At 59.0% G+C, this 115,343-nt stretch carries 77 protein-coding genes and 26 pseudogenes (2 of these 103 cut by a window edge); 55 read left to right on the top strand and 48 right to left on the bottom strand.

Going from position 1 to position 115,343, the window contains the following annotated elements:
• Window positions 1–3,940: the 5' portion of a non-ribosomal peptide synthetase/type I polyketide synthase gene (locus RFM52_RS21140; RefSeq protein WP_320297918.1), read on the bottom strand. Its footprint begins 3,098 nt before the window's first position; only the first 3,940 of its 7,038 coding nucleotides appear in the window; it begins with the start codon at window positions 3,938–3,940; the stop codon falls past the left edge of the window.
• Window positions 3,941–4,943: 1,003 nt separating this feature from the next.
• On the opposite strand from RFM52_RS21140, the gene RFM52_RS21135 reads away from it, so the two are divergent.
• A complete protein-coding gene (locus RFM52_RS21135) occupies window positions 4,944–5,741 on the top strand; it encodes a class I SAM-dependent methyltransferase (RefSeq protein ID WP_320297917.1) in 798 nt (265 codons plus the stop codon).
• Window positions 5,742–5,878: 137 nt separating this feature from the next.
• On the opposite strand, the pseudogene RFM52_RS21130 reads toward RFM52_RS21135, so the two are convergent.
• Window positions 5,879–6,301: pseudogene (locus RFM52_RS21130) on the bottom strand (IS110 family transposase); the annotation flags it as partial.
• Window positions 6,302–6,726: 425 nt separating this feature from the next.
• Here RFM52_RS21130 and istA (RFM52_RS21125) point away from each other — a divergent pair.
• Both istA (RFM52_RS21125) and istB (RFM52_RS21120) read left to right on the top strand, forming a co-directional pair.
• Window positions 6,727–8,082 carry an IS21 family transposase gene (gene istA, locus RFM52_RS21125; RefSeq protein ID WP_320297916.1) on the top strand — a complete coding sequence of 452 codons (1,356 nt, stop codon included), beginning with the start codon at window positions 6,727–6,729 and terminating at the stop codon, window positions 8,080–8,082.
• Window positions 8,083–8,097: 15 nt separating this feature from the next.
• Window positions 8,098–8,859, top strand: coding sequence for an IS21-like element helper ATPase IstB (gene istB, locus RFM52_RS21120; protein WP_320297915.1), 762 nt, complete (start codon window positions 8,098–8,100; stop codon window positions 8,857–8,859).
• Between the two features lie 115 nt (window positions 8,860–8,974).
• On the opposite strand, the pseudogene RFM52_RS21115 reads toward istB (RFM52_RS21120), so the two are convergent.
• The 6 genes and pseudogenes from RFM52_RS21115 to RFM52_RS32840 all read right to left on the bottom strand — a co-directional run.
• A pseudogene (locus RFM52_RS21115) lies at window positions 8,975–9,120 on the bottom strand (ATP-binding protein); the annotation flags it as partial.
• A 62-nt stretch (window positions 9,121–9,182) separates the two neighbouring features.
• Window positions 9,183–10,535, bottom strand: a complete 1,353-nt coding sequence (gene istA, locus RFM52_RS21110; RefSeq protein ID WP_320297914.1) for an IS21 family transposase — start codon at window positions 10,533–10,535, stop codon at window positions 9,183–9,185.
• A 49-nt stretch (window positions 10,536–10,584) separates the two neighbouring features.
• A pseudogene (locus RFM52_RS21105) lies at window positions 10,585–10,813 on the bottom strand (transposase); the annotation flags it as partial.
• Window positions 10,806–11,093 (bottom strand): annotated as a pseudogene (locus tag RFM52_RS21100) (sigma factor-like helix-turn-helix DNA-binding protein); the annotation flags it as partial. The pseudogenes RFM52_RS21105 and RFM52_RS21100, both read right to left, overlap by 8 nt.
• A gap of 38 nt (window positions 11,094–11,131) precedes the next feature.
• Window positions 11,132–11,615 (bottom strand): annotated as a pseudogene (locus RFM52_RS32845) (IS30 family transposase); the annotation flags it as partial.
• 164 nt (window positions 11,616–11,779) lie between these two features.
• Window positions 11,780–11,938: pseudogene (locus RFM52_RS32840) on the bottom strand (helix-turn-helix domain-containing protein); the annotation flags it as partial.
• 408 nt (window positions 11,939–12,346) lie between these two features.
• Here RFM52_RS32840 and istB (RFM52_RS21090) point away from each other — a divergent pair.
• Window positions 12,347–12,889, top strand: a pseudogene (gene istB, locus RFM52_RS21090) (IS21-like element helper ATPase IstB); the annotation flags it as partial.
• A gap of 772 nt (window positions 12,890–13,661) precedes the next feature.
• On the opposite strand, the pseudogene RFM52_RS21085 reads toward istB (RFM52_RS21090), so the two are convergent.
• From RFM52_RS21085 to RFM52_RS21075, 3 genes and pseudogenes are all read right to left on the bottom strand, one after another.
• A pseudogene (locus RFM52_RS21085) lies at window positions 13,662–14,923 on the bottom strand (ATP-grasp domain-containing protein).
• Window positions 14,924–15,526: 603 nt separating this feature from the next.
• A pseudogene (locus RFM52_RS21080) lies at window positions 15,527–16,644 on the bottom strand (ISNCY family transposase).
• A 162-nt stretch (window positions 16,645–16,806) separates the two neighbouring features.
• Window positions 16,807–18,066: an ATP-grasp domain-containing protein gene (locus RFM52_RS21075; protein WP_320297913.1), complete on the bottom strand. Its 1,260-nt coding sequence runs from the start codon at window positions 18,064–18,066 to the stop codon at window positions 16,807–16,809.
• Between the two features lie 1,015 nt (window positions 18,067–19,081).
• On the opposite strand from RFM52_RS21075, the gene RFM52_RS21070 reads away from it, so the two are divergent.
• Complete coding sequence (locus RFM52_RS21070) at window positions 19,082–20,242, top strand: M24 family metallopeptidase (protein WP_320297912.1); 1,161 nt, start codon at window positions 19,082–19,084, stop codon at window positions 20,240–20,242.
• A gap of 948 nt (window positions 20,243–21,190) precedes the next feature.
• On the opposite strand, the pseudogene RFM52_RS21065 reads toward RFM52_RS21070, so the two are convergent.
• Window positions 21,191–21,514 (bottom strand): annotated as a pseudogene (locus tag RFM52_RS21065) (IS5/IS1182 family transposase); the annotation flags it as partial.
• On the opposite strand from RFM52_RS21065, the pseudogene RFM52_RS21060 reads away from it, so the two are divergent.
• Window positions 21,509–22,064 (top strand): annotated as a pseudogene (locus tag RFM52_RS21060) (IS66 family transposase); the annotation flags it as partial. The pseudogenes RFM52_RS21065 and RFM52_RS21060 sit on opposite strands and share 6 nt — an antisense overlap.
• 603 nt (window positions 22,065–22,667) lie before the next feature.
• Window positions 22,668–23,085: pseudogene (locus RFM52_RS21055) on the top strand (transposase); the annotation flags it as partial.
• Between the two features lie 82 nt (window positions 23,086–23,167).
• Here the strand turns inward: RFM52_RS21055 and RFM52_RS21050 are convergent.
• Window positions 23,168–23,464: pseudogene (locus RFM52_RS21050) on the bottom strand (ATP-binding protein); the annotation flags it as partial.
• 398 nt (window positions 23,465–23,862) lie between these two features.
• Here RFM52_RS21050 and RFM52_RS21045 point away from each other — a divergent pair.
• Complete coding sequence (locus RFM52_RS21045; RefSeq protein WP_320297911.1) at window positions 23,863–24,858, top strand: succinylglutamate desuccinylase/aspartoacylase family protein; 996 nt, start codon at window positions 23,863–23,865, stop codon at window positions 24,856–24,858.
• A gap of 92 nt (window positions 24,859–24,950) precedes the next feature.
• Here RFM52_RS21045 and RFM52_RS21040 read toward each other — a convergent pair.
• Window positions 24,951–25,235 (bottom strand): annotated as a pseudogene (locus tag RFM52_RS21040) (integrase core domain-containing protein); the annotation flags it as partial.
• Window positions 25,236–25,351: 116 nt separating this feature from the next.
• Window positions 25,352–25,652, bottom strand: a pseudogene (locus tag RFM52_RS21035) (site-specific integrase); the annotation flags it as partial.
• A gap of 641 nt (window positions 25,653–26,293) precedes the next feature.
• Between RFM52_RS21035 and RFM52_RS21030 the strand changes: the two are divergent.
• The 3 genes from RFM52_RS21030 (at window position 26,294) to RFM52_RS21020 (ending at window position 30,420) form a co-directional block, all read left to right on the top strand.
• Window positions 26,294–27,385: an ABC transporter substrate-binding protein gene (locus RFM52_RS21030; RefSeq protein WP_320297910.1), complete on the top strand. Its 1,092-nt coding sequence runs from the start codon at window positions 26,294–26,296 to the stop codon at window positions 27,383–27,385.
• Window positions 27,386–27,632: 247 nt separating this feature from the next.
• A complete protein-coding gene (locus tag RFM52_RS21025) occupies window positions 27,633–28,631 on the top strand; it encodes an ABC transporter ATP-binding protein (RefSeq protein ID WP_320297929.1) in 999 nt (332 codons plus the stop codon).
• A 7-nt stretch (window positions 28,632–28,638) separates the two neighbouring features.
• Window positions 28,639–30,420, top strand: a complete 1,782-nt coding sequence (locus tag RFM52_RS21020; RefSeq protein WP_320297909.1) for an ABC transporter permease subunit — start codon at window positions 28,639–28,641, stop codon at window positions 30,418–30,420.
• A 374-nt stretch (window positions 30,421–30,794) separates the two neighbouring features.
• On the opposite strand, the pseudogene RFM52_RS21015 reads toward RFM52_RS21020, so the two are convergent.
• Window positions 30,795–30,947, bottom strand: a pseudogene (locus RFM52_RS21015) (transposase); the annotation flags it as partial.
• A 121-nt stretch (window positions 30,948–31,068) separates the two neighbouring features.
• Here RFM52_RS21015 and RFM52_RS32835 point away from each other — a divergent pair.
• Complete coding sequence (locus RFM52_RS32835; protein ID WP_430699291.1) at window positions 31,069–31,245, top strand: transposase; 177 nt, start codon at window positions 31,069–31,071, stop codon at window positions 31,243–31,245.
• Window positions 31,246–31,532: 287 nt separating this feature from the next.
• Here RFM52_RS32835 and RFM52_RS21010 read toward each other — a convergent pair whose 3' ends face one another.
• The 3 genes and pseudogenes from RFM52_RS21010 to tnpB all read right to left on the bottom strand — a co-directional run.
• Complete coding sequence (locus tag RFM52_RS21010) at window positions 31,533–32,168, bottom strand: hypothetical protein (RefSeq protein WP_320297908.1); 636 nt, start codon at window positions 32,166–32,168, stop codon at window positions 31,533–31,535.
• A gap of 243 nt (window positions 32,169–32,411) precedes the next feature.
• A complete protein-coding gene (locus RFM52_RS21005) occupies window positions 32,412–32,843 on the bottom strand; it encodes a hypothetical protein (protein WP_320297907.1) in 432 nt (143 codons plus the stop codon).
• A 128-nt stretch (window positions 32,844–32,971) separates the two neighbouring features.
• A pseudogene (tnpB, locus tag RFM52_RS21000) lies at window positions 32,972–33,196 on the bottom strand (IS66 family insertion sequence element accessory protein TnpB); the annotation flags it as partial.
• A 205-nt stretch (window positions 33,197–33,401) separates the two neighbouring features.
• Here tnpB and RFM52_RS20995 point away from each other — a divergent pair.
• From RFM52_RS20995 to tnpC, 3 genes and pseudogenes are all read left to right on the top strand, one after another.
• A complete protein-coding gene (locus tag RFM52_RS20995; RefSeq protein WP_320297928.1) occupies window positions 33,402–34,283 on the top strand; it encodes a tyrosine-type recombinase/integrase in 882 nt (293 codons plus the stop codon).
• 10 nt (window positions 34,284–34,293) lie between these two features.
• A pseudogene (locus RFM52_RS20990) lies at window positions 34,294–35,237 on the top strand (IS91 family transposase); the annotation flags it as partial.
• Window positions 35,194–36,773, top strand: a pseudogene (gene tnpC / locus RFM52_RS20985) (IS66 family transposase). The pseudogenes RFM52_RS20990 and tnpC, both read left to right, overlap by 44 nt.
• Before the next feature lie 20 nt (window positions 36,774–36,793).
• Here tnpC and RFM52_RS20980 read toward each other — a convergent pair.
• From RFM52_RS20980 to istA (RFM52_RS20965), 4 genes and pseudogenes are all read right to left on the bottom strand, one after another.
• A pseudogene (locus RFM52_RS20980) lies at window positions 36,794–36,943 on the bottom strand (transposase); the annotation flags it as partial.
• 64 nt (window positions 36,944–37,007) lie between these two features.
• A complete protein-coding gene (gene istB / locus RFM52_RS20975) occupies window positions 37,008–37,820 on the bottom strand; it encodes an IS21-like element helper ATPase IstB (RefSeq protein ID WP_320297906.1) in 813 nt (270 codons plus the stop codon).
• Entirely contained in the window at window positions 37,810–37,965 is a 156-nt protein-coding gene (locus RFM52_RS20970) for a hypothetical protein (protein WP_320297905.1), read from the bottom strand. The genes istB (RFM52_RS20975) and RFM52_RS20970 overlap by 11 nt, the downstream gene beginning before the upstream one ends.
• A 31-nt stretch (window positions 37,966–37,996) precedes the next feature.
• A pseudogene (istA, locus tag RFM52_RS20965) lies at window positions 37,997–38,610 on the bottom strand (IS21 family transposase); the annotation flags it as partial.
• A gap of 643 nt (window positions 38,611–39,253) precedes the next feature.
• On the opposite strand from istA (RFM52_RS20965), the gene RFM52_RS20960 reads away from it, so the two are divergent.
• The 12 genes from RFM52_RS20960 to RFM52_RS20905 all read left to right on the top strand — a co-directional run bounded on the left by RFM52_RS20960 (window position 39,254) and on the right by RFM52_RS20905 (window position 52,710).
• Complete coding sequence (locus RFM52_RS20960; RefSeq protein WP_320297904.1) at window positions 39,254–40,510, top strand: sarcosine oxidase subunit beta family protein; 1,257 nt, start codon at window positions 39,254–39,256, stop codon at window positions 40,508–40,510.
• A gap of 17 nt (window positions 40,511–40,527) precedes the next feature.
• Window positions 40,528–40,794, top strand: coding sequence for a sarcosine oxidase subunit delta (locus RFM52_RS20955; RefSeq protein ID WP_320297903.1), 267 nt, complete (start codon window positions 40,528–40,530; stop codon window positions 40,792–40,794).
• The gene (locus RFM52_RS20950; RefSeq protein WP_320297902.1) at window positions 40,791–43,838 is read left to right on the top strand and encodes a sarcosine oxidase subunit alpha family protein; all 3,048 of its coding nucleotides are present in this window, start codon (window positions 40,791–40,793) and stop codon (window positions 43,836–43,838) included. The genes RFM52_RS20955 and RFM52_RS20950 overlap by 4 nt, the downstream gene beginning before the upstream one ends.
• Entirely contained in the window at window positions 43,831–44,337 is a 507-nt protein-coding gene (locus RFM52_RS20945; protein ID WP_320297901.1) for a sarcosine oxidase subunit gamma, read from the top strand. The genes RFM52_RS20950 and RFM52_RS20945 overlap by 8 nt, the downstream gene beginning before the upstream one ends.
• A gap of 109 nt (window positions 44,338–44,446) precedes the next feature.
• The gene (locus tag RFM52_RS20940) at window positions 44,447–45,628 is read left to right on the top strand and encodes a M24 family metallopeptidase (protein ID WP_320297897.1); all 1,182 of its coding nucleotides are present in this window, start codon (window positions 44,447–44,449) and stop codon (window positions 45,626–45,628) included.
• A gap of 385 nt (window positions 45,629–46,013) precedes the next feature.
• A complete protein-coding gene (locus RFM52_RS20935; protein ID WP_430699293.1) occupies window positions 46,014–47,000 on the top strand; it encodes an ABC transporter ATP-binding protein in 987 nt (328 codons plus the stop codon).
• Window positions 46,990–48,009 carry an ABC transporter ATP-binding protein gene (locus tag RFM52_RS20930; RefSeq protein WP_320297896.1) on the top strand — a complete coding sequence of 340 codons (1,020 nt, stop codon included), beginning with the start codon at window positions 46,990–46,992 and terminating at the stop codon, window positions 48,007–48,009. Before RFM52_RS20935 ends, RFM52_RS20930 begins: the two co-directional genes overlap by 11 nt.
• Window positions 48,010–48,171: 162 nt before the next feature.
• The gene (locus RFM52_RS20925; protein WP_320297895.1) at window positions 48,172–49,836 is read left to right on the top strand and encodes a peptide ABC transporter substrate-binding protein; all 1,665 of its coding nucleotides are present in this window, start codon (window positions 48,172–48,174) and stop codon (window positions 49,834–49,836) included.
• 94 nt (window positions 49,837–49,930) lie between these two features.
• Window positions 49,931–50,938: an ABC transporter permease gene (locus RFM52_RS20920; protein ID WP_320297894.1), complete on the top strand. Its 1,008-nt coding sequence runs from the start codon at window positions 49,931–49,933 to the stop codon at window positions 50,936–50,938.
• Window positions 50,931–51,905, top strand: coding sequence for an ABC transporter permease (locus tag RFM52_RS20915; RefSeq protein ID WP_320297893.1), 975 nt, complete (start codon window positions 50,931–50,933; stop codon window positions 51,903–51,905). Before RFM52_RS20920 ends, RFM52_RS20915 begins: the two co-directional genes overlap by 8 nt.
• A 131-nt stretch (window positions 51,906–52,036) precedes the next feature.
• Window positions 52,037–52,342: a transposase gene (locus tag RFM52_RS20910; protein ID WP_320297892.1), complete on the top strand. Its 306-nt coding sequence runs from the start codon at window positions 52,037–52,039 to the stop codon at window positions 52,340–52,342.
• A complete protein-coding gene (locus RFM52_RS20905; protein WP_320297891.1) occupies window positions 52,339–52,710 on the top strand; it encodes a hypothetical protein in 372 nt (123 codons plus the stop codon). Before RFM52_RS20910 ends, RFM52_RS20905 begins: the two co-directional genes overlap by 4 nt.
• 697 nt (window positions 52,711–53,407) lie before the next feature.
• On the opposite strand, the gene RFM52_RS20900 is transcribed toward RFM52_RS20905, so the two are convergent.
• Window positions 53,408–53,584: a hypothetical protein gene (locus tag RFM52_RS20900; protein ID WP_320297890.1), complete on the bottom strand. Its 177-nt coding sequence runs from the start codon at window positions 53,582–53,584 to the stop codon at window positions 53,408–53,410.
• An 873-nt stretch (window positions 53,585–54,457) separates the two neighbouring features.
• On the opposite strand from RFM52_RS20900, the gene RFM52_RS20895 reads away from it, so the two are divergent.
• The 16 genes from RFM52_RS20895 to RFM52_RS20825 all read left to right on the top strand — a co-directional run bounded on the left by RFM52_RS20895 (window position 54,458) and on the right by RFM52_RS20825 (window position 73,381).
• Window positions 54,458–55,375 carry a DMT family transporter gene (locus tag RFM52_RS20895; protein WP_320297889.1) on the top strand — a complete coding sequence of 306 codons (918 nt, stop codon included), beginning with the start codon at window positions 54,458–54,460 and terminating at the stop codon, window positions 55,373–55,375.
• A gap of 516 nt (window positions 55,376–55,891) precedes the next feature.
• Complete coding sequence (locus RFM52_RS20890; protein WP_320297888.1) at window positions 55,892–57,148, top strand: methylaspartate ammonia-lyase; 1,257 nt, start codon at window positions 55,892–55,894, stop codon at window positions 57,146–57,148.
• Window positions 57,149–57,163: 15 nt separating this feature from the next.
• Entirely contained in the window at window positions 57,164–58,315 is a 1,152-nt protein-coding gene (locus RFM52_RS20885; RefSeq protein ID WP_320297887.1) for a CaiB/BaiF CoA transferase family protein, read from the top strand.
• 133 nt (window positions 58,316–58,448) lie between these two features.
• Window positions 58,449–59,381, top strand: coding sequence for an HpcH/HpaI aldolase/citrate lyase family protein (locus tag RFM52_RS20880; RefSeq protein WP_320297886.1), 933 nt, complete (start codon window positions 58,449–58,451; stop codon window positions 59,379–59,381).
• Between the two features lie 120 nt (window positions 59,382–59,501).
• Window positions 59,502–60,428, top strand: a complete 927-nt coding sequence (locus tag RFM52_RS20875; protein WP_320297926.1) for a LysR family transcriptional regulator — start codon at window positions 59,502–59,504, stop codon at window positions 60,426–60,428.
• A 190-nt stretch (window positions 60,429–60,618) separates the two neighbouring features.
• Window positions 60,619–62,052 (top strand): NAD-dependent succinate-semialdehyde dehydrogenase, encoded by a 1,434-nt coding sequence (locus RFM52_RS20870; protein WP_320297885.1) that lies wholly within the window; start codon window positions 60,619–60,621, stop codon window positions 62,050–62,052.
• Between the two features lie 6 nt (window positions 62,053–62,058).
• Entirely contained in the window at window positions 62,059–63,603 is a 1,545-nt protein-coding gene (locus RFM52_RS20865; RefSeq protein ID WP_320297884.1) for a fumarate hydratase, read from the top strand.
• 66 nt (window positions 63,604–63,669) lie between these two features.
• The gene (locus RFM52_RS20860; RefSeq protein WP_320297883.1) at window positions 63,670–64,167 is read left to right on the top strand and encodes an Lrp/AsnC family transcriptional regulator; all 498 of its coding nucleotides are present in this window, start codon (window positions 63,670–63,672) and stop codon (window positions 64,165–64,167) included.
• A gap of 203 nt (window positions 64,168–64,370) precedes the next feature.
• Window positions 64,371–64,616 carry a multiubiquitin domain-containing protein gene (locus RFM52_RS20855; protein WP_320297882.1) on the top strand — a complete coding sequence of 82 codons (246 nt, stop codon included), beginning with the start codon at window positions 64,371–64,373 and terminating at the stop codon, window positions 64,614–64,616.
• Complete coding sequence (locus RFM52_RS20850) at window positions 64,616–65,038, top strand: E2/UBC family protein (RefSeq protein WP_320297881.1); 423 nt, start codon at window positions 64,616–64,618, stop codon at window positions 65,036–65,038. The genes RFM52_RS20855 and RFM52_RS20850 overlap by 1 nt, the downstream gene beginning before the upstream one ends.
• The gene (locus RFM52_RS20845; protein ID WP_320297880.1) at window positions 65,035–66,489 is read left to right on the top strand and encodes a HesA/MoeB/ThiF family protein; all 1,455 of its coding nucleotides are present in this window, start codon (window positions 65,035–65,037) and stop codon (window positions 66,487–66,489) included. The genes RFM52_RS20850 and RFM52_RS20845 overlap by 4 nt, the downstream gene beginning before the upstream one ends.
• Window positions 66,490–66,494: 5 nt before the next feature.
• Window positions 66,495–66,950: a ubiquitination-like system serine protease family protein gene (locus RFM52_RS32830; protein WP_430699292.1), complete on the top strand. Its 456-nt coding sequence runs from the start codon at window positions 66,495–66,497 to the stop codon at window positions 66,948–66,950.
• A gap of 1,116 nt (window positions 66,951–68,066) precedes the next feature.
• On the top strand, window positions 68,067–69,473 hold the full coding sequence (locus RFM52_RS20840) for an aspartate aminotransferase family protein (protein ID WP_320297879.1): 1,407 nt from the start codon (window positions 68,067–68,069) through the stop codon (window positions 69,471–69,473).
• Between the two features lie 647 nt (window positions 69,474–70,120).
• The gene (locus RFM52_RS20835; protein WP_320297878.1) at window positions 70,121–70,846 is read left to right on the top strand and encodes an autoinducer binding domain-containing protein; all 726 of its coding nucleotides are present in this window, start codon (window positions 70,121–70,123) and stop codon (window positions 70,844–70,846) included.
• A 423-nt stretch (window positions 70,847–71,269) separates the two neighbouring features.
• Entirely contained in the window at window positions 71,270–73,093 is a 1,824-nt protein-coding gene (glmS, locus tag RFM52_RS20830; RefSeq protein ID WP_320297877.1) for a glutamine--fructose-6-phosphate transaminase (isomerizing), read from the top strand.
• A gap of 99 nt (window positions 73,094–73,192) precedes the next feature.
• Window positions 73,193–73,381, top strand: coding sequence for a hypothetical protein (locus RFM52_RS20825; protein ID WP_320297876.1), 189 nt, complete (start codon window positions 73,193–73,195; stop codon window positions 73,379–73,381).
• A 495-nt stretch (window positions 73,382–73,876) separates the two neighbouring features.
• Here the strand turns inward: RFM52_RS20825 and RFM52_RS20820 are convergent, their stop codons facing one another.
• The 5 genes from RFM52_RS20820 to RFM52_RS20800 all read right to left on the bottom strand — a co-directional run bounded on the left by RFM52_RS20820 (window position 73,877) and on the right by RFM52_RS20800 (window position 81,197).
• Window positions 73,877–74,887: an adenosine kinase gene (locus tag RFM52_RS20820; RefSeq protein WP_320297875.1), complete on the bottom strand. Its 1,011-nt coding sequence runs from the start codon at window positions 74,885–74,887 to the stop codon at window positions 73,877–73,879.
• A gap of 745 nt (window positions 74,888–75,632) precedes the next feature.
• Complete coding sequence (locus RFM52_RS20815; protein WP_320297874.1) at window positions 75,633–76,490, bottom strand: sterol desaturase family protein; 858 nt, start codon at window positions 76,488–76,490, stop codon at window positions 75,633–75,635.
• 746 nt (window positions 76,491–77,236) lie between these two features.
• On the bottom strand, window positions 77,237–78,433 hold the full coding sequence (gene metK, locus RFM52_RS20810) for a methionine adenosyltransferase (RefSeq protein ID WP_320297873.1): 1,197 nt from the start codon (window positions 78,431–78,433) through the stop codon (window positions 77,237–77,239).
• A 55-nt stretch (window positions 78,434–78,488) separates the two neighbouring features.
• Window positions 78,489–79,826, bottom strand: coding sequence for a serine hydroxymethyltransferase (locus RFM52_RS20805; RefSeq protein ID WP_320297925.1), 1,338 nt, complete (start codon window positions 79,824–79,826; stop codon window positions 78,489–78,491).
• A gap of 1,014 nt (window positions 79,827–80,840) precedes the next feature.
• Window positions 80,841–81,197, bottom strand: a complete 357-nt coding sequence (locus tag RFM52_RS20800; RefSeq protein WP_320297872.1) for a hypothetical protein — start codon at window positions 81,195–81,197, stop codon at window positions 80,841–80,843.
• A 977-nt stretch (window positions 81,198–82,174) separates the two neighbouring features.
• Here RFM52_RS20800 and RFM52_RS20790 point away from each other — a divergent pair.
• Window positions 82,175–83,334 (top strand): annotated as a pseudogene (locus RFM52_RS20790) (IS110 family RNA-guided transposase).
• 821 nt (window positions 83,335–84,155) lie between these two features.
• On the opposite strand, the gene RFM52_RS20785 reads toward RFM52_RS20790, so the two are convergent.
• Complete coding sequence (locus tag RFM52_RS20785) at window positions 84,156–85,310, bottom strand: porin (protein ID WP_320297869.1); 1,155 nt, start codon at window positions 85,308–85,310, stop codon at window positions 84,156–84,158.
• A 1,071-nt stretch (window positions 85,311–86,381) separates the two neighbouring features.
• The gene (locus RFM52_RS20780) at window positions 86,382–87,338 is read right to left on the bottom strand and encodes an omptin family outer membrane protease (protein ID WP_320217219.1); all 957 of its coding nucleotides are present in this window, start codon (window positions 87,336–87,338) and stop codon (window positions 86,382–86,384) included.
• Window positions 87,339–88,989: 1,651 nt separating this feature from the next.
• Between RFM52_RS20780 and groES the strand changes: the two genes are divergently transcribed.
• Both groES and groL read left to right on the top strand, forming a co-directional pair.
• Window positions 88,990–89,304 carry a co-chaperone GroES gene (gene groES, locus RFM52_RS20775; RefSeq protein ID WP_320297868.1) on the top strand — a complete coding sequence of 105 codons (315 nt, stop codon included), beginning with the start codon at window positions 88,990–88,992 and terminating at the stop codon, window positions 89,302–89,304.
• 57 nt (window positions 89,305–89,361) lie between these two features.
• Window positions 89,362–90,993, top strand: coding sequence for a chaperonin GroEL (gene groL / locus RFM52_RS20770; RefSeq protein WP_320297867.1), 1,632 nt, complete (start codon window positions 89,362–89,364; stop codon window positions 90,991–90,993).
• A gap of 39 nt (window positions 90,994–91,032) precedes the next feature.
• Here groL and RFM52_RS20765 read toward each other — a convergent pair whose 3' ends face one another.
• From RFM52_RS20765 to RFM52_RS20715, 11 genes and pseudogenes are all read right to left on the bottom strand, one after another.
• Window positions 91,033–92,070 (bottom strand): MBL fold metallo-hydrolase, encoded by a 1,038-nt coding sequence (locus RFM52_RS20765; RefSeq protein WP_320297866.1) that lies wholly within the window; start codon window positions 92,068–92,070, stop codon window positions 91,033–91,035.
• Between the two features lie 201 nt (window positions 92,071–92,271).
• The gene (gene panD / locus RFM52_RS20760; protein ID WP_320297865.1) at window positions 92,272–92,724 is read right to left on the bottom strand and encodes an aspartate 1-decarboxylase; all 453 of its coding nucleotides are present in this window, start codon (window positions 92,722–92,724) and stop codon (window positions 92,272–92,274) included.
• Window positions 92,725–92,787: 63 nt separating this feature from the next.
• A pseudogene (locus tag RFM52_RS20755) lies at window positions 92,788–93,772 on the bottom strand (beta-ketoacyl-ACP synthase III).
• Window positions 93,769–95,034, bottom strand: coding sequence for an adenosylmethionine--8-amino-7-oxononanoate transaminase (locus tag RFM52_RS20750; protein ID WP_320297924.1), 1,266 nt, complete (start codon window positions 95,032–95,034; stop codon window positions 93,769–93,771). Before RFM52_RS20750 ends, RFM52_RS20755 begins: the two are co-directional and overlap by 4 nt.
• A complete protein-coding gene (bioD, locus tag RFM52_RS20745) occupies window positions 95,034–95,669 on the bottom strand; it encodes a dethiobiotin synthase (protein ID WP_320297923.1) in 636 nt (211 codons plus the stop codon). The genes RFM52_RS20750 and bioD overlap by 1 nt, the downstream gene beginning before the upstream one ends.
• Window positions 95,670–95,685: 16 nt before the next feature.
• Window positions 95,686–96,834 carry an 8-amino-7-oxononanoate synthase gene (locus tag RFM52_RS20740; RefSeq protein WP_320297864.1) on the bottom strand — a complete coding sequence of 383 codons (1,149 nt, stop codon included), beginning with the start codon at window positions 96,832–96,834 and terminating at the stop codon, window positions 95,686–95,688.
• Window positions 96,834–97,769, bottom strand: coding sequence for a biotin synthase BioB (bioB, locus tag RFM52_RS20735; protein ID WP_320297863.1), 936 nt, complete (start codon window positions 97,767–97,769; stop codon window positions 96,834–96,836). The genes RFM52_RS20740 and bioB overlap by 1 nt, the downstream gene beginning before the upstream one ends.
• Before the next feature lie 135 nt (window positions 97,770–97,904).
• The gene (nadC, locus tag RFM52_RS20730; RefSeq protein ID WP_320297862.1) at window positions 97,905–98,759 is read right to left on the bottom strand and encodes a carboxylating nicotinate-nucleotide diphosphorylase; all 855 of its coding nucleotides are present in this window, start codon (window positions 98,757–98,759) and stop codon (window positions 97,905–97,907) included.
• Window positions 98,759–100,300, bottom strand: a complete 1,542-nt coding sequence (locus RFM52_RS20725; protein WP_320297861.1) for an L-aspartate oxidase — start codon at window positions 100,298–100,300, stop codon at window positions 98,759–98,761. The genes nadC and RFM52_RS20725 overlap by 1 nt, the downstream gene beginning before the upstream one ends.
• Window positions 100,297–101,271: a quinolinate synthase NadA gene (nadA, locus tag RFM52_RS20720; RefSeq protein ID WP_320297860.1), complete on the bottom strand. Its 975-nt coding sequence runs from the start codon at window positions 101,269–101,271 to the stop codon at window positions 100,297–100,299. The genes RFM52_RS20725 and nadA overlap by 4 nt, the downstream gene beginning before the upstream one ends.
• Before the next feature lie 64 nt (window positions 101,272–101,335).
• Window positions 101,336–102,304 (bottom strand): NUDIX hydrolase, encoded by a 969-nt coding sequence (locus tag RFM52_RS20715; protein ID WP_320297922.1) that lies wholly within the window; start codon window positions 102,302–102,304, stop codon window positions 101,336–101,338.
• Between the two features lie 164 nt (window positions 102,305–102,468).
• Here RFM52_RS20715 and RFM52_RS20710 point away from each other — a divergent pair.
• Window positions 102,469–102,650, top strand: a pseudogene (locus RFM52_RS20710) (3-methyl-2-oxobutanoate hydroxymethyltransferase); the annotation flags it as partial.
• Window positions 102,651–102,914: 264 nt separating this feature from the next.
• On the opposite strand, the pseudogene RFM52_RS32960 reads toward RFM52_RS20710, so the two are convergent.
• The 3 genes and pseudogenes from RFM52_RS32960 to RFM52_RS20695 form a co-directional block, all read right to left on the bottom strand.
• Window positions 102,915–103,108, bottom strand: a pseudogene (locus RFM52_RS32960) (hypothetical protein).
• Window positions 103,109–103,527: 419 nt separating this feature from the next.
• Window positions 103,528–103,977 (bottom strand): hypothetical protein, encoded by a 450-nt coding sequence (locus RFM52_RS20700; protein WP_320297858.1) that lies wholly within the window; start codon window positions 103,975–103,977, stop codon window positions 103,528–103,530.
• A gap of 708 nt (window positions 103,978–104,685) precedes the next feature.
• Entirely contained in the window at window positions 104,686–105,915 is a 1,230-nt protein-coding gene (locus RFM52_RS20695) for a Fic family protein (protein ID WP_320297857.1), read from the bottom strand.
• 260 nt (window positions 105,916–106,175) lie between these two features.
• On the opposite strand from RFM52_RS20695, the gene RFM52_RS20690 reads away from it, so the two are divergent.
• The 4 genes from RFM52_RS20690 (at window position 106,176) to RFM52_RS20675 (ending at window position 108,579) form a co-directional block, all read left to right on the top strand.
• Entirely contained in the window at window positions 106,176–106,325 is a 150-nt protein-coding gene (locus tag RFM52_RS20690; RefSeq protein WP_320297856.1) for a hypothetical protein, read from the top strand.
• 293 nt (window positions 106,326–106,618) lie between these two features.
• On the top strand, window positions 106,619–107,077 hold the full coding sequence (locus RFM52_RS20685) for an AAA family ATPase (RefSeq protein ID WP_320297855.1): 459 nt from the start codon (window positions 106,619–106,621) through the stop codon (window positions 107,075–107,077).
• Window positions 107,074–107,355: an ATP-binding protein gene (locus RFM52_RS20680; protein WP_320297854.1), complete on the top strand. Its 282-nt coding sequence runs from the start codon at window positions 107,074–107,076 to the stop codon at window positions 107,353–107,355. Before RFM52_RS20685 ends, RFM52_RS20680 begins: the two co-directional genes overlap by 4 nt.
• A gap of 249 nt (window positions 107,356–107,604) precedes the next feature.
• Entirely contained in the window at window positions 107,605–108,579 is a 975-nt protein-coding gene (locus RFM52_RS20675; RefSeq protein ID WP_320297853.1) for a hypothetical protein, read from the top strand.
• Window positions 108,580–108,922: 343 nt separating this feature from the next.
• Here RFM52_RS20675 and RFM52_RS20670 read toward each other — a convergent pair whose 3' ends face one another.
• On the bottom strand, window positions 108,923–109,183 hold the full coding sequence (locus RFM52_RS20670) for a helix-turn-helix domain-containing protein (protein ID WP_407046055.1): 261 nt from the start codon (window positions 109,181–109,183) through the stop codon (window positions 108,923–108,925).
• Window positions 109,184–109,618: 435 nt separating this feature from the next.
• Here RFM52_RS20670 and RFM52_RS20665 point away from each other — a divergent pair, with 435 nt between their 5' ends.
• Window positions 109,619–109,867, top strand: coding sequence for a DUF6074 family protein (locus RFM52_RS20665; RefSeq protein ID WP_320297852.1), 249 nt, complete (start codon window positions 109,619–109,621; stop codon window positions 109,865–109,867).
• 1,935 nt (window positions 109,868–111,802) lie between these two features.
• Here RFM52_RS20665 and RFM52_RS20660 read toward each other — a convergent pair.
• Both RFM52_RS20660 and RFM52_RS32825 read right to left on the bottom strand, forming a co-directional pair.
• Window positions 111,803–113,160 (bottom strand): annotated as a pseudogene (locus RFM52_RS20660) (IS1380 family transposase).
• Window positions 113,161–113,261: 101 nt separating this feature from the next.
• Window positions 113,262–113,651: a hypothetical protein gene (locus RFM52_RS32825; protein ID WP_407046143.1), complete on the bottom strand. Its 390-nt coding sequence runs from the start codon at window positions 113,649–113,651 to the stop codon at window positions 113,262–113,264.
• Between the two features lie 492 nt (window positions 113,652–114,143).
• Here RFM52_RS32825 and queC point away from each other — a divergent pair, with 492 nt between their 5' ends.
• The 3 genes in view from queC to queE are tightly spaced (each overlapping or abutting the next) and all read left to right on the top strand, a layout consistent with a single transcriptional unit that may run on beyond the window.
• Window positions 114,144–114,842, top strand: coding sequence for a 7-cyano-7-deazaguanine synthase QueC (gene queC, locus RFM52_RS20650; protein ID WP_320255957.1), 699 nt, complete (start codon window positions 114,144–114,146; stop codon window positions 114,840–114,842).
• A complete protein-coding gene (gene queD, locus RFM52_RS20645; RefSeq protein WP_041003134.1) occupies window positions 114,842–115,198 on the top strand; it encodes a 6-carboxytetrahydropterin synthase QueD in 357 nt (118 codons plus the stop codon). Before queC ends, queD begins: the two co-directional genes overlap by 1 nt.
• Window positions 115,195–115,343: the 5' portion of a 7-carboxy-7-deazaguanine synthase QueE gene (gene queE, locus RFM52_RS20640; protein ID WP_320255956.1), read on the top strand. 586 nt of this gene lie beyond the right edge of the window; 149 of the gene's 735 nt are visible here — the first part of the coding sequence; its start codon is at window positions 115,195–115,197; its stop codon lies beyond the right edge, outside the window. Before queD ends, queE begins: the two co-directional genes overlap by 4 nt.

The following is a 115,343-nucleotide window of genomic DNA, read 5'->3' as shown; positions in this document are numbered from 1 at the left end:
GAACGACAACCGCTGCTCCGCTGCCTCTCACCGTTCCTTGTGCCTTAGCATCGAAAGCACGGCAGTGGCCGTCAGGGGATAAGATATGGCCCTGTTGATGGAGATAGCCTTTTCCATGCGGCAAGGAAATCGATGCACCACCTGCCATTGCCATGTCGCACTCATTGCTGCGCAGGCTCTGGCAAGCGAGGTGGACAGCAACTAGCGAGGTGGAGCAAGCCGTCTGAACTGAGACGCAGGGGCCGGTCAAGTTGAGCTTATAGGCGATGCGCGTCGCCGTGAAATCGCAGCCACTGAGAATACGAAACTGCAACTTCTCTGAATCCAGCAGGTCGCGGCTCGCTTCGCGGTCAACGAGATAGTGGTTGGCCCCCACGCCGGCAAAGACACCGACACGGCCAACTCCTGCTTCGCGAGATCCGTATCCTGCATGGTCGAGCGCCTGATACGCTGTTTCAAGCAGAATTCGCTGTTGTGGGTCCGTCCACGCTGCTTCCTTAGGCGAGACGTTGAAAAACGCTGCATCAAACAGATCAACTCCGCTGATGACGGCTTCGCGTCTCACATAATTGGGCTTGCCAAAGGTATTGGGATCAACGCCAGCTTCTCGCAATGTCTTTTCATCCAGATCTGCGATGGACTCTGCGCCATCGACCAGATTGTTCCAGAATTGATCCACATTCTCCGCTCCCGGGAACCTCCCCGCCATGCCGATGATCGCGATAGCATTGCGATCCTGGCTAGGTATGTCTTTCGTCGCGGCTAGGCTACTTGGCTTCTTGGGCTGTTCCGGGTGGTGAGCTCCTGAAATTCCGGCCAAGTGTCTGGCCAGCCTACTAATGTTGGTGTGCTCGAACAGATCCAGAATCTTGCAATCAATCCCCAAGCGGTCACGGATTCGTGCCTGAACCTGGACGATGGCCATGGAGTGTCCGCCCACATCGAAGAAATTGTCTTCAACGCCGACAGAGTCGAGTTGCAGCACATCTTTCCATATCTCAGCCAACTTCGTCTGCAGCCCGGAGGTCGGCAAAATTAGCTGTTTTGAATTCGGCTTTCTCGGCTCGGGAAGGGCGCGCCGATCTACCTTGCCGCTGCGATTGGTCGGTAGCTGCGGGAGGAAGACAAACTGTGAGGGGATCATGTAGTTGGGAAGCACGGCACCTAGAAAAGCCTGAAGGTCATCGGTGTTCTCCGAAATCTCCCGTTGCGTCACCACATAGGCTGTCAGGTTCGCATTTTCTGTCAGCGCAACGCAGCATGCCTTGACATTTTCGTGCTCCATCAGGCACTGCTCGATTTCGGCAAGCTCGACCCGCATACCGCGGATCTTGATCTGTCCGTCTTTCCGACCTAGGAACTCAATCGTGCCATCTGACCGATACCGGGCTCGATCTCCAGTCTTATAGAGTCTGGACTGCGGCTGGTCACGAAACCGCTTTGGCTGGAAAAGCTGGCGGGTGAGTTCATCGCGATTGATGTAGCCGCGAGCAAGGCCGACACCCCCGATATAAAGCTCACCGATTGCGCCAATTGGTGCCGGCTTGCCATAGCGATCGAGAATGTAAGCTTTGGTATTGATAGCAGGGCGCCCGATCGGTGGCTTTCGCCCATCAAGTTTCACCTCGTTCCTGATGCAAAAAACGGTTGTTTCGGTGGGCCCATAGGAGTTGAAGATGCGCCGATTCTCACCCCATCGCTCAATGAGGCTCGATGGCAAAGACTCGCCACCTGACTTGATCACGGCGAGATCTGGAAGATCGGTTGATGGCAAGGCCATCCACGCCGTGGGGGTAAGACCGGCAGCGGTAATGCGCTCACGGCGCATGAAGTCGACAAGCTCGGCTCCAGGCAGTGACGCCGATGGGGGCGCCAGGCACAATCGACCACCCGAAGATAAGGCCAACATGAAATCAAACAGAGATGCATCAAATCCGCAGGAAGCGAACTGCAATACCCGGCCATCTGGCCCCAACTGATAAGTGCGTCTTAGATCCTCCGTCATGTTGCAGGCGCTGCGATGTTCAACCATCACGCCTTTAGGCTGACCCGTTGAACCGGACGTATAGATCACGTAGGCCAAATCAGAGGGGCGGGCAAGACAGTGCGGAGGCGTGACTTCATGCAGGGCAATTTGGGTGTCGTCCCCGTCGAGGAGAACCACCGCGTATCCATTCGCACCTTCAATGTTTAGCCCTGACAGGTCTTTCCCGAACGTCTGTTCCTTAAGTTCCGTTTTGCTTATCACTGCAGTGGTGCCAGCATCCCGCAGCATGAAGCGCAGACGCTTGGCTGGGAGTCGCGGATCGAGAGGAAGGTAAACGGCCCCCACCTTCAAGATTGCTAGAAAGCCGACAATGAGATCGCACGAACGCTCAACGAGAACGCCGACGACGTCGCCAAGGCGGATACCTTTTGAAATTAGATGACGAGCGAGCCTGTTTGCCCTTTGCTCTAGTAAGGCATAGCTGAGTGCCTCCGATGGGCAACTGACAGCGATATTGTCTGGGTAAGCGGCAGCCTGCGCTTCGATCAGGTTGTGCAAGCAAATGTCGGACGGGAAAACTGCACTTGTGTCGTTCAAACCGTGCAGAAGATGGTGCTCTTCCTCTTGCGTCAGAAGACTATAGTCGCCTATCCGTCGCTCTGGCGCATCTGCAATCGCCTCTAGCAACAAACGATAGTGGTTCGCCAGCCGCTCGATGGTGCTAGGATCCCACAAATCCGAATTGTATACGACATCTAGGCGGACACTTTTTTTGCTGGCCAGGATTCGAAAATCGAGATCGATCCAGATATCGGTCTCGCAAAGTTGGATTTGCGCAGGCAAGCCGGACAGGTCGACCTCGCATGGCGCGAAGCCAAGAGAACTCACCGCTTCCGGAGTGAAGTTGAAAACTGCTTGCGCGAGAGGATTGCGATTGGCTGCCGTGGGCAGCTTGAGTTTCTCCAGTAGCAGCGGAAGGGGAAAATACTCGTGGCTGCGCGCGCAACGCATGAGCTGGCGCACCCGCTGCAGATGGTCGAGGAAAATGGGATTTCCGGAAAGATCCTGCCGTAGGGCTGCCAGCGTCACAAAGTACCCGAAGGTCCCTGAAAAATTGCCTGCCGGACGACCGAGACGTGGCACGTAGAGGGTGATGTCGTCCTGGTCGCCATAACGATGCAGCAGGACGTAATAGGCAGCAAGCAGCACGGTGGCGAGCGTCACTTTTTCTTTGTGCGCCAGTCGCTCCAAGCGCGCGACCAGTGACATCTCAATATTCACTGAGAGAACTGACCCGGTGTGCGTGGCAAGTGCGGCTCGTGGTCTGTCGGTCGGAAGGGCCAAGTCAGGTTCGTGATCAACAAACTGGCTGCGCCAGTAGGCCCACATGCGTTCTCCATCGTCGCCGTCAAGGAGTTGCTCTTGCCAGGCTACGAAGTCTTTATAAGGAGCCGCTGTGGTGAGGCTCGGCATGCCTGTTTCGCCGCAGAACGCCTGGTAGAGCCTGCCGAACTCGTGCAGGAAGGTGCGAATGCTGCAGCCGTCGGATATAATATGATGGAAATTGAGGAGGAGAACCTCTTCCTTGGCACTGATGAACAGGTGAGCGCGAAACACGGGCCCATGTTCCAGATCGAAAGGCGAGCGAGCTTCCGCTGCGATACAGTGACGGAAGTCCGCCTCTTCGACGTTTAGCCGAACGACATGAAAACTCAGAGAGGCTGTCCCATGAATGCGCTGAACGACCTGCTCGCCGTCCTGGTGAAAGGTTGTGCGTAGCATTTCATGGCGGTCGATCAATGACCGGAGCGCGCGCCGCAAGGCATCAATGTCGAACGGTGCCTTTATGCGCAGTTGGACTGGCAGATTGTATTCGCTACCTGTCGGTCGCTTTTGATGATGTATCCAAAGGCCCATCTGGCCATGCGACAGCGGACGTGTAACATGATCCATTGCTTTCTCCAGCCGTATAGTTGTTCAGAGAACATGTCATTCTTCTCGTGAAGATGGTTTGAATTGTTCGAGAATTATTTGCGGCGGTCATGTGCACCTTTCGTAATACGGAATACACATTTATACAAAGGTAGAATTGTGGACGGACTGGGGGGTACAAATTTTAAAAAAAGTCAAAAGAAAGATCGAGGAATATCAAGCTGCTTCGCGATGGTTAAAGTCGCTTCATATTATCTTTACACATCGTAACCGTCGGCGAAGCGGCTCCTAGGTAGTAACCGAGCCACGTAAGCAGCGGGAAGTTCGAAACCTCGCCTTTGGAGCCGGATTTTGATTCACTCGGCGCGTTGATTTGGGCGGAGGCGCTGGATGCGGGGACAGGCTGGTTTCTGGGACTTTGATGAGCGCTATTTGCTGCTGAGCGGGTCGGCGCCGCTGAAGAAGCTGAACGCGGTAGTGGCGAGGGAGGTTTTCCGCAAGCCGCTCGGAAGGTCGCCGCGTGATGGGCTTCGCCGTTGAGCCTTCCAAACGTGTGAAGCGCATGCGACCGGCTCAGCGGCTCTAGCAGGTTGTTGAAAAACCGTTTTGTTCACGGAACGTATCGGAATTAGGCCGGGTACAGATCGAAGTCAAAACGGCTATCTGTGAGACTTTTTCAGCAGCCTGCTAGTCTAGGAGAAGCAACTCGGCGCAGGGGTCGCCCACTCCCGGCTGGCTCCCCACCGGTTGCAGAAGGTTGCGCTTGCGCCACACTGGCACTTTCGGCGAACCTCTGACAAAACTGGCCATAGCCGTCGGAATGGCGGCCAAGTATTGCAGCAAAAAGCGGGTGACCAGACACAACCGCAACGGAAACGTTACACAAGCTTATTTTGCAAACAGCTGGGTCGACCATTATCCAAGACAATCTTGATGAGATTGGAGCCCTTCGCTTCAGTACTAGCCGCGACGCTCCGGTGGTGCGCCAGATGTGACTTCGATTGCCCAATGGAAGGAGATTCTCTTGAAACGATTTTACGACGACGAAGCCAATTCACTTTTCGTGCAGTCCTACGATGCCTTCTATAGCCCCAGGATGCCGCAAACGCCCGTCGAGGACATCGATTTTTACGCAGGGATTGCGCAGAAAGCCAGCGGAAACGTACTCGAACTCGGATGCGGAACCGGGCGCGTAGCATTGCCCCTCGCAGAACTTGGCTTCAATGTTACTGGTGTCGATACATCGGGGGGGCTGCTTTCAATCGCTGAACGCAAGGCGGCCGGGATACCGATCGCGGCACAACAACGATTGCGATTTGTTCAGCAAGATATGTCAGACCTTCAGCTGGGTGAGCAGTTCGCCGTCGTTTTGGCACCCTTCCACTCCTTTCAGCACCTCCTCACAAGCGAGCTGCAGATTAGAGCTTTGAAGGCCATTCATCAGCATATCCGGACTGGTGGCCGACTCGTGCTTGATCTTGTCGATCTCCACGTTGACATCCTGTCAGAGAAGCTGGTGCTTCCCCGGTCGCGCTCTGCCGTACATGAGCCTAGCGGACGGCGTTACGTCCGGAATCTGCTGAATGCCCGCTATGATCACTTTGCGCAAACGCGGCACGATGTCTGGCGCTTTTTGGAAATCGGAAAAGATGGCGAAACATTGCAGGAAGAGACGCGTGATTTGGTTCTGCGTTGGACGCACCGGTGGGAACTGCACCACATGCTGGCGCACTGCGCCTTTTCGATTGAGGCAGAATACAGCGACTTTCGGCATTCTCCGCCTTGCTATGGCAAGGAGCTACTGGTGGTCGCCAAAGTTTGACTAAGAGACCTCTCTGATTGGGGTCGTTGAGGTCAAGCCACTCCTGCACTTTTTTCTGGACCGTCCCGCAGGTCACTCGCTTCTCTTCGCGGTCGGCGCTGTGGCCGCCGCATGATGGGGTCAGGAGAGCGAGGCGTCTCGATCGAACGCATCTCGTTCAGCACCGTGCGGCGGGCAACCAGCAGCGAGCGCCAAAGCCGGCACTGCCGGCTCTTGACATGCACCTGCCGATACCAGCCGGTGCACATGATCTGCGCCAGCGCGCGGGCGTGATTGCGATCGGTCTTGTTGGGCATGGTCTTCATCGCCGCATTGGCCTGCCGCGTCTCGATGCAGGTCGCAGGCCAGCCTTCGGCGTGCAATCCATCGTGAAGCCAGGCCGTCAGCGAGCACGCTTCCAGGCCGATCCGCTCAAGCGGAAAGCCGGTCCCCTTCAGCGCTTCACACAATGCCTGCGGATCGCTCAACGCTGTCGCCTCCTTCACGATCCGGCCAGTCTCGTCGACAATGCAAATAGAGGTCTCTTCCAAAGACACGACCAGTCCGGCAAAGTACTTCATGGTTGCTCCTTCCAAATGTTTGTGGCGAGTCACATCGACCACGTTTTCACATTTCGGCAGGAGCAGCCGCCATCATCTGGCTCGGCAGAGACCCCAATCACCCCATCTGTTTTGAAAATCGGCTTGCAGAGCGTTTCGTGCGAGGCTGAGTTATGATTCAAGCTTTGGATGTGGACGAAGCAGAGTCGTGGCCGGCTGGCCCATATAGCCGCCGGCCGATATCTCCATAGCGCCGGCGCGACTACGAGCAGCGCTGCGGGTTCCGACGCGAAGCCGGCCGCTATTCCGATCAAAGACCGGCCACCGTTCCGATTTAAAGCCGGCCAGCATTCCGATCAAAGACCGACCAGTTTTCGGCACTGAAGATTACCTCCTGGGTCAGCAACTTTGGCATCAAGTGCCCCGCGGCAAACGGGGAGATTTTGATGCCGGCGAAGAGAAGGCTGACCATGAGACAATTGGGACAAACGCTTCGGCTTGCCGGAAGCGGGACGAGCTCCCGCGAGATAGCAGTCATTTTGGGGATAGCGCGCAGCACGGTGCAGGATAACCTGCAGCGCAATGTAACGCGGGTGCTGCTATGGGAAGAGTATCGTGCCGCCAATCCCGACGGCTTTGGCTACACCTGGTTTTGCACGACCTTCGAGGCCTGGAAAGGGCGCGCACGCCCGACGATGCGTCAGACGCACTTGGGCGGCGAGAAGGTGTTTGTCGATTTCGCCGGCGACACCATCGACATCTTCGACCCAATCACCGGCGAAGCGCATCCCATGAAGCTGTTCGTCGCAGCAATGGGCGCCTCGAACTATACCTACGCCGAGGCGTGCCCGAGCGAGAGCCTGCCCGACTGGATCGGCGTGCACACGAACCTCTTCACCTTTCTGGGTGGCGTGCCGAAGTTCGTGGTCTGCGACAATCTCAGGGCCGCCGTCCGGACTTATGCGGAGATGGCGAGCCATTACGGCACCGCAGTTCTCGCAGCCAGGCCGAGACGCCCGAAGGATAAGGCAAAAGTCGAGGTCGCCGTGCAAATCGCCCAGCGCTGGGTCCTGGCGCGACTACGCAACCAGCGCTTCTTTTGCCTGGCGGAGCTAAACGCCGCCATCCGCCTGCTCGTCGCCGAACTCAACGCCCGCCAGATGCGCGGCTTCGGCTCCAGCCGCGCCGAACTCTTCGCCGAGATCGACAGGCCGAAGCTGGGAGAGCTGCCAGACCAGCCATACGTCTTTGCGCGCTGGAAGCGTTGCCGTGTCGCGCCCGATTATCATGTCGAGGTCGACGGACACTGGTACTCCACGCCCTACCGCCTGATCCGCGAGCTCGTCGATGTGCGTATCGCCGACAACACTGTCGAGATCTTCCACAAGGGGCAGCGGATCGCCAGCCACGCCCGTGCGCCCAACCGGCGCGGCCACACCACCGTTGCCGATCACATGCCGAGCGCGCATCGCCGCTACGGCAAGTGGACGCCGGGGGGACTGATCGCGGCCGGCGAGAAGATCGGTCCCGCCACCGCCGCCTTCTTCCAGGCCGTCATCGCCGATCGGCCGCATCCCGAACAGGGCTTTCGCACCTGTCTCGGCATCCTGGCGCTGACCAAGAGCTACGGCAACACGCGCATCGATGCAGCCTGCCAACGCGGCATCCTCATCAAGGCACGCTCCGTCGCCTCGATCCGTTCGATCCTCAAGAACGGCCTTGATCGCGCGTTCCTCGACGAGACGCCCGATCATCAACCCCTGCGCCACGGCAACATCCGCGGTCAGGGCTATTTCCACTGAACCATGGAGTTCTCAATGCTCACCCATCCCACCCACGAACGGCTGATCGCACTCGGCTTGACCGGAATGGCCAAGGCCTTCGAGGAGCAGCGACGATCACCGGATCTCGATGCCCTGTCGTTCGAGGAGCGCATCGGGCTTCTTGTCGATCGCGAAGCCGCCGAGCGCGACACCAAACGGCTCACCACACGGCTCAAATTCGCCGCGCTGCGCCAGAGCGCCTGTGTGGAAGATGTCGATTTGCGCACCCCGCGCGGCATCGACCGCGCCGTCTTTGCCAGGCTCGTCGCCGGCGACTGGATCGACCGCCACGAGAACGTGCTGGTCACCGGCGCAACCGGCCTGGGCAAGAGTTGGATCGCCTGCGCCCTCGGCCACAAGGCCTGCCGCGACAATCGATCGGTGCTCTATCATCGCGTCCCGCGCCTCTTTGAGGCGCTCGCGCTAGCGCGTGGCGATGGGCGCTATGGCCGCCTGCTCAAGACGCTCGGGCGCGTTCAACTCCTTATCCTCGACGACTGGGGCCTGTCGGTCCTCAATGCAGCCGAGCGTCGCGACCTCCTGGAGATCCTCGACGATCGCCATGGCCGCGCTTCCACAATCGTCACCAGCCAAATCCCCGTGGAACACTGGCACGATGTTGTCGGCGATCCCACGCTCGGCGATGCTATTTTGGATCGCCTCGTTCACAACGCTCACCGCCTTCAACTCACCGGAGAAAGCATGCGAAAACATAAAGCCCGCGCCCACGCTCTTGACGCAGCCGCAAACACCTGAATCAATCAACAGGTCGGTCGAAGCGGCCGCTCATGATCGCGTGAAATCCCTGCTCACGATCAAATGAAATGAGCGCTCACCATCGCGTGAAATGGCTGCTCACAATCAGCGAAATGCGCAGCTTGGCCGCCCTGGCGCGAGCTTCGAAACGCTTCTGGCGGCGCATGGTCGCCTCGCGTTCGAGCAGCATGGCAAGCCATTCGCCGTGCTCGAGGCCGCGCCTTCAGACTGAGCGTCGAGTTCCTGGAAAGCGGTTGCCATGCCGTAGAGGCCGAGCTATCGCAGCATGTCGATGGTGGGATTGATTAGCATTGGTGGTTCTCTCAATGAAAGTAATCAGGGCCACGCAGATTGGCGTGATCGACGATGGCGGTTGGTTCGGTGGAATGGCGTGCGGCTTTATGGTTGGCGATGAGCGAGGCAATGCTCTTGCAGTTCAGGCTACCAATCTCGGCAGCGCGGGCTGACACGACTTCGGCCCGATTGCGATCGATGTCACGAAACAAACGTAGGATGCCCAGACATGTTCGAAAGCCCTGTTCGGGATGCGGACGGCTGGCAAGGATTGCGACGACCAGGCCTTGCGTTTGCGGTCCGATGGATGCGACCCAGCGCCGAAAGCGCTCCGGTGTCCATTCGGCATAGCGCCGGTGGGAACTGGGCATGTGGTCCGGATCGGTTCCATGGCGAGGACCTCCATAGCGGCGCTGATGCGCCGCGATGCGCTTGCCGCGGTGGAAGATCTCGATGGTGCGCGCCGTCGCTCTCAGGTCGACCTGCTGACGAATGAGGCTGTGGGGCACGGAATAAAAGAAGGTCTTGAACTCGACGTGGTAATCCGTCGAGACGCGGGCCAAACGCCATTCGGCAAACTCGTGATCCTCCAGTGGAAGACCGGCCAGAGTCGGGCGCTCGACGCTCTCGAAGAGCTGCCGGCGACTGACGCCCAGCCGGCGCATGACGTGGTCGTTGATGCGATCGAGTGCCCGGGCAATGGCGGCATTAGCCTCAGCCAGCGAGAAGAAAGTCTGGTTGCGCAGACGGCCCAGAATGCAGGATTGGGCAAAACGCACTCCATTTTCCACTTTCGATTTATCCCGAGGGCGTTTGGGCCGTGCGGAAGAACACCGACGCCATAATGAGAGGCCATCATGCCGTAGCTGCCGTTTGATCTCGGGATCGTAGAAGCTGGCGCGACTGACGCCCGACTTCAGATTATCGAGAATTATGAGTCTGGGAACGCCCTGGAAAAACCGAAACATTCGGACATGCGAGCCAATCCAGTCGGGGAGCGTTTGCGTCCAGGTCGCTTCGGCAAAGGTGTAGCTGGACGCACCCAGCACCGCCACGAAGATCTCCGCCTCGCGGATCTCGCCGCTCTTGCGGTCGACAATCGGGATCTTCTTGCCGGAATAATCCACGAAGACCTTGTCGCCGGCGGCGTGCTCCTGGCGCATTGTCGGCGACAGTCGTTGTTGAAATCCCCGCAGGAGTTCGCAAAAGCGGCTGTAGCCGTAGCCTTCGGGATGCGCCTCTCGATACTCCTCGCAGAGGATGAGCAAAGTGACGCCGGGCTTCTTGAGCTCGACCGCAAGATCGGCCCAGTTCGGCTCCGTGCGTCGCCGTGTCCCCTGCTTGAACGCCGTTGCGGCTGAAAAGCTTGTTCTCGAGCGCATCGTCGGTCAGTTCGCCCGGCAAGGGCCAGGTCAATCCAACTGCTGCCGCACGCACGAGGCAGCGCCATCTGGTCATCCAGCCGAAGGTCCGCTCGACGACCCAGCGTCGTGGGAAAAGTTCGAAGACCTTCTGGTCATCAGATCGACGGATGATCTCGATCAGGAAGCCCAGATGGGCGGCCTTGTCCATTTAGACTATCATCGGCGCCATCGGCGAACAGATGTTTCACCCAGGGCCAGCGCTTGCGAATGGCATCCAAGATCGCCTGGGCGCCGGCGCAACTCCTTCTCGACATAGCTCCAATCGGGCACCGGCCGCCGGGGGCTTTGCGACGCTGCCTTCGGCGCCGGGAAGAGCAGCAGCTCAAGACCTTCGTCATCCATCCCCTCGGGTAGCGGCCAGCTCAGCCCGGCAAGACGGGCGCGCCGCAGATAACCATGCACGACGCCATTGCTGACCCCGAGCGTGTGCGCGATGGCACGTTCGGTCAGGCCCTGGACATGTCTTAGACGTAAAACTTCTCTGATCCGGCGCATCGACAATCTCTGGGTTGGCATCAGGCTTCCTCGTTTTGAACGAGGCATCCTGGGCGGATTCAACCGGTCGTCGCAACAGCCTCGATCATATCTTGTTTGAGTAACTGGTCGAGAGCCTCTGCAGGCGTGCGCCAGCTTAACGTCTTGCGGGGCCTGGTGTTCAGAGCACGCGCTACAGCGCTGAGTTCATCGGGCCCATGCTGGCTGAGATCCGTGCCTTTCGGAAAGTACTGGCGCAGTAAGCCGTTGGTGTTTTCGTTGCTTCCGCGCTGCCAAGGGCTTTGAGGGTCGCAGAAGTAGATCGCGAGGCCAGTGTCGATCCGGAGTTGTAACATGCTGGGCCATCTCCGCGCCCTGATCCCAAGTCAAGGATTGGCGGAGGTGTGCGGGTAGATCCATGATGGTCCCGGCGATGGCATCGCGGACCGCTTCGGCACCATGCCCGGCAAGAGCCGGGCCGTTTTTGACAGACTTGTCCTTGCCGTGGCGTTCCATGCGCGGCAGGTGCAAGAGCATTGTGAACCGTGTTGTACGTTCGACCAGCGGTTCATCGGCAAAGTCGACGCTGGTCCACAGCTTGGAGCCCGGAACAGATTGCGCGGCGGTCTGAAGCTGGACTTCCCCCGAAGACCTAACCATGCGTGCCACTGCGCGGTAATGGCCCGATAGTCGAAGTCTCCCCCACGCGTCGCCGAGTTGCGCCTGAACTCGCGGGAGATTGTGCTGGGCGACCGCCCCAGCTTGCGTGCGATCACACGCACTCCAGTGCCCCGAGTGCATTCCAAAGCTATTTCCTCGCGTTCTCGGAACGTCAAATTTCGGCTCGTGAGTGACGCCGCCGCGGGTGAAAGATGTGTGGGAGGCATTCCGCCTGAACTCCGAAACCACCGGATACCCACGGGGCCGGAGACGCCGGCTTCGGCGGCGGCCTCTTCACTGGACAGGCCTGCCGCCACTCCTCGCCAGAACCGGCACAGGTTCTCACGCTGCCACACTGGTGGCCGCCCTGGCGAGGACAATTTATGCCGAGTAGAGCGCTCCGATTTCCGTCTTCCTGTAGCCATGAACACCTCCTGCTATGGGGTGTTGCGACGACCGGTTGAATCCGCCCTGTAGACAGGCTGAGTTGTCGGCCGAAGCGTCCAGCACCTCCGAAAAGGTGCTCACGATCGTCTGAAATCGCTGCTCACGATCCCCCGAAATCGTTGCTCATGATCCCGTGAAATCCGTGCTCACGATGCGGTGAAATCCGTGCTCACGATCGTCTGAAATACGCAGCCAAGCTTCGCCAGGACGCGCAGATCGAGAATGCTGATTTCCGCGCCGCACGCGGTCTCGACCGCAATCTGTTCATGGCGCTTGCCGGCTGCGACTGGATCAGAAAGCATCACGGCCTTCTTGTCACCGGGCCAGCCGGCGTCGGCAAAACTTGGCTTGCCTGCGCTCTCGGCCACAAGGCCTGCCGCGAAGACTTCTCCGTCGCCTACCAGCGGGTTCCCCGGCTATTCGCCGCTCTCTCGCTTGCAAGAGGCGACGGGCGATACGGCAGGATCCTCAAATCTCTTGGTAGGACCGACCTGCTGATCCTCGATGACTGGGGACCGGAAAAGCTCAATGACGACCAACGTCGCGATCTCCTGGAGATCATTGTGGACCGCTACGAGCGACGCTCAACCATCGTCACAAGTCAGGTGCCCGTGGATCGCCGGTGGGAGATTATTGCAAACCCCACTCTTGCCGATGCCATCTTGGATCGCTTCGTTCACAACGCCTACCGCATCGATCTCACCGGTGAAAGCATGCGAAAACAGCGCCGCCGGTCGCATCCGAAAACCTCGAAGCTTGACCTGAAACAAAACCCAACCCAAACATCACGAGACCCAGGATCAGTCCGAAAAATGGCCGGCTTCAAATCGGAATGGTGGCCGGAATGAAATCGGAATGACTGGCCGGCTTCAAATTGGAATCGGTGGCCGGCTTCATCGGAATACGCAAGCAGCGCATCGTCTCTCACGCTATGATCCTCGTCGCAATGTGCGCAAACCTCATCCGCAGAAACGCTCATCCTTGAATTTCAAAAACGGACTCTAGCACTTAGAAGAATCTGATGAATCTGACGCGTGCTGAGGTAGATCGAGGCGTCCACCACCTCATGGCATTTTAGCCGCAGGAGCGTACAGTGACCGAGATGTTTTCCGCCCGGATAGCGGCTAGCAACGGCAGTCCGGGAGAAGCTCCGCAGTGAGTTACGTTAAGCGCCGAGGTATCCGAGGACGCTGACTTTGGTGTTGGTCTTGGCGGATATGAAAATGTCGTGGCATCGCGACGGCAAAGTCGGCAGGGCATTCTCATGCCGGCGTCCGCCTTGGCTTTGGGAGGTTGCTGATAGCTGGACTCGTCTCAAACAACGTTTGGTCCTCGTAGTCGCAGGCGGATACAGCATTCACAATGCGCTTGAGGTGGGCAAACACATCTCGACCTTCTTCCGCGCGACGCGAGATGACATAGGAGCCGCTGGCGACGATATCGCGCGTACCCTCGACGCAACACCCGCGATCATCTGCCTGTTCGCAAACCGCTTTCTGTTCCTCAGTCCGGGAAGTAAGGGGCCGCATATCGGTCCCGTTCGCCAAGGGTCGGAAATGGGGTGATCGACCAATTGATTAAGTCGACGGCACGCTGAATTATCGCCTCTGTCTGAGCAGGGGTGGGTGTAGCGGCCATGACATGTCCAATCTTATCTCGGTAATCGCCGTTCCTAAGGATCGGCGTCTTGGGTTCAACATAGAATTTGACCTCGGCGACACCTGGTATAGCAGCCGCCCGACTGTCACCGTGGACCCAATCGAGGGTGCCCTCGCGATCAGGAATTAGGTTCCGCGCCACCGCAGTGTGCGAATGGCTTCTGCGCAAATCCCATTTGTCGCCGATGACAAGCTTGATGTGCTCTGTGACGAGATCGACACCGTAAGCCAACTGAACCAGTTGAGGAGTGGGCGTGCCAGCAAGACGCGGATTGACTTCGATCACGACTGGACCAAGCTTCGTCCACATAAATTCAATGTTCGTTGGCCCCCAGCCAAGGCCAAGAGCTCGCAAACAGCCCAGCGAAACGTCGGCGATGCGCGCATGCTGGTAATCAGTGAGCGGGGCCGGATAGGTGCATTCACGACAGACGAAATGCGGTGGGTGCCCCCCCAGTCAAGGGTGGCAATCCCGATGACCTCATTTCCCATTACCTCAGCGCTATAATGGGGGCCTAGTGCGAATTCTTCAACCAGTATCCTCGGCGAAGACCGCCAAATGTGCTTCCCGCCCAACAGAGAGATCGTATGTTCGGCTAACTCGTCGACATTGCGGCACAGTCGGACACCTCTGCTGCCGCTGCCGACGGTTGGCTTAAGAATCACCGGCAGGCCGATCTCCGCGGCAGAGCGTTCTACCTCCGCCGCATTCGCTGCCAAGCAATAAGCGGGTATTGGAACGCCCGCCTCCGCGAGGAGCTGACGTTGAGTGAATTTGTCGCAGCATCGTTCAATGGATGAGGGGTTCGGTCCCGGCAGATCGAAACGCCGGCAGAGCTTGCCGGCTGTCGCATAGAACGACTCCGTGGCGCTCGTAATGCCAGCAATGTCATAGGTCGCACGCAGCTGGGAACACTCTCGGATCAGCGCATCGAGATTGTCAGTATCGACACTGATTGCGCCAATACCTTCCGCCGCAAGATAGTCGTAACGAGCTGGATCGGCCGACAGGGTAATTGGATGAAGACCAAGACGCTGGGCCGCGTGGACATATAGCGGACCATTGCTCCTTGTGCCTTCAACCAGGATGAGCGCTCTTCTTGCCATTGGCGTTAACCTCCGTTGCGATCTGAGCGGTCTGAGCGCAAACAGTCATCAGCTTTATCCGTGACTGACCTCAGACTTCGCGGTGAAGGTAACATTGTCAGCGATTGGCGATCGCAAAGATTTTGTAAATTATAGGCGAATGCCAACCTGGGCGGGAATAGCTCCGTCTGTAAGCGATGCACGCGACAGACCGCGTGTTGACCACGCGGGATGGGCGCTAACTTGCAAAAAAGGGCGGCAAAGTGCGGGAAGTGCTGGATGAATTCTGACCGGGCTCCTTGCTGCTTCTTTCTTGTTGAGGCTGTTTCGGGCCTTGTAGTTCTAATCGAGTTCCTGCCTATCGGCGGTCATCTGACCGGGCTCGAAGTCGGGTGATCGTGATTGCGCAACCGTCGGCAGCGCGGACGCCGCACCTTAGAATAGTTTCCGTCCATAAACGTGCATATTTCAGTGCGTTTACAATGAGCTGCGCGCGATTGAGAGCGCCTTGACGGGCGCGGACGGGTCGAAGAGTGCTGTTTGTCGCCAAAATAGTGTCACCGGCGCGTGCGGTGGCGGCCGGCATGGTCGGCGCGGGGCAACCTGCGATCCCGGGGGGGCAGTTCAGGTCGGCTTGAGGCGGGTGAAGATGTCGAGGTTGTAGGCCACGACTGAGGACCAGACGTACGTCTTGAGGGGATCGAGGCCGCGCCAAGTGCAACGCGCCAAACCGTAAGCACGCTTGAGGCATGAAATGCCGGCCTCGACGCCGGCGCGGAAGTTGCGCAGCTTGCGATAGACCCACTTGCTTCTGACCATGTCCTCGATCCTCAGGGCCAGCCTTCTTGTGGAAGGCTATGTCGGAAACGCCCCACGCTTTCGCCGTGGCCAGGTTGGCGCGAGTGGCGAAGCCTCCATCGGCGGCCGCCTGCCGTGGTGCCTGACCATAGAGGGTGACGTGGCGCAAAAGCATCGGCAGCAAGCGGTCGCTGTTAGCTGGGTTGCCTGCTTCGATCATCAAATCGAGGATCATGCCGCTCCTGCCGGTGGTGAGGTTGAGCTTATGGCCGTATTCGGTATCGCGGCTGCCTTTGACGATGATATCGGCATGCTCTTCGAACAGGCTGACCAACTTCTCGCCGGCGGGCACTGGCTCGCCGGCCAACACCCGCCGCTCGCTCTGTCGGATGATGCGTTCCACCAGCGGCCGATAATGGCGAACCTGGATCTGCCACAGGGCTATGGACGGTGTGCTCGCCACGGCCAAACGCTCGCTCGCCTGCTCCAGATAGGCCAGGGTCGCACGGGTGATTGCGATCAGTTCGCGGTAGAGCTGGACCCGGTTGGGTCGACCGCGCATGAACTGGATTTTGCAAGCCCGCTTCTTGGCTGCGCGGCAGTGATCGCGCCATGCCATGCTGGTGCCGCCAATCAAGACATCAGCTCGCTTCAGAAGGCGCACCATGACCCGCACGGCATCCCAAAGCAGGCTGCTGTCACTCGGCTCGTGCATGAGTGCCGAGGTCACGTTGCCGTCCAGCCGCACCACCGCGCCGTCTTCGAGCTTCGCCTGTCGAGCGCTCGACAGCAGTGACGCCAACCCGCACCAAATCACGCGCCACCAAGCCAAGCAGATCGCGATGCTCGTCCAGCCAGTGCGACATTGCCTCCAGTTCGCGTCCGATCTCGTGCGTGGCGAAAACATCGAATATACTCGCTTGGACGGTGCGTTCTTGGCGCATTGTCGTCTCCGGCGGTGGCAGGACTTTTGGAATCAGTGGCATGATCCAAGATACCTGAAACCGCCGGGCCTTGCTCGCGCAAAGCTACGATTCACTCAATAGAATCAATCGCTTGCTGTTTATGGACGGAAACTAGACTAGTTCGTAAGCCGGATCTCTTTCTCAATCCGGGAGGTAAGGAGCCGCATATTGCTCCCGTTCGCCAGCAGTCGGAAATGGCGTGATCGACCAATTAATCAAATCGACGGCACGCTGTAGTATCGCCGCAGTCTGGGCACGGGTGGGTGACGCGGCGATGATATGTCCGATCTTGTCTGTGTAGTCGCCTCTCCTGACGATCGGCGTCTCGGGTTTAACAAACAATTTGACCTGGGTGACACCTGGTATAGCAGCTGCCAGACTGTCGCCATCGATCCAATCCAGGGTGCCATCGCGGTCAGGAAGCAGGCATTGCACCGTCGCAGTGTGCGAATGCCTTCTACTCAAGTTCCATTCGTCGCCGATGACAAGCTTGATGTGCTCGGTGACGAGATCGACACCGTAGGCCAGCTGAACCATTTCAGGATTGGGCGAACCCGCAAGACGCGGATTGACTTCAATGACGGTAGGGCCACACTTCGTCCACCGCAGTTCAATGTTCGTTGGGCCCCAGCCAAGGCTCAGAGCTGGCAAACAGCTCAGCGAAACATCGGCTATACGCTGATGCTCGTCATCAGTCAGCAGTGCCGGATAGGTGCACTCCCGAAAGACGAAATGCGGTGGGCGGCCGAAGTCAGCGGCTGCAACCCCGATGACTTCATTTCCCATTATATCAACGCTATAGTATGGGCCTTGCGCGAATTCTTCGACCAGTATCCTCGGCGAAGACCGCCATATGTGCTTCCCGCCCAATAAATATGTCGTTTGTTCGGCTAGCTCATCGATATTGCGGCACAACCGGACACCGCGGCTGCCACTGCCGACAGCTGGCTTAAGAATCACCGGTAGGCCGATCTCCGCAGCGGAACTTTCTACGTCCGTGGCATTCGCTGCCACGCGATAAGCCGGCACTGGAACGCCTGCCCCCGCCAGGAGTTGCCGTTGAGCGAACTTGTCGCAGCATCGCTCAATGGACGCGGGATTCGGTCCCGGTAGATCGAAATGCCGGCAGAGCTTGCCGACTGTCGCATAGAACGACTCCGCGGAGGACGTAATGCCAGCGATGTCGTAGGTCGCCCGCAGCCGGGAACATTCGCGGATCAGCGCATCGAGATTGTCTGTATCGACATGGACTGCCTCATTGCCTTCCGCTGCAAGATAGTCGTAACGAGCTGGATTAGCCGAAAGGATAATTGGATGAAGCCCAAGATATTTTGTCGATTGGATGTATAGTAGACCAGTATTCCTTGTGCCTTCAACCAGAATGAGCGCTTTTTTTGCCATTGTTTGTTCACTCCAACGTTGCATGCCGTGCGGCGGTCAAAGGTAAACCGAGGCCGGCTTTTTCAGTCGTGCCTGCCCCAGACTTTGTAGAGAACATACCATTGTCGAGCGACTTGCGGTCGTGAAGTTTATGTAAACTTATTGGAAGGCTTTGTCCGGTCAGGTAGATACTTTGGGCTAGCGGCGAGGGTGTGGACACTTTCGGCCCTGTCGTATCCCATGAGAAGGAGGCGCCCTACGTCGCAGTCTTTTGACGCAAACCGGTCCTTTGCCGCTCTCGAACAGGATAACACGATCCTCGCCGTCATCGAAATGCGCAAGGCGAAGTGGCTGAGAGATTTCAAGCGCCAGCCGCTGAAGGAAATTTATGGCGCAGAGATTGCTCGAGGCCTGCGGCGCCAGCCACTCAAAAAGTCGGCGCTGATCAGGAGGCACTGCTGGATGCGATGGCAGCGGCGGATCAGAATCCAAATCTGGATGAGCGCGTCACGACGGAAGCCGGATGAGGGCCTGGTAGAATGTACCCTTGGAGCCCATCGCGCGGCCAGATGACGACAATATGGAAACTGAATTTGACGTAAGCGGCTGTGGAAGATGAATGTCGGGTAGGAAGACGTGACTTGGCTACGCTTTCGGCGCTTTCTAGGCAATCCTCAGTAAATCTAGGTGATCTATGGTCGTGCATTCTTGCGGTTCCGCCGGCGGGCGCTTCTTGAACTGAAGAATGCTAAGCAGGCCCAAAGTATCCGCGGTAAAGCGGAGTGGATGGAGATGTTACTGACAAGTCGCATCTGTATTCGACAGGCGCTTTAGGAGTTTGCGACCGAAAAAGGATGGCTGTCGTGGTATGGTAGAGCTCAATTATGAACTGGTCCGCCCCTGCGGGGGACGGACTGCCAATCAGTTTCCTCAAGTGGGGCTTGGGAGAACATCCAAAAGATGCGCGGAGTTCTAATAGTGCATTTTAAGGGAACGCGTGACGGGTCCCCTTCCGGCCAGAGTATGGAGGCAGTTAATGAATTCGAAGCGATCGGCAATTCCCTGTACCGGAACATTGTTTGAGCAATCCGAATATGAGAGACGACAGTATCGGGTGCTCGAAGCCGTAGAACGGGCAGGCTTTGATGCCCTACTTGTGACGGCGCAGAGCCATCTCCGCTATCTGACAGGATATTCCGGCACCGGCGCGTATTTTGGTCCCTTTCCCCTCATTCTCGCCCCAGGGCGAGAACCGACTTTTGTTGTTCGTAAGTTTGACGAGGAGAATGTCAGAGCTTTCAGTTGCATTGACGAGATCGTCCCCTACACGCATGGCTACGAATTTCGCACAGTTTGTGGCGATGTTCTGCGGCGACTGAAACTCCACAACAAGCGAATCGGGATGGAACTCGGTTGCTGGTCTCTGGCGCCTGCCGATGTGGCCGCGCTTCGAGATGAGCTTCCGGACCTGAAGATCGCTGATGCGAGCAGGCTCGTCGCATCTGTCGCAGCAGTGAAGAGCGAGGTGGAGATCCAGGCTTTGCACGAGGCCGCGATTATCACTGACCTTGCGATTGGCATATTTCACAGGTCCCTTCGCGAAGGTGCCACCGAAGCTGAAGTATTTGCTGCAATCCGAAGTGGTGTGGAAACTGCAGGCGGGGAGTTGTCAGCCGGTCTTAATTTGGCGTTCGGAGAACGACTCCTATTGCCGCACGCTAGGCCGGTAAGCTATCCGATGGAGATGAATAATGCGGCATTCATCGAACTCAGCGCAACGGTCAAAGACTATTGCGCTCCAGTGTGCCGGTCCGCTGTTCTGGGACGCCATCAAAGCCTCGAAACACTGCACAAGGTCGCAGAAGAGGCTATTGAAGCAGCGGTCGAAGCCATAAAGCCGGGTACGACGACGGGGGCTGTGAGTGCCACCATACGAAGGGTGGTCGAACGGGGTGCTCGTCCGGAAGCGCTTCGTAGCAGGACGGGCTACCAGATCGGCGTCTACTGGAGCGATCGCGGCGATCTTAGCATCGAACCAACGGGAGACGATGTGATTGAGGTCGATATGAGCTTTCATATGCCGATCATTCTCTTTGATGAGGAGGGGTATCAGATCGGCTGCAGCGAGACCGTCTTGGTGACCCGACAGGGTGCCAAGATTCTGAGCAAAACCCCGCATACCTTGTATCGAGCCTGACGCATTTCTGACCACCCAGCCATACGTGAACTGGGCTTGCGATCCAGCTGCTGCTGCGCGGGAACAGAGTGGGGCTGTCGCTTTGGAAGGCAAAAGATCCACGCTCCGGGTTTGCGCTGGGCCGATGACCTCCGCAGACAATGACGTCGCGTGCTGGCAGCACGCGCTAGAATTTGAGAATCGCTGGGATGAGCAAGATGGCGTATCGCGAAAAAGACAAGATTTTGAAGGGCCATCCATGATGGTGTGCCAGAAATCTATCTCGCCGATTCTCGCCCTTCGGGCTCCTCGGGCGGTAAGGACTCGACCACCGCGCTTCAGCTGATTGGGGCGCGCGATAACGAGATTATCTTCAAATGGCAGCTGCGCTGAGGAAAGCAACATAGCAATTCTGCGCGAAGCGGGCGCGTCCCATCACCGGCGCCATCGAACATCCGGCGGTGCTTGAACCACTACGCCAGCTCGAACACGAGGGGTTTGAGATGGCCCACCTTCCTGTCGACGACACGGCCAGAGTCGCTCCTGAAGATATTGAGGCTGCAATCCGCTCGGACCTGCGGCTCGTATCATCATGGCCGCCAACAACGAGGTCGGCAAGACTGCTGGGCCGACCTCCGACGCTTTGCGGCTTGAGCCTAATGGTTGACGCAGAGAGAACTGACGCCGAGCAGCTCGTTGATGTGCACGAACTTTTCGTGTTCTTGCGGCGCGCGGTGCCCAGACGCGAGCGTCGTTACCCATGATCGAGCGTTCATCAACAACCTCGCCTACACGCTGTCATTATATTGACCATTTGGACAGATCGATTTACCGCGGCTTTTGAACGCAAGTCGCACAAACGGGGGCGTTTCGCCGAATCTGACTTCTATGACAAGTTTTTCGCCCCTTGCCTGGGTGGATGGCCGATTGACTTCGGCGTTGCGTCAGCGGTTTTCACCGCCTTCGCCGTCATGCGGGCGCAGTTCGCCCCTGGTGCCATACGAAGCGGGTGAGACTGTGGGCGAGGTTGGCCATGCCGATCTTGATCCTGGCCGCGCGATGCCGATCGTGCGCACGAACAGGCCCATCCTGGATTTCTGCTGCGCGAAGACGTGTTGGACGAATGCGCGGGTTTTCGATCTCCGCCCGCGACGTCGCCTCGCTCATGGACCGACCCTTCGGTTTCTTCTGGTGCATGTCAGAGACGTGGCCGTTCTTCTCCAGCCACTCCTCGTTCTTTTTCGAGCGATAGGCCGTGTCTGCCCAGACTGTCGAACGGGTGTTGGCGCGGTTGGCCGCAGAAAACTGATCAAGTCCCAGCCGAAGTAGGGTTCACCCATCGTCGACGAGGCGTTGTTGCGCATCGCCGCCCTCTACAAGATCGAGACAGCGTCCGAGGTTGTGACCACGATCATCGCCGGGCTGTCCGCCAGAACCTGTCCCGCCCGCTGGTGGATGAGTTCTTCACCTGGCTGACAGCTCAGGCCGCGCGCGCCGCGCAAGTCCGACCTCGGCGAGGCCATGGCCTATATGCTGAAACGCCAGGCCGGCTTCCGGCTGTTCGTGGACGACGGCCGCGTCGATATCGACTCCAACCTCGTAAAAAAACGCGATCAGAAGTCCAGCCATGAACCGCCGCAACGCTCTTTTTGCCGGCCATGATGGAGGCGGCCGTAATTGGGGCCGTTTCGCCAGTCCGATCGGCACATGCAAGATGAACCGAGTTGAACCATACGCCTACGTGCGCGATCTCTTCATCAGCCTCGCAAATGGCCACCTCTCCAAAGACATCGACGCCCTCATGCCCTGGGCCCATGCGCAACGGATTAACGCCTCACAATGAGCACGTCCGGGAGTCCCCAACGTGCTCACAGGGGCCATCTGCAGCGCTCGACCTTACTGTCGCAACAAGAAAATCAATGGGGCGGAGACGCCGCATACATCGTAATTGCCGCTGACGAATTTACTCGCCGCAGATCCGCGAGCGCCTCCCGCCCGTCACAATGCCCCAGCGACAACTACACCTCCGATAATTGCCGTTGGCCAGTTACCAGACAACCGACCCCGGTGATACCCAAATCACGCCCCTCGGCGCCGCCCCCCGCAGGCCATCGTAATCGCCGCCGACCGGTCTCCATGATCGCCGCGCTACAGACATCGGAACCCACAGCGCCAAAAGCGCTTCGCTGGGCTCAGCCAGCCGAACGCGGGATGTTGGTGCGGCCGGAATAGACGGCCACCGAACGTGAGTTGGATCAGGCTCCGCGAAGCGGCGCCGTGTCATGTAGTTCCGTGTGCAATGAGGAGATCGACTTTGCTTCAATCGAATCCCCATGTGAACGCCCACCGCATCGTGCTCCAGGGCGAAAGCAAAAAGGCCGCGCCCCTCTTGACCGGCACCGAAAACGGCGAAATCAATCATCCATGAACGCAACAAGGCACCCGCGGACCGTCGCCGCCAAACTATCCTCACATTAGCGAAACCACTGGCCGCGAACTCGATCGGCTGGAACTTGTGCTGGAATAGATCAAGACGATCGAAGCCGCGCGCGATGCCATGCTTGCTGGCGACCGACGAAAGCTACCGCCTATGCGGGTTCTTGCACCGACACCCTGGCTGAGCGGGCCTATCGATCACGACCAGAGGGTCGAAATCCGGCAATTCAAAGACTACGAGCGACGCTGATTCGGATCGCCTGGCTATGGTTGCGCCATCAATCGCACTCGGCGCTCACTTTGTGGTTCCAAGATCGGGTCAGGTGTAATGGCGGCGGCTCAAGAAAAAGAGAATTGTTGCGCTTGCCCGTAAGCTGCTCGTCGCAATGTGGAAATACGTCAATGCGGGCGTGGTCATCGAGGGGTAAGGATGAAAGCCGCCTCTATGGCTGCGTATTCCGATGAAGCCGGCCATCGATTCCGATTTGAAGCCGGCCAGTCATTCCGATTTCATTCCCGCCGGCGTTCCGATTGAAGGCGGCCACTAATCGTGGGTCTGGTTGATGTTTGGATCCGGTTTTGTTTCAGGTCAAGCGTGCGGTGTTTCAGGCGGCGAACGCTGTTTTCTATGCTTTCACCGGTGAGATCGATGCGATAGGCGTTCTGAACGAGGCGATCCAGGATGGCGTCGGCCAAAGTTGGGTCTGCAATAATTTCATACCAGCGATCCAGAGGCACTTGGCTGGTGACGATCGTCGATCGACGCTCGCAGCGGTTTTCGATGATCTCGGGGAGATTGCGCCTTTGGCTGCTCCGGTACGATCATCGCCGGCACGAAACCGCAGACGCCACTTTCGCCAAGCCGACCCCGCGATGCGCCTTGCGCCACGCGGGGTCGAATAGCTCTCCTCGACGACCCGCAGCTTCTCCTCCTCCGACTAGCGGCGTCGGCTAACCAGTGTCAACTATCTCGAGACAAGTGACCTGGCTACAGTCAGTAGCCACCCACAGTCCGTTACAGCTTCCCTTCGCCCGCAAGATGACCGCCTCGACGAGTGCGGTGAAAGTGCCCGCGGGGCATCTGAAAACGCGATGGCTCGGTCCAGGACTTTATATTGGAAAACTGACGGTAACTTGGCTCATGATCGCAGAGCGAAGGACGTAACCGGCTAAGGTTGCGTGAGCACTCACAATAAGGCTGAACAATGAACGAAGCACCGCATCTCACGTTTGATCCCGATACGCCCGGCGTGAGCAGGGGGCATCTTGTTGTCCCGGGAGGTAGCGACCGTGGTGAGCTTTCGCTCCCGGTATTCAGTCTCAATAAAGGAGAGGGACCGCATCTTCTTGTCACCGGCGGAAATCATGGCAATGAATTGGAGGGGCCAATCGTTGCGCGACGGCTTATCAAATGGCTGCCAAAAGAGCAGATCTGTGGAAGGGTCATCGTCCTACCGGTGCTCAATCCGTTGGCCGTTGAGGCCTGGAGCCGCAACACGCCGCTTGATGGGTTGAATCTCAATCGCGTCTTTCCAGGGCGCGCCGACGGGTCAGTAACACAACGAATCGCGGATGCGGTTTCACGCGTATTGTTACCAATGGCCGACACTGTATTTGATCTGCACAGCTTCGGACCAACGTGGGATTTCCCACCGGCGGCCACGACGCACCCCATTGCCGATCCCGATCTTATGGCCAGGACTGTGAGAACGGCGGAAGCGTTTAAATTGCCCTTGACATTGGTCTGGCAACACAACGACACGGCTGGAATGTTCGATATCGAGGCCCAAAATCAGAGCAAAGTATTTGTTTGCGCTGAATTCGGCGGAGGCACGGTCGGCGCGGACAATCTCGCGATCTACGAGGCTGGAGTACGCAACGCGCTCATATCGCTCAGGCTGGTCGAGGGAAAAGCCGAGTATCCAACATTCCGTCAAAGGAAGTCCAGTCAGTCACTGGAGACGCGCCTGTCCGATCAGCTGAAATCGCCCGCTCGGGGCATCTTCGAACCTCGCTGTTCGGTGTTTGATGAAGTGAACCAGGGAGATATCATAGGCGTCCTGCATCCGATCGATTCGCTAACTGCTGAGTCCACCGACATACGCGCGCAGGGGCTATCCATCATCTTGGGCATAGGATCGGGGTCTTATGTCCACGCCAACGAAGTGGTAGCGCTCGTCGCGCGACCGCTTAAACTCTGAGGGTCCGAAGCGCATCCAACCCCTGACTGCATCCGCAGGAAAAGGAGATAAAATGCAGGTGCTGGCCTGCTGCCGGTTTTTCGGACACGCAGTTAAGCTAGCATAGCTTTGTCCTCAAAATCGACGGGGCTCGGATAGCCCAGTGTCGAGTGCCTCCGCCGCGGGTTTTAGAAGCGCTCGATGTAATTGAACACGTCCGCACTGGCGTCAATCCCTCGTCCTGTAGACCGGCGGGCTGTCCGCTCAGTTTTCAGTGACGAGAAGAAGCTCTCCATCGCAGCATTGTCCCAGACGTTGCCCGACCGGCTCATCGAACAGGTGATGCCGTGATCGGCCATCAACCGCTGGAACTGTTCGCTCGTATATTGGGCGGATTCAAGCGGTCATCGCAACAATCATTGTGTCCACTCACGCCAGCAACTCGTCAAGCGCCTCTGCCGGCGTTTTCAGCCAAGGGTTTTTCTCGGTCGGGCATAAAGGGCCGCGGCCACGGCGGCGAGCGGGCATAGACGATCCGTTCCGGAATCTCGGCATGGCCGAGCGTCACGCCGTAGAAGAACCGCAACGCGCACACCGTCTGGTTCAGCGCCGGCCACGAGATCCCGGTCGAGAGCAGATGCACCTGAAAGGCGCGGACATCTTCCATCTTCCAGGCCAAGGCGGTCAGGGGATCGGCCGAAATGGCGGGAAAACTTCGCCACCGCGTGCACGTAGGATCGTTGTGTGGCCGGCGACAGATTGCGGATCGTCATGTCTTCGATCATGCGCCGGCGAAGAGGGCTCAACTCGGCCATCTCAGTGCTCCTGTTCCAAGATTGCGCTTCAACAGCCGCAATCCTTCAAAACAGAAGCCTCAACCGCAAACCGACCCGCCAAATGCCGCGTCAGCGCTTCGTTCAATCCTGAATCCCTTAAATCGCGACACGCTCTAGCACCATGGCGCAGCGCGCAGTCGACCGCAGCCGAATACCTCATAACCGACAAAATGCCGCCCCGGTGACGCTCGTGGCAGCGTCGCGGCCTCAGGGTCGACGGACGCAATGACTCCCATATCATTATCTTCCCTGACCGCTCACACAGCCATCTCAGTCCTAGATGAGACCGATATGCAAATTGCATTTGACGTGGGCGCTGGGCCGCTGTTTTGTTTTGAGATGCTAGGCACCCTTACCAATAGTTTTCGGACAACGAATGCACTGCATTGAGGCTTTGCGGGAGAAAGATTTCGCTCACACCTTGAAGCGCGGCCTGACTCTAACGTTGGTAATCGCCCCAACGGGCAGCATTGCAGAAACCGGCTACGGCTTCAACGACGAAAGGGTGAGCTTAGTTGAGATACGCGGACGGCTCGAGACAAAGGCCGTGATTGCGAAACAGCTTAGGGAGTCCTGCCGGTGGCGGGAACAATGAGGGAGAACAAATAATGAGTTTGTCTATGAACCGCAGACGTTTCCTCCACGGGGCATCCGCTATCGCAGTAGGTGCGATGTCTTGCCAACCCCGCCGCGCTGCGGCCCAATCTGGGGGCGAAGTGATAGCCATGCTCAATGGTGGCGACTACGCAAAGGCCTGTATCGAAGCCTATGCGAAGCCATTCGAAGCCGAGACGGGAATCAAAGTGACCCCGATTACCGAAGAATTTTCCCCCGCCAAGTTGGAGTTGGCGGTGTCGACCAATAACGTTTCGGTCGATGTGCTTCCCATGGGTCCTACGGCCGTCATGCAGAATTCTCAAAAGGGCTATCTCGAAAAAATTGATTACTCAATCTATAAGCCAGACGACTTGGACGCATTGCTCGACCTCGCCAAGGATCCTCACGGTGTGGGGTCAATTGTTTACGCTTTATGCATGACCTACAACACCGAGAAATTCCCGACTGACAAACCGCGGCCGACTACTTGGGCAGAGTTTTGGGACGTCGTAAAATATCCCGGAGTTCGGGCGTTGCAAACCGGCGAGTACCCAGCGACAGGCCCTTGGGAAGAAGCGCTGCTGGCGGACGGTGTGCCTGCGGACGCACTCTATCCTTTGGATATTGATCGGGCTTTCGCGAGCCTGGGCAAGATCAAACCGCATATCCGTAAATGGATGGTTACAGGTTCCGAGAACCAGCAGATGCTGCATGACCGAGCTGTCGACCTGGCGCAGTCCTACGATGGTCGGGCCGTTGCATTGATCGATCAAGGCGCGAAGGTTGAAATCAATCGAAACCAGCAGAGGATGAGCTATGAAAGCTGGACCATTCCCAAGGGTAGTCCGAATCCAAAGAATGCACAGAGGTTTATTGAATTTATGACCCGCGCTGACAGGCAGGCAGCCTTTGTGCAGCTCATGCCTTATGGCCCAACTAACCGAAATGCGTTCAAACTATTACCTGAAAAAGTTGGACGTAAGTTTGCCAGCCATCCCGATTACAGGGCGTCCACCATAATAACGAACTACAATTGGTACAATGAAGTGGGATCGGACGGTCTAACCAACAACGATCGGCTTATCCAGCGTTGGAACGAGTGGATTCTTCAGTGATCCGCTATTAAAGTAGTTGTGAAGGCGGCGAGGAACTAGTTCGTCGCCTTCACGACCCCCTGAATCTCGATAGGCCCGCTTCGCTCAACGCTTTTGCCCTTGGGAAGTTGTACGACTTGCAGACGCGCCCGGAAGTATTAAAAGGATTCTCGTGACTTTGTATCAAAATATTATCCGGCCAATTGCCGAAAAAGAATCATCGGATAACGCGGCTCCGGCGCAGATAGAGTTCCGAGGCGTCACCAAGATGTACGGGGCGGTTTCTGCGGTGAGCGACCTGTCACTTGCTGTCCGTCGCGGCGAGTTCCTGACAATTCTCGGTCCAAGTGGTTCGGGTAAGACCACAGCGCTGATGCTTCTCGCCGGGTTCGTAGCGCCTAGTAAGGGTGACATCCTCATTGCTGGCAAGTCGGTAGTCTCAGTGCCGTCTTACCGGCGCGACCAGGGCATCGTCTTCCAGAGCTATGCGCTGTTTCCGCACCTCACGGTGCGCCGCAATTTGGAATTCCCGCTAGAAATGCGCGGCATCAAGGCCGCCGAGCGGGCAGTATATGTCAATCGAATGCTTGAGCGTGTTCACCTCAAAGATTTCGGCAGCCGTATGCCATCCCAGCTGAGTGGTGGGCAACAGCAGCGTGTAGCGCTTTCGCGAGCTTTGATAGCCGATCCGCCGCTTCTCCTGCTCGACGAGCCGCTTGGCGCTCTAGACCGCAGCCTTCGCGAGCAGATGCAAGGCGAGATTAAAAGCCTGCATCGAGAATTTGGCCAAACAACCGTATGCGTCACGCATGACCAAGAGGAGGCGCTCACGCTATCGGACCGTATCGTCGTCATGCGCGCCGGGCAAATCGAGCAGACCGATACGCCGGAGGCCCTCTATGACCGGCCCGCGACACGATTCGTCGCGAAATTCCTGGGAGAAGCCAACATTCTTGAAACCTCAGCGTTCAAGGTCGAAGCCGATGCGGGCCCACCCTTGGGCACCGTCGCGATGCTCCGGCCGGAGCGTATTTGCGTAGCCGCCCAGGGGGCTCCAAGGCGAGCCGACGCGGACAAGAGACAGTTTGTCACCGGCATCGTCGAAGACATGATCTATGCTGGCCCGTTGCGGAAGTACCATGTGCGTGCCGGGGGCATTGGGCTTATTGTTCGCGAGCACGTTGCTGCGGGCCAACAGATCTTCCGACCTGGCGATGAGGTACGCCTCGACTGGCTGCGATCAGACGTTCGCTTTGTCACGGCGTGAGGTTGTAATGAAGACGCTTCGGGAATTTGGCCGCATGCCCATCGCTCTCACAGGGCCGGCCCTCGCGATCCTGCTGGTTGTCCTCGGTATACCGATCGTTCAACTTTTACTCACCAGCTTTAACGCACCGGCTTTTTCGACTGCCAACTACAAAGCGTTTTTCGGCCAGCAAGCAAATGTTCGCGTTCTCTTTCAAACCATCGAAATTAGTGTGGTAGCCACGGCAATCTCCCTCGTTGTCGGCTATCCCACGGCCTATCTGATCGTGGCCGCCTCGAAACGGCTACGCATTGCCCTCATTGTCTTCATTCTTGTACCCTATCTGACCAGTGGACTGGTGCGGACTTATGCGTGGGTCGTGATTCTTGGAGATCGCGGCCTGATAAACAGTCTGCTGATTGATCACGGGCTCATATCCAGTCCGCTGCTGCTCATCTACAATCGCATGGCCGTCTATATCGGAATGGTGCATATCATGCTGCCTATGATGATCCTGCCTCTGATCAGTGTCATGATGGGCATCGATAAATCGCTGATGGCGGCAGCTCGTAGCATGGGAGCGCGGCCCTCCACCGCTTTCTGGCGCGTTTTCTTTCCGCTCAGCATGCCGGGGGTGCGCAGCGGCTGCCTACTGGTTTTTGTAGTCTGCCTCGGATTCTACATTACGCCGGCTGCCCTTGGCGGGTTGGGAGATGCCATGCTCTCGACGTTCATTGCAGCGCAGGTCCGGAGTTCGTTTAACATGGCGCACGTCGCTACCTCGGCCTTTGTCCTCCTGGCAGTCGCTATAGTCGTGCTCTCCCTGGTGGGGCTGGACCTTTCCGGCACACAGGGCCGCACGACGCAACAGGCCCTCAAGCCCTGGCGCGGTCTCTCTCCTTCACTCGGCGCGATGAAGTGCTATCTCAGTGAGTTTTTTATTTCCTATCGGGCGAAGCGCTGGATGGCACAACTCTACCGCACAGGCGGCAACAGCCGCAGGCCCCAGATAGTCGGCGCAGTGTTTCTCGCACTCGTTATGTGCTACTTACTATTTCCAGAACTGGTCGTCGTCATCATGTCCTTCAGTGGCGGAAGGTATTTGGAATTCCCTCCCTTGAGTTTTTCGCTGCAGTGGTACCGGTCCTTCTTCGCAGATCCGTCCTGGTACGGCGCCGCCTGGATAAGCGTAAAAATCGCCGTTATGGTTGTAATCCTGTCGACCACCACCGGAACGCTTGCCGCTTTCGGGCTTAACCGCACTCTTCCTCGCCTGCGCAGTTTCCTGACCATGGCGATGCTGACGCCGATCACCTTTCCGGTTATCGTCGTCGGCATAGCGACCTATCTCGGGCTGGTCAAACTCGGGCTGCTCGATTCGATGACCGGTACTGTCCTGGCGCATACCCTTGGCGCTATCGGCTATGTCGTCGTAATCGTCTCGGCGTCGCTGGCGAATTTTGACCCGCAGCTGGAGCAGGCAGCCATGAGCATGCGGGCTGGGCCGCTGCAAACCTTCATAAGGGTTACGTTGCCGCTGATTAGGCCGGGCATCATCGCCGGCGCTGTGTTCGCGTTCCTTCACTCCTTTGATGAGGTCGTCATTACATCTTTGGTGGGAGGGATGTCGATGCGCACGCTGCCTCTGAAGATGTGGGAAGATATTCGTCACCAGATCGACCCGACAATTGCCGCAGTAGCGACGCTAGTGACCCTTTTGCCCCTGTTCATGTTAATGATCCTCTTCGTTGCGGGGTGGAGATCAACGCTCGGCCTTCAGCGCGCTCGTCCAGCAGTCAGAGGTGAGTAGCCTCAATTTTTAGGGTGAAGCCAATCTTGGCCATTTAGGCGACCTTATCACAGATCTAGGTCCTTACCTTCCGCGGTGCTTGGTTACACAAAGAAGATGTACTGCTTGTCTTATGACTGTTGCTGCCGAACAGGCGAGAAAGGACCGCAGCGGAGAGGGTAGCCGCCCCCACGTCTGCGATCCGCCAAGACGGCGCAAAAGCCAATCCGCCGCAGCAAGGATCGCCGCCATGCTTTGATTTAGGGCCTATGGGTAGCCGCCCCTCCCTCAGCGGCGAGGGTTAGATCGTTGAACTGCTGACTGTTTGACGGGTCAAGCAAAATATTTGGGTTGTGTGCGTCAAGTTCTGCAAAAAGGGGCGGCCCTGTTGCTGGTCATGCGGCTTGGCGTAGAGCGAGCTTCTTGTGCTCGCGCAGGTCGTCCATGTTGATGTAGCGGTTGGCCTCCATCCAGTTCTCGTTGGTCTCGACGGCCAGTGCCCTGACGAGGCGCAGGCAGCTTTCGGCGTTGGGGAAGATGCGTACGACGGTAAGCGGCAAGGAGACCCCGTCTGGCGTAGGAGATTGTGGGTCGGCTATCTGGATCGCCTGCTGTGAGCCGAAGTGAGCTTCTGTGTCTGCGCCTAGTTCTGAAACCAGAACCTTCCATATGATTGAAGCGGTTGCCGAGCGACTTGAGGGTGCTCCACGGCGACTGCGCCGGCGCTGGTCGAATGAGTTCAAGGCGCAAGAGGTAGCAGAGGCATTGGAGCCGGGCGCAAGCGTATCGGCAATCGCCCACCGGATAGGCATTTCATCCCTCCCAGCTCTTCGTCTGGCGTCATGACGCTCGCAACGATGCCTCCCCGCAGCATTCGGCGGGCGAAGTGGTCTCGGCGCGGGCGGCTGCTCCGGTGATCGAGATTGTCATTGGCGACATTGTCGTACGTGCCGGTTCGGAGGTTGACGGGGCGCACTTGCAGCGGGTGATCCGGGCGGTGCGTTCGGCATGATCCCTTCGGGTGTGAAGGTGTTACTGGCCAGCCATCCGGTCGACTTCCGCAAGGGTCCGGACAGTCTGCTGTCGCTGGTGCGGGATGCGGGCAACGATCCCTTCTTATGCGTCGGGCGAGATTATGTGGCGGAGCCGCCCTGACGCCCGGCAGGGCCGGCCAAAACCCGGCTTGCCTCCGCCACATAATATTTCATGCCTCTCTCATTGGGCGCGGGATTCCCCTGCGCCACAATGCCGGCAGAATGCTCGAGTTCTATTTTTCGTATTGTGGGGTGCTCAAGCGCCTGCGCAGCGGCGCACTCGGTGGCGAGATGGATCGCCTCGCGGAGCATTTGTTCACGCTTGGTTATAAGCGAGCGTCCGCCAAGATTTACCTGAGCCGGATTGCGCGCTTTAGCCAGTTTGCCGCGACGCGCTGTGGTCCGATGCCGATCCATCAGGATGTCGTCGATAGCTATTTGTGGACGTTTACGACGGATTCTCCACGCATTGGAGCAGTGTCGGCGCTGGGACACGCACTGCGAGTGGCTTCGGAACGATTCATTGCTTCCGTTCCCAGTGTAGATGCTGACCCGGATGCTCCGCTTCTGGCTTCCTTTTCGGACTATCTGCGCAGGGTGCGGGGCCTGGAGCCGAAGACCCGCGAAGGCGTTCTTCTGGGCGGCCGCCGCTTTATGGATTGGTTCCGCCATCACCATCCCGGCCAAGACCTCGAGGCGTTGGCGGCTGAGCACGTCCTCGCTGCTGTCGAGCATCGGCTGTCCCTATCGGCGACCTCTGGCACCCGCACGGCAGCGACTTCTCACATCCGAACATTTCTTCGGTTTTTGTGTTGGGCTGGCCACCATGACCAGGATCTCGCCGGCGTCGTCCCAAGGACGCCTCATTGGCGTTTGGCGCATTTGCCACCGCGCCTTGCATGGGATGACGTTCGGCGCGCAATCGATGCGATCGGCGCAACGACGCCGGTCGACATCCGCGATCGAGCCGTCCTGCTGCTACTCGCCACCACGGGCATTCGACGCCATCGTCCGCCCTCTGAGAGGGGTGCTTGGCGAAATGCGGGCGCATGCGTCGATGAGCGACGCCAACTCAGCGTCGGTGAGAATACGCGGAGGCGTAATCGCTCTAGATCTGGGGAAAGCTCTGCGCTCCAAGGCCTCGGTTCGGACGTCATAGACGGCGAGATACTCGTAAAACTGGCGGAGCACGCCGTGGCGAGTGACGCGGCTGTTGGCGGCGCCGCCGAACGACAAGGCGAAATCCAGCGCCATCGTTCGAGTGGCGGGGGCATCGAGCTGAGCGCGCTCAACGTAGCGGACGAAAGCCCGCAACGTGCCGGCTTGCTTGCTGAAGGCGTAGCCGAGGGAGTGGCGCAACTCGATGTACCGCTCGGCCTTCTCGCCGAGGAATCGGGCGAAGGCGGTCATGCGACGGCCGCCGGAGATTGTTGGGTAAAGCCGCTTCTACATCATCCGGGAGTTGGAGATCGGGCGGCGTCATCGGTTCGACCAGAGCACATTTTGCCCCGGCTTTCCTGCCTGTTCAGGCCACTGATTCACTTCGCCGCAGGGTTCACCGGCACGGCGCGAACCCGCTTCCAATCCATTCCATCGATGAGCGCCAGAAGCTGAGCGTGGTTGAGCTGGATCCGATTATGGCCGACCCGCGGCCAGCAAAACTGCGCCTTCTCCAGCCGCTTGGCATAAAGGCACACCCCGGAACCGTCCCACCACACGATCTTCACTCTATCCGCTCGCTTGGCCCGGAAGATGTAAAGCGCGCCGTTATGCGGTTATGTGGCGCGCCACATAACCGTTCTTGGACTAACCCGCTCCGCGACCGCGGAGCGGCAAGAAGGCTGTGCCTCCCCGGCGCGGTCTTGATGGCGTCGTCCGTGGCGCCGGTCATGCATGCAAAAGGAGCTCCAACTGCGCGAGCATGGGATGGCTGCTTGCAGCCCATTCCATCGGACAAAGGAGCTCGTCATGACCCGACTTCGCCAGCGCATGAGCGAGGACATGCAGGTGCGCAACCTCGCGCTCAACACCCAGCTCTCGTATTTGCAACAGGTATCGCTGTTCGCCCGCTATTTCGGCAAGTCGCCGGACCTGCTCGGGCGCGAGGACATTCGAACCTACCAGGTCTACCTGACCAACGAGAAGAAGCTAGCGCCCGGTTCGATCCACACCGCCATCGCGGCGCTGCGCTTTCTCTACAGTGTGACGCTCGAAAGGGACTGGGCGCCTGAAGACGTTCTGCCGCTTCCGAAGAAGCCGCAAAAGCTGCCGATCGTCCTCGGTCCCGAGGAAGTTCTAAAGTTCCTCGGCTGCGTGCTCGACGTCAAACATCACGCGATCCTGACCACGTACTATGCCGCCGGCTTGCGCATCTCGGAGGCGATTCAGCTGAAGCCCACCGACATCGACAGTCAGAGAATGGTCGTCCGTGTCGAGCAGGGCAAAGGCCAAAAGGACCGCTACGTGATGCTGTCGCCCAAGCTCCTGGAGATCCAGCGTAGCTACTGGAAAGTGTACCGGCCAGTGGCCTGGCTCTTCCCCGGCGATCGCGCCGGCCAGCCGATCACCAGGGATGCGGTGGGACATGCCTGCGCGAAAGCGCACGACCTCTCCGGCTTGTCCAAACCGGTCACGCCGCACAGCTTACGGCACGCCTTTGCCGTCCACCTGTTGGAGGCCGGCGCCGACGTGCGCACCATTCAACTGCTGCTCGGTCACAGGAGCCTCGCGACCACCGCCCATTATCTGCGGATTGCCGCCAACAAGGTGTGCGCCACGTCGAGCCCCTTCGAGCTCTTGCCGCGTCCGGCGCCCAGCTTGCCGCCTCCCGCCAAGCCGCAATACTTCTGAGCTCGCGCCGATGGCCCGCTCGGGGCGGGAAGTGGCGGAGATATTCCGCCGCTACGGCGATGCCTATCGCACTCAGCATGATGCGCAGCTGTCGACCGCCCAGCGTCGCGTCATGACCGCGATCGAATTGTGCCGGACCGCCGCACTCGGCGGGCACGTCGAAGCATGCGATCAATGCGGCCACCGGCGCATCGCCTTCAACAGCTGCCGCGACAGGCATTGTCCCCGCTGCCAATCGCTGGCCCGCGCGCAATGGCTGGAGGATCGTCGCGCCGAGCTTCTCGACACGCAGTACTTCCACGTCGTCTTCACGCTGCCGAAACCCATTGCCGTCATCGCTTATCAGAACAAGGCGCTCGCCTACGGCCTTCTCTTCCGCGTCACCGCCGAGACGCTGCGCACCATCGCCGCCGATCCCAAGCACTTGGGTGCCGAGATCGGCTTCTTCGCGGTGCTGCACACCTGGGGCCAGAATCTGCTGCACCACCCGCACCTGCACTGCGTCGTCCCGGGTGGCGGGTTCTCGCCGGACGGCACGCAATGGATTGCCTGCAAGCCCGGCTTCTTCCTACCGGTCCGCGTGCTCTCACGCCTCTTCCGGCGGCTGTTTCTGGAGCACCTGGAGAAAGCCTTCGCGGCCGGCGAACTGCAGTTCTTCTCCGACTTGCAGGGCCTGAGCGCGCCTAACGCCTTCCGGCGCTATCTGGCGCCCCTTCGAAAGGCCGAGTGGGTGATCTACGCCAAGCCGCCCTTCGCGGGCCCGAACAGGTCCTCGATTATGTCGGCCGCTACACGCACCGCGTCGTCATCTCCAACAGCCGCCTCGTCGACATCGAGGATGGCGCCGTTCGTTTCCGCTGGAAGGACTACCGGCATGGTGATCGGCAGAAGGTCATGACCCTCTCGGCCGATGAGTTCATCCGCCGCTTCCTGCTTCACGCTGAAAGCCATGGTGCTTGCCATGGTCGAGAAGGCGGCGCGGGCCGATGCCCTGGAGAGCGAGGTCGCTGATCTCAAGGCGCGAAACGCCGACGCTGATGAGCGTATCGAGCGGCTGACGCAGATCCTGAAGGCCTTCGATCGTGCCCGCTTCGGCCGCCGATCGGAAAAGCTTGGCTCCCCGACCACCGACGACGAGCAGCAGGCCTTTGTCTTCGAGGCGATCGAGACCGGCATCGCCGCGATCAGGGCACAGGTCAACAAGGGTCGCGAGCGTCGGGAAGACAAACGTTCGCCGCGGCCGCGCAAAGGCTTCGCCCCCACCTGGAGCGGGTCGAAGTGGTGATCGAGCCCGAGGATCTGCCGGAACATGCCGGCAAGCAGAAGGTGCTGATTGGCGAAGACCTGTCGGAGCGGCTGGATGTCATGCCGGCGAAGTTCCGGGGTATCGTCACCCGCCGCCCGAAGTATGCCTTCAAGAACGAGGACTGCGTCGTCCAGGCACCGGCGCCGGCGCACATCATCGACGGCGGCATTCCGACGGAAGCGCTTCTGGCGCAGATTGCTGTCTCCAAATATGCCGATGGCCTGCCACTCTACCGGCAGGAGGCGATCTATGCCCGCGACAAGGTCGAGCTCGACCGCAAGCTGATGGCGCAATGGATGGGCAAGCTCGGGTTCGAGCTGGAGATCCTCGCCGACTACCTCTTTGATGAGATCAAGAAAGGGCAGCGGATCTTCGCCGACGAAACCACTTTGCCGACGCTCGCGCCGGGGTCCGGATCGACAAAGACAACTTGGCTCTGGGCTTACGCCAGGGATGACCGGACCTTTGGCAGCAGCGGTCCGCCGATGGTGGCATATCGCTTCGAGGATAGCCGAGCTGGTGAATGTGTCGCGCGACACCTGAACGGCTATCGCGGTATCGTCCAGGTCGATGGTTATGCCGCCTATAACAAGCTGATCCGCTCCGATCGCGGCAATGACGGCGTCACATTGGCGGGCTGCTGGTCGCACAGTCGGCGCAAGTTCTATGAGCTGCATGCCTCGGAAAGCTCGAAGGTCGCAACGGAGACAGTCGAGCGGATGACGAAGCTCTGGCAGGTCGAGGAGACCGTGCGCGGGCAAAGCCCCGACGCCCGGGTCGCGGTACGTGAGCAAACCTCCGCCATGATCGTCACCGAGCTCTTCGCCCTCTGGCACAAGACCCTGCCGCGGATCTCCGGCAAATCGAAGCTCGCCGAGGCGATCCGCTATGCCATCTCGCGTCGCGCCATCTTCGAGCGCTTCCTGACCGACGGCCGCATCGAGCTCGATTCCAACATTGTCGAGCGCGCCATTAGGCCCCAGGCAATCACGAGAAAGAACTCGCTCTTCGCCGGCAGCGACGGCGGCGGAAGGAACTGGGCAACCATCGCGACACTGCTGCAGACGGCAAAAATGAACAACGTCGATCCGCTCGCCTGGCTGACTCAGACCCTCGAGCGTATTGCCAATGGCTGGCCAAGCAGCAAAATCGACGCACTCATGCCGTGGAACTACGCCACCTGAACGGCTTCAGCTTGTCGCTTACGTACGACATAGGTGCGCCGGCGGATTTCCTCATTGAGGCGTTCGAGCATGTTGGTGGACTTGAGATGCTTGTGGTGCTGGCGCGGCAGGCAAAAGAAGGTCAGCGTGCGCTCGATGGTCTCCTCCACCCACGTCGTCAGCCTTGGATAGCCGCCCGACTGTTGATTTTCACTGAGAACTGACCCGGTATTTCCACCGAGATTTGACCCGCCTTTAGGTATGTTTCGGGTCGGGTGTTGTGGTCAAGTTCCTGTTTTTCTCCTTTGTGGTTTTGGCGTCGTGCGCCGAGCTGTTCTTAAAGCGGAAGCTGTCGTTTCCGGTTTCGAGAATGTGGCAGTGATGGGTGAGCCGGTCGAGAAGCGCGGTCGTCATCTTGGCATCGCCAAAGACGCTGGCCCATTCGCTGAAGCTGAGGTTGGTGGTGATGACGACGCTGGTGCGCTCGTAGAGCTTGCTCAGCAGATGGAAGAGCAATGCGCCGCCTGATGCGCTGAACGGCAGGTAGCCGAGTTCGTCCAGGATCACGAGATCGGAGTGAACCAGCCGATTGGCAATCTGGCCCGAGCGACCCTGTGCCTTCTCCTGCTCAAGTGCATTGACCAATTCGACCGTCGAGAAGAAGCGGACACGCTTGTGATGATGCTCGATGCCTTGCACGCCGATTGCCGTGGCGATGTGGGTCTTGCCAGTGCCGGGCCCGCCGACCAGAACGATGTTGTTGGCCTCGTCGATAAAGTCGCTGCGATAGAGCTGGCGCACCAAAGCCTCATTGACCTCGCTGCTTGAGAAGTCAAAACCGTTGAGATCGCGATAGGCCGGAAAGCGGGCCGTCTTGAGCTGATAGGCTGTCGATCGGACCTCCCGTTCCGCCGTCTCAGCCTTGAGGAGTTGCAATAGGATCGGAAGGGCTGCTTCGAACGCCGGCGATCCCTGTTCAGTGAGTTCGCCGACCGCCTGGGCCATGCCGTGCATCTTCAGGCTTCGCAGCATGATAACGATTGCGCCGCTGGCAGGATTATGACGCATGGCGCACCTCCAAGGCCTTCCTCAAAGCATCGTAGCGTTCGACATTAGCCTTGGGCTCGTTGGTGAGCGTCAAAGCCTGCGGCGCGTCGATGGTCGGTGGCGCGAACGACTTTCCGTCGACGAGGCGATGCAGCAGATTCAGCACATGGGTCTTAGTCGGAACCCCGGACTTCAATGCCAGCCTTGTCGATCGCCGTGCGCATGTTGTCGTAGATGCCGCGCCGGGGAACGCCACCGAAGACACGGAAAGCATGGTTGTGGGTGTCGAACAGCATCTCGTGTGTCTGCAGAAGGTAGGCTCGCACGATGAAGGCCCGGCTGTAGCTGAGCTTCGTATGGGCCACCTGCAACTTGGTGCGTTCATTGCCGATGATCGCCCAGTCTTCCGACCAGTCGAACTGGAACGCTTCACCCGGATCAAACGCAAGCGGAACGAATGTCCCGCGCCCTGTCGTCTGTAATTCTCTCTGCAGATCCCCCTTCCACTCGCGAGCAAAAGCAGCAACACGACCATACGAACCCTCATAGCCGAGGCTCACAAGATCGCCATGCAACTGCTTCATCGTGCGTTTCTGCTTCTTTTGGCTTCCGTCCTCAGCCACGCCGACAACCGGTCCGTAAACGGATCAAGCTTGCTCGGCCGATCAGGCACTTTGAACTTCGGTTCCACGCTGCCCTGGCGCAGGTATTTGCGGATGGTATTCCGGGATAGGCCGGTCCTGCGGCAAATCTCCGGGATCGATAAATGCTCTCGAAAATGCCAGCGTCGCATTACGCTCAATAACGCCATGTCGATCACTCCGTAGCCCCCGCTGAAAACGCGCGGGGCAAGGTTCAAACATGGGTCAATTCTCGATGGAAATATCCTGTGTTGCCGGGTTAGTTCTCAGTGAAAATCAACAAACAGAGCCAACCCACGCAAAGTGCATTCCGAAGGCTCTGTCGCCTGTCATCTAAAAATACGATGGTACCATTCGCGACTCTATGTTGGTGAATCCAGCGCAAGGTGGCTAGATCGAACGCAGTGGTCCGCTCCCACGACACGTAGTGATCCGCTACCATGAAACAAAATGAAGTAAGTGCAGCGTGAAAACGTTCGCCCAGCACCCGGAAATGGGGCATTGTTCTGCTATAACCCAACTCCTATCCGGGTCGGCGCGACTCAGAACGGCTTTTTCTACATTGTTCAACAGAGTGCGACCGGTCTCACGACCGTCAGCTTAACGTTAAGCCTCGGGGAAGGATCCGAACGGGACCTTGATGGGAACGCGATGGTCAGGCGGCTCGGAATGCTAGAGAGCCTCTTTCATGCTGAGTCCCACAGTCACACAGTTGCAACGCATGGCAACTCGATGCGGTCCGCATGATCGAGCGGCGTACGGAAACCTTCTACAGCTTCGCCCGCCGCCTCTTCGTCAAAATAGGGAAACAGTATGCGCGGCTATTCGGCCATTTCTATTCTGCGCAATGGGCTTGCCGGCCAGAGGTACTGGCCGCGCGCCTGGCGGGCTCCCGATCCGAAGCCCGTCTATGATGTAGTCATTGTAGGCGGCGGCGGGCACGGCCTCGCGACCGCGTTCTATCTAGCCGAGAACCACGGCATACGCAACGTCGCCGTGCTAGAGAAGGGCTATGTTGGCGGCGGCAATGTCGGCCGCAACACGACTGTCATACGTTCCAACTACTTGCTCGACGGCAACACCCAGTTCTACGAATTCTCGATGAAGCTTTGGGAAGGCATGTCGCAGGCGCTGAATTTCAATGTGATGTTCTCGCAGCGCGGCATGCTAATTACGGCCCATTCGGCAGACCAGCTCGACGGCTTCGGCCACCGCGCCAGCATCATGCGGTTGAACGGCATCGACGCCGACATTCTCGACCGCCACGAGGTGCGGGAGCTCGTCCCCTATCTCGACTTTTCGGAAACGGCGCGTTCTCCGATACATGGTGCGATCTTGCAGGGCCGCGCCGGCACGGCACGTCACGACGCGGTGGCTTGGGGCTACGCGCGCGCTGCCGACGCCCATGGTGTCGACATCATCCAGAGCTGCGAGGTGACAGGTTTCGTCCGTGACGGCGAGCGCATCGTCGGCGTGGAAACGACGAAGGGCAAGATTGGAGCCGGGAAGGTCGGGCTTGCGGTGGCGGGTCACACATCGGTGCTCGGCCAGAAGGCGGGCCTAGAACTTCCGATTGAGAGCCATGTCCTGCAGGCTTTCGTCACGGAACCAGTCAAGCCCCTAGTCCATCAGATCGTGGCTCACGGCACCGAGCATTTCTACGTCAGCCAGTCCGACAAGGGTGGGCTGGTCTTCGGAGGCGGTATCGACGGCTACAATTCTTATGCTCAGCGCGGCAATCTCGCGATGGTTCGCGAAGTCGCGGAGGCCGCAGTCGCGCTAATGCCGTGCATTTCCCGCGTGCGCATTTTGCGCCACTGGGGCGGCGTGATGGACATGACGCCGGACGCCAGCCCTATCATCTGCCTGACGCCAGTCGACGGGCTCTACCTAAACGGTGGCTGGTGCTATGGCGGCTTCAAGGCAACGCCGGCCTCAGGGTGGTGCTTCGCGCATACAATCGCTACCGGACAGCCGCATCCGCTGAGTGCCGCTTACAGCCTGGACCGTTTCCGCACGGGCCGCACGATCGACGAGGGCGGCGTCGGGCCGTTTGCCTGGCTACAATAACCGAGAGACCCAAGAGCATGCTACGCATCGAATGTCCCAACTGCGGCCCGCGCGACCACGACGAGTTCCGCTACGGCGGCGACGCGTCCGTGGTCCGTCCTGTCCACGACGACGCCGATTTCGAGGCCTGGTACCGTTACGTGTTCGTGCGCGAGAACCCCGCCGGACCGCATCGCGAATACTGGCAGCACGTGATGGGCTGCCGTCAATGGTTGGTGGTCGGGCGCGATACACGCAACCACGAGATCGCTGCAGTCCGCTCCGCACGGGAGCCGCGCGCATGAGGCGGCTTCACGAAGGCGGGCGGATCGACCGATCGCAACGGATCGAATTCACCTTTGACAGCAAAGCTTTAACTGGCTACCGAGGCGATACGCTCGCTTCGGCGTTGCTGGCGAACGGAATCGGCCTGGTGGGCCGCAGCTTTAAGTACCACCGGCCCCGCGGGATCTATTCTGCCGGGCCGGAGGAGCCGAACGCCCTCGTGACGATGGGCACGGCCGGTCGCCGCGAGCCGAATCTACCGGCTACCACGGTGGAACTGGCCGACGGACTGGTTGCCGAGAGCCAGAACCGGTGGCCGTCATTGAAGTTCGACATCCAAAGTGTAAACGGACTGTTTGCACCGTTTCTTTCGGCCGGTTTTTACTACAAGACCTTCATGGGCCCGACGCGGCGGGCATGGATGTTCTATGAGCATTTCATCCGAAATGCCGCTGGGCTGGGCCGAGCAGGCGAGGAGCCAGATCCGGACCGGTATGAGGTGCGCAATCTCTTTGCGGATGTGGCCGTGATCGGTGCTGGACCGGCGGGGCTTTCAGCGGCACTGGCGGCGGGCGAGGCGGGGGCCCGCGTTGTCATCGTAGAGCAGGACTTTCTGGCTGGCGGTACGCTTTTGTCGAAGCCGGCTGACGGACAGGCCTCGGCTTGGCTTTCCGGAACGCTCGCAAGGCTCGCCAGCATGCCTAATGTTTCGGTGATGACGCGCACCACCGTGTTCGGTGTCTATGACAGCAATGTACTCGGGCTCGTGGAGCGGCATGGCTCAGGAACTATCGATCCTGAAATAGGCAGCGCACGCCAGATGGTAGCGCTCTTGCGCGCGAGAACGATCGTCTATGCTACGGGCTCCATAGAGCGACCACTTACCTTCGACAACAATGATCGGCCCGGCATCATGTTGGCCTCCGCGGCCCGGATCTATCTAAACCGCTTTGCCGTACTGGCGGGTACGAGGGTGGTGGTTGCAACCGACAACGACAGCGCCTATCCGTCAGCCTTCGACCTCGCTGCTGCCGGCGTGGAAATAAACATAGTTGATAGCCGCGCCGAGCCGATGCCTGTACTTTTGGAGCAGTCGCGTCGTTTGGGCATTGCCGTCCGCAGGAAATCACTGATCTCCAATGCTTCGGGGGGGCAGGCCGTACGCGCTGTTACGGTTTCTGAGCCGGGCGGTACGGTTACACTAGAATGCGACCTAGTCGTGGTCTCGGGCGGTTGGTCGCCAACGGTGCATCTGACCTCGCATCTTTGTGAAAGGCCGGTATATCGTGAGGACATAGACGCTTTCGTACCCGGAAAGCTCAGAGCAGGGCACTTCGCGGCGGGCGCTGTGACAGGAGGCTTCATCACCGCCGGCGCCATCGAGGAAGGACGTCGTGTGGGGACAGAGGCAGCTACGTTCTGCGGCGCAACGAATTTTGCCCAGCCGTCGTTTAGCCTCAACCTTGCTGAGATCAACGCGGGAAATAATGACAGCCGTCACGCTCACCTTTTCGGGGCGGCAAAGGATGGTAGCCCTTCGAGGAGGCCGGAGCATCCTCTCTCCCGTCGGTCGGCCGAGAGGTGGTTCGGGAACCGAAAAGCGGGGCTTCCCAAAGACAAGGCCTTCATCGACCTGCAGATGGACGTAACCGTCGGTGACATCGTGCTGGCGCATCGGGAGGGATACGAGTCGGTCGAGCATCTTAAGCGCTATACGACCCTCGGGATGGGCACCGACCAGGGCAAGACAAGCAATTTCCGCGCGCTTTCCGCGATGGCTGGCCTACGCGGCATGACGGTCCCCGAAATTGGCACGACAACGTTCCGGCCGCCCTATACCCCAGTCGCCGTCGGAGCGCTGGCTGGGCGCAGCCAGCGCCATCATTACAAGCCGTTTCGGCGCACGCCAATGCATGACTGGCATGTCGCCAATGGCGCGCAGATGCTGGAAACGGGAGTCTGGATGCGGCCTTGGTTCTACTTTGCTTCCGGTCGCAATGTGGACGAGGCCTATCTCGCGGAGATGCGAATGGTGCGCGAGGCGGCTGGCCTGATGGATATCTCCACGCTCGGAAAGATCGACGTCCAGGGGCCGGACGCGGCTGAATTCCTCGACCGCGTCTATGTCAACGCTTTTTCCAAGTTGCCGATCGGCCGCGCGCGTTACGGTGTCATGTTGCGCGACGACGGCATCGTCTTCGACGACGGGACGACGACCCGGCTCGGCGAGCGGCACTTCTTTATGACGACATCGACCGCGAAGGGGCCGGACGTGCTGTCCCGGCTTGAATTCCTGCTCGATACCGCATGGCCGGACCTTCGCGTTTCGGTAACTTCGGTCACCGACGAATGGGCGGCGATGTCTGTGGCGGGTCCGAAGAGCCGCGATATCCTCGCCGCTGCGTTCACCAACCTGGACGTTTCCAATAAAGCATTGCCGCATATGGGGCAGCTTGAAGCGAACTATCGCAATAGGCCTCTGCGGATCATTCGCCTCAGCTTTTCCGGCGAGCGGGCTTACGAGATCTATGCCGGCGCGAGCGTGGGCAAGGAGGTGTGGTGCCGGTTGATCGAGGCCGGCGTGCCTTTCGGCCTGAAGCCTTACGGAGTGGAGGCTCTGGGCGCCCTGCGCGTCGAGAAAGGCCATGTCGCTGGGCCGGAGATCGACGGCAGGACGACGCTCGACGACCTCGGGCTCAGCCGCATTGCGGGCAAGCGCAACGGCTATGTAGGTGCGGTGCTTGGCCGCCGCGAAGCGCTCAGCGACCCGGCGCGCCCGCGGCTGGTCGGGTTGCAATGCGTCGAGCCGGGCAAGCGGTTGAGCGGAGGCGCAATTCTGTTCAGGCCTGGCGAGCCGATGCAGGGCCATGGCCTCGGCCGCATAACCTCGGTGACCTACAGCCCCACGCTCGACGCCTGGGTGGGCCTCGGACTGTTTGCCCGGAATGCAGCGGAGGAAGGCTCGGACATGGTCGCCACACATCCGATCAAGGGAGAGACGGTGCGCGCCCGCATCGTGTCGCCCATGTTCCTCGACTCGAAGGGAGAGCGGCTGCATGGCTGATGGTTCGAACATCCCGGGGTTCGAGATGGCGGCCTATGATTGCGCGATCGTCCAATTCGAGGGCTGGGACGGCGCGATGGCGCAGTTCGAGGCAGAACTGAAACGGATGCTGGGCGGGCCGCTGCCGAACAAGGTTGGCGACACTGCTCGCTATGACGATGGACTCGTCGTCCGGATTGCGCCGCGCCGGTTCTGGCTGCTTTGCGAGGGTCCACCGCCTATTATAGACGTCGACGCGGAACTCGGCTGCGCCCTCCCGCTCGGCGAAGGCAGGATTCGACTGCGGGTGTCAGGTCGGGGCCTCAGACATGTGCTGGAGCGGTGCGTCGCGGTGGATTGGGAGGCACTGGGCGATGGACGGGCGGTCCAGACCGGTCTCCATCGCACGCCGGTTCTGCTGCTGCGCAGGAGCGGGGTCGAATGCGACCTTCTCGTCCCACGCAGCTTCAGCAAAGGCCTGGCGGAGTGGATTGCCGACGCCTCCGCGGCCTGCACATGACTACTGCCAAGAACCGGTCTAGGTGGGCTGCCAATCCACCCGCGTTCGAGGAAAGTAAAACCAAGTAAATCGCCATCTACCGCAACAGCAAGATAGGAGAAAGTTTCTCATGCCCACATTTGGTCAACAGGAACGCGTTCCTGCATTTAGTCAACAGGAATACCGCGAGCGGACTGCTCGGCTACGACAGCAGATGACGGCGCACGGTATGGATGCGCTGCTTGTCATGAATGAGATGAATATGAACTATCTCACTGGCTATGACGGATACTCCGAATACGTTCCGCAGCTCGCTCTCGTGTGCCAAGATGATGAAGATCCGTGGCTGATTTTGCGCGAAATGGACACTTTATGTGCATCACCCACTTCGTACCTGCCGGAATCGCGCATTCTCAGTTATCCCGAGAAGTACATCGGGTCGAGGCAGCGAACGGCGTGGGAGCCGATCGGTGATCTAATCCGCGAGCGCACCAAGTCGAGCCGAATCGGGGTGGAACTGACGGCCAAGACGTTTGGAGTGAAAGACCATGCCGCCCTCGGTAACAGCTTGGACTCATCTAAGTTCATCGATGCCGATGGCTTGATTGATAAACTGAAGACGGTCAAATCCCCAGCCGAGCTCGCCTACATCGAGCAGGCCGGAAAGATTGCTGATAGGGCCATGCAGGTGGGGCGGCTCGAGATCGCTGCTGGCGCGCGCGAGTGTGACGTGGCCGCCGCCATAATGAATGCTTTGGTCAAAGGCACTCCGGAAATCCCAGGGGGTCTTACCGGCTTTCCGACAATGCCGGTCGGCTCTCCTGCCAACGCGCCGCATCTTAAGTGGTCCGACGCTCGCTATAAGATGGGCTGTCAGACAAATTTCGAGTTGGCCGCCTACCGATACCGCTATGCCTGCGCTTTATCGCGGACGGTATTTCTGGGTGAGCCAACCGCTCGGGCGCGACACCTGCACCAAGCTGCGTTGGACGGCTTCCTCGCGCAGACCGAGATGATACGCCCGGGAGTTAGGTGTTCTGAAGTTTGGCAAGCCTTCCAGCGCGCCTTTAAACCATACGGCGTGCGTAAAGAATCCAGGAGCGGCTACTCCATCGGCCTCGGTTGGGTCGACGGCGATATCAGCTTCCAGGGGGACAACGACACTGTTATTGAACCCAACATGGCCTTCCATGTCCTCATCGGCATTTTTGAAAAGGAGGACGGCTACATCTTCAGTGAGACAGTCCGCGTGACCGAGAACGGTGCGAAGTCGCTGAGCAGTATGTCCCGTGACATGCTGGTAAACTACTGACTTTCGGGATTACAATGCCGGCGCATCGCCAACACGATGCGCCGGCATGCGACGCGCTCAACTCACCACACCCCAATCGCGCTTATCCGACCCGGCTCGACCAATCTCGCTTCAAGATGACGAACATATAAAAGCTATAATTGACTCAGATTACCCGGCTCTTGATAGTCCGAACTGGTGCTCTCTCATCCCTGCCATAATCCAAAGGAAATCACCGGCTAACAATCGAGAAGTAAAGTGAGGATTGAGATTTTTGATTCATTTTCTGTGTGAACACAAACGACACAGGTTGAGATGATGCGGGACGAGCTATCCGGGATTCAGGTGGAGGGCGTTCGAGGGGGTAGCTTTGGTGGAGTCGATATCGCAAAGAATAGGTGCGCCGATCTTGCAGGTGTCGGATCTGCGGATTGTTTTCAGGACCCGCGGAACCACGATCCACGCCGTCAATGGCATCAGCTTTGAACTCCAGCCCGGCGAGCTTCTGGGCGTCGTCGGAGAAAGCGGCTCTGGCAAGAGCGTTACCATGATGTCGCTCATGAAGCTTCTGCCGTCGCCGCCTGCCGAAATCCTGTCTGGAAGGGTGCGTCTCGGGTGCCGGGATCTTTTGTCGCTCGATCCGAGCGAAATGCGTAAGGTCCGCGGCGGCGAGGTTGGGTTCATCTTCCAGGACCCGATGACGTCGCTCAACCCGGTCTTGACGGTCGGCTACCAGTTGAAGGAGCCGTTGCGCAAGCATTTCGGTCTCAGCCGTGGCGAGGCGCGCAAGCGTGCGATCGAGCTTTTCTCCCTGGTAGGCATCCCCTCGCCACATGACAGGATGAACGACTATCCCCACCGGTTCTCCGGCGGGATGCGCCAGCGGGTGATGATCGCTATTGCACTTGCCTGCGAGCCAAATGTGCTCATCGCCGACGAGCCGACGACCGCGCTTGACGTGACGATCCAGGCCCAGATCCTGGAACTCGTCAAGAAGCTCCGCCAGGAAATCGGCATGAGCATCATCTGGATTACGCATGATCTCGGGGTGGTGGCCGGGATCGCCGACCGAGTAATGGTCATGTACGGCGGCCTCATTGTCGAATGCGCCCCTGTCGACGATCTCTACGCAAATCCCCGCCATCCTTACACACGCGCGCTTATGGAGACGTTGCCGAGGCCCGACCAGGCGGGACAGGAGCGATTGAAGAGTGTCGTCGGCCAGCCGCCACACCTTACCGCCTTTCCGACGAGCTGCCCCTTCGCACCACGATGTCCGCATGTATTCGATCGCTGCCTCGTCGAGAAGCCGCCGCTGATGCCGGTGCAAGAAGGACACGAAGCTGCCTGCTGGTGGGACGTGACCGAGCAGAGACCGCGCGATGATGTCTGAACCAAGTATCCTCACCAGAGACGCACAGCCTGGCCGGGACGACGTCCTGCTCCGCGTCAGTGACCTGGCCGTGCACTACCCGACATATCAGGGTGTCTTCGGGCGCCAGGCTGGCGCCATCAGAGCGCTGGACGGTGTGAATCTGGAAGTCAGGCGCGGCCAGACGCTCGGGCTTGTGGGCGAGAGCGGCTGCGGCAAGTCGACCACAGGGCGTGCCATCTTGCGCCTTTGCGACATTACCGGGGGCCGGATCGTGTTTGATGGCGAAGACATCACGCATCTGGAGGGCAACAAACTGCGCCGGATCCGCCCGCGCATGCAGATGATCTTCCAGGATCCGCAGGAATGTCTCAATCCGCGCATGACCGTCGGCTCCATTGTTGCCGAACCGCTAAACGAGCACGGCGCACTGAAAGTCAAGGAAAAGGAAAGGCGGATACGCGAGTTGCTCGATTCCGTCGGTCTCAATCCGAGGTTAGCCAACCGCTATCCGCACGAATTTTCTGGCGGCCAGCGCCAGCGCATTGGGATCGCCAGGGCGCTCGCGCTCAATCCGGACTTCATTGTCTGCGATGAGCCTATCGCCGCCTTGGATGTCTCCATCCAAGCCCAGGTGGTCAACCTCCTCAAAGACTTTCAGGAACAGTTCTCGCTGACATACCTCTTTATCAGCCACGATCTTTCAATGGTCCGTCACCTCTGTGACGATGTGGCGGTGATGTATCTGGGCAAGGTGATGGAACTCGGCCCCCGCGCCCTCATCTACAAAGACCCAATGCATCCCTACACGAAGGCGTTGCTCTCTGCGGTCCCGGTGCCGGATCCGGGGGTCGAACGTGCGCGCAACCGCATCGTCCTGGCGGGCGATGTGCCGAGCCCGGCCAATCCGCCTTCGGGGTGTCGATTTCGTACCCGCTGCCCGGTTGCGTTCGACCGGTGCGCGTCAGATCAACCAGCTTGGCGAAAGGTGTCCGGCGACCGATGGGTCGCTTGCCATAGGGCCGAGTGAAGCAGGGCAAGCGAGATTCCTCGCAGGAAGGCTCGCGCGTCCGCGATCGCGAGATGAAGGACTTGGCGTGGGCAACAAGGCCGGAATAAGCCAGGCCGAGGTTTAAAAAAAGAGGAGAACAATAGAATGTCTAGATTAAAACCACTTCTAATAGCCGGGGTCATGGTGACCGTACTCGTTACGTCTGCATTTGCCGAACGCGGCGCAGACGGGGCCGTCAACATCCTGAATTGGCAGGCGCCGTCGATGATGAATCCTTACCTCTCGGGAAGCGACAATGACACCATTCCTGCCTCGCTGGTGCTCGAGCCGCTAGCCGGCTATGACGAGAACGGCGAGCTTTTCCCGCGGCTTGCAGCGGATATCCCGACCGTCGAGAACGGCGGCATCTCCAAGGATTTGAAGTCGATCACCTGGAAACTAAAGCCTGGTCTCAAATGGTCGGATGGCACGCCCGTCAGCGCGAAGGACGTGGTCTTCACCGCGAACTACTGCATGGACCCAAAGGGCGGTTGCGCCCAACTTGACAAATTCAAGGGCGTCGACAAGGTCGAGGCACTGGAAGACCTGACCGTAAAAGTAACCTTCAAGGAGGCGACAGCAGTCCCCTATACTCTCTTTGTCAGCGCGAGCTCTCCAATCATCCAAGCCAAACAGTTCGCTGACTGCCTGGGCGCGAAGGCTCCAACCTGCACTGAAGCCAATTTCTATCCGGTCGGCACTGGGCCGTTTGTCGCCACCAACTTCAAGCCGAGTGACGCGGTCCAGCTCAAGGCCAACCCGAACTACCGCGATGAGAACAAACCAGCTTTCGCCCAAGTCAACTACAAGGGTGGGGGCGATGCGCTCGGGGCGGCCCGTGCAGTGCTGCAGACAGCCGAATACGACTATGCCTTGAACATGCAGCTCGCTCCGGACGTGCTGGGCAAGATGGAGAAAGTGGGCAAGGGAAAGGTGCTCTCGTCCTACGGGACGTGGGTCGAAACACTCTTCATAAACCTGACCGATCGCTCCTCCAGTCTCCCCCCGGAAGAGCGTTCGACGGCCAAACATCCAAACCCAATCCTCAGTGATGTTCGCGTGCGCAAGGCTTTGTCGATGGCACTAGACCGCGCGAGGTTGAGCGAGATCGGCTACGGCTCGATGGGCAAACCCACCTGTGACTGGATTCCGGCGCCGGCACACTTCGCCGCCGGCAATACGGAGTGCCTGAAGCAGGATACTCCGGGTGCCGTGAAACTTCTTGACGAGGCGGGCTGGAAGCCGGGTCCCGACGGAATCCGGGAGAAGGACGGCAAGAAGATGATGCTCACCTTCGTGACGACCACCAACTCGATACGCAACCAGTTCCAGGCAATCATCAAGCAGTGGTGGGACGAGATTGGTGTCGACGTCGAATTAAAGAGCCTCGACACTTCTGTCATGTTCAGCGGCGATTCAAGCAGTACGGACACAGCCCAGAAATTCTATGCGGACGTCCAGATGTGGACCAACTATGCTAGCGGTACCGATCTCGGCTCATATGTAAAAACCTACACCTGCAGCCAAGCTCCGGGCCCGGACAACAAGTGGCAAGGCTGGAACATGCCGCGCTACTGCGACAACGACTACGAGACGCTAGTGACAGAACTCGGCCGTACTGCTGACGTCGAGAAGCGCGGCGAGATAGTGAAGAAGCTCGATACTATGCTGGTAGACAGCTACGCGATCATGCCCCTGGTCTGGCGCTCCAACGTCTCGGCGATCTCCAGTACGCTGGGCGGCCATGCCATGAACGCCTGGGATTCTGAGTTGTGGAACGCCCAGGATTGGCATCGCAAAAAGTAGGCTTGCCTGCGCGTTCTTGTAAGGGCGCTTGGCTGTCCATCTCCCACGCCGGCCGCGAATACCATTGCCCGGCCGGCAGCAACAGGTCCGGCGCATGCTTAACTATGCCATTCGACGAATGCTTATAGCGGTCCCGACGCTGTTCTTGATCAGCCTCGCGATCTTCTCGCTGCTCAAAATCGCGCCAGGCGATCCGCTATCGCAGTTGCCACCTACCATTCCACCTGAAGTCCGCGCGAACATGCGCGCCGCTTTTGGAATGAACGAGCCCCTGATAGTGCAGTATCTCCTTTGGTTAAAGCTATTCTTCGTAACCGAGCCGCTGCACGCCTTCGATGTTCTGTTCGGGACGCATTTTTCGGACGGTATGCAGCGTATTATCTCTTGGCAATCGCGGGGCTCGGTCTTCAGTGTCATCGCGGAGCGCCTGCCGCAGACGCTGTTAGTCGTTGGTCTCGCCTATATAGTTGGGGTGCTGATTGCTCTGCCGATTGGCATCATCTCAGCCTACAAACAGTATTCTGTGTTCGATCAGGTTGGCACCTTCATTTCGATGCTCGGCCTGGCCGTACCGCCTTTCTTCTCGGGCGTTCTGGCAATCCTGATTTTCGCGGTCTATTTCGACTGGTTTCCGACCATCTACAACACCAATCTCGTCATCAACAGCTGGAGCAGTTTCATCGAGCAGCTTCGGCAGATGGCCATGCCAGTGATGGTGCTGGCGATTCAGACCACCGCCTCCATCAGTCGCTATCTACGCTCGTCAATGCTCGACAATCTTAATCAGGACTACGTTCGCACGGCTCGCGCCAAGGGCGTGGGCGAGGCTGCGGTCGTGTTCATCCACGTATTGCGCAATTCGATGATCTCCGTCGTGACCGTAGTCGCGCTTGGCCTGCCTAGCGTTTTCGGCGGCGCCATCGTGACCGAACAGATATTTAAGGTAAACGGAATCGGCCAGCTTCTGATCACCTCCATATACGCCAATGACGTGCCGGTGGTGCAGACATTGGCCTTCATCTTCGCAGTGCTAATCGTCGTCTTCAACCTGATCGCCGATCTGCTCTACGGCTTGCTCGATCCCAGGATTCGCTATGACTGAGCTGCTTCGCGACAACGAATCGAAAGAAGTCGCCGAGGCGCTTGTTCCGATCGATCCCATCGCCGGCGTGGACCCTGTGTTGCTCGCGACGCGGTCGCGCAATCAGTGGTGGGACGTGTGGGACCAGTTCAAGACCCACAAGGGCGCCCTCGCCGGGGCTGCCGTCTTCTTCCTGATTGTCGCCGGTATCGTCTTCGGCCCTTTTGTTTGGCGCGTAAGCCCCACCTATATCGACTTCACGACTTTGAACGCGGGACCGAGCTGGGCCCATCCGTTGGGCACCGACCAGCTTGGGCGCGATCTGCTGGCGCGGACGATGACAGGCGGTCGCATATCGATCGCCGTCGGCCTGACGGCGATGGTCATCTCGATCTTTCTCGGCACTCTTGTCGGTGTCGTTGCCGGTTATTTCAAATCCCTTGATGGCCCGCTGATGCGGCTCACTGATCTTTTTCTGTCATTGCCGGTGCTGCCACTGCTTTTGATCACAGTGATGCTGTTCCGCGACGCGCTGGCGAACGTTCTCGGAGTCGAGATGGGGAATTTCATCCTCATCGTGTCGGCTATCGGATTGACGAGCTGGATGCAAACTGCGCGCATCGTTCGCGGTGAAGTTCTGACCGTCAAGCGGCGCGAATTCGTGCTGGCATCGCGCAGCATCGGCGCGCCATCGCACCGTATAATCGGTCGTCATGTGCTGCCCAACATCATATCGCCGATCATTGTCTCAAGCACTCTCCAAATCGCCGATGCCGTGATTTCGGAAAGCTTGCTGTCCTTTCTTGGCCTCGGTTTTCCGCCCGATTTCCCGACCTGGGGGCGGCTGCTCTATGACGGGATCGAATACATTCAGGATTACCCGCAACTAGTGCTGTGGCCGGGCATTGCGATTTCGCTCACCGTCCTCAGCGTCACCTATGTCGGCGATGGTCTCAGAGAAGCGCTCGACCCGCGTCTGCGGCGATGACGGTTTCCTTCCTGAAATCACAATGAGGAAAAGTGAAGCGGTAACAAATCCTATAGCAAAGGTTAGAAGTGAGACTGCGACGGCAACCGCGCAGACAACCATGCGCCGGCAAACACGTTTCAGAGAATGCCTTGACCTCAAAGACGATGATGAGGAAGACGAGACGGAAGATCGATGCGAGCCTGAAGGCGAAGATCGCCTTGGAGGCGTTTCGGGAACAGGCGACGATTGCGGATTTGGCGCAGCGCTATGAGGTGCATCCGAACCAGATCTATGCCTGGAAGAAGCAGCTGTTGGGCAATGCGGCGCGGGCCCTCGACGCCGGCGTCGGGATGGAGGCGGACGAGGCGCGTGAGCGGGAGATCGAGAAGCTGCACGCCAAGATCGGTCGCCTCATGATCGAGAACGATTTTTTCGCCAAGAGGTCCGGACGATGAGCACGGCGGACCGTAGAGGGATGCTTGATCGCGACGATCCGAAGCTGTCGATCCGGGCGCAGTGTGAGATGCTGGGACTATCGCGCTCCGGCGTCTATCGGCAGCGGGCGGCGAACGACAACGACGATCTGGTGCTGATGCGGCGCATCGACGAGCACATGATGATCTCCTGGATCCTTGATCGAGGCGACCATTCGGTTCCTACAGCACCGTTCCTGGGCTCGCGCCAGATAGCGCTGATGCTGTCGACGCCCGAGGCACCGGTGAACCGCAAGCGGGCTCATCATTCGCCGGATGGGGATCGCAGCGCTCGGGCCGTCCGTTTGGTCAACTGTTCGAACCGCAAGGTCACCGGCATCCGAGTGTAAGCGCCTTACCGATCCCCTATGTGTTGGGGGTTGACGCTTTCCGGAAGTTCCAGGGCATGAGATCTTCGACTTTGCTCTGATGGTGGCCCTTGAGAAAGGCCAAGGCCTGCAGGGTTTCGGCGATAGAGGGCAACTGGTGCGGCCACATGGGATAATCGCGGGAGGGAGAGGCCCAGATCCGGACAACTTCTCCGAGAGAGGATCGGCTTCAAAAGAGCTGCCGTTGTGGCGCAAACAGGCGGTGATTATGCATTCAATGCTTAAAACCAGCGAGCTCGTTAATCCGAATGCAGGAGCCACAACGTAAATCCGGATAGCGTTCAGAATCTGAACGCCTGAGGCGTCCCTGCCGGGACGTGAGCCGAGCCATTCCGCTGATGGGTTGCACCGCTGACTCAGCAAAGTGCGTCGTCTACATTAAAGGCTCGTCCCGCGAAACTCCATCATGCGGCGATCGATGTCGACCGCGAAGACAATCGTGTACCCGGCAACGCATCTCCGAGCGCAAAGATACTTGACGTCCCCACCGCGATTAGACCCCATCTTTTTCCGCGCCCCCAAATCCCGGATGGTGCCCGTGGTTTCATGACGGAGATCGGCGATGGCGACGCTTGATGATGCAGCCAGGCCGTCACGTCCCCGGCGAAAGTCGATCGGCCGCGTCGCGACGTAGACTCCAACTGCGCACCAGGCGTGGTCATGTCGCCGCCCGCACCGCCTGGATCACCCGCGACAGATGCCGCTCGTCGGCATCCTGCCCGACGCGGATCACGACATTGTCCATCAGGATTCTCGGTCCCGGTATGCGCGTGCCGCGGCTGGGAAGGCGGCTCTTCGACCAGCAGCGCCCCCAAAGCAAGGGTGTTGCGGCCATGCTTTCAGGCAATGCCAGGATCCATTCCGCAGCCGCTTGCGCCAATCATAGATCTGCCAGCGCGTCGCCCCGTACTTGGGCGCCGCCTCCGCCAACCGGACAATGACGCCGGACATCAGGCTCTCCGCCACGAACCGCACCTTCTCCGCGCGTCTGTGCGCCGCCGCCCGTCGGACCTTCGATCACTTGAAGCCACCTCCCCCAGTTGAGTCCCTTCGATAATCGGTCGACATTCTGTGAGGCCGGATTTCGCCACGTGGGGCCTAGATCGCGTTGTCGATCTGCGGGCGCCGGCGAACCAGAGGACGCGCGTGCGGAAGAACCAGTGCCGATGAGCGGCTTCACTTTTGCCGGAGCGGCATGACGGAAAGGTACAATATCGAATGAGGAACGGTCAATGATTGTCACAAAAATATCAAGGAAGAAACGAAACCTTTGCAAACAATTTTCTTTACCTATTTTGTGACTGTGAGAATATCGTCTCGATAATAGCAAGAGAACCATTCATCAGCAGAGGAAATGCTATGTCAATAATGTGGCTGTTCGACATGGCGGTTACATGTCGCTTCGCGAGTTTTTGCTTCAAAGGCCTGACTGGGAGGAGGAACGAGACACGTTGCCTGGGTGGTGAAACCAATCTGAGTGCGATTCATGCATTTCGGTCTCGCCGGATCACAAGCAAGCGTAGCGGCTGGCGTCAAAAGCAAGTCGGCTTGGTCTCGTTAAGAATACGGACGCGCTTATTGGTGCCGGACCTGCTCCCCGGGGCGATCTGAACGAAGTGCTGCTTGTGAGGTCTTCCCATGGAAGGCAGACCAATGCACACCGCGGGCGTGACCTTTGCCATCCCTGTCTAGAGAGAAGAGGCAAGTGATGAACACCACTAATTCTCAAGAGGCTGTCTTGGGTGAAGGCTTGGGTGAAGGCAATTATAGAATAGGGTTCCTTTTTATCGCGATCTCTGCAATCGCTTGGAGCACCGGGGGGATGTTCGTCAGAATTCTGCCGCTGGACGCGTGGACGATTCTGTTTTGGCGGAGTCTGTTTGCGACCGGTTTCCTAGCAGTTTATCTGTGTGTAATTAGACCAAAATATAGCCTCTTTCCGAAAGGGCACGCGATGATCGTTGCTGGCTCTTTGGCACTCACCATGCTAGCGTTCATACCGGCGTGCCAGTTAACATCGATTGCCAACGTAGCAGCCATCTACGTGACTACACCGGTCTTCACGGCCATCTTGGCGTGGCTTTGGCTCGGAGAGAAAATTGGGCCTACGACGATCTGCGCGGTAGTGACCATTCTTATAGGCAGCTGTGTGCTCGTGGAGGGAACGAGTTCAGCGTCCGATTTTTTTGGGAGCTCATTTGCCTTCGCCACGACTTTGATAACCGCCGCTGTTACTGTGTTTATCCGCGGACACCGAGAACAATCGCCTCTGGCTTCTGTCTGCCTTGCCAACATTTTAGTTTCATTGGTTAGCTTGTGCTTCGCAGCGCCTCTCTCTGCGAACCTGAGAGACCTCGTATGGCTTGCGCTTTTCGGCCTGGTGCAAGTGGTGATGGCTTTTGTGTTATTTTCTGCCGGCTTACGTCGAGTTCCAGCTTCGCAAGGCTCCTTGATTGGTGCCATAGAAACGCCGCTTGCTCCATTATGGGTTTGGCTCGGATTCGGCGAAACACCCTCGCTATCGACCCTAATAGGGGGCACCATTATTACCGTGGCAGCGGTCGGATACTTTCTGGCGATGGCTGGCGGGCGAGGATGCCCGAAAGGAGAGAATGTCGATGAATGATTTGCAGCCGCCGATGATAATCGAGGGAATTTCAGCGGCCGCAGGGTTTGCGGATGTCACGTCGTTAATTCACGCCGCAGTCCAAGATAGGCTCGCAAAGGCATTGTTATTGCCGCTGCCATGTACATGTTCTCACTGCCATATATGTGTTAGATATGTTCCATTATATTCGACCTATTCGCGACAGATCTCCCGTTGAGGCCTAATACCGTTGCCCTGGCGGATGGGCGGACCGGCTGCTCCGCCTGCGGAGTCATGAAGATTGCTGCTACTGTGCCTCAGGAGCACGCCCATCTGCTACCCGAACAAAACCCCTATCAGCGGTCGCCGGCGCCCAAACCGCGGTCCGGCTGACTACCGTTCTCCTCGGGCAGCTGCCGGCCATCTCAAAACGCGATGGCACTGTCCGGAACATTATATTGGCGGACCCAATGCCAAGTGGCACATAAATGGGGAGCACCAGATCGAACTTCATCCGCCCGTCAACGCGACCCGACACAAATGGAACGAACTGAAGTGCAGATCAGAGACGTGCTTCTCGCGCCAGGAAACGGCGCTTTTTTCTACGACGATCAGGCAGCCATAAGAGCCGGTGCCTCGCAAGACGGTTTTGTCTATGTGGGCGAGCCCGTTACACCCGACTTCCAATCAATTCGTGTTCCAGCATCTTCGCTCAGCATCGGGCTAATCCTCACCGACGAAACCGTTGTTTGGGGCGACATGATGAACGTGCAGTACTCTGGTGCTGGCGGGCGCGATCCTGTGTTTGAAACCGCTCAAATCTCGGATTTGACGTCGCGCGTTGTGACGCCACGGCTTCTTGATGCCGATGCTTCTCGTTATCTTGATGCCTGCGCGAAAGTTTTCGAGCCCTTCGAAGACAAGCGGCTACCCCTCGCTATTGAGTATGGCGTGAGCCAGGCGCTCCTTCGCGCGGCGGCTCATCTTCAACGTGCGACGATGGCGGAGATCATATGTAGTGAATTTGATCTACCGCTGCTGCCAACGCGCAGGGTACCGATTTACTGCCAGAGCGGCGATGCTCGCGAAATCAATGTCGACAAAATGATCTTGAAGGCGGTGGATGTGCTTCCCCATGGCCTGATCAATTCACGGCAAAAATTCGGCCAAGGCGGCAAGACTTTCCTTGACTTCGTCAAGTGGGTTGCGACGCGCACGCGCGAACTCGGCCGCCCGGGGTATCATCCGGTGCTTCATTTCGATGTGTATGGCTGGATCGGCCTGGAAATTGGAATGGAGCCGCAAGAGATTGCCGACTTTATCTGTAGGGTTGCCGATACCGTTCCGGGTTTTGCTCTCAACATCGAGTGCCCGGCGGATTTTGGCTCGACACAAGCCCAAATTGATAACTACGCCCGGATTGTATCGGTTTTGGATGACCGGGGTTCCAGTGCTCGCATTGTCGTAGACGAGAGGTGCAATACGCTTGAGGACATTCGGCTCTTTGCAGAAGCCAAAGCGACGCATCTGATCCAGATCAAGACACCCGATGTCGGCTCAATTGCCGATACGGCGCGCGCCGTTCTCATCTGCAAGCAGAATGGGGTAGGGGCCTATGTCGGGGGAAGCTGTACCGAGACGGATCTCTCCGCCCAGGCTTCGGTCCACGTATCGGTGGCAACCCAGGCCGACATGATGCTTGCCAAGCCCGGAATGGGTGTCGACGAGGCATATTCCATCGTCGGGAACGAGCAGAACCGGTTGCTGGCGATGCTGAACCGTCGTCGAGTTCGAGCCAAAAACGTTGGATGAAAAGCACGGTGTCGCATGCAGAACTCTCTTGAGGGGATCACTGTCGTAGCCGTGGAGCAGGCGGTGGCCGCGCCTTACGCGTCGTCTAGGCTCGCGGATGCAGGTGCCCGGGTGATCAAGATCGAACGGCCCGAAGGGGACTTTGCCCGAAGCTACGACAAGTTGGTCCGAGGGCAGAGTGCTTACTTCGTCTGGCTTAATCGGGGTAAGGAATCGGTGTGTCTGGACCTGAGGTTGGAGGCGGATCGCGAGGTCCTCGACACGCTGGTTGCCACCGCTGACGTCTTTATCCAGAATCTGAAGCCGGGCAGCATTGAAAAACTAGGTTTCGGGTCTGCTGACCTGCGTCGCCGATTTCCGCGCCTGATAACCTGTGACATCTCGGGTTTCGGTGACAAAGGACCTTATTCACACTTGAAGGCCTACGATCTCATCGTCCAGGCCGAAACAGGTCTATGTGCGATCACCGGCAACCAACAAGGGCCCGCACGTGTCGGGGTCTCGGTCTGTGACATCTCAGCGGGCATGACAGCGCACAGCGCCATTCTTCAGGCGATGTATCACCGCGAGGTCACCGGCGAAGGAACCAGCATTCAGGTGTCACTGTTCGATGCTGTCGCTGACTGGATGAATGTTCCGGTTCTCCAAAACGACTATAGCGACTACCACACCGAACGCGCCGGTGTGAAACACCCGTCTCTGGCGCCATATGGCGCCTATAGTTGTGCCGATGGCAAGGACGTCATCTTTTCGGTTCAGAATGACCGCGAATGGGTGAGTTTTTGCGAGAAGTTCCTCAAGCAGCCGGAACTTACACGCGCACTTGGTTTTGCCGATAATATGCAGCGCCTCAGTCACCGTGCGCAACTTGATCAGATCATTGAACGGCGGTTCTCTGAACTATCCTGCCAGGGAGCAATGCAGGAGCTTGAGGCGGCCGGACTGGCCTACGGCCGACTGAGCGAAGTGGCGGATGTTTCAAAACATCCACATGTCCGCAGAGTCGAGATTGGCACGCCTGAAGGAAGCGTCGAGACGATCGCGCCGGCGGCAATTTTCAACTATGAGCAGCCCTCGCTACGCCCAGTTCCGGCTCTTGGCGCTCATACTGAGGCTGTCCGCGAGGAGGTTCTGGGGCTTTTGCGCGACAGAGCCGCGTCAGCGTGAGCGCGCGTCTGAGTATGGGGAGTGCGCTCGCGGTTTGCGAAAAGCCTGTGTGCCTCGGACCATCTCAGCGCGTCGCCCATCCAGCAAGCCCACTGCCGTCACGCTCGCTAACATTTATGGCAGAGATGACTCCATGATCGCGGACCCCCTTCCGTCAGTTGAAACCGCGATGTCCGTACCACGCTGGAGATCCCTGCTCTTCGTACCCACTCACGTACCGCGCTTTGTGGAGACGGCGCATGAGCGGGGTGCGGATGGCGTCATTCTCGACTTGGAGGATTCCGTTCCTCAGGATCAGAAGGGTGAGGCACGGCGACAGCTTCCTGAATGCGTGGCCAAGGTGGGCCGGAAAGGCGCATCTGTTTTGGTCCGCGTTAATCATGGTTTGCGCGCGTTGGCGGCCGATCTTGATGCAGCAGTGATAGAGAGTGTTGACGCGCTTGTTCTTCCGAAGACGGATTCGCCAGAGTGGGTACTAGAGATCGCCAATGCAGTTTCAGAACTTGAACGGGAAAGAAGTCTTCCGCTGGGACGCATCCGGTTCCTTGCCCAGATCGAGACCCCGGGCGCCTTGCAGAGGCTCGCGGCCATTGCATCGGCGCATCCCAGGATGGCCGCAATGGCGCTCGGGCCCGAAGACTTCAGTGCCGCTGTCGGCGGCTCCCCTGAGTTCGACCTTCTGTTGGCGCCGAACCTTTCCGTTTTGTTTGCCGCCCGGGCGGCAGGCTTGCTCCCACTGGGCTTCGTAGGGAGCATCGGCGAGTTCTCCGATAGTGATAAACTTCGTGAAGCCGCGACGCGTGCGCGGCGGCTTGGCTTTGTCGGAGCCTTGGCGATCCATCCGACACAAGTGGCCATATTCAATGAGGCATTCTCGCCAAGCGCACAAGAACTCGAGTGGGCCCGTCGCGTCGTCGCTGCGGAAAACGATGACGCCACGCATGGACGAGCTCCATTCTCGTTGGACGGCAAGATGATCGATCCGCCGGTGGTGCGGCGCGCCCACGAGATCCTGGCTCTCGCCAGCAATAACCGACCCACCAATCAGCGGCCGGACAGGCGCTAGATTCACAGGAATACTCTTACAGTTTTGTGAAATTATTACAGCTTTGTGACTTCCCTGCCATCTCATTTCGAGATAGATACGAAGACGCTGGGGATCATGCCGCGGCTGGATTTCTTCATCGTGGACATCAGGCAGTTAAGATATTTCGTCGGCGTGGTTGAAGCAGGCAGTTTTACGAAGGCCGCCGGCTTCCTCAATGTCGCCCAGAGTGCGCTGAGCCTACATGTGCGCCAACTGGAGGAAGGTTTCGGCACCCAGTTGCTGATACGCGATAGGACCGGCGTGAGTGTCACGGCGTCGGGAGCCAAACTCCTGGAGCGGGCGCGGGCGATTCTCAGGGAAATTCGGCTGACCGAGGTGGAATTAACCAACTCAGCTGCTTCCCCGGCAGGGGAGGTGACTATTGGCATTCCGTCTGGAGCTGCTCGAGTCCTAAGCGGCCCGCTGCTTGAGTCGGTAAGAAACGAACTGCCCAAAGTGTCCCTCAAAATGGTCGAGGGTATGACTGGACCGCTAGAGGAGTGGATGGCTGCTGGACGCTTCAATCTGGCAGTTCTCTACCGCACCGCAGACAGTGTGGGGCGAATGACAGTCTTGGCACGCGAAGACCTGTGTCTGGTGGTGCCGTCAGGTGAGCCGCCTTTCGAGGAGTCGATATGTCTGGCGGACCTGCATGCGTTCCCGTTGGCGGTTCCCATGCGCAATAACAACGTCAGGCGTTCTGTGGCTGACGTCGTGGCACAACACGGTTGCGCGCTGGACGTCGAGTTTGAAGTGGACTCGCTCTCAACGATCATCAACATGGTTATAGAGGGAAAAGCCCATTCTATTCTGGCCCCGTCCGCGGTCCAGAAAGAAGCCTGTCAAGGGCTGGTGCGGACTGTCAAGATCGTCGATCCGGTGATTACACGCTCGGTTGTGCTTGCTGTAAATCCTAAAGATGAGCGTTCCGCGGCCGTCTCCGCGGTCCGCAAGCTCATCCCCAAGGTCGCCAGAGAATTAATTGAGAGTCGGGGCTGGGCAGCCGCGGCTCCTGACGCGGCCTGACAGCCGTCGATCTACAAAACACGACCTTTTTTTGCCATCGGATTAGATCGATCTGGATTCCAGATGGATTTCGGCACTAATCGATATTTGACCCGCCGCGACCGTCGCGATGAAACTGGCTCAAGCGAGTTGCCGGTTTCAACGTCGAACGGCACTCGCATGGCTGGAATTCACACAAGTGGAGCACGCGATGTCCGACGCCAGGAGCCACGAGCTCTTCATCAACGGCAAATGGCGGCCCGGTGGTAGCAGAGCCACATTGCCGGTGATTAATCCGGCAACGGAGAAGGTATTTGCCTCGGTGGCCTCGGCGACGGTGTCGGATCTGGATGAGGCCCTGGCTTCGGCAGAACGCGCCCGCAAGGCTTGGTCTTCACGGCCTGCAAAAGAACGTGGCGAGATCCTGGTAGCAGCCGCAAGAATCTTGGCAACGAAGATTGAATCAGCAGCCAGGGACCTGACGGCCGAACAAGGAAAGACGATTGCCGAAGCGACAGGTGAGTACACGCGTGCCGTCGAAACGCTGGAATGGAACGGCAGGCATGCCGAAGAGCTGTCGGCCCCTATTCCGATGGGGCCGAACCGGATGATCGTCCCGGAGCCGCTCGGCGTCGTTGCTGCATTTACGCCCTGGAACTATCCGGCCGTCCTCATCGCCCGCAAGCTCGCCCCGGCGCTGGCGGCAGGCTGCCCGGTGATCCTCAAAGGGGCTGAAGAGACACCGAGCGTGGCTGTCCATATCGTTGAATCATTGCGCCAAGCAGGCATCCCTGACGGCGTGGTGAATCTTGTCTTCGGTGTTCCGGTGCACATATCGCGGCATCTGCTCGGTTCGCCAATCGTGAAGGTGTTGACTTTCACGGGCTCGACGGCGGTTGGAAAACAGCTGGCCGCACTAGCGGCGAATAACTTGCAGCGTTGCGTTCTTGAACTCGGCGGGCACTCTCCGGTTATTGTGTGTGAGGATGCCGACCTGGGAAAGGCCATCCCGGCAATTTCTGAATACAAGTTCGAGTGCGCGGGCCAAAGCTGCAACGCGCCTAGCAGGATCCTGGTCGCGCGGCCACTCTACGAGGAATTTCTGACCCGGATGACGGAGGCGGTCCGCAAAATCGGGATCGGCCTACCAGACGACGCTGCAACGGACATGGGTCCGATGGCGAACGCGCGGCGAATCGAGGCCATGCAGCGCCTGACCAAGGATGCGGTCGAACGCGGCGCCCGCATCGAGACTGGGGGCGCCCGCCTTGACCGGCCGGGCTTTTTCTGGCCGCCAACCATCCTGACGGGTGTACCGAAGGAAGCGAGCGTGCTGCACGAAGAGCCGTTCGGGCCAATTCTCACCGTCGCGCCGTTCGACACACTCGAGGAGGCGATCCAGGAAGCCAACGCCACTGAGTATGGCTTGGCAGCTTACTTCTTCACGAACACTGCTGATGTCCAACGCAAGCTGACCAACAGCCTTTCGGCAGGGGCTGTCAGTGTGAATTACCTGAAAGGGGTTTCCGCGGACGCGCCTTACGGGGGTGTCAAGCAAAGCGGCTATGGATATGAAGGCGGCGAGCAGGGGGTGCGAAGCTTTCAAATCCTCAAAATGGTCAACGGCCTCGGCTCATTTGGATGAGATCCTGTGGGAAATAGAACACGGACCATCGCCGGCAAGGACATCACAAGGAGCGTGGCAGACGCCCTTCAGTACATCTCGTACTACCATCCTCCAGATTATATCCGCTCTCTTTCGCAAGCGTATGCGCGTGAACAGAGCCCGGCGGCGAAGAATGCCATCGGGCAGATTCTGCGGAACTCCCGCATGGCGGCCTTCGGGCGGCGGCCGATCTGCCAGGACACCGGACTTGTGGTGGTCTTCGCAAAAGTCGGCATGGACGCCCGCATCAGGTCAACAGTCGGTTTCGCAGACCTCGTGAATGAGGGCGTCCGTCAGGCCTATCTCGACCCGGACAATCCCCTTCGGGCATCGATCGTTGCCGATCCGCTGGCCGGACGGGTCAACACCCGTGACAACACGCCGGCGGTCGTCCACGTCGACCTTGTACAAGGGAACCAGATTGAGATCACCATCGCCGCAAAAGGCGGCGGGTCAGAGAATAAGGCACGCTTTACCACCTTGAACCCCAGCGGGTCCATTTCCGACTGGGTGGTCGATACTGTTTCGACGCTTGGCAGTGGGTGGTGTCCGCCCGGCCTGATCTCCGTTGGCATCGGTGGTAGCGCTGAAAAGGCGATGCTGCTTGCCAAGGAAGCCATGAACGAGCCCGTCGATATAGCGGAACTGATCGCCAGGGGGGCGTCGAGCGCGGAGGAGGCACTGCGGATTGAACTTTATGAACGGATTAACGCGCTGGGCATCGGCGCTCAGGGCCTTGGTGGCCTGACGACAGTCGTCGATGTCAAGGTTGCGACCTATCCTACCCATGCGGCGTCCAAGCCCGTGGCGCTCATTCCGCAATGCGCCGCCAACCGGCACCTGAAGTTTACCTTGGATGGCTCTGGACCAGTCAGGCTGGAGCCGCCCGACTTGCGCGAATGGCCCGACATTGGAACCGACGAATTGAGTCCAGGCGGCGTTCGCCGTGTTGATCTCGATGCGCTGACGAAGGAAGAGACGGCATCGTGGCGCTGTGGTGAAACGCTCCTTCTGTCCGGAAAGATGCTGACAGGCCGTGACGCCGCCCACAAGCGAATGGTCGAGTTGATCGACGCCGGCAAGCCGCTTCCATTCGATCTGCAGGGACGCGTTATCTACTACGTTGGACCCGTCCGCGCGGTGAGAGACGAGGTCGTCGGGCCGGCTGGCCCAACAACCTCCAGCCGTTTGGACGATTTTACGGACAAGATGCTCGCCAAAACCGGGCTTTTCGCAATGGTGGGCAAAGCGGAGAGGGGGCGGACGGCGATCGAGTCGATTGTGAGACACAAAACCCCGTATCTCATAGCAGTAGGGGGGGCTGCCTACCTGATATCAAAATCGATCAAGTCAGCGCGGCTCATTGCCTTTGAAGACCTGGGCATGGAAGCAGTCTATGAATTCGAGGTGCAGGATATGCCTGTCATCATGGCTGTCGATGTTGAGGGAAACTCCATTCACAATTCCGGGCCCCTTGAGTGGCGCAAGCGCATGGCGGCGGACAGCATCGCACGCAACATTGGCGTTTGAGCCTCCGACCAAGTTCGGTTGGTTGGCGTCAATTCCATTGTCGACAACGGCTAAGAGCAGAAGGTCATGAAGTCGAAACCCAATCCTGCGCGCCTGGACGCTTGGGACTTCCGCATTCTCTCAGAGATTCAGTCAGACGGCCGGATTTCAAAAAGCGAGCTTGCAAAACGCGTTCATCTTTCGGCGTCGGCCTGCTCGGAGCGGCTCCGTGCACTTGAGGTCGCAGGGATTATTGAGGGATTTCACGCGCGACTGAGTCCGGCCCTCATCGGCGGCATGGTCTTCGTCATGGTGGAGGTCGTATTGGATCGTCATCGCCTCGAGGACCAAAGACACTTCGAGACCGCGATCCAAAAATATCCGGAAATCCTCGACTGCTGGGCTATCGGCGGGCGGATCGATTATCTAATGCGCGTCGCATCTCTGTCCATGGCTACCTATCAGGATTTCATGGAGGGACTGCTGCAGGCAGGCTTGGGGATCGATCAATATTATAGCCTTGTCGTGACCAAACCCGTGAAATCCAATGCGCCGATTCCCTTGTCTTCGCTAACGCAACGGTAAACTCCCCAGGCCCTTGGTTTCCACGGGATTGGATCCTCATTCCGCGAATTCCGTGGCTAAACACGCGCATTTCCGTGAAACACAAAGGGACGCTTCCCCTATAAGAGGCGGCTGGTCGGCGTCTCCACAGTCGAACGCGGCAAGAGGATGGTGCCGCCGAGCAACCTGGAAATCGAGCAACTGCGAGAGAAGGATCGAAGCCTATGGCTCCGAAAGAGAAGTTCAAATTCAAAATCGAAAACGAAAATTACGAATGGGACAACCAGTTCATAACCGGCGCTGAAGTGCGAGGCTTAGGCCCTGGCATACCAGATAGCATGGACCTTTATGTGAAAAGGCCGGGCCAGCCCGGTCAGCCGGTTGGGCGTGGTGACTCAATCGATTTGCGGTCTCCGGGGATTGAAAAGTTTTACGCCCAGGATGCTAGTTCCGAAGCCGGAAACCAATAATGCCCCTGTTGTTCGATTCCGACTACGAGATACTCCGCAAAGCAGGCGTGGATTTTGAGGAAGAAGACGGTACCCGTTTTCTTATATTCAAGAATTTTCCGCTGCCGAAAGACATCTACACGGTAGATGAAAGGCCTGCTGATGCGGTCGATGTGTTGTATGTAATTCCGCAGAATTACAATAGCTCGGGCGGAGACATGTTCTGGGTTCACCCACGCCTGCATCGGACTGATGGAAAGCCAATACCAAATACTGGCGGGCCTCGTCCAAATGAGGATTCGCGTACGCACAACGGGCTAGTGTTCTGTCGGTGGTCCAGGCACTGGCATAACAAACCTTGGAAAGCAAAGGTCGACAACATCCAGACAATTATGGACCGGATCTCATGGGCGTTTAAGTACCCTGACGCGAGGCGCTCATGAGCGGACATCGCATTTCAATTACCGGTTCTTTCGATAACAGGCTGAAGAGCTGGTTGACGGGGCACCTGGGCGGTCACGAACGGGGCGCGCTGGTTCTCTTTCGCAAGATGGACAGGACTGTATCGGGTCTGCCGGCGTCTACACGTTTTGTGGCTGTTGATGTGATTGAGATGGACGGTGACTGGGTGTTGGACAGCTCCCCAGTTCACCTGCGCATTAATCTGCGCAAGTTTCAGGACATCTACCTTCGTTGCGAGCAGGAACGGCTTGAGCTGGGATTCGCACATAGTCATCCAGGAGGAATGCTGGATTTCTCCACGAAAGATGATCAAAACGAACAAAGCATTCTGAGGGGGTACGCTGGCTGCAACGGCCCTGAAGTATCGCTTGTTGCGATGATTCTGGCCGACGGACAGTGGCGTGCGAGAGTTCGGCCGGGTGCGGCTCCTCAACGCGTGACTGACGTCCGTCATGTCTGTGTGCTCGGGACGGAGCTCGCAGTTCACATCAACGAGACAGGCGACGCTGTGCCATCGGAACTGCTACGGCGTCAAGAAGCTGCCTTTGGCGAACCATTCAACGAGAAGCTCAGATCGTTGCGCGTAGCAATCGTCGGAGGTGGCGGAACCGGGTCTTCAGTCGCCACACTCATCGCCCGCGCGGGTGTAGGCGAACTCATCGTTATTGATGGCGACTTGCTCGAAGAAAGCAATCTCAACCGCGTCCGCGGATATCGCCGTCGCGATATAGGCGAGAGCAAAGCGGCCACGTTAGCGCGATACATCCGCGATCTGGGCCTGACGTTGGGGGTCGTTGCGATTGAGGCGTATGTGAACGAGTCTCCAGAAGCGGTCGATGCGATTTCGAGCGCCGACCTGGTGTTCGGCTGTACAGACGATGTCGCTGGAAGAGAAGTTCTCAATCAAGCAGTGTACTATTATTGCCAAGCGCTTATCGACTGCGGGCTCGCCGGCAATATTGGTGTTGACCAGGAGCGTCAGCCGTACCTACGCGATCATAGAGGCCGGGTTAGCACAGTTCTTCCCGAATCTGGTAGGTGCTTAAGATGCCAAGGCGTCGTCACCGAGGAAAAGCTCAGTTACGAGAGTGCACTGAAGGCGCGTCCGAATTTGGTGGAGCTGGATCCAGAGACGCTCCGGGAAGAGTACTATCTGGTCGGGGGCGGGGAGCGGGCGCCCGGGGTCGGCCCCTTCACCAGTGCGACTGCCGACATGGCCGTCGCGACATTGTTTGATTTGCTGCGCCCCTATCGGCGGCTTCCGAGCGACATTCGCCGCGACAATATATGGTACGACTTTGTGCATATGCTAATTTACAGCAATATGCCAAAGGACAACACAGGTTGTTTTTGCTGCGGTCCAAATGGTTTATTGCTCGAACCCGAGAATGGCTATCGGCTCAGAATGCCGTCACTCGGCAAGCTGTGTTGATTCACATGTGGTCTTGGCTGTTAAGATTCTTGCGGTGGGTAGAGGAAATCACTCTCGGCCCACGCAGTCTACAAACGTCCGAGCACCGAAATCCTTCTGAGGCACCATCCGCGGAGATATTTTTCGCACGCAGTGATGTGGTTGAAAAAACGCCTTCGAATGACGCGGTTCGGCCGGGACAGTTCATCAGCGTCATGCACAAAGGTCGACCATACTGGGCGCTCTTTAGGTGCCCCTGTGGGTGTGGCGATGTGGTTTCGTTACCAACGCATCCGCCACATAACCCCAGGTGGCGCATTGAGGTGAGCGTGGAGGGCCGGCCAACGTTGCATCCCTCTGTTTGGAGAACCAAAGGATGCCTAAGCCATTTCTGGATTAGCGAAGGAAGAGTCTACTGGTGTGACGACACGGGTGTCGAGCCTTGGCGAGCCCGATCAGACCTATATGAAAGAAAAATTTAGAGCGCGTCCTGGAGCGACTGCGACGTGACGCCGGCCATGCGGCGCTAGCGCGGTCACACTACTGCGGAAGAGAGCCGCAAGCTCAGGAGCTGCACCGCGGGCCAGAAGCGCCACGTCACCCCGGCCATTAAGGCCAGGTGCGGCGCCACTCGACCATCGAGTCCGTGACCGGCCACATCAAGGCCGAGCACCGGACAGGCAGCAACTATCTTGCCGGCCCAGCCGGCTGGCCCTCAACGCCATTCTGGCCTCAGCCGGCTGTAATTTGTCCCTCGTGCTCTCAGGTGTTCATCGCGATGAGCATCCCCGCGGCCGCAATTGCGAATGCATTCCATTCGTCGCCGACGAAAGGTTTGATGCGCTCGGCAACGAGAGCGATCTCGTAAGCTCGTAAGCCAGCTGAGACAGTGCGGCAACGGGCAGGCCAGCTACACGCAATGACGATACTGGGCCAAGCTGCGTCCACCGGAAATTCGATGTTCGTGGCTCCCAGCCAAGGCCCAGAGCTCGCAAACTTAGCAAAACGGTGCGTAGATTGTTGAACAGCGCCGTCCGCTCCGCCACCAGACTTATTGCTTTGACCGGCACGAAGCGCATCGTGGTGGCGTCGCCGACTCGGCGTCGCAGTCGTCGTGCTTGTTCGCTTTCACATATGGCCGAACCAATTCCGACGACGCGAGGGACGCCATCGGGCAGATTCTGCTGAACTCCAGCACGGCGGCTTACGGACGGCGCATCTCGTACCACCATCTCCCGCATCTCCCGACCGTATGCAATACCTTTCGCTGACATACGCGCGCGAACCGAACTCGGCGGGCCCGCGTGCAATAAAGGGCTAGTTTCGCTGATCTCGTGAATGAAGGCGTCCGCCAGCAAATCTCGACGAGCCTTCGCGTGACCAAACCTATGGATTTCAATTCACCAATCCCATGCCCGCAACAAGGCAACGGTAAACGCCGAGGGTTTGGTTTCCACGGCTTTTGGTCGCGATTCCGCGAATTCGTCGGCGAATGACGTGCATTCCCGCGAAACTGGAGAGGCGTTTGCGGTATGATAATTGCTTAAGGAGGCGGCTGGCCGAGTGCCCTTCGCCAATCCATCGCGAGGAGAGGGACTATGCGGTTGAGCAATCTGGGAACCGAGCAACTCAGAGAGAAGGATCGAAGCTTCGTCTTTCATCCGTCTACGCATTTGGCCAAGCACAGCCGAGGGGAGACCCCAAATCGGATCATGGCCGGTGCGGAAGGCGTGTACATCTGGGATACGGAAGGCCGAAAGAGCCTCGACGGTTTCGGTGGGCTCTACTGCGTCAATATGGGATATGGCTGCACGGAAATTGCCGAGGCCATTGCGAGGCAAGCACACGAATTGCCGTTCGCCCATGTCTATGCAAGTCAAGGAACAGAGCCAGTCGCACTCTTGGCAGAGGCTGTGGTCGAGTATTTTGGCCAGAACATGCGAAGGGTCTTTTTCGGCCTCTCCGGTTCCGACGCCAACGAAACCAACATCAAGCTGGTCTGGTACTACAACAACATTCTAGGACGCCCTGAAAAGAAGAAGATCATCTCGCGACATCGCGGTTATCACGGGTCTGGGCTGGTCACCGGGAGCCTGACGGGCCTTGCCTTCTTCCATAATTTCTTCGACCTGCCGTTGGATCTGGTGCGCCATACCACGACGCCGCACTATTATCGCCAGGCGCTTGACGGCGAAAGTGAGGAGGCGTTCTCCCGCCGTTGTGCCGACGAACTTGAAGCCCTCATCCTCGCCGAAGGTCCGGAGACGGTTGCGGCTTTTATAGGCGAGCCGGTGCTTGGGACAGGCGGTATCGTTCCGCCCCCAAAGGGATATTGGACAGCCATTCAAGAGGTGCTGGATAAGTATGATATCCTTCTGATCGCCGATGAAGTGGTTTGCGGCTTCGCGCGAACTGGTGAGAAATTCGGTTCCCACCTCTATGGCATGCGTCCGGATTTCGTCACCATCGCCAAGGGTTTGAGTTCGGCCTACCTGCCCATCTCCGGATCAATCATTGGCGACCGCGTCTGGTCGGTCTTGGAGCAAGGAACAGAGAAGCACGGCGCGCTGGGCCATGGCTGGACATATTCAGGTCACACCCTTTGCGCTGCGGCCGCGCTGGCCAATATTCGACTCCTAAAGGAAAAAAATATCTTGGAGCATGTCCGCGATGTCGGACCGTATTGGCATGCCCGCATGAATGCCGAACTGGCGGGACACCCCATCGTCGGCGAAGTTCGTGGTGTCGGAATCCTGTCCGCCGTAGAGTTGATGCGGGATCCAAAACAAAGGATCCCGTTTGAGCCCGATCTCCAGGTCGGCGTTCGCGTTGCCGCTGCTCTGTTCGAGAACGGTGTCATCGGCCGCGCCATGCCGCACGGCGATATCCTCGGCTTTGCCCCGCCTTTGATCATCACCCGGAAGGAGATCGACATAATCGTCGACGCAACCGCGAAATCGATCGAGACGACCTATCGCGCGCTGAAGGCCGAGAATGCGATCTGAACAGACCGCCGAGGGAAGCGAGCCCGGGTCGACGCCGTCCCGGGTAACCAAGTGGTGGTCCCTGGGAGAATTTTCCCACGGACCAGACATTTGACGTCAGCTTGGCATTAGAACTGGTCGCGCATTGATGTCCCATTGGTGAAGACGGGTTGACAGCGCGTTTTACCGCCGAGCCGACCGAAACCGCTAAACTTGAAGCCGTCAGATTCTAAGCATGCTTCAGACTTCGATCGCAAGCGGTAACCAAATCAGTTCTGCCGCCGCTGTCCTGTTGCCCAACGACCGGGGCGTTTGTGCGGCGCGCCCTGCCGGTGTACCTCCCCGCCGGCAGGGCGCCTTTTTTGATATTTGCGTGATTGTAGCGCGTCCGGCAATCGACAGTTCGAGAAGGAGGTCATCTGCATATCCGGATGGCACATCGAGCTTCGATATTTCCATTCACCATGGCAAACGCCCACAATGGCAGCTTCGGACCGGGGCTTACGGCAGCCGGCCTCGAGGTCGCAGACACCTCCTTTCATATGATCGAAGGTCCGGAGAGTAGTCACTGCGGTGAATTTTCTCCAGCGTCGGATCTCGGGGGCAAGTCTTCTCGCCGTAGCTGCTACTCTAAGTCCCAGGTTTAATTGAAACAGCCGCAGGAGAAAATGCAGCTCGTCTTCGAAACTTTGCTGGATCAGTTGTCTTTGAGCGTTGATGAAGTCGACTTCCATAACGCACTGGCCAGCGCCGCCGGCGCCTTCGAAATTCCCGCATTCGCCTATCTGTCTCTGGTGTCTCATCGCGTCACAAAACCCAGGCTGATATCAAACTATCATTCCGGCTGGACGTCGCACTACTTGCGCCGCCAATATGAAACGATTGACCCGGTCATAGAATGGGCAAGATGCAGCGAATGTCCCTTTCAGTGGGGACCGGGATTCGGCCATGCCGGCATTTCAACGCGACAGCAACAGCTTTTCGATGAGGCTGCCGAATTCGGCATCTGCTGCGGACTGACGATTCCACTTGTCGATTCTCGCGGCGGTGTCGCTGCCATGACCTTCGCGGCAGACAGGCTCGATCCGACCTTCCTGCGCACCGCCGAGCAATATGAACAGGCGCTCGAGATTATGGCGATGTGCTTTCACATCTCTGTTCGCCGCAAGCTTTCAGGTGGTCTGGCGGTGGATGGTGTTTCGCTGACGCCCCGTGAGTACGAATGCCTGCAATGGACGGCAAGGGGCAAGTCCGCCTGGGAGATCGGCTGCATCTTGGGGATCAAGGAGCGTACGGCCGCTTTCCATCTGGACAATGCCAAGAAGAAGCTCGGCGTGCGTACCAAAACTCAGGCGGTGACGCTCCTGGCCTCCTCACGATCATCAATCCTCTGAGGAACAGAATCCCTCTTTGATCTACCTGTGCAAATGCACAGGCAGTTGCGGCATGAAGGTTCACCTCCAATGGCAGGCTCATACGTGTGAGGAGACCATAACGATTGAGCGTATTGGGGCGCGAGGGCTTCAGAAACGTGCCCCTTTAGTGTCCTTGGCCTGTGATGTTGGCATAGGTGGTGCCGAGGATAACCGCGGCAAGGTCGCTATCGGGCCGGATGCAAACCCTTGTCTCCGCCACCACCGTCATGGCACAGGCGCGTGCATCTTTGGTCCATTTATCGGCTGGATGATTACTATTCAAACAATCAATTTTACCGACGTAACCAGATCCCATTAGAGGATCCTGAATTACAGCGCGTTGGGTATCCCTCGTCGTGATTGGTGCGTCGACTGAGGCTGCCGGAAAAATTCGGAGACGGCATGTGCGGGATTGTTGGTATCGTTGGGCAACAGCCCGTGTCGGAGCGGTTGGTCGACGCCTTGAAGCGTCTGGAATATCGCGGCTATGATTCCGCCGGCGTTGCGACGATCATCGGGGGCGCCTTGCAGCGCAGGCGCGCTGAGGGCAAACTCGTCAATCTCGAGACGAGACTGAAGGCAGAGCCGCTAAACGGCTCCATCGGCATCGCCCACACGCGCTGGGCAACCCACGGAGCGCCGACGGAACGCAATGCGCACCCGCACTTTACCGGCGGTGTGGCCGTCGTTCATAACGGCATCATCGAGAATTTTGCCGAACTGAAGGAGGAATTGGCGGCGGCAGGAGCCGAGTTCCAGACCGACACCGACACCGAGGTCGTCGCGCATCTCCTGGCGCGACACCGCCAGGAGGGGATGGGGCGAGGTGAGGCGATGCATGCCATGCTGAAACGCGTCAAGGGCGCCTATGCGCTCGCGATCCTGTTCGAGGATGATCCGTCGAGCATCATGGCGGCGCGCAATGGACCACCGCTGGCAATCGGCCACGGCGACGGCGAGATGTTTCTGGCATCCGACGCGATCGCGCTTGCCCCCTTCACGAATGTAGTCACCTATCTCATAGACGGCGATTGGGCCGTAATCGGCAAGGGGGGTGCCGATATCTTCGATATCGACGGCTACCCCGTAGAGCGTCCGCGTCAGACCTCCATGGCCGCAGCTTATCTGGCCAACAAGGGCAAACATCGCCACTTCATGGAGAAGGAAATCTACGAGCAGCCCGAGGCCATCGGCCATGTGCTCGCCCATTATGTCAGCTTGATAGAGAATCGCGCCGATCCGGTTCCTAGCTTCGATTTTGCCAGCATTCCGAGCCTGGCGATCTCTGCCTGCGGCACCGCCTACCTCGCCGGACTGATCGGAAAATACTGGTTCGAGCGCTATGCTCGCCTGCCAGTCGAAATCGACGTTGCGTCCGAATTTCGCTACCGCGATATCCCGTTGTCGCCCCAGTCTGCTGCTCTTCTCATTTCGCAATCTGGCGAGACCGCCGATACGCTTGCCTCGCTGAGATACTGCAAGAAGCTTGGACTGAAAATTGGCGCGATCGTCAATGCCGCCGAATCGAGTATCGCTCGGGAGGCCGACGCGGTCTTCCCGATCCTTGCCGGCCCGGAGATCGGCGTCGCCTCCACTAAGGCCTTCACCTGCCAGCTTGCCGTTCTTGCCGCACTTGCCATCAGCGCCGCCCGGACCCGCGCAACGGTAACCGAAAATGAGGTGCAGGCGCTGGTCCTAAGCCTTGCCGAAATGCCGCGCATTATGGGCCAGGTCCTGAACAGCATCCAACCTAAGATAGAGCTTCTTGCTCGCAAATTATCCAAGTATCATGACGTCCTGTATCTTGGCCGTGGTACCAGTTTCCCACTCGCGATGGAAGGTGCGTTGAAGCTCAAGGAGATTTCCTACATCCACGCCGAGGGCTATGCGGCGGGTGAATTGAAGCACGGTCCGATCGCATTGATAGACAAGAACATGCCGGTTATCGTCATCGCGCCATTTGATCGCTTTTTCAACAAGACAGTCTCCAATATGGAGGAAGTGGCCGCCCGTGGAGGGCGCATCATCCTCATCACCGATGAAAAAGGAGCAACCGCATCGAAGCTCGACACGATGGACACGATCGTGCTGCCAGCTGTAGACGAGATTATCGCGCCGATGATCTTCTCGCTGCCCATACAGCTTCTTGCCTATCACACAGCGGTCTTCATGGGCACAGATGTCGACCAGCCGCGCAACCTCGCAAAATCAGTCACCGTCGAATGATTGTGACGCGCTCATAGCTGGGGCGGTCCATCGGAAACGCATTGGGTTCGCGGCCGATGGATATGCCGACGCCCAGTGCGCATGAGACCGAAAACAAAAATGGTGTTAGCAATCACCGAAAACATCCGTGAAGTCGGATTGCCGCTGTATTTGATGCCCGCGCGCCTGGAGATCGCCGCGAGCGGCAATGGCGCCAAACGATTGTTGTCAGGAAGATTGATGTCGAGAGGGAATGCCGGCCGTAGCATCCTGCTCAAGCGGCAAAATCATCACCACCGGTGGGTCTAATCACTCCCATTTCAGGCTTCGCGACCAGCGCCATTGAGCTCCGGTGCGAAATGAAAGAGCCCAGCACACACCGGGTCGCGGGTCGACGCGTCTAGTCGACCCGAACCAGCATGACCTGCTGACGCGCAGCGTGGAACGCCGGTTGTCTGGCGCCCAAAGCAGAACGATGGCGATACCGCGAGGTCGGCATTGGCCCCGGTGAAGGTAATGGCCAGCGCAGCGCCCAGAAGAGCCACCCCCCGCGACAATGCCTCCTTCTACGGCCGCGCGGGTCGCGTTCAGGGCGTCGACACGGTCCTTCTTTTTTGACCTCTGCCGGGCCAAATCGCGGTTCGGCCCGGCTGCGCAGGGCTATGAGCCCAGGTTTTTGGTCGGACCGATTGGGGCGCAAGGGCCCGGTGGCGCGCCAGCAGAACTGCGAGGCTAGTCTCTTGCTGGAGTACGCGAATGTGGACGTCGCGCTTTCCTAAACAGCTTTCACTAGGAGGAAGGAAGCTAGTCCTTGGCACGCCCCTGCAGCAGCCCTGCCTGTTCGGCCTCGCGGCGCAGATTCTGGCGCGGACGCGGGCCGATCTGCTGGATCACCAAGCCGGCCGCCAGCGAGCCGAGATCGCCGCATTCCTTGAGGCTGCGTCCGGTCGTGTAGCCGTAAAGGAAGCCGGCGGCATAAAGGTCGCCGGCACCGGTCGTGTCGACCAGTTCCTTGATCTTTGTCGCCTGGATGGTAACGGTCTCGTCGCCGCGCACGATGACTGAGCCTTTTTCGGAACGGGTGACGGCGGCGATCTTGCAATCTCTGCGGATTGCGTCGAGGGCCTCCTCGAAGGAAGCGGTCTGGTAGAGCGACTTGATCTCGTGGCTGTTGGCAAAGACGATGTCGACGGTGCCCGAACGCATCAGCTCGAGGAACTCGTCGCGATAGCGGTCGACGCAAAAGGAATCCGACAGTGTCATCGACACTTCGCGGCCCGCCGCATGCGCCAGCTTCGCGGTCTGGCGGATGGCTTCCTTGGCGCGCGGCGGATCCCACAGATAACCCTCGAAATAGGTCACCTTGGCGCCGGCCGCCTTGTCGGCCTCGGCATCCTCTGGGCCAAGCTCGACGCAGGCGCCGAGATAGGTGTTCATCGAACGCTCGCCGTCGGGCGTGACGAAGATCATCGAACGCGCCGTCGGCGGCTCGCCTTCGAGCGGCCCGGTATCGAAGGCCACGCCCTGTGCCCTGATGTCATGCATGTAGATTTCGCCCAGCGCGTCCCTCGACACCTTGCCGAAGAAGGCGGCCCGTCCGCCGAGGCTGGCGACGCCGGCGGCGGTGTTGCCGGCGCTGCCGCCGGAAGCCTCGATCGCGGGTCCCATTCGGCTGTAAAGCAGTTCGGCGCGCTTGGCGTCGACGAGGTTCATCGCGCCCTTGATGATGCCGTTGGTCTCGAGGAAAGCCTCGTCGCATTGCGCGATGATGTCGACAATGGCATTGCCGATGCAAAGCACGTTATATTCCGGCATCAAAATCTCCGCCAGCGATTGCCGGCTTTCTGCCACGCCGGCCGGGCGCGATCATTTGGGATGGGCTTTCCGCATGCCAATCTATTCGGCACGAGTCTCGCGGCGCTGCGACCGCGCCGTAAGTGCCAGCCTCTCCAGACTCAGGCTCTTCGCACCCGAAGTGCTCATAGGTCGGCGGCTTTGTGACCGGAAATAAATGCACCCGGCTTGACCTCGCTGAGCTCAAATAGCCTTTGGGATTCCTACCATTTTCAGCGATTTGGTGTTGCAAAGCCTCTGTGAATTTTCTGGAAGGACCTGTTACAACGCTCAACCGAAACGCAACGCTATGCCGGAGACGATCCGAGGTGGTAGCGGGCTGATGGTGCCGCGCGACGGGGCGGTGCAAAACGGCTATTTGACCGGTTTGCACTCCGCCGTCTGGCTGGTCTCAGTTGAATAACGGTGTCGTGAAGCAGATAACAGGTGCCCGCCTTGCCCCGCTAGACAGAGCGCGCGGAGGCCCGAGGCGGATTGCTGGCTTGACGGTGCAGCGCCGGCAAAGTCACCCGACTGGCGTGACCATTTCCGGTCAATCTCGCCAACGCGGCAGCGCGATAGGAAAATTCCCTACTCTGCTGCCGCTCAGGCGCAACAGCCCTTGTTAGGCGGAGGCTTGTCGGGTGTCTGTGGGATGTTCCAGATATGCATTCATCGATGGCTTTCTGGCCTCGACAGTCGGGTTGGGGCGTAAGCCTCCACTCGTCTAATCCCTGGCCTCCACAGCTTTTCCGACTTTGGGTTTACGCCAGCGACGTCGATCGAATGGGAACATAATGTAATCCCGCACGGTCAGCGGCTCGGGCTGGTTTCGCATGCCAACCTCCGGCCACTCATTCTTTTTTGGCCAGTATGCCGTTAGAAAAATCGTGTCCCAGATGGTTGTAAAGAACCCATAGTTTCGGTGCCGGTGACCCGGTTCCATCGAGTGGTGAATGCGGTGGAACTTATTGTCGCCAATGATGTAGCGAAGCGGCCCAAGATTGATGCGGGTACTTGAGTGCGAAAGATGGGCCTGGAACGTAATCAGCGTCATGGCAACGATGGGCACCACGCCAGATTCAAAGTTAATCAGAGCTAGTGGCAGTGCTACCAGCGCTGCGTAAACGAGTGGTTCGGAGATGTGATGATTGCAATTCCATGCCGTCAATTCGCGGATCGAGTGGTGCGTGGCGTGAAGCCGCCAGAGGAATGGAACAGCATGCTGAGCGCGGTGCATCCAATAGTAAAAGAAATCCCCAGCAATCGCGACTAACACCCCGGAAAGGACCGCCAATCCACTGCCGACGATTGCGTTGTCAGAGTGGAGCAACGTTGCGAAATTGATCGTTACCAGCGGCTTTACTCCTAGCCAGGCCAGACCAACAGCGAAGAAGTGCCAAATAAAGGCGCCCAATCCGAGCCGAATAAGCCAATTCCGCACGCCGCGAGCGTATGAGGCAAGACTGTATCGATAGGCCGGAACGGTGAACTCCAGCGCGGCGCAAATGGTGGCGAAGACCACCACCAGCTCGAGCGAGTTCACGAAGATCTGCGATATATGATTAAAATCGAGAATTTGCATTTGTTTGCTCCGGCGAATCGTTCAAGCTGCGCCAGCTTCAGGTCGGAACATCGAGGCAGTCATTTTCGTCATCAGGGCGAATCCAATGGTTAGTCGATCTCCGGCGCGGCCCGATAAATTCGAGGTCGGCACCCGAATTTGTATCCGCGCAGAAAGTACCAATTGCACCTGGCGGTCATGCAATTTGCTTTTCGTGCGCATTCAGCGGTGATTATTCTGTTGGTACGCGGGGCATCGCGGGAGCGGACTATGCGGGGTTCTCTTTGATTGGTAAAATCGATTGTTTGGATGAGAGGTATCCGTGTCCTAAATGGTCTGGAAAGCCCCTTGGGCGAGTTGGCTTGCCCGAGGCGACAGACTATGCGTCAGTGTTGCGGCGGCAACTAGCCACGGCCAAAGAGCGTTGCAAAAATCAGCGTAAGCGTCACGAGCACCGCACCGGCTGGCTAGTTGGTTGACAGAGGCAGGTCAGATGCGGGCTACATCGTGACGCTCACAAATCAGCAGCTCGGCGCGCAGGGGGTCGACGAGAGGGGTCATCGCGACTTGCTAATGTAATGCAGGCTTTTCGGAGAAGTCCGCGTCGTGCGCGATGATTTCGACAATGGCATCGCCGATTTAAAGCAGGTCACATTTCACCATCAACGGCTTTCTTGGTTTGCTAACGGACCCCCGGCTTTCTTCCATGCCGACCGGCCGAAGTCTGGTCATAGAAGGGGTATTGCGCGTTCTTTTGGCGCCGGGTTTCAAGGTGCGGCGAGCCCTGCCTCGCGCCGCAAATCGTCGGCTCTGTCAGTCCTCTCCCAGGTGAACTCGGGCTCTTCGCGACCGAAATGGCCATAGGTCGCAGTCTTGCGGTAAATCGGGCGTAACAGATCAAGCATTTTGATAATGCCCTTCGGTTTGAGATCGAACAACTCAGGAATGAGCTGCTCGATCCTTCTTTCCTCGACCCTTGCTGTCCCGAAAGTATTGACCATAACAGAAACCGGACTCGCCACGCCGATCGCGTAAGCAAGCTGCACCTCGCAGACGTCCGCGAGTCCGCTAGCCACCACATTCTTCGCAACATATCGGGCGGCATAGGCAGCCGAGCGGTCAACCTTGGATGGGTCCTTGCCCGAAAAGGCGCCACCGCCATGACGCCCCATTCCACCATAGGAATCGACGATGATCTTGCGTCCGGTGAGGCCGCAGTCGCCGCGGGGCCCGCCGACTACGAACCGCCCTGTTGGGTTGACCAGAATTCTGATGTCTTTCGTTTCCAGGTCGGCCGGCAGGACCGGCTTTATTATTTCCTCAATGACCCCCTCGCGAACTGTCTCTTGCGAGACCTGCTCATTGTGTTGCGTCGACACGACGATGGTATCCAGGGCGACGGGACGTAAGCCCTCATAACGCACGGAGACTTGGGATTTCACGTCAGGGCGCAACCAGCTAAGATGACCTGCCTTGCGGACATCTGCCTGTCTTTTCGTCAAGCCGTGGGCGAGTTGGATCGGCAAAGGCATCAAAGTATCGGTCTCGCGGCATGCATAGCCGAACATGAGGCCCTGATCTCCCGCTCCTTGTTCGAGATCTTGTCCCCGGCCTTCGTCAACCCCTTGGCTAATGTCGGGTGACTGCTCGGTGAGGGCATGAATGACGGAGCAACGCCGGCCGTCAAAGCCAACCGCCTCATCGTCGTATCCAATATCAACAATCGTATCGCGGGCCACTTGGCCGTAGTCGACCGTCACATCGCTGGTAATCTCGCCAGCCAGAACGACGGTTCCTGTCTTCACCAAGGCTTCACATGTCTTCACCAGGGCTTCACAAGCGACGCGCGCTTTCGGATCGAAGCGCAAGACTGCGTCGAGGATTGCGTCCGAGATGTTGTCGGCGAGCTTATCCGGGTGTCCCGCGCCAACCGATTCGGAAGAGAAAACGAACTGCCTAGCCATCAAATGCCTCGCTTCGGGTGTTGGAGTTTGCATGGGGCATTTTGCTTAGCCCGCTTTACCTGTCGGTGATGCCCGGGACCTCGAACGCAGCGCAGAACTCGGCAACGTCTTTTCGCACGCAGGCATGAACATCCGGATCGTTGGGCTGGCGACAGACCAGATCAACAAAGGCAGCGATTTGCACCATTTCCCCCTCGCGCATGCCCATCGACGTGACCGCTGGCGACCCCAAGCGAATTCCGCTTGTAACCGCCGGATCGCGCGGATCGCCCGGCACCATATTAAAGTTCGTAATGATGCCCGCCTTTGATAATCGCTCGGCATAGGCCTTGCCCGACAGTGGTCGATCGCGCAGGTCAAGGATGAGCATGTGGTTGTCGGTCCCCCCGGTAACCAGGTCATAACCTCGCTCAAGCAGCGCCTGGGCCAGAGCCTTGGCATTCTTGACGGTCTGTTGGCCGTAGATACGAAATGCCGGGGTCGCCGCTTCCTGTAAGGCGACTGCTAGCGCAGCGATAACATTCATATGTGGCCCGCCTTGCAGGTGAGGGAAGACCGCGCGATCAATCCGCCTGGCGAGATTGTATTTGCTCTTCGGATGATAGAGCGCCTGATAACGGTCCTCATTCCTCGACAAAATGAATCCACCGCGGGGGCCGCGGATCGACTTATGAGAGGTGCTGCTGACGACGTCGCAATGGCGCACGGGATTCGGATGCGCTCCTGCCGCAATCAGGCCGCTGATGTGCGCAATGTCGGCCACGAGATAGGCGTTCGCCTCCCGAGCAATTTCTGCCATTACCGCATAGTCAAAGACACGCGGATAAGCAGTTCCGCCGATCCATATGAGCCGCGCCCGTTCCCGCTTAGCTGTCTCGCGCAGGAGGTCATAGTCAATTTGCAGGGTCTTTTCGTGTAGGCCATAGGGGACCCGTCGGTAGTCGGTTCCGGAAAAGTTGATAGCCCAACCATGGGTCAGATGACCCCCTTCCGGAATGGGCAAGCCCATGACTTTGTCGCAGGGCTTCAAAAGCGCGCGATAGACAGCCTGATTGGCCGGCGAGCCGGAATAGGGCTGGACGTTGGCGTGTTCGCTTCCAAATAGTTTCTTTAAGCGCGCGATGGCGAGGTTCTCAAGTTCATCGACGATCTCGTTTCCCGCATAGTAGCGCGCACCAGGGTACCCCTCGGCGTACTTGTTTGTGAAAATCGACCCAGTCGCTTCGAGCACTGCCGAGGAGGCAAAGTTTTCAGAAGCGATTAGTTTGAGCGTCGTGCGCTCCTGTCGCTCTTGTCTCAGAAGCAGTTCGTGAACGCAGCTATCAACGGAGGCTAAGGAAGAGCGCCCGCAAGCGTCGGGCTGCGCCATGGCGCGTTCAGCGGAGTTGTCCATCATAGGCTCGCGCTCCAATTGGCTCGATCTATTTCACGATCAAGCAGGCTGTCCCCTTCGGCTGCTCGTTTCGTATCGCTTCGAGTCGTCGTAAGTCTCGTTCATGATGGCCATCGCAGTGGGGCAGGAGATCGACTAGCAATTGGACCAGACCGCCGTCCTTGTCTCCTGGTTTAAGATGATAGGAGCGCCACGGGCGTTGTTCGTTGCAGCAAAGAAGGTCGGCTCTGGCGAGTAGTCGGACGTGTCGCACAACGCGATCGCGACGCAGATCCAAAATGTCTGCCAGCTCGCAGACTGTTAGATCCGCATGCGCGCACAGGCCCAGGATTCGAAGGCGATCAAAATGCGCTGCCGCCCGTAGGCGACTGACCAGTGTCATCATTGTTCAGCATCAAACCACATGGAAAGAAGGGACACTCTTTGCACTGAATTTGTCATTTGGCGTTCTCCGCAGATGTTGCAGCTTTCGAACCAAAATTATCTCGTCGCTATATCACCAACCAGACGCTCTGAACGGTCGCGTAGATACGTACCTATTTCCACGCACGTAATTGTTTCGAACCGACAGTGATTGAGTTCAAGCAACCATGACGGGAGCTCTTCTTGCTATTTGCCTTTAGTTATAGATTTCGTGCGGTTCGGCGATCGCAGAATAGGAAGGACCGCGGTTTTGAGTCCTCTGGCTGACCTGATACATTGAGATAAGCCTACCATTCTCAGCAATGTCGGGTCGCTAAGAGTCTATGAATTTCTTTGAAGAAACTGTTGCAATGTCTGCTCGCCGAGATGCCGGGCATGATGGGCCGAGCCGCATAGTTTCAAACCAATGGGGCAACATGGTAGAGATGGAAGAATGCCAAAAACATCCTTGCGACGAAGCGCACCGATCGGGGTACGGGACCTGCGGCATTTGGACTTTGAAGACGTGCTCGACAAGTTCGAGGCCAGCAGTCGCAACAGCGCTGAGATGAACTCACAGGGCGTGAAAGCGCTTGATGGTGGTGCCCTTGGTTACGCTCCAGGCAGCGTGACCGTCGACGCCACTTCGAAGACGTCAAGCAGAATTGCCGACCCGACGCCGCAGGCGGTCAGGATGAGGCCGGCCATGAAAATGCGGTTGGCGCGTTCGTAGACCTGGCGTCGCAGCGAACTCATGTCGAGCAACAGCGATAGCGCCCGCATCTGCGAGGCTATGCCGACCAGGATTGGGACCACTGCGAACAGGTCGTAAAATCGCCAAGGCACTGGGTTCGCCGCCCAATGTGTGACGAAACCCAGCGAAAACGCCAGCAATATGCCGACGACGGTGATCGTGCCGTTGCGGAAGACGGTCTCGATCGGTTCTTCCTTGGGGTTATGCTCGTCCAATTTCCTCTCTCTGCAGGTCTGCGCATTAGTCGCACAGATGTGAACTGATCCCTAGGTTCCTTCGAAGGCTGGAGCTTGCCGACTTCGGGCTGGTCGCGGCATCGGGATTGATCAATGAGTCGACATTGTAAAACGGGAAATGAGCAAAACTAAGTCGGCATGGACGCGCGATGCTGACGAAGGGCGGCAGTTCCGAGCGGGCCGCTGTTGGCGCGCGGTGCTGAGGGGAACGACATGAAGTTCCGTCTGACCGTGTCAGCGGCATTGAGGAACGCAGGAATAGAGGTGAACGTAGGAATAGAGGACTTCGGCCTGCGGGGTGCGTCGAAATATCGGTAGAAATCCCAGGTGTCATTCAGCACCCGGACGTTGAATTGCGGCGTCGCTTCCTAGTGGACCAATGGCGGAAGGCGCCGGGAATAGCTCTCGAGCACGCGCCGGTACTCGTCTATCTGGTCCAGGAGGCGGCCGGGAAACACCACTCTCGGGCCGCCGGCATGAAAATTGGGCTCTTCTCTCGAATTCTTGTCCAAACCGGTCAGGGTCTATGGAAAATGAACCTGCTCCCTGAAAATTGATGCTGCAGGCTAGACGTTGCCGAAAACGGATTCCAGAATGTTGCTGAGATGTCTCACTCAAGATTTCCGCCTTCTTGGGCGACGACTGGCCGTCTCAACGCAGGGCTGGCAGCGTGCCGAACGTCTCTGTCGGAGCGAAACGACCGCAATGAGCAACATCTAGCCTGTTCTGGCGCCGCGATTTGCGCGATCGCGAAATCGTCACCGTGACCCACGGTCACCTCGCGACTATTGCCGGACCGCGGCAGGAACCGCCATCGCGTCAAGGAACTGGGCACGAGGGCGGTGCTTTGTCTGGGTAGTCGCTCAGGGCAACTCGGTTTCAGATGATATGGGGCGAGCGGCGAGGGTGTGGCATCCTTCGGCGCTCCAAGATCATCCAGCAGAAGGAGCGTCCCCATGTCGCAATCTTTTGACGCGAGCCGGTCCCTTACCGCTCTTGAACAAGATAACACGATCGTCGCCGTCATCGAAATGAGCAAGGCGAAGTGGCTGGTCGCCGCGCTGGTTCCGGGCTTCAAGCGCCAGCCGCTCAAGAAGCTCGATGCCGATGCGCCAGCTCTGTTGAAACTGCTGCAGCGCTGGCGCGACGAAGCCGGCCAGGCCGGGCACCCGATCAAGCGCATCGCCGTCGCCTATGAGGCGGCTGGCGACGGCTTCTGGTTGGCGCGCTGGCTGCGGGGACAAGCCATCGAGTCCACCCCGCCAGCGTTGCAGTGTCGTGCGAGCACCGCCGCGCCAAGACCGATCGCCTCGACACTGAGCTATTGATGCGTGCCTTTCTTGGCTGGCTGCGCGGCGAAAAGCGCCATTGCACCATGGCGGCGATCCCGACCATGGAAGAGGAGGACTCGCGGCGACCGAGCCGCGAGCGCGAGCGCCTGGTCGGCGAGCAGACGCGGCTCGTCAACCGCATCAAGGCGATCCTCGCCCGCTTCGGCATCCGCCACTTGCGGTTGAGCCTGCGCCAGGCTGCGGACAGGCTCGAGGCCATCCGTACAGCTGAGGGGACGGCGCTGCCGCATAACACCCGCGCCGAGCTCCACCGTTTCCTCGAGCGGCTCAGCCTGGTGCGCCAGCAGATCCGCGCCATCGAACAGGAACGGGAGCGCAAGCTCGCCACCGGCCCGGCGGCGGAAAACGACCCGCACGCGATGGTTCGCCTTATCGCACGCATCATCGGCATCGGCGTCGAGACGACGGACATGTTGGTCCACAAGATCCTGTCACGCGGCTTGCGCGACCGCCGCGCCGTAGCGCGCTATGCCGGGCTCACCGGGTCGCCGGACGAGAGCGGCCAGCGCCGCCGTGAGAGGGGGCTGGCACGTGCCGGCAACGCCCGCGTGCGGCGCGGCATGATCCAACCGGCGTGGCGGTTTCTGAGCTTCCAGAAGGACAGCAACCTCGCCCAATGGTTCCAGGCGCGCACGAGCGACGGCCGCAAAACCACACGTAAGACGATGATCGTGGCACTCGCCCGCAAGCTTTTGATCGCCCTGTGGCGTCTCGTCACCACCAGCGAGGTGCCGAACGGCGTCGTCTTGCGTTTGGCATCATGAGGGCACGTGGAAAAAGGAGAACAACGCATACCCCAATTGGCGGGCCTTTAGCAGGGTCTGCTGATGACGATCCGAGGTGGCGGCAACCCGAGGAATTACATGGTCTTTGAGCCGCGTTTCAGAATGGGCCCGCCGCCCGGAGCTTCGCCCCCGATGCGCATGCTGCATCATGGTCGGATCATCGGGATCCACCGCATACAAGTCTGCCGCGCGACCTCCGCGCCTGCTCATGGCGAGCTCGCCTCGGAATCCATCAATGGGTCCCGCAGGAAGGCCCCACCCCGTGGCTAGGCAGCCTGTCCGCCGTGCTCGTGACCGTCAAAGACAAGTCGCTTCGCGATGGCCTGCAGCCATCCTTGACCGTCACTGCGCGCGGCGGTCAGTCAGAAGGCCCAAAGGCCCGGGACGAGGAGATGGTCGCCAATCGGGCCGAGAAGGAGATGAGGAAAACGAACCAGGATCAAGCTTGACAAATCATAGCCCCATACAAGTAATGCTGGATGGTTCGGGATTCCCCACGGTCGAACGCCGCCAGGCGGCGGATCGGTGATGAAGCCGCTGCTCGGCCGCGTGCAACGACGTTGTATCTGAGCCGACGGCGAACCCTGGACCTCCTTGCAGGACCGAAACAGGCTCATGCGTGCCGCGGCTATGAGCGCAAGAGCATGAATGTCGCCTGCACATTCGCCCATGTCCGGATCTCGAACGTCATCCGGCCTGTGATCGAGGCTTCCAATCTCGCCTCGCTTCCATGCGATGCTCTCTTTAGGGCGTTGCGGGATTGATCCCCGCTCAATTACCTGGATGCAACTCTTCATCCGTTAGAACGAGCGTTGGAAACGCAGGATGCCGCCGACGCTGTCGTTTTTGTCGGCGTTAGTCCAGTTCACGTTGGAAGGGTTCACCATGCCGACGCCGAAGTCGCCGCAGTGGTCATAGTCAACTTCGGCTGTTACCGTGAAATCTGGAATGAGCATATAGGCGACGTTCATGGCGACACCATAGTTCTTAAGCTGATCACCCGAGACCTGAAGGTTGAACACAGTTGTCTCGTTGAACTGGTAAGTGGCGCCAGCCCAGAAAGCCCAGTTGCCGCCCCAAGTTTTGTAGAAGCCGCGGCCGTGCGCGGCGATTGCGTTAGTGGAATCATCGTTGAGCTTGCCATTGGAGCCGTAGCCTAACATTCCGAATAGCGACAGCTCGTTAGTGACATTGACCTCGACGCGGACTTTGCCGGCCACCGATCCGTAGTTGCTATCATAAGCAGCAACACCGGTGATCGCGCCCCACTGTTGTGTGTATTTCAGGCCGCCGACCACGTGCGGAACGTAGCTATCGACGGTGCCGGCCACGCCTTCGCCTTCTTCAAGCGAGACCACGGCCGAAAAGCCATCACCGGCGTCAAAGTAGTACTGGATGACGTTGGTTTCGAAATCACCGTAGGGAACGAGCATCGGATTGAGCACGTTGCCGGGATAGCCAATAAACATGTCGAAGGCCGACCAGTCCTTGCCAATTCGAAGGTTGCCAAGCTGGATCCAGGCGAAAGTCAGGCTGAGGTCTCTATTGGAGGCATAGTTTTGAGGACTGCCCGGATCCGAATAATCGTTGCGGTTACCAAAGTTCATGCGGGTTTCGGTGTAGGTCTTCAACGTGCCCAACTCGGTTTCCCGGTTCGTCCAGGTCTTCACTGTGAAGCGGGCATTCTTCTTCCAGGTTGCATTGGTGCTGCCGCCCTCGTGGTCGGTTGCCTTTGCCCCATCCAACGAGCCGACGTCACCCAAGGCGATGTCATAGCGGACATAGCCGCCGATGCGCAGGCAGGTTTCGGTGCCTGGGATATAGAAGAAGCCTGCACCATAGACGTCGCAGATCTTGACGTATTCGCCCGCGTCTGGCTCGGCGTCGACGGCGCGGGCATCGGAAACGGCAATCAGGGTCGCAACTGAGCCGAGAAGAAGACTCGTGAAGTTCATTTGATCTCCGTTCAAACATATAAAAGAGGAAGGACGTCGAAGAGCGGACCCTTCGCTTATCCCCGCGATCTAAAATGTGGCGCAATGCGCTGCGCCTTTCGCAGCGCGAAGAACCCGTCATGACAACGGTTCAAGAACAAAGGCGATGAAGCTAAATCATATTACAAACAATAGGGGCATTTATAAATATGTGAATTGCTGCAATACAGCACTGTGAATTCCCCCTTTTTGAGCCAACCGCCAAAGTGATGTCCGCCAGTTGTGGGCAGATCCTCACAACGACTTCCACAGTTGCATGCGCAAGTGACGTGCCAACCTGGCGACGCAGCTGTCGCTTGACACTGAAGTTTGCCGGCGGACCTTGGTTCGCGCTCCCTTCTCATTTTGCCTTGAGATTAAGCCGCGCCCGAAACGCCAGGTTTTGGACATGGTTCGTGTGTTCGATACGCGACAGGTTTCGTTCAAAGGCGACATCTTTTGTTTGTTGTGAGCCGCGATATTGAGACATCATGCGGCGGCACCGCTCGGTACGTCAGGCGGTGCCGCACGACGCTGACATAATGGTCATGAGCGAGACTGGGCATGTGATCCTTGCAGCATGGCCCAGGCCGTAAGCGTCATTTCCGTTTTCTCGATTCAACTGAACGCTTGGCGATTTTGGCCAAGGACGCGATAGTGGACTTCGAAAACGGTCTTGTTCGCATACGGCGGCAGCATCGTTTCGCGATTCGCGCGGTTGGTGTCGCATTCGATGCTTTTCTCGACCGAGCTCCCCCTAACGAGGCGTAAGTGCGAGGGCAACCAGCACGACCGCGAACGCCCGAAACCGGGCGCCGCCAACGTGTCGACCACCTTTGACTTCGCAGAGCATGGCGTGCTGCTTAGGTGATATAATCCTTCGTCCGGCTACGGTGATTGGGGTTTAAAGGGCGTGTGCGTTGCACACGAGCCTCACGGCTGCCGTACCCGCTCGCGAGACTCAGCCATGTTGTGGTAGTGGCCGAGTCCGATCATGCAGCTTGTCTCAGGCCTGCGATTGTCCAACGGCAACTTGGCGCTGGCGGTGCTTTCTCAGTTGAACTTGATGCTCGCCTGCCCGAACACGCCGTAGCGTTCAATCTCCCAATGCAGGATCTGCGGGCTACCACCGCCCGGCGTCTCCTCGAAATGAGCGGCGCCAGCAGCTGCCGCGCGCCAGTAGCGGCCGCCGACGCCGATGTTGAACAAATCCGTGACTTTGTAGTTCAACATCGCCTCGATTTGGACGCCATTCCCGTTCCCATCTTCGGGTTGCGGATTGATCTCTGGGCGCAGATGGTGCTGATCCTTGCCGTCAAGCTGCGTGAACAGCACCGCGACGTCACCCGAAAGGCTGAGTCGTTCGGTGAGTTGCGTCTGTCCGGCAAGGCCGAGTCGCAGCGAATGCCAATCATTATCCTGGCTGATGACGCCCATATTGTTCGTAATGGCTGGCACGCAAATCCCCGGATTGGCCGCCTGCTGCGCGCAATGGATGGCGTGGTAGCTTTCGTTCCAGAAATTGTATCCGACATAAGCACCCAAGCGGTAGCGCGGCGTGTCCCAGAAATTATATCCGAGGTCGGCGGTGAAATACGTGATGCGACCGCTGTGCTGATCGGACAACGTGCTCGAATAGGATTTCATGGACAAAGAGGGGTTAACGAAATCCTCGTCGGTAAGAGAACCCTTGGGGATCCCGCCCGCACTGAGGAAGCCCTTGACGAAGATGCCAGTCGGATTGTGGGTCGCGTTGAGGAAGACTTCGCCCGATAGGGCACCGAGATCGTTGTATGTGAGCCGCGAGACCATCCCCGCGACGTCGGCGTTGTAAAGTTCCTTCGATGCTTCGCCGCTACTGTACCAGTAGCGTAGCCCGCCCTCGAAGGAAAAGACCGGGGCCACTGCGTCGGCTCGCACCGCCGGGTCGGCGAACACCGGGCCGTCGGCAGCGGCCGCACCCGCCGACAGACCGCAAAGCACGACACATGTCAAAACCACTCGCCGCATCACCAAATTCTCCTTTGTGTTGATTTTCGGGTTCCGTCGCGGACATCCAGAAATTGGCGGGTTGGACCGACTGCAGAGTTGGTCTCCAGGCAAGAGGATCATCGTGGCAAAGCGCCTGTACAGCCCTTGGCCCGGCTATTGCTTGCAGTGCGGCCGCTTGCTTCTTCTGCATCGGGAGGTCCTACGGTACGGCCTGATCCCGGCAGACAGCATGGTGCGAACGTTGCAACACTCTGCGCGAGATGCGTTTAGCGACACTCCAAGCAACATGCGTGCCAAAGAAAGAACTCATTAGAGGCATGCCGATCGATCGCGGCATGGCCGATATTTGTCGCGCCTCGCACAACGCCAAGGCATCCTGTCGCAAATTGTCCGTGAGAGGGTTGCGGCATGAAAGCTCTTCAAAATTCTGAGGAGCTCGTGACCTTCAAAGTCCGCCAGTTCGACCGATTCGCGAATGCCTCGCAGGCAGACTTCCCGAGGTCGGGCCACGGCGCGGAAGCCCCTCGCGTAAGTCCGGGCGTCCCCATTGTGAAAACGCCCGCTGGGCGCGGCCAGCGGCCCCGGCTCATTTGTCTAGATCAAACCGCTGGGGTGTCGGCCGGGGCAGGTTCTGGTTCCGATTATTTGCGCGCGGCGGAATCGCCCGTTGGCTTGGTCTTGATCCGCATCAGACCACGTCGGATGCCATGCTTGCGCATGGCTGTTGCCACTCTCGCGTCGCCAACCGTGACTTCCGGCTCGCGAACGTGCAACGAGGCATCTCGCCCAGGCGTCCCGACCGCTAATTTGTGAAAGAACTATCGACTGGTTTCCTTCAAATTCCTGCAAGGAATTCGACAAAATAGCGACGCCGCTTTACCCACAAGGCGCGAAGAATTGGTAACTAATTGAAATTTAAGCCATCGCTGCATCTGGCATGACGTTTGCTCTCTGCCTGTTAACATGTGAAGACGTTATACAAAATATGAAGACATTATAAAAAATATAATGCGTGCTCGATTCGATTTATTCGAAAGGCACGAAAATGAACATTCGCCTCTAGGAATGGAGCAAGACAAATGACAAGCATCATAGCGACAGCAGCTTTGCTTATGGCATCGACGTTGGCGTTCGCATTGGACGTAAAAGAAACCAACGATATGCTAAGTATTGATGCTCGCAGGGATGCCAAGACGTATCCGTGCAGCCGCCAGAAGGCACTCCCCTCTGTTAAATGGGAAAGCGGATGCGTCTTCGTCAATTACTTGCCGCAAGTTCTCCAGCCTGCCTGAAGTGACGTGCATCTGACAACTATGCCAGACGCAACGCGCCAAACACCCTTTTGCGCAGTGCTTAGCATGGTGCCGGTCCGAACCCTGGTCTCGCGCTTCGCGACAAAGCTCAAGCGTCCCATTGGGAAATCACAAGCGTCCCATTGGGAAATCACAAGCGTCCCATTGGGAAATCACAAGCGTCCCTTTGGGAAATCACAGGGGCCATGGCGTTCGGAAATTCTCCTAAGTCAGTCCACCACTTGAAACGTGAAAGGAGCAAAAACCAGTTCGGCATGCGCGCGCGATGCCGCAAAAGTCGCGCGAACCCCATTCTGGCCCTGAGGGCCCGGATCGGGGGAGGCTCTCGCAATCTGTCTGTCCTAAAGGAGAACGATATGAAGTTCCGTCCATTGCATGATCGCGTACTCGTTCGGCGCACCGAGGCCGAGGAAAAGACGGCCGGCGGCATCATCATCCCCGACACGGCCAAGGAAAAGCCGCAGGAAGGCGAAGTGATCGCCGTCGGCGCGGGGGCTCGCGACGAGAGCGGCAAGCTCATCCCCCTCGACGTGAAGGTCGACGACCGCATCCTGTTCGGCAAGTGGTCCGGCACCGAAATCAAACTCAACGGCGAGGACCTGCTCATCATGAAGGAAAGCGACATCCTGGGTGTGATCGAGGTTTCGGCCTCGGCCAGGCAAGCCGCGTGACCGAAACCGCGTGACACAAACACTCAACAAGAACTGCCTATTCACAGGAGTGAACGAATGGCTGCCAAGGAAGTGAAATTTCATTCTGATGCCCGCGAGCGCATGCTGCGCGGCGTTGACATTCTCGCCAATGCGGTGAAGGTCACCCTCGGTCCGAAGGGCCGCAACGTCGTCATCGACAAGTCGTTCGGCGCTCCGCGTATCACCAAGGACGGCGTCACCGTCGCCAAGGAGATCGAGCTCGAGGACAAATTCGAAAACATGGGCGCGCAGATGGTGCGCGAGGTCGCGTCCAAGACCAGCGATATCGCCGGCGACGGCACCACCACCGCCACGGTGCTGGCGCAGTCGATCGTGACCGAGGGCGCCAAGGCAGTCGCGGCCGGCATGAACCCGATGGATCTGAAGCGCGGCATCGACAAGGCGGTGGAAACGATCGTCGCCAATCTGAAGGCCAATGCGCGCAAGGTGACGAAGAACGACGAGATCGCACAGGTCGGCACGATTTCGGCCAATGGCGATGCCGAGATCGGCCGCTTCCTGGCTGAAGCCATGGAAAAGGTCGGCAACGAAGGCGTTATCACCGTCGAGGAAGCCAAGACTGCCGAGACTGAGCTCGAAATCGTCGAAGGCATGCAGTTCGACCGCGGGTATCTGTCGCCCTACTTCATCACCAACCAGGACAGGATGCGCGTCGAGCTCGAAGAGCCCTATGTGCTGATCCACGAGAAGAAGCTCGGCAATCTGCAAGCCTTGCTCCCGGTGCTGGAGGCCGTGGTTCAGTCGGGCAAGGCCCTGCTGATCATCGCCGAAGACGTCGAGGGCGAGGCGCTCGCGACGCTGGTGGTCAACAAGCTGCGCGGCGGACTGAAGGTGGCCGCCGTCAAGGCCCCCGGCTTCGGCGACCGCCGCAAGGCGATGCTGGAGGACATCGCCGTCCTGACCGGCGGCACGGCGATCAGCGAGGATCTCGGCGTCAAGCTCGAGAATGTGACGCTGGAAATGCTCGGCCGCGCTCGCAAGGTGGAGATAGAGAAGGAAAACACCACCATTGTCGACGGTGCCGGCCATAAGGACGAAATCAACGGCCGCGTTGCTCAAATCAGGGCCCAGATCGAGGAGACCACTTCCGACTATGACCGCGAGAAGCTGCAGGAGCGCCTGGCCAAACTCGCCGGCGGTGTCGCGGTGATCCGCGTCGGAGGCTCGACCGAAGTGGAGGTCAAGGAGCGTAAGGACCGCGTCGACGACGCGCTGCACGCCACTCGCGCGGCGGTCGAGGAAGGTGTCTTGCCGGGTGGCGGCGTTGCACTACTCAGGGCAGCAAGGGCGCTCGACCATGTCGTTCTCGACAACCCCGACCAGAGGACCGGTGTCGAGATTGTGCGGCGCGCCATCGAGGCTCCCGCTCGCCAGATCGCCGAAAACAGCGGGGCGGAAGGCTCCATTATCGTGGGCAGGGTTCGCGAGAAACCTGAGTTCGGCTTTGGCTGGAACGCCCAGACCGGCGAGTATGGCGATCTCTTCGGCCAAGGCGTGATCGACCCCGCCAAGGTCGTGCGCACGGCGCTGCAGGACGCCGCATCCGTAGCCGGCCTGCTCGTCACCACCGAGGCGATGGTGGCCGAGAAGCCGAAGAAGGAAATTCCCGCCCCGGCGATGCCGGGCGGCGGCGGCATGGATTTCTGACGAGCCCCGCTTTCTTTCTTGTCGTGGGAGAGGGCGGAGCTACCTTACCAATGGTCCATTCGCCCTCTTCCAGGCGTCGATTCCGCCCTCGATGTGGCAGGCTGATGTGAGGCCCTCATCCTGGGCGGCCTGCACCGCCATGGCCGAACGCTCGCCGAAGGCGCAGTAAAGCACAAGCCGCTTGCCGGTCGAACGGACGAGCTCGTGCAACACGCCGCCGGGAGCGATGTTTTCTTGCAGCCTCGGGTAAGGCACATGCAGCGCCCCCGGAATAATGCCCTGGCGTTCGCGCTCGCAACGCTCGCGCAGGTCGATCAGCGCGACATCCGGCCTGCTGGCCAGCGCCAACGCTTCGTTGGTATTGGCCGCCCAGCCGCGCCGCGCGATCTCGTCCTGCTGCAGCCCGACCTTCATATTGGCGGGCACGGCGACATCCATCATTTTCGGATTGGCGAGCTTCAGATTGTTCATGATCTCGACATACTCCTCGACCGACTTCACCTGCAGGCGCGGGTTGAAGGCCTTTTCCTCTCCGATAGTGGAGACAGTGTCGCCAATGTAGTCATGCGCCGGGTAGACCAGCGTGGAATCCGGCAGCCTGAGCAGGCGGCCGAAGATCGACTCGTACTGATGTCGCGCATCGCCATTCGGGAAGTCGGTGCGGCCGGTGCCGCGGATCAGCAGTGTGTCGCCGGTGAACACCCGGTCGGGCAGGACGAAGCTGTAGGAATCGTCGGTATGGCCGGGCGTGTAGACGACGTCGAGCGCCAGCCCCTCGATCGTCAGCCTGTCGCCGTCGGCAAGCCGCATCGACACGACGTCGGCCTTGGTCTGCTCGCCCATCACCGTGATGCATTGCGTCTTGTCGCGCAGCGCGCCAAGGCCGGTGACGTGGTCGGCATGGAGATGCGTGTCCACCGCCTTGACCAGCCTCAGGTCGAGCTCACGCACGAGCCGGAGATAGCGGTCGACCTTGTCCAGAACCGGATCGATGATCAGTGCCTCGCCGCCTTGGCGACTGGCAAGCAAATAGGAATAGGTGCTCGAAACGGAATCGAACAGCTGACGGAAGATCATGATTTGCTCCATATCATCTGGTCGCGATCTTTTTTCGCAGCTTGTCATGCGGCTCTACCGCTACCCCGAGGCGCCGCACCCTCAGCGCTCGCCGAGGATGGCCTCGAGGTTCGTCACAGCCTCCGCACGGCGGATCAAGACACTACCTCGTGGACGGGGATGGCAAACAGCGCATCGGCTCACGCGTGCGCCAGGGACAAGTCACGCCCGGGAAACAAGCGCAGGAGTAGCCAAAGCCTCATTGGCCTCATCATGGATCGAGAAACTGTAACGGCCACATGCGTCGAGGTCGACCGAGTAGCTCAGGCGCTCGCGTACGTGGTTATCCTGGTCGAACGTGACGATCCGCGGCTTCAGCGCTGTGATATGCGCTTCGTTCAGGTAGATGGAGTTGCAGATGATGATCGGGTCGCCAGGCTGGCAGGTGCGGGCGGCAGCACCATTGAGGATGCAGCATCGTGATCCGCGCTCGCCGAGGATGACATAGGTCGAAATGCGCGCGCCGGAATTCTTGTTCCATATCTCCACGAATTCCATGGGCAGGATCCCGGCCGCCTCGCAGTGGTCAGGGTCGAGCGTTATCGAACCATGGTAGTTGAGATTTGCTTCGGTGACGTGGATGCCGTGAAGCTTGCCGGCGACTATTTTTCGCATTGGTCTGTTTCCTTTTTTGTCTCGCCTGAACAGTCTTGATGTCTTGTCGGGGCCGCCGCGCGGCTAAATTCCAACCACAAGAGCCCCGCCGCTGAGACCGGCACCCGCCGCCGCCAGAAGGATTTTCTCGCCCGGCTGAAGTGGCTGCGTCCGATTGGCGAGCGACAACGAGAGCGGGATCGTTGCGGCGGAAGAGTTACCGTATTCGGCGATCCTCTTGACGATTGCCTGGTCCGCAATGCCGAGGTTTCGGCCGACGGCATCGAAAATGCGGGCGTTGGCTTGATGCGGGACGAACCGGTCGATGTCTTGCGGCCGCATTCGAGCTATGGCGAGCGCGTCCCTTGAACATGTCGTCATCATCTCCACAGCCTTGGCGAACACTTCGCGGCCGTCGACGATCGTCATGCGGGTCTGCGCGAGATCGAGGTCGTTGTGAAAAGGCATGTTGCTTCCTCCGGCGGGGGATCTGGATCAATCCGTAGCGCGAACCGTCCGAATCCACCGAAGCGCCGAGAATGCCGCGTTCGGCATCCTCGCTGGGACCGATCACGACAGCGCCGGCGGCATCAGCAAACAGCACGGCGCTGGCGCGCTCGGCCGGGTTGATGCGGCGGCTCAAAATGTTGGCGGCAATGACAAGGGCGGGTCTGCCGTGCAGGCGGGTGAACCCGTCGGCGAACATCAGTGCATAGATGAAACCGGCGCAGGCGCCGGTCAGGTCGATGGCGCCAGCGCGGCCGAGGCCGAGCCGATGCGCGACCAGTGGCGCGCTCGGTGGCAGAAGGTGATCCGGAGTGGACGTGGCGAGCAACAGAAGACCGATGTCGGCGCGGTCGATACAGGCATTTGCCAGCGCCATGTCGCCGGCCCGCGCGGCAAGTCCCGAAAGCGTATCTTCGTCAGTCGCCCAGAAGCGCGAGCGAATTCCGGTGCGCCGTTCGATCCAGCCTGGCTCGAGGCCGAGACTGTTCTCGATCTCGGCGTTCTCAACCTTGCGGCCAGGCGCATGGTGGCCAAGCCCGAGGATGCGCGACGACCTGCTCATGGTTTGGATCCGAAGCGTTCGCCGGCCTCCTCGATGGCGTCATAAAGCCGGTCGAGCTCGGCGCCGGTTACGCAATAGGGCGGGAGAATATAAAGGACGTTGCCGAGCGGGCGCACCAGCAATCCCTGATCGAGGAAGAATGCCCGCAGCTTTGGACCGATCTCGGCCAGATAACCGGGGGACGCGGTACCCAAATCGAGCGCCGCGATCGTGCCGGTAATCCGGCAGTCCCTGAAGACCGGATTGTGGCGAAAGCGCCGAAGGCCAGCGGCCTGCAGCGCGCCCAGGGCCGCGATCCGTTCGATAACAGGCTCGTCGTGCCAAATCTCGACGTTGGCCAGTGCGGCCGCGCAGGCAATCGGATTGGCCGTATAGGAGCTCGAATGAAAGAAGGTCTTCTTCCGGTCGACCGAATAATGGGCCTGGAAGATGGCGTCGGTCGCCAGCGTGGCGGCGAGCGGAATGGTGCCGCCGGTCAGCCCCTTCGAGGTGCAAAGGATGTCGGGCGAGATATTCGCCTGCTCGCAGGCGAACATGGTTCCGGTGCGTCCAAAGCCGGTCATCACTTCGTCAGCGATCAAGAGCGTGCCCGAAGTCTCGGCGATCCTCTTAAATTCAGCCAAAACCCAGGCCGGATACATCAGCATGCCGCCGGCGCCGAGCACCAGCGGCTCGACAATCAGCGCAGCTGCGCGCCGGTCGCGACAGACGACCTCGAACCGATCAAGCGTTTCCTGCTCGCGTCCTGCGGCCGGGAAGGGGATGGTGTCGACCTCGAACAGCAAGGGTTCGTAGGCGGCGTTGAACACACCGCGGGCGCCGACGCTCATCGTGCCGATCGTGTCGCCATGGTAGCTGTGCTCCATGACGACGATGCGCGAGCGCGGCGCGCCGATATTGCGGAAATAGCCGAGCGCCATCTTCAGCGCGACCTCGACCGCGGTCGAGCCGCTGTCGGAATAAAACACCCAGTCGAGTCCCGGCGGCGCGAGATTCACCAAGGCTCTGGCGAGGCGTTCGGCCGGCTCGTGCGTGAAGCCGGCGAAGATGATCTGGTCGAGGCTTGCCGCAGTCGTCTCGATGGCCTTGACGATGCGCGGATGGCGGTGGCCGTGGGTGACCACCCACCACGACGAAATGGCGTCCAAGATGCGGGTGCCATCGGCCTTGTGGAGATAAGCGCCTTCAGTCCGGACAATTTCGGGGATCGCCGGCTCGAGCGCGTGCTGGGTGAAAGGGTGCCAGACGCGGGATTGCGACATCATTGACCCCGTCCGATCGGCGAGAGATCGAAGCCGGCAACCATCGCTTCCCTCAAGGTTTTAGATGTCAGCGGATCAAGGTACGGCAGCCTGCCAAGCTGCCGCACATTGCCAAATTCCGCGATCGTCCTTTGGCTGTCCGCCATTTCCTCGCCGATTAAGGCCACGCCGATGAGCGGGATGCCACGGGCCCTGAGCGCCTCGATCGACAACAATGTGTGATTGATGGTGCCGAGGGCGGTGCGCGCGCAAAGAATGACCGGCAGTTGCCATTCCCGGAATATATCAATGAATCTTGTCTGCCGATTGAGCGGTACCATCACTCCGCCAGCGCCTTCGATGATGAGTGGGCCTGGCAAGTCCGGCAGCGAGAGCTTTGCCGCCTCGATTGCGACGCCATCGATCTCGGCCGAACGATGCGGCGACAGTGGCGTCTTCAGACGATAAACTTCCGGCAGCACGCGCCCGGCCGGCAGGCCGGAGAGCCGGGTAACAGTCTCGCTGTCGGTCTCCTCGTCGAGGCCCGATTGCACCGGTTTCCAGTAGAAGCCGTCGAGCAGGCCGGCGAGGCCCGCCGAAAACACCGTCTTGCCGATGCCGGTATCCGTCCCGGTGATGACGATGCCTTTGGTCATGTCGCTTCGGGTCATGTCACCTTTGGTCATTCTGGGCCAACGCCTCGACAAGCGCATCGATCATGGCGGATATGGCGGCTTTATCGACGTTGAGCGTCAGCGATATGCGCAGGCGCGAAGTCCCTTCCGGCACAGTCGGCGGACGAATGCCGCGTATGTCGAAGCCGCGGGCCTGCAGTGCCGCCGCTACCGCCATGGTGCGCCGGTTATCGCCGATGACAACTGGTTGGATCTGCGTTCCGCTGGGCTTTATGCCGCAGCGCTCTGCCAATTGGCGGCCTGCCACGGCAATGCGCTCATGCAGTTGAATACGGCGCATTGGCTCGTCGGCGAGCATGGCGAGCGCCTCGCGCGCGGCCACGGCCATCAATGGCGATGGCGCGGTGGCGTAAATGAATGGCCGGGAGCGGTTGACGAGATAGTCGCACAGCGTTCTAGGGCCCGTGACGAGCGCTCCTGAGGCGCCGAGCGCCTTGCCGCATGTGTGGAGCGCGAGGATGTTGTCGCGGCCTTTGAAAGCGACGGCAAGGCCGCGGCCGTCGGGTCCCCACACCCCGGTGGCGTGCGCCTCGTCGACAATGATGAACGCCTCGTGCCGGTCAGCGAGCGCCACAAGGGTCTCCAACGGCGCGCAGTCCCCACCCATGCTGTATAGACTTTCGACCGCGATCCAGACGCGTCCCATGCCGCCTTCGGCGCGCCAGCGCGCAATCTGATCCTCGACGGCGTCGACGTCGTTGTGCGCGGCCAAAACGAACTCCGCGCGTCCGGCGCGCGCACCCTCGTGCATGCTGGCATGGGCGAACTCGTCGAGCACGAGTAGGTCGCCCTTCTGCGGCAGCGCCGTCAGAATAGCGAAATTGGCGATATTGCCGCCGCCGAAGCAAAGCGCGCGCTCGGCCCCGAAAAACGCCGCAGCGTGAGCTTCCAGTTCCTCGTGCTCCGGCGCGTTGCCGCGCAACAGCCGGGACCCCGTGGCGCCGACCGGCGTGCCGCGTGCAATCGCGGCAGCAACCGCATCGCCAAGCCTCTTGCAGGCGGCAAGGCCGAGATAGTCGTTCGACGAGAAGTCGAGGCCGGCGCGCGGCGCAAGCCGCCGCAGCCGGTCCTTGCGCGCCAGTCCCTGCAAGGTCGCCTCGTAGCGGGCAAGCAGTGCCTCGTTCACTACGACTCCAGTTCCATCCGCTCGATCCCCAGACGCCGCAAGAGCAGCGTATCCTTATCCTGGCCGGGATTGCCCGCCGTTAGCAGCGTGTCGCCGACGAAGATCGAATTGGCGCCGGCAAAAAAGCACAGCGCCTGCATCTCGTCGGTCATGGCGGTGCGGCCGGAAAGGCGGACATACGATTTCGGCATCATGATGCGGGCGAGCGCAATCATGCGCACGAACTCGATCGGCTCGATGGGGCTGGCGTCGGCAAGTGGGGTGCCAGCGATCGGGATGAGCATGTTGATTGGAACGCTGTCGGGCGGCTCCGGCAGGTTGGCTAAAGTCACCAGCATGTCGATGCGGTCCACCGGCTCTTCGCCCATTCCGACAATCCCGCCGCAGCAGACCTTGATGCCGGATTGGCGAACGTTCTCGAGCGTATCGAGCCGATCGGCAAAGCTGCGCGTGCTAATGACCTCGCCGTAGTAGCGCTCCGACGTGTCGATGTTGTGGTTGTAATAATCGAGCCCCGCCTGCTTCAGCCGACCGGCCTGCTCGAGATCGAGCATGCCGAGCGTCATACAGGTCTCCATGCCGAGCGCCTTGACGCCTTCGACCATGGCGACCACCGCATCCATGTCGCGCGGCTTGGGATTGCGCCAGGCAGCACCCATGCAGTAGCGGGTTGCGCCGGCATCGCGCGCTTTGGTCGCCTCAATGATGACTTGCTTGACCTCCATCAGTTTCGAGGCCTTCAGGCCCGTTTGGTGATGCGCCGACTGGCTGCAATAGCCGCAATCCTCCGGGCAGCCGCCTGTCTTGATGCTGAGCAACCGGCTGAGCTGGACCTTGTTGGGATCGAAATTCTGGCGGTGAACGGTCTGCGCTAGGAAGAGCAGATTGTTGAAAGGTGCGTCGTGAAGTGCCCGAGCCTTCTCTAGGGTCCACATCCCGCCATCAGCGCATTGCGTCCGTGGTATCGTGTTAGTCGGATTGGTGTCGTGCATATCCGTCATGTTTCCTAGCACTTCGCATTGTCCTCGCGCTTCGAATGACCGTCGATCCCCGACCGTTTGGTTGGCCGATCACGGCGCGTAATAGTCCAGTCCGATGTCGAGAATTGGCGCGCTGTGGGTCAACCAGCCGACGGAGATAAGATCGATGCCAGTGGCCGCGATGGCTGGCGCCGTCACAGGAGTGATCCGGCCCGACGCCTCCGTGATCGCCCGGCTGGCGACCATGGCCACCGCCTGGCGAAGCTCATCGAGCGACATGTTGTCGAGCAAGACAGCGTCTGGGACAAGCGAGAGGGCTTCTTCCAACTGGACAAGCGTGTCGACCTCGACTTCGATCTTGACGAGGTGGCCGACGCTCTGTCGCGCGCGTTTGATGGCGGAACGGATGCCGCCGGCAGCCGCGATGTGATTGTCCTTGATCAGGACGGCGTCGTCGAGGCCGAAGCGGTGATTGGCGCCGCCGCCAGCGCGCACGGCGTACTTTTCGACAGCCCGCAATCCGGGCGTCGTCTTGCGGGTGCAGGTGATCTTGGCGCGGTGCTCGCAAACCGCTGCGACAATCGATGCGGTTGCCGTGGCAATGCCACTCAAATGGCACAGGAAATTCAGCGCCGTCCTTTCAGCGGTGAGAATAGCCCGGGTCGGGCCAGTCACTGATGCAATTATCTCCCCTTGCGCAACTTTGCTGCCGTCTGCTCGGTTCACATCTATCTTGATATTTTGGTCGATCAACCTGAACGCGAGGCTCACCAGATCGAGCCCGGCGACAACCCCGGGCTGGCGTGCGGCCAGCACGGTCGTGGCGTGATGATACTTCGCTACGGTCGCCTCGCTGGTGACGTCACCGGCTCTGCCCAGGTCTTCGAGAAGGGCGGACCGAACCAGCGGCTCGAGCATGATTGCGGGAAGTGGTAACAGGCTCATCAGGTGGCGCTTTCCAGCGTTGGCGAGTGCGCTAGTTCCCGAGCCGCGGCGAGGGCGGCTTCGAGGGTGATCTCGGAACGACGCGCAACAGCCGCATGATGGGGAAAGTCCTCGCGGTAATGAGCGCCGCGGCTCTCTCGGCGCCGCAAGGCGGAAATAGCAAGCATCAGACCGACAGCCGCCGGATCCGATGCCGCGTCCTCGCGTTCAGCGAGCGGCAACAACGCCCGTGCGGCTGCTTTCAAAGCTTCGCCATTGCGCACGATACCGAGTGCGCGCGACACGAAAGGACGTGCGGGTACCGGATCGGGCGATGGGTAATCGTCCGCAAACACTGGCTTTGTTCTGCGAGCAGGCGTTCCGCCCACGCTTTCAGCGACCCAGCGCGCGCATACGACGGCCTCGGTCAAGGAATTGCTAGCGAGCCTGTTGGCGCCGTGCAGTCCGGTCGAGGCGGCCTCGCCACAGGCCCACAACCCCTTGACCGACGTCCTGCCCGAGGCGTCCACGGCAACTCCACCCATGTGATAGTGCTGGGCAGGACGAATGGGAATGAGATCGTGCACGGGATCAATCCCCAGTCCACGACAGGCACATGCGATTGTCGGGAAGTGTCGAACAAATTCCGGGCCAGGCTGTTTCCGCGCGTCGAGGAAGACTTGATGGCCACCTGCCAGATGACTCCAGACTGCGCGCGCCACGACGTCGCGAGGCGCGAGTTCGGCGCCCGGAACGCCATCGAGGAAGCGCCGGCCTGTCTCGTCGATCAGGGTGGCGCCTTCGCCGCGGACAGCCTCGCTGACCAGCGCCATGGGGCGTTCGGCACCCTCAAGCGCGGTCGGGTGGAACTGGATGAACTCGAGGTCGGCAAGGACAGCTCCCGCGCGAGCCGCAAGTACCAGGCCCTGTCCGCAACTGCCCGAAGGATTGGTGGTGTCGAGAAATAGCCCGCCGATCCCACCGGTGGCAAGGACGACCCGCCGTGAGCCGAAGAAGACAGGTCCTAGCGCACAGCTCGCCCAGACGCCTCGGATCGCATTCCCCCTGACCGCTAGTCGGCGCGCTTCCACGCCCTCCACGACAACGATCGAGGGGGTGGAGCGCACGGCATCAATCAGTGCGCGCATGATCTCACGCCCGCTGCCGTCGCCATGAGCATGGACGATGCGACGCCGGCTGTGTGCGGCCTCTAATCCGAGGCACAGGGGTCCTTTTAGCGTACGGTCGAAGCGGACCCCAAAGCGCGCAAGCCCCTCGATCGCGCTAGGCGCGGCCTGAAGGATGCGGTTCGCCATATCCGTATCGCAAAGCCCGTCGCCGGCGGCGAGCGTATCAGCCACGTGCAGTGTCGGATGATCGTCATGGCCGAAACTCGCAGCCAGCCCCCCCTGAGCCGAGGTACTCGAAGTGTCGGCTCCCAGAAGCGTCCTGGACAAAATAAGCACCGGCTCCGGCGCCAATTGAAGCGCGGTCATCAATCCGGCGATGCCGCCCCCGATGATGATGGGCCGCCCGAAGAAGCTGCGGACATCGGGGTTCAAATTGCCAGCATCCGTTCGACTGCGAGTCGGGCGCGCCCCGCGATCCCGGGCTCAATGGTGACGACATGTCGGTTCTGCTCGAGCGCCATGCGGATGTTGCCAAGCGTGATCCGCTTCATGTGCGGGCACAAATTGCAGGGCCGGATGAACTCGACATCCGGGTGCGCTAACGCGACGTTGTCACTCATCGAGCATTCCGTCATCAGCACGACACGTGGCGGCTTATGCCGTTCGACATAGTCGGACATGGCTGCGGTCGAGCCGGAAAAATCGGCCTCGGCCACCACGTCGGGCGGGCATTCGGGATGCGCCAGCACCGTCGCGCCGGGATGGCTTTCGCGCAATTCGCGAATATCGGCGGGCGTGAAGCGCTCATGCACCTCGCAATGGCCTTTCCAGGCGATGATCTCAACGTCGGTCTGCGCGGCGATGTTCTGGGCCAGATACTCGTCCGGCAGCATGATCACACGACGGACGCCAAGCGACTCGACGACCGCCTTCGCATTGCCCGATGTACAGCAGATATCCGATTCGGCTTTCACTTCGGCCGACGTGTTGACATAGGTGACGATCGGCACGCCGGGATAACGCTGGCGCATCAAGCGCACGTCTTGTGCCGTGATCGAATCAGCCAGCGAGCAACCGGCGCCGAGATCCGGAATGAGCACGATCTTGTCCGGATTAAGGAGCTTGGCCGTTTCGGCCATGAAATGCACCCCGGCCAGCACGATGACTTTCGCCTCGACCGTCATAGCCTTGCGGGCCAGTGCCAAGCTGTCGCCGACGATGTCGGCAATGCAGTGGAAGATCTCGGGTGTTTGATAGTTGTGAGCCAGGATGACGGCATTGCGCTCGCGTTTGAGCGTCAGAATGGCCTCGATGTCATCGCTGAAAGCCGCCCATTCCCCCGGCGGGATAACGCGCCAGACGCGCCGATACAGAGACGCGGCCGAAGGTAACGCCCCGCTCATCGGCGCCTCCAATTATAATCCGTTTGACTATAAGGGATATATATCTATGTCGACTATAAGAGTGTCAACCCCGAGCGACCGGCAATTTTGTGCCGACTATGGGCGTCTCGTCCAGGACAGCGTGCCGGAAGCGATAGAGCCTTGCCGGTCGCCCGCCCGTGTCGACAGAAGTCTCGCCAGTCTCCTCGACCAGCTCCTGCTGCTCTATGAGGCGACGAAAGTTCGGCTTGTTGATTAGCCTGCCGGCGAGCGCTTCGACGGTTCGTTGCAGCTGGAGCAGTGTGAAAGACTGCGGCATCAGCTCAAAGACGACCGGCCGGTATTTGATCTTCGAGCGCAGTCTCGCAATGCCCGTCGCCACGATGCGCCGATGATCGGCGACCATGGGCTTGCTGGGCACCAGCGAGGCCCTCGTGGTGTCGCGCCCGCTCCCGGCCTCTTGGACCAGGCCTGCTTCGTAGACTAACTCATAGCGTTGAAGCGTGAGTTCCTCGTTCCAATGGCGGTCGTCAAAGCCGAAGGCCATCGCCGCCCGTTGCCGACGTTCGCGTCGCATGGCCGCGTCGCCCACGCTGTTTGCCCATTCAATCAGGCGCGGTCGCAGGACGTCCAGCAGCATCGGCGGCGTGCCGGAGCGGTGGTCCTCCCATGGAAAATATTCATACCAGCTTCGCCAGCCGCACTTGGGCGAGCCCGATGCCTGTTCCTTGCGCGTGAGTGCGAGATAGCTGATGGAGATGGCGCGCTGCCGGCGGCCGGAGCCGATGCGGTCTCGATCGGCGAAAGTGTAGAGCTGCTCAATATAGCCCAGCGGATGGCCGGTCTGCTGCTCGACCCACCCCCTCAACCCGGATTGCAGCGATCGGTGCTCAAGCGCAAATGGTCCGGAAGGCAGCGTATCCGCTTGCCCGATGGTGAGGACACAGGGTTCATTGTCGTTTACAGCGACGACAAAGGCGATCAGGTCGACTGTGACTTCGTCGGCCTTGACGGCGGCTCGATCTTTCCTGGTTCCTTTTGTCTGTTTGTCCATGGTCGCGAAAGTGGTTGGCAGGCCTGGGTGGCTTAATCGATTTAATTTAGACGCAGCAACCTGCACGTCAACACCGCGCATGGCCATTTTAGCTCTTCGCAACTGCACAAAAACGTGCCAAACGCGACACCTACGGTGGGTACCGTAGGGGAAGGAAATTTGCTTTGAGCACTGCTGGTGGTTCGAAGGCGATTACACCGCCCGATATCCAGGCGCGTAAGGGTGCGTCCCCGTCGTCTGCCTGACGGTCTATACGACGCCGATTGCAAAACTGGTCGATCGACATTGCGACATCGTTCTTATCGGCGACAGCGTCGGCATGGTCCTGCGCGGCGCTCCGCAAACGACCCTTGTGTGCGTCCGCCACAGGCGGCGCCTGAGCGGACTGGTACTGTGGCAATCGGTTCTTGGCCGTTCGGCATAGCTGATTGCGGATGCCAAACGCGTGTCGCTGCCCTTCAGTTCGGCATTAGGTAGCTGCCGCCACCAACTTTACCGCAAACCGTTGTCGCTAAACGCGACACATCGGGGTTCCTCCCAGCGGTCAATTCCCGGCCACGCTTCTGGCATAAGCGCCATGGCTCGGATCTCCATACGACAGCTCTGAAAATCACTCACCCGAAAGGCGATGTCGCCTGATGAAATCGGCGAAAAGCGGAACGGTGAAGTCGAGATAGCCGTGATCGGTGCTGTAGATCATCCCTTAAAGATGATGCTCGCGCGGGCCGGGCCAATGGACTTCTGCGTTCGGCACGCCTTCGCGATGTCAGAGACGGGATAGGGGCCGTTGCCGAGGGCCGCCATCGACGTGACGAATGGGACCTCGGCCTTGGTCAGACGATCCAGACGGACGCGGAAGAAGCCGTCGTCCAGGGATTTGATCGTTTCCGTGTAAGATGCTTGGACATCGTTCTCGTTGATCTGCGGGCCCTGCGCGTTGTTCCAGGAGAAGGAGGCGAGTTCCTGGAGAAAGAGCGGATAGCCCTTTGTCATGTCGAAGACGGTCGTCAGCGCCTCTTGGGAGATGGTCGCCTTTTGATCATTGATCGGCTTCTCGATCGCCTTCGAGGCAGCCTCCTTATCGAGTGCGCCGACGGCAGGATAGCTGAAGAGCCGTTCTGCGTAGGATTTCGCGTCGCCGGCAAGACGCGCCACCTGGGGCAATCCTGCGCCAACGAAGACGATGGGCAACCCATCCTGGGACATGCGATGAAGAGCGACGATCAGGCCGGATAAATCTTTTGCGAAAGATATTGCACTTCGTCGATCAGAAGAACCCAGCCCTTGTTAGCAGCTTGGGCGGCACGACCGATCTGGCCGAATAGATCGGGAAGGTCGTGCTGTATATCGCCGCTTTCGGCAAGGCCCGGCTCGGGCGTCGGGTCGACGCCGACATTCACGCCGGCGACCTCTATGTTGAATACGGAGGCGAAGTTGCGCAAGCAGCCGAGGGCGCGCGAGGCGAAATGCTTTGCCGCTTCGGTGCCGGAAAGCGAACGAGATACCTTGCGCATTTCAGGATAGAGAAGGTTCGCGAGATTGGTTCTTCGGGAGCCTCGACCTTCGTAACAAGAAGGCCTTCGGCCTCGGCGATCCGGCCGATCTCGCTCAGGAGAACCGTGTTGCCGGTGCCGTGAAGGCCCAAAGTATGAGCGAACGGCCTGACCGCCCATTGATCGCGCGTCCGCAGGAGATCTTGGCGGCTTCAAGGATCGCGTCGCGACCGGCAAGTTCGGGGGGACGGCTTCCTGCGCCGGGTGCAAACGGATTAGCGAACGGATCCGTCGGGGTCTCCAGAGCAAAGTCCACCGATAGATAGGAGTCTAGTGGAAAACGCTAGTCTCTTTTAGAGTTTGATAGATAACGCCGGCTGCGGGAACTGGGCTCACTAGCGATCGGCCAGCTGGAAGTCGCCCGGGGTGGCAGACGACGCTCCATCCTTAATGCAGTCGTCCTCAAGGGACGCTTCGCTCGGGCCCTTGCGGACTGCGCGCGTCAGCACTTGACGGGACGCGCGACGGCGGATCCGGGGATCAGGCACAGGTTAACCGGGAGTTAGTGGTGGTTGGTCCGAATAGCGCTTCAGTTCCTCAATGACATTAAGGATAGCGGCCGGCTGGCACCCGTTTGCTTTCCGCCGGAACTGCGCGGAGGGTGTCTGCGTGCTCCAGGTTTTGGATGGCTCGCTTGCAGCGGCATCCCATCAAGAGAATCGCCATTGCCCTGTTCGGGCGAGGGCGTGTCCAAGAAGACTGGGCTCATCCGGATGGCCATCTTCGCGATCGGGTGCGTTGCGCCCATCCAACATAGCGGCCACCTAATGGGTATCGCGCTATTCGGTAGCAACCGCCACCAAGTCAAGGTTGCCGCGTCCGCCGCTGTCAGCGGAGCGATAGGGGTCGCGAATCGGGTATAGTCAATTCGGCATCGGTGAACAGATTCGGGAAGAGTCTCTCGCGATAGTCCAGCGGGAAAGCAATTCGGACAGGGGCTTTGGGCGTTTCGGACTTTAGGAAGCCTTGTCTAACCATTGCTGACATCGTGTTCCGTGCCGTTCTTTCCGATGTCTTGAGAACGAGATGAACATCACCGCGCTCAAGTGATCCGTGTTTGAGGACTGCAGCTAAGAGATCGGGCGCGCGTTTGTCTTCGCTGATGTCCTTGACGAGTAGGCGGTACCGATCTTCCAGGCGACCAAGGTCGAAAATCGCTGTGGAGAAGCGTATTTGGTCGAGTGCCACGGTAAGGAACCACTCGCAAAAGTCCTTGAGAGCTGCTTGCGAGAGATTGCCCCGACCATCGAGGTCTCCGCGACGGGGGCTGTCTGCGTGGTCCATCATCCGTTTGTATTCGCCTCGATCCTTAAGACCGCGGGCCAGGCCTCTGGAAATCGACCACAAGCCATGTCCCCCGATGCCTGCTTTCAGCGCCATCGCATGCGACATCAACCGGGACACACGGCCGTTGCCGTCAGGGAATGGGTGGATATAGTTGAAGCGATGGTGAGCAGAAGCGATGGCAATGATACGGGTGCTCGCCCATTTTTCCGCCACTGCAAAACGCTTTGAGAAGTGTGCCATGAAGGCCTCGACTCGATCGGAAGAGGGTGGCTGGTGTCTTCCGACAACCACGTCGTCGCTCGCAGTCGTTCTGAACTCGCCGGGAACGATCTCGACCTTCGAACCATCTGGCCGTTCCATGAACCTGAACTCTTCGGGCATCTCGCGATAGAACATACGATGCACCCAAGCGATGAACTCAACCGATGTCGGGCTCGGCAAAATTCCTTTGGAATACATCTCATCGATTTTGCGTTGGACGATGACGTGCGCCTTGGCCTCGAGCGCTAATGCTCGCCGTTCCGGCTCGACCTCCGCACCCGCGAGTGCCTTTTCGATGTCCTTGGGACGGGTGTTGTGACCCTCGATCAGATTCGAGTAGTAGCAATTCATCATCCGAACCAGGTCGGCGAGTTCTGCAGCCGATTCTGGATGGAGGCCGCGCCCCAAATCGTCTGCCTCCCTCTGCAGTTCTACCGTGAGGTCCGCTAAGACGGACGGGATGGTGTCCTGGAAAAAGCAGGGCTCGATACGAGCAGGCGTTTCAAACATTTTTTGCCGATCTTGAAAGATACCAATTGCCTTTTATATAAGGCACTTACGTCAGCAAATAGGCAATAGGTTGCCGATTATTGTTGCCGATCTTCGTTGCTGCATCGCAGTTGTATGCCGCGAGGGTGGGGCGAGGCTAAATCGAATGCCCTGCAAATCGTTCCTCAGTTGTCCAATTCCGATCACGACGGCAGCTAGGTCGCGTCCGTTCCGGCCGGACCGCCGGGATCTCAGATGAGGTGAAAGCGTCGATGGGAGGCGTGAACCAGCGCCAGGCCGTGCTCGGAATCCTCCGCGACGCGGCAAGCCCGGTTTCGACGGCCGAATGCGCTGCGAAGTTCTCGCAGGCAGTTGGACTGGGCAATGAAGCGGAGATCGTCAACCAGGTGTCGCGTAAGCTGCCCTCTTGACCCAGCTCACGAAAGCCGGGCGCGTGAGGCACGTCGGCAAGACCACAAACAGGCACTTCCTCTGGGAGATGGCCTCCTAGCCCCGCGGCGTTGCCTGGCCAAGTTTGCTTGAAGGCTCTCCCTCCCTGATGACTACCAACGGAATCGCAACGCACGTCCGGCAGGCCGGATGGTCTATCGCAGACCAGTGTGTCGGTGTCGCCGGATATCTTCTATAATCCAGATTATAATAATCGTGATTATAAAAGCGAACGTACGGCCATGGACCACTTTATCGGGAGGGGAAAGGAGCTATGGCTGCTGAACGCGAACTGGACAAGCGTTCGGCATCGCTCGTCGTCGCCTATGGCCGCCGCCGGATCGGCAAGTCAAGGCTCCTGCGCCAAGCTGCCGTCGGCCGCAACGAAATCTATTTCCAGGCGACGCGGGTCTCCTCAGTCCTGAACATGGAACAGTTCAAGCTTGAGGTGGCCCGGGTTCTTGGCCCGTCACCCGTCCTGGCGTCGCTCGACAACTGGGAGAGTATTTTCCACTTCGTAGCCGAAGCAGCCAAGGCCAAACCGGGCACTGTGGTCACGATCGACGAAGTCCTGTACCTCGTCGATCAGGACAGCGCTTTACTATCGGTGCTCCAACGGTTCTGGGACTCCGGGGCGGCACGGGCGGGAAACCTCAAGATCATCCTGTGCGGTTCTGCCGTCGCTCAGATGGAGGACCTGCTGGCGGAAACGAACCCGCTTACGGGCGCGTGACGCTGCGCCTGGAGGTGCGGCAGTTGCCCCCGCGCGACCTTCCGGGGTTCTTTCCGGAGTACAGCGCCGAGCAGCTCACAGAGACCTACGCCATTTTCGGCGGCGTGCCGTACTACCTGACCCTCTCCGACCAGCATGCAAGCCTGCGCGAAAACGTCATCAATCTGCTCCTGACAGAGACCGGGACCCTGATCGACGAACCTAACACCCTTCTGCTGCGCAAGCGAGTCTTGCACAAATTAGGCATCATGAATTTGGCCCGAAAACCAGGCACTTAACGTGCAATTGGTGGTCTTTGCTGCCTAATGCCGGACAGTTCCTGATGTAATTAAGGTGACAGCTTCGCAAGGCTTATTGCAAAGCGCGCAGTGACCTAACTGCATTTGCGCGGCTCGGTAATTGTGCGTTGCACAAAATTTGACGCGCGGTTAGCGTTCTTCCGCTGCGGGAATCGGGCTTGGGTAATACGGGACGAAGCAGTGAGAACCAATGCTTCGTCGAAAGTGCATTCATACCTGAGGATCCTGATGACCGTTACGAATACCGACAAAGCCGGCGCTACTAGTCTCGAGGCGATCGCGCGAAACGGCAGTATGCTACGTCGCATGGCCGTACGCATTCCGACATATCTGTCGGATCTTCGCGAGAATCCAGCGTGGCTGCCGATGTTCGTGCTCGCCCGCACTATGCCGGCACGGAGAATGCACTGGCGTGGTGCAAAGCCTGTTCGAGCGTCGCAGAACGGCCGGGAAACAATGTTTGTCGGCGTCAATCGCCAGGACGTTGTCGATGCGCTGCAGTCGGATGGGCTTTTTTCCGGACTCGTTTTGCCGAAATTTATCCATGAGGACATCGCAGCTTTCGTCCGGTGCACACCTTGCTTTGGCAATTTCGATCGCCGTCTCGAATTCATGCCGGCGGATCATGCGGAGGCTGAGGCTCGATTCGGCCGTCCGTTACTCAGCGGCCACTATTTCGAGCGCATTCTCGGCTGCAAGGCGGCACTCGCCGTTCAAAACGATCCGCTGCTCATGAATATCGCTGCACACTATCTCGGTGGCCAGGCGAAACTGATCACCACGCGTGTTTGGTGGAGCTTCCCCACCGGCCAGGCCTCAGACGCCGACAGGAACCTGGCATCGCTCGGCAAATACCACTTCGACCTCGACGACTGGCGAATGTTGAAGTTCTTCTTCTACCTGCTGCCGGTCGACGAGGGCACCGGTCCGCATGTCTATGTCCGCGGCAGCCACAGGCGCCGCGCGCTCAAGCACCAGCTGACGCTTCTCGTCGGCCACCCCGCGGAAGAGATCCTGGACGTCTATGGCGAGCAAAGCCCCGTGACCCTTATCGGAGAGGCGGGGCTTGGCTTCGTCGAGGATCCGTTCGGCTTCCACATGGGCACCGTGCCGGCGCACACGCCGCGGCTGATGATGGAAGTCGGGTTCGGCGTTTCGCCACCCTCGCGGCGACGCTTCCACGGCGAGCCGGTTATTCGCTGATTTCCAAGAAGTCCCGAAACACCTTATCCCAGACGAAGACCAGTGCCTCGTAGGCCGATAAGCAATGGCACCATCCCGGAACAATCGGCGTCCACGGACGGCGTTTTCCGCCACATGGTGCCATTGCAACTATTTTCATCTGTCTACGCAGTCCACCCTCGCGGACGACGCACCTAGGAGGAACGGCGTCACGGAGCTCAATCATCTGTTAGAAGCTCCGGTTTTCCTCCGCTTTCTGGGGAGCTGACAAAACCCTTATTCACAGATCTTGCTCGAGTTTGCGCTTTGCACCTGCCTCAAGCTGCAACAATTCGGTCTGGCCTCCCTCGTCGGCGATCCCGACTCAGATCGGGCTGCCAGAGACCGAGATCGGAGGCGCGCAACCAGGCGGTCTCGTAGCGCCCAATAGGTCTGCCTCCGCAAGAATTCCCACAGGTAGGGATAGCGACCTCACGATGCGGTCCCGATAGCCCTTGTTGTACCTCAGACCCGACTCGATGTTTTGGATTTCCTCGGCGGATAGTCCGCTCGTCACCGCCAGGTCCTCGATCGAATATCCAAGGTGTTCACGAAAAGCGCGAATGATGTGGGTCCCCTCTGACATAGCCATCAAAACCGGCTCGGGAATGCGCGAATCCTTCATAGACACCTCCAAGAAGACCAAGGGCGCCCTGATAAATCGGTAGACTTGTCCCCGACCTGGCGCTCCAGCAATTCAAAAAACGGACGTCGAATAGGCCCGGTCGGCCTCGTCCATGAATGGGCCGCCTGAAATTGGCGGGCAGATCGGGATATGGCGGTTCACTCGATTCTGATCAAGTCCAAGAACCTGCCTGCCCCTCAGCTGGCCTGGTCGGCTGTACCCGCATCACGCCCTATGGCCAGCGGCTCATCATGGCTGACGGCCCTCTTGAACCGTGTCCAGTGCTATCGCGGCACCGTTTTATTCTATTGCGGATCACCGGCAAAAAAAGCGCTGTTAACCAGATTTTTCTAAGCCGCCAATACAAACTCGCCGGCTCAACGGGTGAGGTGATGGATGTTTGATTCGAACATAAGCGCCTTTCCGCTGCACCGGCGGCGGAAGTTGGTCGAAGGTATCGCCCGGATCCTGGAATCCAAGAACGGGGAAGACGCGAATGCCTTCTGGCGCAACACCGCCAAGCAAATTCTCGTTCAACTGTCCGCATCAGGAATTTCACCCAGGCTGGCCGAACAGGAAGTTGGAACGCTTCTTCATGCAGTCTTAAGCAATATAGCCACCCGGAGTGCTTCGACGCTTGCATGATAGCATCGGCTCGCGACAAAGGACTACTGAAGGCGCGCTCGGCAAGGCGATACTGGCTGGAGCTCACATTGGCCGGGCCAGAGCGGCCCGACCCACCAGCCACAATCGGCCGACACGGCCGACATCGCACCGCTGTTACAACAGCACAGCGGGCACCCGGACGCTGCCGGGTTGACTATGGGTCTCGGAACCGCAAAAAGGGGGCGCTCTTCGTGAGTGGCGTGCGCCGGCAGTCTCGCCCCAAGCCCCCGCCCAGGCTGCCGGCGCGCTTCTAGGAATGCCCAACGCCTTGTCCGACCATGCGTCGATCAGGTCCTCGAGCAGGCAGCGGGTGTAGGCATCGCATGCGCCTCCGCCTGGCGAGAGGCCTTGCACTTCCTCCAGCGAGGAAAGCCGATTGCCATCGGTGCGCCAGTTTTGGTGTTTGGCCAACTGCCATCTGCGATCTCGTGTCGACCCGCCGAGTGAGCTGTGGAAGCTCCTCCTGATTGCAAAAGGGTAGGGCGGCTAAGAGGTGATCGTGATCGATCCTCACGCCTCCGATTCGGCGCGGTAGGCTCCATTCGCGTGAGGGGAAGACGCGGTGCATGTGCGCTTTGCGAAATCGCCGGAGCCGTTTTCGAGCATGACACTCATGCCGGCGATGTCGGCACCGATGCAGGATATCAAAAACGACAAGCTGCATTCTAGGCAAATGCTAGCCCGCTTGATGCACGGCGATGAGCTTTCGGCGGCCTGAAGCGGCGATCTGGTTTCCTTTGCGCTGCGTTTTCCCAAACCTCATCAGGCGCCGGCGGTGATCCGTCGTGGATGAAGGCGAGGGTTTGCGGGTTGAGGTCAGCGGGTTTGTTCCGGGACGTCTGCGCCCCATCGTTTATGTCGCGAGTTGCGGGATGCGACTGAGGACAAAGCGCAAAATACGCTGATCCGGGCAGGATGTCGTCAGGTGTGGGCGAATTTGGGTTTTCAACTCTACCACGCGCCTCTCACTGTGACCTCGATCACGCGCGATCAGGGATCGCTAGATAGGTCGCCGGATGCAGCGAACGGCGCCAGCATTCGGCGCTCGGATCACACCTGCGGCCCTCTGCCGCCACGCTGACAGCAACACACGGCTGCGCAATTCTACCGGCCCCGGCGATCGCCTGTTGCCCAATCCGCTACCAGGCGCGCAATTCTCAACCGAGGACTCTGGCGTCAGCCCGGTGCCCAGTTGGTCACAGCATTTTGTCCGCGTCCGATAGACGACAATCTGTGTTCAGGTCCAGACATCCTAAGGGTTAGGATCAAGCCGGCCAGGGGCGACTCCTCCGATTTGTGGTCGCTGCTCACAATCTTTTTGGTGGCATGCCAATTGCATATTCATAGCCATGATACGTGTTCCGACATGGCTCGTCGCGCAGTCTTTAGCCCAGGAGTTCACATGACATTCGTCCGAACGCAATACAGGCTGCGCATCCCGTGGGACGCCCTAGCTCCGTTGGACCTCGCTGCGATCGGCAGACAGGATCGCTATCCCGCAGATCGCTTTCAGGCTGTCAGCTAGGGCTGCCATAAGGGTTCTCGTAAAACAAACATTCAGGAGAACTTATGACTCGACCCATGAATATCTGCTTCGCCGGCTCTCCCAATGGCACATAACACCAGATCCTCTTCAAATCCGTGATGATCCAAAAGGAAAACGAAAAATGCATACCTCAGAAAAAGACGCTGTGGCGCGCTCGAGGCTCCTGAAATTGCGCTCTCACTGGCCACGAACGATACTTGCTGCCACGGCATTGGCCATTGTAATGACCGCTCCAGCTCCAGCCGTCACCCAAGACGCTGACAAGCACTACTCCGACCAAAGCTTATTGGTTGGTGAAGACTGGATAAGTTGTATACTTGGGGCATTGTGCATTGGCGATCCAGAGGTCCTCGAAGACCTGCCGTCACCTAGCCCGCTTGATGCACGGCGATGAGTTGCGGGATGCGACTGAGGACGATGCGCAGGATGCGCTGGTCCGGGCAGGATGTCGGCAGGTGCAGGCGAATTTGGGTCTTCATCTCGACCACGCGCGCGCGGCGATCTTGATGAGGCGCAATCGCAACGTGTCGAATTGGGCGACGGCAAAGCTGGAGCGTTTCGGCATAGCGGCGCGCAGGCCCCACATCATCCAGTAGGCGCCGGCATGCAGGAACAGCCGGAACTGGTTGGCCGTCGCTCTGGTGCAGGAGGTGCGGTCGGCGGCAAGATGAGTCTTCCACGACTTGATGTGGTTCTCGGCCGCGCCGCGCCGGCAGTAGAGGTCCGCGTAGAGCGCCTTGACCTTGCCACCGGCAAGGTTGGTGACGATGAAGCGGATGTCGGCACCTTGGGCGCCGACCTCGACGCGGGCGATGATGTGCTCGACGCGGCTTCAACTGGCGGCCCCATCCAGGAACTCCTTGAAGCGGCGGACCTTGTTCGTCTTCGCCGACGCTTCAAAGCGCGCCAGCGTGCTGGCTTCCAGATCCGCGACATGCTTGCGCAAGGTTGTGGTGGGCGCCACGCCGAGGATGAAGTCAACATCGTTGGCGCGGCACCAGTCGATGACCGACGGACTGCAATAGTGGCTGTCGGCCCGGATCAGGATCCGGGTGTTTGGCCAATTGCTGCGGATCGCCCGCACCAGGCGGCGCACGTGAGGGCGGATTTCTGCCCCGCTCGGCCGCTTGGCCGGTCGCAGCACCGCACCGACGAACCGGCCGTCGCCATCGAACACCACGATCGGCTGGAAGCCGTACTCGTCGTGATGGGCGTTGAACAGACGAAGCTACTGGCCGCCGTGCACGGCGTCAAAGGTGTCGTCGATGTCGAGCACGATCCGCTTCGGTACCTGCCGGAAGGAAGTGCAATAGAGATCGACCATTGCCCGCCCCATCGCGACCAGTTCCCGCACGCCGGGCAGGTTCTCCAGCCGGCACATTGTCGATTGCGACGCCAGATCCCGACCCGAAGGGGGCGCGTCCTGAGCCATCTTGAAGACCGGATCGGAGCGCAGCCGGTTAGCGTCATTGCCGTCCTCATAGCCGGCGGCGATCATCTTCATGCGAAAGCCGATCATGTCGGCCAGGCTGTGGACGACTTGGTCCGGGCAGCGCGGATCGTCGATGCAGCGCGCCAGACGGTCGGCCACACGCAGCCGCTTTTCCACTTCGGCCAGAGCCAGAACGCCGCTGTTGGACGACAGCATGCCGCCGTCGAAACGGGCGACGACGGACTTGCCGCCGACAGATGACAAACCGCTCAGCGGCAGCGTAGGATCGTGCATGGCGGGTGTGGTCTCTGGAAATGATTAGGATTGGCGCAAGCAACCAAATCCTACGGCGTTTCAACGGCTTGCACCACATCCGCCAACCCTCATGAATCAGGCTAGCTGACCGGCATATGTCCGGCCTCCCGCAAGGCGCCTAGGAAGAGAGCGGCATGGTCGTCGACATTAATCTTGGCCTGCATCGACAGGGGCATGCCGGTCCAATTCTCCAGTGGCGCGGTCAAACCCGAGAAAATTCCACCGACAATGCAATGGCGGATAACAACGCCTTGTATGTCCAAAGTCAGCACGCCGATCCGGTCACTTGGATATCGGATGGCCGCGATCCGCTGGACCGCCGCGTCACCGTCCACCCGCACGTCGAAAAGCAGTATACCACGGCTCCTGGCGGCTATCGCCGCGGCTTTTTCAGTGAAGCACAAGGAGAGCGAGCGCACGCTTTCGACCGCCATCTGGAAAACCAGCGTATCCAGTTCATCCGCAGCCATGGCGGGTAATTGCGCGCAACACAGGGTGATTGCAACGACGCACACGGCTTGTTCACAGATGTCGGCCCAAGACCGATCGTTTGGTTTGGGTTGCCGGTCGGCCACTGACTGACGGCGTGCTCCGATTCGAGCCAATCCTGAAGCTGAAGGCGCGGGCTGTTAATGACGTTGGGCTTCCGCTCGATGCGCATTAACAAACCCGGTTCCTTCAGTCCTCGAAGCTCGGCCACTTGGCGCTTGATCGAAGCGTCGAGAACCTTGTTTCTGAAGGTCCGGGCCTCTTTCAGAGTCTGTTATGCCTGGATCTTGGACATGCAGTGAAGTGGGCCGTCTATCAGGTTCGTGTTTCTTGCAGGCTCAGCCCGCTTCAGCACAGCGGCACGTCAGCGCATCAAACTCGTCCTCAGTTCACAAACGAGGCTCCCTGGGGTACTGGGAGAGCAGAGAAATCTCCGGTCGCAGCCTACCCGGTCAAAACAGGAACCCCCAACGATGAAGACTCTCGTCGTCTGCTCCGGCGGATTGGACTCCATCTCCCTTGCTCACAAGGTGGCAGCGGAGCACGAACTCGCCGGCCTCCTATCCTTCGATTACGGCCAAAGGCACAGCAAGGAATTGGACTTCGCCGGCCTTTGCGCGGAGCGTCTGAACGTCCCGCACCGCATCATCGACATCCGCGAAATCGGCCGCGGCCTTTCCGGCTCCGCGCTGACCGACAATGTGGAGGTACCCGATGGGCACTACGCCGAAGACATGATGAAGGTCACGGTGGTGCCCAACCGGAACGCCATCATGTTGGCCATCGCCTTCGGCTTCGCTGCCGCGCGCAAGTCCGAAGCGGTGGCGACGGCCGTGCATGGTGGCGATCACTTCATCTATCCGGACTGCCGGCCAGCCTTCATCGACGCCTTCCAGATGATGCAAGACCGCGCGCTCGAAGGCTACGCGAATATTCGCCTCTATACGCCTTATGTGAATCTCACGAAGGCGGACATAGTTGAGGATGGAGCCCGACACGGCACGCCATTTGCGCAGACCTGGTCCTGCTACAAGGGCGGCAAGCGTCACTGTGGACGGTGCGGGACCTGCGTCGAACGGCGCGAGGCGTTTCATCTCTGTGGGCACCCAGATCCCACCGACTACGAGGACGCCGACTTCTGGCTCGACGCGTTGCGCAGGAGGAGCGTCTAATGTTCCGCATCACCAAGGAATTCCACTTTTCGGCCTCCCATCAACTCACGTCCTTGCCGCCTGACCACCAGTGCGCGCGCCTGCACGGGCATAACTACATCGTCGAAGTGGAGCTATCGGGCAAGGAACTGAACGAGCACGGCTTTGTCCGCGACTATCACGATTTGGCACCGCTCAAACGTTATATCGACGATAAATTCGACCACCGACATCTCAATGACGTGCTGGGACATGAAAAGGTTACCGCGGAATGTCTGGCCAGACACTTTTATGAATGGTGCAAGGCACGCTTGCCCGAAACCACGGCCGTGCGGGTTAGCGAAACGCCGAAAACATGGGCCGAATGCCGGCCATGACCGATACGCATCCCGCAATCCGCGTGAGTGAGATTTTCGGGCCGACGATCCAGGGCGAGGGCGTGCTCATCGGTCTGCCGACGGTCTTCGTCAGAACCGGCGGGTGTGATTATCGCTGTTCCTGGTGCGACAGTCTGCATGCGGT

Origin of the sequence: Mesorhizobium humile (assembly GCF_033977215.1) — a bacterium.
In the GTDB taxonomy this organism is placed as follows: domain Bacteria; phylum Pseudomonadota; class Alphaproteobacteria; order Rhizobiales; family Rhizobiaceae; genus Mesorhizobium; species Mesorhizobium humile.
The sequence above is the reverse complement of the archived record's forward strand: the minus strand, read 5'-3'. Positions and strand labels throughout refer to the sequence as shown.

Coding starts and splice junctions, on each gene's coding strand:
- istA (WP_320297916.1), top strand. CDS start 6,727: ATGCCGGCGAAGAGAAGGCTGACCATGAGACAATTGGGACAAACGCTT.
- istB (WP_320297915.1), top strand. CDS start 8,098: ATGCTCACCCATCCCACCCACGAACGGCTGATCGCACTCGGCTTGACC.
- istA (WP_320297914.1), bottom strand. CDS start 10,535: ATGCGCTCGAGAACAAGCTTTTCAGCCGCAACGGCGTTCAAGCAGGGG.
- RFM52_RS21075 (WP_320297913.1), bottom strand. CDS start 18,066: ATGGCAAAAAAAGCGCTCATTCTGGTTGAAGGCACAAGGAATACTGGT.
- RFM52_RS21070 (WP_320297912.1), top strand. CDS start 19,082: ATGAATTCGAAGCGATCGGCAATTCCCTGTACCGGAACATTGTTTGAG.
- RFM52_RS21045 (WP_320297911.1), top strand. CDS start 23,863: ATGAACGAAGCACCGCATCTCACGTTTGATCCCGATACGCCCGGCGTG.
- RFM52_RS21030 (WP_320297910.1), top strand. CDS start 26,294: ATGAACCGCAGACGTTTCCTCCACGGGGCATCCGCTATCGCAGTAGGT.
- RFM52_RS21025 (WP_320297929.1), top strand. CDS start 27,633: ATGTACGGGGCGGTTTCTGCGGTGAGCGACCTGTCACTTGCTGTCCGT.
- RFM52_RS21020 (WP_320297909.1), top strand. CDS start 28,639: ATGAAGACGCTTCGGGAATTTGGCCGCATGCCCATCGCTCTCACAGGG.
- RFM52_RS32835 (WP_430699291.1), top strand. CDS start 31,069: ATGATTGAAGCGGTTGCCGAGCGACTTGAGGGTGCTCCACGGCGACTG.
- RFM52_RS21010 (WP_320297908.1), bottom strand. CDS start 32,168: ATGCTCGACAGCAGCGAGGACGTGCTCAGCCGCCAACGCCTCGAGGTC.
- RFM52_RS21005 (WP_320297907.1), bottom strand. CDS start 32,843: ATGACCGCCTTCGCCCGATTCCTCGGCGAGAAGGCCGAGCGGTACATC.
- RFM52_RS20995 (WP_320297928.1), top strand. CDS start 33,402: ATGACCCGACTTCGCCAGCGCATGAGCGAGGACATGCAGGTGCGCAAC.
- istB (WP_320297906.1), bottom strand. CDS start 37,820: ATGCGTCATAATCCTGCCAGCGGCGCAATCGTTATCATGCTGCGAAGC.
- RFM52_RS20960 (WP_320297904.1), top strand. CDS start 39,254: ATGCGCGGCTATTCGGCCATTTCTATTCTGCGCAATGGGCTTGCCGGC.
- RFM52_RS20955 (WP_320297903.1), top strand. CDS start 40,528: ATGCTACGCATCGAATGTCCCAACTGCGGCCCGCGCGACCACGACGAG.
- RFM52_RS20950 (WP_320297902.1), top strand. CDS start 40,791: ATGAGGCGGCTTCACGAAGGCGGGCGGATCGACCGATCGCAACGGATC.
- RFM52_RS20945 (WP_320297901.1), top strand. CDS start 43,831: ATGGCTGATGGTTCGAACATCCCGGGGTTCGAGATGGCGGCCTATGAT.
- RFM52_RS20940 (WP_320297897.1), top strand. CDS start 44,447: ATGCCCACATTTGGTCAACAGGAACGCGTTCCTGCATTTAGTCAACAG.
- RFM52_RS20930 (WP_320297896.1), top strand. CDS start 46,990: ATGATGTCTGAACCAAGTATCCTCACCAGAGACGCACAGCCTGGCCGG.
- RFM52_RS20925 (WP_320297895.1), top strand. CDS start 48,172: ATGGTGACCGTACTCGTTACGTCTGCATTTGCCGAACGCGGCGCAGAC.
- RFM52_RS20920 (WP_320297894.1), top strand. CDS start 49,931: ATGCTTAACTATGCCATTCGACGAATGCTTATAGCGGTCCCGACGCTG.
- RFM52_RS20915 (WP_320297893.1), top strand. CDS start 50,931: ATGACTGAGCTGCTTCGCGACAACGAATCGAAAGAAGTCGCCGAGGCG.
- RFM52_RS20905 (WP_320297891.1), top strand. CDS start 52,339: ATGAGCACGGCGGACCGTAGAGGGATGCTTGATCGCGACGATCCGAAG.
- RFM52_RS20900 (WP_320297890.1), bottom strand. CDS start 53,584: ATGGCCGCAACACCCTTGCTTTGGGGGCGCTGCTGGTCGAAGAGCCGC.
- RFM52_RS20895 (WP_320297889.1), top strand. CDS start 54,458: ATGAACACCACTAATTCTCAAGAGGCTGTCTTGGGTGAAGGCTTGGGT.
- RFM52_RS20885 (WP_320297887.1), top strand. CDS start 57,164: ATGCAGAACTCTCTTGAGGGGATCACTGTCGTAGCCGTGGAGCAGGCG.
- RFM52_RS20880 (WP_320297886.1), top strand. CDS start 58,449: ATGATCGCGGACCCCCTTCCGTCAGTTGAAACCGCGATGTCCGTACCA.
- RFM52_RS20870 (WP_320297885.1), top strand. CDS start 60,619: ATGTCCGACGCCAGGAGCCACGAGCTCTTCATCAACGGCAAATGGCGG.
- RFM52_RS20860 (WP_320297883.1), top strand. CDS start 63,670: ATGAAGTCGAAACCCAATCCTGCGCGCCTGGACGCTTGGGACTTCCGC.
- RFM52_RS20855 (WP_320297882.1), top strand. CDS start 64,371: ATGGCTCCGAAAGAGAAGTTCAAATTCAAAATCGAAAACGAAAATTAC.
- RFM52_RS20850 (WP_320297881.1), top strand. CDS start 64,616: ATGCCCCTGTTGTTCGATTCCGACTACGAGATACTCCGCAAAGCAGGC.
- RFM52_RS20845 (WP_320297880.1), top strand. CDS start 65,035: ATGAGCGGACATCGCATTTCAATTACCGGTTCTTTCGATAACAGGCTG.
- RFM52_RS32830 (WP_430699292.1), top strand. CDS start 66,495: ATGTGGTCTTGGCTGTTAAGATTCTTGCGGTGGGTAGAGGAAATCACT.
- RFM52_RS20840 (WP_320297879.1), top strand. CDS start 68,067: ATGCGGTTGAGCAATCTGGGAACCGAGCAACTCAGAGAGAAGGATCGA.
- RFM52_RS20835 (WP_320297878.1), top strand. CDS start 70,121: ATGCAGCTCGTCTTCGAAACTTTGCTGGATCAGTTGTCTTTGAGCGTT.
- glmS (WP_320297877.1), top strand. CDS start 71,270: ATGTGCGGGATTGTTGGTATCGTTGGGCAACAGCCCGTGTCGGAGCGG.
- RFM52_RS20825 (WP_320297876.1), top strand. CDS start 73,193: ATGGTGTTAGCAATCACCGAAAACATCCGTGAAGTCGGATTGCCGCTG.
- RFM52_RS20820 (WP_320297875.1), bottom strand. CDS start 74,887: ATGCCGGAATATAACGTGCTTTGCATCGGCAATGCCATTGTCGACATC.
- RFM52_RS20815 (WP_320297874.1), bottom strand. CDS start 76,490: ATGCAAATTCTCGATTTTAATCATATATCGCAGATCTTCGTGAACTCG.
- metK (WP_320297873.1), bottom strand. CDS start 78,433: ATGGCTAGGCAGTTCGTTTTCTCTTCCGAATCGGTTGGCGCGGGACAC.
- RFM52_RS20805 (WP_320297925.1), bottom strand. CDS start 79,826: ATGGACAACTCCGCTGAACGCGCCATGGCGCAGCCCGACGCTTGCGGG.
- RFM52_RS20785 (WP_320297869.1), bottom strand. CDS start 85,310: ATGAACTTCACGAGTCTTCTTCTCGGCTCAGTTGCGACCCTGATTGCC.
- RFM52_RS20780 (WP_320217219.1), bottom strand. CDS start 87,338: ATGCGGCGAGTGGTTTTGACATGTGTCGTGCTTTGCGGTCTGTCGGCG.
- groES (WP_320297868.1), top strand. CDS start 88,990: ATGAAGTTCCGTCCATTGCATGATCGCGTACTCGTTCGGCGCACCGAG.
- groL (WP_320297867.1), top strand. CDS start 89,362: ATGGCTGCCAAGGAAGTGAAATTTCATTCTGATGCCCGCGAGCGCATG.
- RFM52_RS20765 (WP_320297866.1), bottom strand. CDS start 92,070: ATGATCTTCCGTCAGCTGTTCGATTCCGTTTCGAGCACCTATTCCTAT.
- panD (WP_320297865.1), bottom strand. CDS start 92,724: ATGCGAAAAATAGTCGCCGGCAAGCTTCACGGCATCCACGTCACCGAA.
- RFM52_RS20750 (WP_320297924.1), bottom strand. CDS start 95,034: ATGTCGCAATCCCGCGTCTGGCACCCTTTCACCCAGCACGCGCTCGAG.
- bioD (WP_320297923.1), bottom strand. CDS start 95,669: ATGACCAAAGGCATCGTCATCACCGGGACGGATACCGGCATCGGCAAG.
- bioB (WP_320297863.1), bottom strand. CDS start 97,769: ATGTGGACCCTAGAGAAGGCTCGGGCACTTCACGACGCACCTTTCAAC.
- nadC (WP_320297862.1), bottom strand. CDS start 98,759: ATGAGCCTGTTACCACTTCCCGCAATCATGCTCGAGCCGCTGGTTCGG.
- nadA (WP_320297860.1), bottom strand. CDS start 101,271: ATGAGCGGGGCGTTACCTTCGGCCGCGTCTCTGTATCGGCGCGTCTGG.
- RFM52_RS20715 (WP_320297922.1), bottom strand. CDS start 102,304: ATGGACAAACAGACAAAAGGAACCAGGAAAGATCGAGCCGCCGTCAAG.
- RFM52_RS20700 (WP_320297858.1), bottom strand. CDS start 103,977: ATGGGCGGTCAGGCCGTTCGCTCATACTTTGGGCCTTCACGGCACCGG.
- RFM52_RS20695 (WP_320297857.1), bottom strand. CDS start 105,915: ATGTTTGAAACGCCTGCTCGTATCGAGCCCTGCTTTTTCCAGGACACC.
- RFM52_RS20685 (WP_320297855.1), top strand. CDS start 106,619: ATGGCTGCTGAACGCGAACTGGACAAGCGTTCGGCATCGCTCGTCGTC.
- RFM52_RS20675 (WP_320297853.1), top strand. CDS start 107,605: ATGACCGTTACGAATACCGACAAAGCCGGCGCTACTAGTCTCGAGGCG.
- RFM52_RS20670 (WP_407046055.1), bottom strand. CDS start 109,183: ATGTCAGAGGGGACCCACATCATTCGCGCTTTTCGTGAACACCTTGGA.
- RFM52_RS20665 (WP_320297852.1), top strand. CDS start 109,619: ATGTTTGATTCGAACATAAGCGCCTTTCCGCTGCACCGGCGGCGGAAG.
- RFM52_RS32825 (WP_407046143.1), bottom strand. CDS start 113,651: ATGGCTGCGGATGAACTGGATACGCTGGTTTTCCAGATGGCGGTCGAA.
- queC (WP_320255957.1), top strand. CDS start 114,144: ATGAAGACTCTCGTCGTCTGCTCCGGCGGATTGGACTCCATCTCCCTT.
- queD (WP_041003134.1), top strand. CDS start 114,842: ATGTTCCGCATCACCAAGGAATTCCACTTTTCGGCCTCCCATCAACTC.